95 protein-coding genes, 2 tRNA genes and 4 pseudogenes (1 of these 101 only partly in view) are annotated in these 115,343 nt (G+C 55.6%); 42 read left to right on the forward strand and 59 right to left on the reverse strand.

The genetic code is table 11. The features are described from left to right. Positions 1 to 138: 138 nt before the first annotated feature. Complete coding sequence (locus EH206_RS17250) at positions 139 to 543, reverse strand: hypothetical protein (protein WP_009114104.1); 405 nt, start codon at positions 541 to 543, stop codon at positions 139 to 141. A 120-nt stretch (positions 544 to 663) separates the two neighbouring features. Between EH206_RS17250 and EH206_RS17255 the strand changes: the two genes are divergently transcribed. From EH206_RS17255 to EH206_RS17280, 6 genes are all read left to right on the forward strand, one after another. Then, positions 664 to 936 carry a helix-turn-helix domain-containing protein gene (locus EH206_RS17255; RefSeq protein WP_009114105.1) on the forward strand — a complete coding sequence of 91 codons (273 nt, stop codon included), beginning with the start codon at positions 664 to 666 and terminating at the stop codon, positions 934 to 936. Beyond that, positions 933 to 1,457, forward strand: a complete 525-nt coding sequence (locus tag EH206_RS17260; protein WP_009114106.1) for a hypothetical protein — start codon at positions 933 to 935, stop codon at positions 1,455 to 1,457. The genes EH206_RS17255 and EH206_RS17260 overlap by 4 nt, the downstream gene beginning before the upstream one ends. A 93-nt stretch (positions 1,458 to 1,550) precedes the next feature. Beyond that, positions 1,551 to 1,931: a hypothetical protein gene (locus EH206_RS17265; RefSeq protein ID WP_009114107.1), complete on the forward strand. Its 381-nt coding sequence runs from the start codon at positions 1,551 to 1,553 to the stop codon at positions 1,929 to 1,931. Positions 1,932 to 2,027: 96 nt separating this feature from the next. Beyond that, entirely contained in the window at positions 2,028 to 2,372 is a 345-nt protein-coding gene (locus EH206_RS17270) for a hypothetical protein (protein WP_136163841.1), read from the forward strand. An 82-nt stretch (positions 2,373 to 2,454) separates the two neighbouring features. After that, on the forward strand, positions 2,455 to 2,925 hold the full coding sequence (locus EH206_RS17275) for a hypothetical protein (RefSeq protein ID WP_232216521.1): 471 nt from the start codon (positions 2,455 to 2,457) through the stop codon (positions 2,923 to 2,925). A gap of 180 nt (positions 2,926 to 3,105) precedes the next feature. Then, entirely contained in the window at positions 3,106 to 3,744 is a 639-nt protein-coding gene (locus EH206_RS17280; protein WP_009114110.1) for a hypothetical protein, read from the forward strand. Between the two features lie 168 nt (positions 3,745 to 3,912). Here the strand turns inward: EH206_RS17280 and EH206_RS17285 are convergent, their stop codons facing one another. Genes EH206_RS17285 through EH206_RS17300 form a run of 4 tightly spaced genes read right to left on the reverse strand, consistent with a single transcriptional unit; the run spans position 3,913 to position 11,245 of the window. After that, a complete protein-coding gene (locus EH206_RS17285) occupies positions 3,913 to 7,047 on the reverse strand; it encodes a type I restriction endonuclease subunit R (RefSeq protein ID WP_009114111.1) in 3,135 nt (1,044 codons plus the stop codon). Next, on the reverse strand, positions 7,047 to 8,234 hold the full coding sequence (locus tag EH206_RS17290) for a DUF4268 domain-containing protein (RefSeq protein WP_009114112.1): 1,188 nt from the start codon (positions 8,232 to 8,234) through the stop codon (positions 7,047 to 7,049). The genes EH206_RS17285 and EH206_RS17290 overlap by 1 nt, the downstream gene beginning before the upstream one ends. After that, the gene (locus EH206_RS17295; protein WP_009114113.1) at positions 8,227 to 9,546 is read right to left on the reverse strand and encodes a restriction endonuclease subunit S; all 1,320 of its coding nucleotides are present in this window, start codon (positions 9,544 to 9,546) and stop codon (positions 8,227 to 8,229) included. The genes EH206_RS17290 and EH206_RS17295 overlap by 8 nt, the downstream gene beginning before the upstream one ends. Next, on the reverse strand, positions 9,536 to 11,245 hold the full coding sequence (locus EH206_RS17300) for a class I SAM-dependent DNA methyltransferase (protein ID WP_009114114.1): 1,710 nt from the start codon (positions 11,243 to 11,245) through the stop codon (positions 9,536 to 9,538). Before EH206_RS17300 ends, EH206_RS17295 begins: the two co-directional genes overlap by 11 nt. A gap of 333 nt (positions 11,246 to 11,578) precedes the next feature. Here EH206_RS17300 and zorA1 point away from each other — a divergent pair, with 333 nt between their 5' ends. The 7 genes and pseudogenes from zorA1 to EH206_RS17335 all read left to right on the forward strand — a co-directional run. Continuing rightward, positions 11,579 to 13,768 (forward strand): type I Zorya anti-phage system protein ZorA1, encoded by a 2,190-nt coding sequence (zorA1, locus tag EH206_RS17305; RefSeq protein ID WP_009114115.1) that lies wholly within the window; start codon positions 11,579 to 11,581, stop codon positions 13,766 to 13,768. A 13-nt stretch (positions 13,769 to 13,781) separates the two neighbouring features. Next, the gene (zorB1, locus tag EH206_RS17310; RefSeq protein WP_009114116.1) at positions 13,782 to 14,522 is read left to right on the forward strand and encodes a type I Zorya anti-phage system protein ZorB1; all 741 of its coding nucleotides are present in this window, start codon (positions 13,782 to 13,784) and stop codon (positions 14,520 to 14,522) included. After that, positions 14,519 to 16,201, forward strand: a complete 1,683-nt coding sequence (gene zorC / locus EH206_RS17315) for a type I Zorya anti-phage system protein ZorC (protein ID WP_009114117.1) — start codon at positions 14,519 to 14,521, stop codon at positions 16,199 to 16,201. Before zorB1 ends, zorC begins: the two co-directional genes overlap by 4 nt. Beyond that, positions 16,201 to 19,452 carry a type I Zorya anti-phage system protein ZorD gene (gene zorD / locus EH206_RS17320; protein ID WP_009114118.1) on the forward strand — a complete coding sequence of 1,084 codons (3,252 nt, stop codon included), beginning with the start codon at positions 16,201 to 16,203 and terminating at the stop codon, positions 19,450 to 19,452. Before zorC ends, zorD begins: the two co-directional genes overlap by 1 nt. Positions 19,453 to 19,612: 160 nt before the next feature. Next, complete coding sequence (gene tnpA, locus EH206_RS17325) at positions 19,613 to 20,032, forward strand: IS66-like element accessory protein TnpA (RefSeq protein ID WP_009114119.1); 420 nt, start codon at positions 19,613 to 19,615, stop codon at positions 20,030 to 20,032. Next, a complete protein-coding gene (gene tnpB / locus EH206_RS17330; RefSeq protein ID WP_009114120.1) occupies positions 20,029 to 20,379 on the forward strand; it encodes an IS66 family insertion sequence element accessory protein TnpB in 351 nt (116 codons plus the stop codon). The genes tnpA and tnpB overlap by 4 nt, the downstream gene beginning before the upstream one ends. 31 nt (positions 20,380 to 20,410) lie before the next feature. Further along, positions 20,411 to 21,074, forward strand: a pseudogene (locus EH206_RS17335) (transposase domain-containing protein); the annotation flags it as partial. A gap of 14 nt (positions 21,075 to 21,088) precedes the next feature. Here the strand turns inward: EH206_RS17335 and EH206_RS17340 are convergent. The 4 genes and pseudogenes from EH206_RS17340 to EH206_RS17355 all read right to left on the reverse strand — a co-directional run. Beyond that, positions 21,089 to 21,355 (reverse strand): annotated as a pseudogene (locus EH206_RS17340) (transposase); the annotation flags it as partial. Between the two features lie 27 nt (positions 21,356 to 21,382). Next, positions 21,383 to 24,583 carry a hypothetical protein gene (locus tag EH206_RS17345; protein ID WP_009114121.1) on the reverse strand — a complete coding sequence of 1,067 codons (3,201 nt, stop codon included), beginning with the start codon at positions 24,581 to 24,583 and terminating at the stop codon, positions 21,383 to 21,385. 9 nt (positions 24,584 to 24,592) lie between these two features. Beyond that, entirely contained in the window at positions 24,593 to 26,008 is a 1,416-nt protein-coding gene (locus tag EH206_RS17350; RefSeq protein WP_009114122.1) for a hypothetical protein, read from the reverse strand. Between the two features lie 51 nt (positions 26,009 to 26,059). Continuing rightward, a complete protein-coding gene (locus EH206_RS17355) occupies positions 26,060 to 26,959 on the reverse strand; it encodes a helix-turn-helix transcriptional regulator (protein ID WP_009114123.1) in 900 nt (299 codons plus the stop codon). Positions 26,960 to 27,164: 205 nt separating this feature from the next. Between EH206_RS17355 and EH206_RS17360 the strand changes: the two are divergent. Continuing rightward, positions 27,165 to 27,284: pseudogene (locus tag EH206_RS17360) on the forward strand (GTPase); the annotation flags it as partial. 255 nt (positions 27,285 to 27,539) lie between these two features. Here EH206_RS17360 and EH206_RS17365 read toward each other — a convergent pair. Further along, positions 27,540 to 28,823 carry a tyrosine-type recombinase/integrase gene (locus tag EH206_RS17365; RefSeq protein WP_009114124.1) on the reverse strand — a complete coding sequence of 428 codons (1,284 nt, stop codon included), beginning with the start codon at positions 28,821 to 28,823 and terminating at the stop codon, positions 27,540 to 27,542. A gap of 239 nt (positions 28,824 to 29,062) precedes the next feature. On the opposite strand from EH206_RS17365, the gene mutS reads away from it, so the two are divergent. Beyond that, the gene (gene mutS / locus EH206_RS17370; RefSeq protein ID WP_009114125.1) at positions 29,063 to 31,621 is read left to right on the forward strand and encodes a DNA mismatch repair protein MutS; all 2,559 of its coding nucleotides are present in this window, start codon (positions 29,063 to 29,065) and stop codon (positions 31,619 to 31,621) included. A gap of 57 nt (positions 31,622 to 31,678) precedes the next feature. Here mutS and EH206_RS17375 read toward each other — a convergent pair. Both EH206_RS17375 and EH206_RS17380 read right to left on the reverse strand, forming a co-directional pair. Further along, positions 31,679 to 32,083 (reverse strand): annotated as a pseudogene (locus EH206_RS17375) (copper resistance protein NlpE N-terminal domain-containing protein); the annotation flags it as partial. 94 nt (positions 32,084 to 32,177) lie between these two features. Further along, entirely contained in the window at positions 32,178 to 32,732 is a 555-nt protein-coding gene (locus EH206_RS17380) for a YaeQ family protein (protein ID WP_009114127.1), read from the reverse strand. Positions 32,733 to 32,972: 240 nt separating this feature from the next. Here EH206_RS17380 and EH206_RS17385 point away from each other — a divergent pair, with 240 nt between their 5' ends. Both EH206_RS17385 and rof read left to right on the forward strand, forming a co-directional pair. Continuing rightward, entirely contained in the window at positions 32,973 to 33,173 is a 201-nt protein-coding gene (locus EH206_RS17385) for a YaeP family protein (RefSeq protein WP_009114128.1), read from the forward strand. Continuing rightward, positions 33,160 to 33,420, forward strand: coding sequence for a Rho-binding antiterminator (gene rof / locus EH206_RS17390; protein ID WP_009114129.1), 261 nt, complete (start codon positions 33,160 to 33,162; stop codon positions 33,418 to 33,420). Before EH206_RS17385 ends, rof begins: the two co-directional genes overlap by 14 nt. A 56-nt stretch (positions 33,421 to 33,476) precedes the next feature. Here rof and tilS read toward each other — a convergent pair whose 3' ends face one another. From tilS to rpsB, 19 genes are all read right to left on the reverse strand, one after another. Continuing rightward, a complete protein-coding gene (tilS, locus tag EH206_RS17395) occupies positions 33,477 to 34,817 on the reverse strand; it encodes a tRNA lysidine(34) synthetase TilS (RefSeq protein ID WP_009114130.1) in 1,341 nt (446 codons plus the stop codon). Further along, on the reverse strand, positions 34,807 to 35,196 hold the full coding sequence (locus tag EH206_RS17400; protein ID WP_009114131.1) for a VOC family protein: 390 nt from the start codon (positions 35,194 to 35,196) through the stop codon (positions 34,807 to 34,809). The genes tilS and EH206_RS17400 overlap by 11 nt, the downstream gene beginning before the upstream one ends. Before the next feature lie 152 nt (positions 35,197 to 35,348). After that, positions 35,349 to 36,308 carry an acetyl-CoA carboxylase carboxyl transferase subunit alpha gene (accA, locus tag EH206_RS17405; RefSeq protein WP_009114132.1) on the reverse strand — a complete coding sequence of 320 codons (960 nt, stop codon included), beginning with the start codon at positions 36,306 to 36,308 and terminating at the stop codon, positions 35,349 to 35,351. Positions 36,309 to 36,320: 12 nt separating this feature from the next. Then, on the reverse strand, positions 36,321 to 39,803 hold the full coding sequence (gene dnaE / locus EH206_RS17410; protein ID WP_009114133.1) for a DNA polymerase III subunit alpha: 3,483 nt from the start codon (positions 39,801 to 39,803) through the stop codon (positions 36,321 to 36,323). A 65-nt stretch (positions 39,804 to 39,868) separates the two neighbouring features. Beyond that, positions 39,869 to 40,468, reverse strand: coding sequence for a ribonuclease HII (rnhB, locus tag EH206_RS17415; RefSeq protein WP_009114134.1), 600 nt, complete (start codon positions 40,466 to 40,468; stop codon positions 39,869 to 39,871). Further along, positions 40,465 to 41,613 carry a lipid-A-disaccharide synthase gene (gene lpxB, locus EH206_RS17420; RefSeq protein WP_009114135.1) on the reverse strand — a complete coding sequence of 383 codons (1,149 nt, stop codon included), beginning with the start codon at positions 41,611 to 41,613 and terminating at the stop codon, positions 40,465 to 40,467. The genes rnhB and lpxB overlap by 4 nt, the downstream gene beginning before the upstream one ends. 3 nt (positions 41,614 to 41,616) lie before the next feature. Then, complete coding sequence (lpxA, locus tag EH206_RS17425) at positions 41,617 to 42,405, reverse strand: acyl-ACP--UDP-N-acetylglucosamine O-acyltransferase (protein WP_009114136.1); 789 nt, start codon at positions 42,403 to 42,405, stop codon at positions 41,617 to 41,619. A 4-nt stretch (positions 42,406 to 42,409) separates the two neighbouring features. Then, positions 42,410 to 42,883, reverse strand: coding sequence for a 3-hydroxyacyl-ACP dehydratase FabZ (gene fabZ, locus EH206_RS17430; protein WP_198008301.1), 474 nt, complete (start codon positions 42,881 to 42,883; stop codon positions 42,410 to 42,412). 190 nt (positions 42,884 to 43,073) lie between these two features. Next, a complete protein-coding gene (lpxD, locus tag EH206_RS17435; RefSeq protein ID WP_009114138.1) occupies positions 43,074 to 44,096 on the reverse strand; it encodes a UDP-3-O-(3-hydroxymyristoyl)glucosamine N-acyltransferase in 1,023 nt (340 codons plus the stop codon). A 3-nt stretch (positions 44,097 to 44,099) separates the two neighbouring features. Next, positions 44,100 to 44,597, reverse strand: a complete 498-nt coding sequence (gene skp / locus EH206_RS17440) for a molecular chaperone Skp (RefSeq protein WP_009114139.1) — start codon at positions 44,595 to 44,597, stop codon at positions 44,100 to 44,102. Positions 44,598 to 44,717: 120 nt separating this feature from the next. After that, entirely contained in the window at positions 44,718 to 47,153 is a 2,436-nt protein-coding gene (bamA, locus tag EH206_RS17445; RefSeq protein WP_009114140.1) for an outer membrane protein assembly factor BamA, read from the reverse strand. Between the two features lie 35 nt (positions 47,154 to 47,188). Then, positions 47,189 to 48,553 carry a sigma E protease regulator RseP gene (rseP, locus tag EH206_RS17450; RefSeq protein ID WP_009114141.1) on the reverse strand — a complete coding sequence of 455 codons (1,365 nt, stop codon included), beginning with the start codon at positions 48,551 to 48,553 and terminating at the stop codon, positions 47,189 to 47,191. A 22-nt stretch (positions 48,554 to 48,575) separates the two neighbouring features. After that, entirely contained in the window at positions 48,576 to 49,433 is an 858-nt protein-coding gene (cdsA, locus tag EH206_RS17455) for a phosphatidate cytidylyltransferase (RefSeq protein WP_009114142.1), read from the reverse strand. 9 nt (positions 49,434 to 49,442) lie between these two features. Next, entirely contained in the window at positions 49,443 to 50,204 is a 762-nt protein-coding gene (gene ispU / locus EH206_RS17460) for a (2E,6E)-farnesyl-diphosphate-specific ditrans,polycis-undecaprenyl-diphosphate synthase (protein ID WP_009114143.1), read from the reverse strand. A 190-nt stretch (positions 50,205 to 50,394) separates the two neighbouring features. After that, a complete protein-coding gene (gene ispC, locus EH206_RS17465) occupies positions 50,395 to 51,594 on the reverse strand; it encodes a 1-deoxy-D-xylulose-5-phosphate reductoisomerase (RefSeq protein WP_009114144.1) in 1,200 nt (399 codons plus the stop codon). Positions 51,595 to 51,816: 222 nt separating this feature from the next. Beyond that, positions 51,817 to 52,374 carry a ribosome recycling factor gene (frr, locus tag EH206_RS17470; protein WP_040343388.1) on the reverse strand — a complete coding sequence of 186 codons (558 nt, stop codon included), beginning with the start codon at positions 52,372 to 52,374 and terminating at the stop codon, positions 51,817 to 51,819. 273 nt (positions 52,375 to 52,647) lie between these two features. Beyond that, positions 52,648 to 53,379, reverse strand: coding sequence for a UMP kinase (gene pyrH / locus EH206_RS17480; RefSeq protein WP_009114146.1), 732 nt, complete (start codon positions 53,377 to 53,379; stop codon positions 52,648 to 52,650). 152 nt (positions 53,380 to 53,531) lie between these two features. Further along, positions 53,532 to 54,389, reverse strand: coding sequence for a translation elongation factor Ts (tsf, locus tag EH206_RS17485; protein ID WP_136163839.1), 858 nt, complete (start codon positions 54,387 to 54,389; stop codon positions 53,532 to 53,534). Between the two features lie 113 nt (positions 54,390 to 54,502). Next, complete coding sequence (gene rpsB, locus EH206_RS17490; protein ID WP_009114148.1) at positions 54,503 to 55,228, reverse strand: 30S ribosomal protein S2; 726 nt, start codon at positions 55,226 to 55,228, stop codon at positions 54,503 to 54,505. A 347-nt stretch (positions 55,229 to 55,575) separates the two neighbouring features. On the opposite strand from rpsB, the gene map reads away from it, so the two are divergent. The 4 genes from map to EH206_RS17510 all read left to right on the forward strand — a co-directional run bounded on the left by map (position 55,576) and on the right by EH206_RS17510 (position 60,729). Continuing rightward, entirely contained in the window at positions 55,576 to 56,370 is a 795-nt protein-coding gene (gene map, locus EH206_RS17495) for a type I methionyl aminopeptidase (RefSeq protein WP_009114149.1), read from the forward strand. A 212-nt stretch (positions 56,371 to 56,582) separates the two neighbouring features. Beyond that, positions 56,583 to 59,267 carry a bifunctional uridylyltransferase/uridylyl-removing protein GlnD gene (gene glnD, locus EH206_RS17500; RefSeq protein WP_009114150.1) on the forward strand — a complete coding sequence of 895 codons (2,685 nt, stop codon included), beginning with the start codon at positions 56,583 to 56,585 and terminating at the stop codon, positions 59,265 to 59,267. Positions 59,268 to 59,295: 28 nt separating this feature from the next. After that, the gene (gene dapD / locus EH206_RS17505; RefSeq protein WP_009114151.1) at positions 59,296 to 60,123 is read left to right on the forward strand and encodes a 2,3,4,5-tetrahydropyridine-2,6-dicarboxylate N-succinyltransferase; all 828 of its coding nucleotides are present in this window, start codon (positions 59,296 to 59,298) and stop codon (positions 60,121 to 60,123) included. A 216-nt stretch (positions 60,124 to 60,339) separates the two neighbouring features. Further along, the gene (locus EH206_RS17510; RefSeq protein WP_009114152.1) at positions 60,340 to 60,729 is read left to right on the forward strand and encodes a DUF3461 family protein; all 390 of its coding nucleotides are present in this window, start codon (positions 60,340 to 60,342) and stop codon (positions 60,727 to 60,729) included. Between the two features lie 192 nt (positions 60,730 to 60,921). Here EH206_RS17510 and EH206_RS17515 read toward each other — a convergent pair whose 3' ends face one another. The 5 genes from EH206_RS17515 to syd all read right to left on the reverse strand — a co-directional run bounded on the left by EH206_RS17515 (position 60,922) and on the right by syd (position 64,286). Beyond that, positions 60,922 to 61,383, reverse strand: a complete 462-nt coding sequence (locus EH206_RS17515; RefSeq protein ID WP_009114153.1) for a flavodoxin — start codon at positions 61,381 to 61,383, stop codon at positions 60,922 to 60,924. A gap of 21 nt (positions 61,384 to 61,404) precedes the next feature. After that, on the reverse strand, positions 61,405 to 62,193 hold the full coding sequence (gene truC, locus EH206_RS17520; protein ID WP_040344058.1) for a tRNA pseudouridine(65) synthase TruC: 789 nt from the start codon (positions 62,191 to 62,193) through the stop codon (positions 61,405 to 61,407). Further along, positions 62,186 to 62,539 carry a YqcC family protein gene (locus tag EH206_RS17525; RefSeq protein ID WP_009114155.1) on the reverse strand — a complete coding sequence of 118 codons (354 nt, stop codon included), beginning with the start codon at positions 62,537 to 62,539 and terminating at the stop codon, positions 62,186 to 62,188. The genes truC and EH206_RS17525 overlap by 8 nt, the downstream gene beginning before the upstream one ends. Before the next feature lie 684 nt (positions 62,540 to 63,223). Further along, a complete protein-coding gene (locus EH206_RS23530; protein ID WP_255342498.1) occupies positions 63,224 to 63,346 on the reverse strand; it encodes a hypothetical protein in 123 nt (40 codons plus the stop codon). A gap of 391 nt (positions 63,347 to 63,737) precedes the next feature. Further along, entirely contained in the window at positions 63,738 to 64,286 is a 549-nt protein-coding gene (syd, locus tag EH206_RS17530) for a SecY-interacting protein (RefSeq protein WP_009114156.1), read from the reverse strand. Between the two features lie 73 nt (positions 64,287 to 64,359). On the opposite strand from syd, the gene queF reads away from it, so the two are divergent. The 3 genes from queF (at position 64,360) to xni (ending at position 67,545) form a co-directional block, all read left to right on the forward strand. Further along, complete coding sequence (gene queF / locus EH206_RS17535) at positions 64,360 to 65,208, forward strand: NADPH-dependent 7-cyano-7-deazaguanine reductase QueF (protein WP_009114157.1); 849 nt, start codon at positions 64,360 to 64,362, stop codon at positions 65,206 to 65,208. 136 nt (positions 65,209 to 65,344) lie between these two features. Further along, positions 65,345 to 66,709 carry a nucleotide 5'-monophosphate nucleosidase PpnN gene (gene ppnN, locus EH206_RS17540; RefSeq protein WP_009114158.1) on the forward strand — a complete coding sequence of 455 codons (1,365 nt, stop codon included), beginning with the start codon at positions 65,345 to 65,347 and terminating at the stop codon, positions 66,707 to 66,709. A gap of 71 nt (positions 66,710 to 66,780) precedes the next feature. Further along, on the forward strand, positions 66,781 to 67,545 hold the full coding sequence (gene xni, locus EH206_RS17545; protein WP_009114159.1) for a flap endonuclease Xni: 765 nt from the start codon (positions 66,781 to 66,783) through the stop codon (positions 67,543 to 67,545). Positions 67,546 to 67,603: 58 nt separating this feature from the next. On the opposite strand, the gene rlmM is transcribed toward xni, so the two are convergent. The 4 genes from rlmM to EH206_RS17565 form a co-directional block, all read right to left on the reverse strand. Continuing rightward, a complete protein-coding gene (gene rlmM, locus EH206_RS17550) occupies positions 67,604 to 68,704 on the reverse strand; it encodes a 23S rRNA (cytidine(2498)-2'-O)-methyltransferase RlmM (RefSeq protein WP_009114160.1) in 1,101 nt (366 codons plus the stop codon). Then, on the reverse strand, positions 68,697 to 69,092 hold the full coding sequence (locus EH206_RS17555) for a DUF423 domain-containing protein (protein ID WP_009114161.1): 396 nt from the start codon (positions 69,090 to 69,092) through the stop codon (positions 68,697 to 68,699). The genes rlmM and EH206_RS17555 overlap by 8 nt, the downstream gene beginning before the upstream one ends. 54 nt (positions 69,093 to 69,146) lie before the next feature. Next, entirely contained in the window at positions 69,147 to 70,070 is a 924-nt protein-coding gene (locus EH206_RS17560; protein ID WP_009114162.1) for a transcriptional regulator GcvA, read from the reverse strand. A gap of 482 nt (positions 70,071 to 70,552) precedes the next feature. Beyond that, the gene (locus tag EH206_RS17565; protein WP_009114163.1) at positions 70,553 to 70,774 is read right to left on the reverse strand and encodes a YgdI/YgdR family lipoprotein; all 222 of its coding nucleotides are present in this window, start codon (positions 70,772 to 70,774) and stop codon (positions 70,553 to 70,555) included. A gap of 183 nt (positions 70,775 to 70,957) precedes the next feature. On the opposite strand from EH206_RS17565, the gene csdA reads away from it, so the two are divergent. Continuing rightward, positions 70,958 to 72,163: a cysteine desulfurase CsdA gene (csdA, locus tag EH206_RS17570; protein ID WP_009114164.1), complete on the forward strand. Its 1,206-nt coding sequence runs from the start codon at positions 70,958 to 70,960 to the stop codon at positions 72,161 to 72,163. An 11-nt stretch (positions 72,164 to 72,174) separates the two neighbouring features. Next, a complete protein-coding gene (gene csdE, locus EH206_RS17575) occupies positions 72,175 to 72,615 on the forward strand; it encodes a cysteine desulfurase sulfur acceptor subunit CsdE (protein ID WP_009114165.1) in 441 nt (146 codons plus the stop codon). Between the two features lie 45 nt (positions 72,616 to 72,660). On the opposite strand, the gene tcdA is transcribed toward csdE, so the two are convergent. After that, on the reverse strand, positions 72,661 to 73,473 hold the full coding sequence (gene tcdA / locus EH206_RS17580; protein WP_009114166.1) for a tRNA cyclic N6-threonylcarbamoyladenosine(37) synthase TcdA: 813 nt from the start codon (positions 73,471 to 73,473) through the stop codon (positions 72,661 to 72,663). Between the two features lie 47 nt (positions 73,474 to 73,520). Further along, a complete protein-coding gene (locus EH206_RS17585) occupies positions 73,521 to 75,779 on the reverse strand; it encodes a molybdopterin guanine dinucleotide-containing S/N-oxide reductase (protein WP_009114167.1) in 2,259 nt (752 codons plus the stop codon). A 198-nt stretch (positions 75,780 to 75,977) separates the two neighbouring features. Between EH206_RS17585 and EH206_RS17590 the strand changes: the two genes are divergently transcribed. The 8 genes from EH206_RS17590 to EH206_RS17625 all read left to right on the forward strand — a co-directional run bounded on the left by EH206_RS17590 (position 75,978) and on the right by EH206_RS17625 (position 85,149). Beyond that, positions 75,978 to 77,564: an ABC transporter substrate-binding protein gene (locus EH206_RS17590; RefSeq protein ID WP_009114168.1), complete on the forward strand. Its 1,587-nt coding sequence runs from the start codon at positions 75,978 to 75,980 to the stop codon at positions 77,562 to 77,564. Positions 77,565 to 77,611: 47 nt separating this feature from the next. Further along, positions 77,612 to 78,598 (forward strand): ABC transporter permease, encoded by a 987-nt coding sequence (locus tag EH206_RS17595; RefSeq protein WP_009114169.1) that lies wholly within the window; start codon positions 77,612 to 77,614, stop codon positions 78,596 to 78,598. A 2-nt stretch (positions 78,599 to 78,600) separates the two neighbouring features. Beyond that, a complete protein-coding gene (locus EH206_RS17600; protein WP_009114170.1) occupies positions 78,601 to 79,521 on the forward strand; it encodes an ABC transporter permease in 921 nt (306 codons plus the stop codon). Then, positions 79,518 to 81,254, forward strand: a complete 1,737-nt coding sequence (locus tag EH206_RS17605; protein ID WP_009114171.1) for an ABC transporter ATP-binding protein — start codon at positions 79,518 to 79,520, stop codon at positions 81,252 to 81,254. The genes EH206_RS17600 and EH206_RS17605 overlap by 4 nt, the downstream gene beginning before the upstream one ends. A 4-nt stretch (positions 81,255 to 81,258) precedes the next feature. Continuing rightward, positions 81,259 to 82,038, forward strand: a complete 780-nt coding sequence (locus EH206_RS17610) for an SDR family oxidoreductase (protein WP_009114172.1) — start codon at positions 81,259 to 81,261, stop codon at positions 82,036 to 82,038. 26 nt (positions 82,039 to 82,064) lie between these two features. Beyond that, on the forward strand, positions 82,065 to 83,285 hold the full coding sequence (locus EH206_RS17615) for a M20 aminoacylase family protein (RefSeq protein ID WP_009114173.1): 1,221 nt from the start codon (positions 82,065 to 82,067) through the stop codon (positions 83,283 to 83,285). A 24-nt stretch (positions 83,286 to 83,309) separates the two neighbouring features. Next, positions 83,310 to 83,993, forward strand: coding sequence for a TetR/AcrR family transcriptional regulator (locus EH206_RS17620; protein WP_009114174.1), 684 nt, complete (start codon positions 83,310 to 83,312; stop codon positions 83,991 to 83,993). A gap of 238 nt (positions 83,994 to 84,231) precedes the next feature. After that, complete coding sequence (locus EH206_RS17625; RefSeq protein ID WP_009114175.1) at positions 84,232 to 85,149, forward strand: 4-hydroxy-tetrahydrodipicolinate synthase family protein; 918 nt, start codon at positions 84,232 to 84,234, stop codon at positions 85,147 to 85,149. 73 nt (positions 85,150 to 85,222) lie between these two features. Here the strand turns inward: EH206_RS17625 and mltA are convergent, their stop codons facing one another. Continuing rightward, a complete protein-coding gene (gene mltA / locus EH206_RS17630; protein ID WP_009114176.1) occupies positions 85,223 to 86,395 on the reverse strand; it encodes a murein transglycosylase A in 1,173 nt (390 codons plus the stop codon). Between the two features lie 310 nt (positions 86,396 to 86,705). Between mltA and EH206_RS17635 the strand changes: the two genes are divergently transcribed. Beyond that, positions 86,706 to 86,782, forward strand: a tRNA-Met gene (locus EH206_RS17635). Between the two features lie 45 nt (positions 86,783 to 86,827). Further along, positions 86,828 to 86,904 (forward strand) — tRNA-Met (locus tag EH206_RS17640). 91 nt (positions 86,905 to 86,995) lie between these two features. Here EH206_RS17640 and amiC read toward each other — a convergent pair. Beyond that, a complete protein-coding gene (amiC, locus tag EH206_RS17645; RefSeq protein ID WP_009114177.1) occupies positions 86,996 to 88,237 on the reverse strand; it encodes an N-acetylmuramoyl-L-alanine amidase AmiC in 1,242 nt (413 codons plus the stop codon). A 239-nt stretch (positions 88,238 to 88,476) separates the two neighbouring features. On the opposite strand from amiC, the gene argA reads away from it, so the two are divergent. Then, a complete protein-coding gene (gene argA / locus EH206_RS17650; RefSeq protein ID WP_071778488.1) occupies positions 88,477 to 89,823 on the forward strand; it encodes an amino-acid N-acetyltransferase in 1,347 nt (448 codons plus the stop codon). A gap of 24 nt (positions 89,824 to 89,847) precedes the next feature. Here argA and recD read toward each other — a convergent pair whose 3' ends face one another. From recD to rppH, 12 genes are all read right to left on the reverse strand, one after another. Beyond that, entirely contained in the window at positions 89,848 to 91,884 is a 2,037-nt protein-coding gene (gene recD, locus EH206_RS17655) for an exodeoxyribonuclease V subunit alpha (protein WP_009114179.1), read from the reverse strand. Then, entirely contained in the window at positions 91,881 to 95,579 is a 3,699-nt protein-coding gene (gene recB / locus EH206_RS17660; RefSeq protein ID WP_009114180.1) for an exodeoxyribonuclease V subunit beta, read from the reverse strand. Before recB ends, recD begins: the two co-directional genes overlap by 4 nt. Next, entirely contained in the window at positions 95,576 to 99,073 is a 3,498-nt protein-coding gene (recC, locus tag EH206_RS17665) for an exodeoxyribonuclease V subunit gamma (RefSeq protein ID WP_009114181.1), read from the reverse strand. Before recC ends, recB begins: the two co-directional genes overlap by 4 nt. Positions 99,074 to 99,079: 6 nt before the next feature. Further along, the gene (ptrA, locus tag EH206_RS17670) at positions 99,080 to 101,968 is read right to left on the reverse strand and encodes a pitrilysin (RefSeq protein WP_040343392.1); all 2,889 of its coding nucleotides are present in this window, start codon (positions 101,966 to 101,968) and stop codon (positions 99,080 to 99,082) included. A gap of 89 nt (positions 101,969 to 102,057) precedes the next feature. Next, a complete protein-coding gene (locus EH206_RS17675; RefSeq protein ID WP_009114183.1) occupies positions 102,058 to 102,423 on the reverse strand; it encodes a prepilin-type N-terminal cleavage/methylation domain-containing protein in 366 nt (121 codons plus the stop codon). Continuing rightward, positions 102,413 to 102,868 carry a YgdB family protein gene (locus EH206_RS17680; RefSeq protein WP_009114184.1) on the reverse strand — a complete coding sequence of 152 codons (456 nt, stop codon included), beginning with the start codon at positions 102,866 to 102,868 and terminating at the stop codon, positions 102,413 to 102,415. The genes EH206_RS17675 and EH206_RS17680 overlap by 11 nt, the downstream gene beginning before the upstream one ends. Next, complete coding sequence (locus tag EH206_RS17685; protein ID WP_009114185.1) at positions 102,865 to 103,446, reverse strand: prepilin peptidase-dependent protein; 582 nt, start codon at positions 103,444 to 103,446, stop codon at positions 102,865 to 102,867. Before EH206_RS17685 ends, EH206_RS17680 begins: the two co-directional genes overlap by 4 nt. Further along, positions 103,440 to 103,940 (reverse strand): prepilin peptidase-dependent protein, encoded by a 501-nt coding sequence (locus tag EH206_RS17690; RefSeq protein WP_009114186.1) that lies wholly within the window; start codon positions 103,938 to 103,940, stop codon positions 103,440 to 103,442. Before EH206_RS17690 ends, EH206_RS17685 begins: the two co-directional genes overlap by 7 nt. A gap of 762 nt (positions 103,941 to 104,702) precedes the next feature. Continuing rightward, positions 104,703 to 105,497, reverse strand: coding sequence for a thymidylate synthase (thyA, locus tag EH206_RS17695; protein ID WP_009114188.1), 795 nt, complete (start codon positions 105,495 to 105,497; stop codon positions 104,703 to 104,705). A 39-nt stretch (positions 105,498 to 105,536) separates the two neighbouring features. Beyond that, a complete protein-coding gene (gene lgt / locus EH206_RS17700; RefSeq protein WP_009114189.1) occupies positions 105,537 to 106,403 on the reverse strand; it encodes a prolipoprotein diacylglyceryl transferase in 867 nt (288 codons plus the stop codon). Positions 106,404 to 106,552: 149 nt separating this feature from the next. Then, positions 106,553 to 108,799 (reverse strand): phosphoenolpyruvate--protein phosphotransferase, encoded by a 2,247-nt coding sequence (gene ptsP / locus EH206_RS17705; protein ID WP_009114190.1) that lies wholly within the window; start codon positions 108,797 to 108,799, stop codon positions 106,553 to 106,555. Positions 108,800 to 108,811: 12 nt separating this feature from the next. Further along, positions 108,812 to 109,345, reverse strand: a complete 534-nt coding sequence (gene rppH / locus EH206_RS17710) for an RNA pyrophosphohydrolase (RefSeq protein WP_009114191.1) — start codon at positions 109,343 to 109,345, stop codon at positions 108,812 to 108,814. A 699-nt stretch (positions 109,346 to 110,044) separates the two neighbouring features. Here rppH and mutH point away from each other — a divergent pair. From mutH to EH206_RS17730, 4 genes are all read left to right on the forward strand, one after another. Beyond that, on the forward strand, positions 110,045 to 110,731 hold the full coding sequence (gene mutH, locus EH206_RS17715; protein WP_009114192.1) for a DNA mismatch repair endonuclease MutH: 687 nt from the start codon (positions 110,045 to 110,047) through the stop codon (positions 110,729 to 110,731). Positions 110,732 to 110,812: 81 nt separating this feature from the next. Continuing rightward, positions 110,813 to 111,529: a TerC family protein gene (locus tag EH206_RS17720; RefSeq protein WP_009114193.1), complete on the forward strand. Its 717-nt coding sequence runs from the start codon at positions 110,813 to 110,815 to the stop codon at positions 111,527 to 111,529. Positions 111,530 to 111,652: 123 nt separating this feature from the next. Beyond that, positions 111,653 to 111,871, forward strand: coding sequence for a YgdI/YgdR family lipoprotein (locus EH206_RS17725; RefSeq protein ID WP_009114194.1), 219 nt, complete (start codon positions 111,653 to 111,655; stop codon positions 111,869 to 111,871). A 151-nt stretch (positions 111,872 to 112,022) separates the two neighbouring features. Further along, complete coding sequence (locus EH206_RS17730) at positions 112,023 to 113,063, forward strand: NADP(H)-dependent aldo-keto reductase (RefSeq protein ID WP_009114195.1); 1,041 nt, start codon at positions 112,023 to 112,025, stop codon at positions 113,061 to 113,063. 195 nt (positions 113,064 to 113,258) lie between these two features. Here EH206_RS17730 and EH206_RS17735 read toward each other — a convergent pair whose 3' ends face one another. From EH206_RS17735 to trmB, 3 genes are all read right to left on the reverse strand, one after another. After that, complete coding sequence (locus tag EH206_RS17735; protein WP_009114196.1) at positions 113,259 to 113,972, reverse strand: YggN family protein; 714 nt, start codon at positions 113,970 to 113,972, stop codon at positions 113,259 to 113,261. Between the two features lie 109 nt (positions 113,973 to 114,081). Beyond that, a complete protein-coding gene (locus EH206_RS17740; protein ID WP_009114197.1) occupies positions 114,082 to 114,426 on the reverse strand; it encodes a YggL family protein in 345 nt (114 codons plus the stop codon). Further along, the gene (trmB, locus tag EH206_RS17745; protein WP_009114198.1) at positions 114,426 to 115,145 is read right to left on the reverse strand and encodes a tRNA (guanosine(46)-N7)-methyltransferase TrmB; all 720 of its coding nucleotides are present in this window, start codon (positions 115,143 to 115,145) and stop codon (positions 114,426 to 114,428) included. Before trmB ends, EH206_RS17740 begins: the two co-directional genes overlap by 1 nt. A 164-nt stretch (positions 115,146 to 115,309) precedes the next feature. On the opposite strand from trmB, the gene mutY reads away from it, so the two are divergent. Then, positions 115,310 to 115,343, forward strand: partial view of an A/G-specific adenine glycosylase gene (mutY, locus tag EH206_RS17750; protein WP_009114199.1) — the 5' portion only. 1,058 nt of this gene lie beyond the right edge of the window; only the first 34 of its 1,092 coding nucleotides appear in the window; the start codon lies at positions 115,310 to 115,312; its stop codon lies off the right edge, out of view.

Here is a 115,343-nt window from a genome sequence, read left to right on the forward strand (position 1 = left end):
TAATGGGTAATGGTGTATTTATATGATGGCACATACAAAAATATATATGTGCCAATGTTGGTATTATATCAAAATAATAGTAACATGTAAAATAATTTCAATAAGAAACCATTTATTTATCAGATGGTTGCAGTGATATTATTCATCATCCACTGCAATTTTCTGAACGGCTGACAAATCTTCCGCCACTTGATTTAATGCCTGTTGCAGCAGTTTGTCTCGTGACGACGGGCTCATGGTTTTGAAAAGCTGTATCCAGAGATTCAGCTTTTCATCCACCGTCAACTGAACAGCCTCGCGCTCGCTTTTCAGCGACATTCCCGCCGCGCTGATGTGGTACACAAACCCTTTTCCCCGCGTCCGCTTGCGTTTGATTTCGGGATGCAGTTCCGCCAGTTTCTCCAGACGCAGACGCGCGCCTTTAGCCGTTCCCGGCATCCCTTCCATTCCGACAAATTCTTCTGCGGTCAGCCACGTTTGTCCGTCGATAACCTGCCCCGCGGACATCGCAGATTCAGTGCTGCTGTTCGTATTTTTGGTCATAAAAATTTCACCAGATATCAATACGTTGCGAAAAAGAACAAAAACATCATTAAAAGGAACTTGATAAGTTCTTTTTATTCGCTTTTAATATCCATGTACTAATTCAACGGAGTTAATACAGTGAATAACTCATCAGCATCGCAAAAAAAGCGAAGCAAAGGAAGTCCACGGGACTGGCACCGTGCCGATATCGTCGCGGCGCTGCATAAACGCGGCCTATCGCTTTCGCAACTTTCCCGTGAACAGGGGCTTGCGGCGCGAACACTCAATAACGCCTTTGAGCGGCGCTATCCGCGTGCTGAGGAACTCATTGCCCAGGCATTGGATATGACGCCGGAAGAACTCTGGCCCAGCCGTTACCTTGATAAAAAGCCGAAAGGGAAGCAGGAATGAGTACTACGGTGCTTCAGGTGGTAGAGAGTTTTGAATATCTGTTCTCGTCGCTCTACCGGAAGGATTTTGTCAGGACATTGCATCTGAATGAATGCAGTGAAAGGGAATTGCTGCCGCTGGTGCGCTGCTACCTACTCGGCTGGTTTGCCGACCAGGTGACACCGGAAGTCAAAAGCAAACTGCCGGGTACGGTACGCGGTGATGGTTACATTGATTTCATCATTGATGACGTGGCCGTCGAGTTTGCTGTCAGACGCCCAACCGCCGCCCGGTCAGTTATCTCCGCGACCGTCAACAGCACGGAAATCAAAAAATTGATGAAGTATGACGGTAAATCCTTACTGGTACTGTTTGATTTCTCCAGCACGCCATGGACCGAAGAACAACTGGACTCATTTCGTAACTGGCCCTCATTGGGAAAAGGGAACCATAAAAAATCGGCGTTCAATGTGGCCTATTTCTATACCACCCGGCGACCGCTGGAGTTTCACAAAATCACTAAAAATATCCGGGTGCAGTAGCAGGTAAAACTGCGCCCTTTTTTCATCAGGGAAAGCGGTGACGCCCCCCATGATGCGTTGAAATTACCACAAGGAAAAAAGGAGCTTCTTTATATGAAACCTCTGTTATTGGCTACTGCATTGTTCTCTCCGCTGGCAATCTCCGCCCCGCTCCATCTGTCCAGTGAAAATGCAACGATGACCATTGAAATGAGCAGTCAGTCTACTGCGCCGATTAAATTCGAGGTCATCGGTAACGGGCCGGCTATTAACGATATACCCGGCGTCTGTGAAATCAGCGGCGAAGCGCCATTTTGGGCGGGTACAGACACTGGATTATCATGGATGTATCTGTCACCAGACAAAAAGACCATGGTGCTGATTAAAGGCCGCTCAGACGACCAATGGACGGTACTCAGTTTAATCCCATTTGGGTTCTGTGGCGTAGGCGCGGAAAACGCCATTGATGGCGTCTATACAGCCAGCAAGAAATAACATTGCATCACTCGCCGTGTGCTTTTATCGTAACGAAGACGGCAAAGCGGAATATAGACGCCCACACCGACATATTCTCATATTTAGGTAGTCAAAATGATAAATCGTACCAGAACATTTTGTGGTGATTGTTTTTTAGATGATGGCAGTGAGTTCAGATTTGAAACATTTACACTGACCGTCTGTGGTGACATCGTAGCAAAAATATCGGGCAATTGTCCTTACGGCCCATATTCAGGAGAAATAAGGATGGTCAGACTTGATGGTATTTATCACGGACAGGGGAATATCACTTATTCCGGACATTCCGACCACAGTTTTACGATGTCGATACTGGAACTTACCATAGACTCATCCTGCCATATCGCCAAAGGCATATGGCGTGAAAATGGGATGGTAGATCATTTTCAGGGCGATCTTGAGTTGGTGTTTTCTAACTGACTCAGTGGCATTCACATAATAAAACAGATCTACATGAGGATATTAACATGCGAAACGACCTGTTATTTTGTGGGGCGGTTATATGAAATTTTTAATTCCACTGATTCTGTTAGTTTCCACTGGTGCGTCAGCAAAATGCTTAAACCATGACCCAGCCTTTCCAGGATCATACCTTGGTGGTACTGAAGGGTATACTGTAGTAGCACCGACCGAAAGCGGATATATTAGTATGCCACTAACCGATTATGTCTGTAGCCAGTATTATATCCTCAACAATCCTGGCGTTCGCATAAGTATACGTGGCGGAAAGACGGCACTACGTAATCAGGTGTTAACCATTGATATCATAGGCAAGTACCTGAATTCGGGAGAACCTGCTTTTGTGCGGCTCATTCGTATAAATACCTCACAATTTCAGCCACTGCAAAGTAATAGCGAGAATTTTACCCCGGCCTCTGATATAGAAAAAGTTAAGGAATTGGTCTCTGACTTGCAAGCTGGCGGACATACCTATGTGGATTCAATTTTCTTTAACCCTAACAATAGCTGGTAATTACTGCGCATTCTTGCACGGAAGGAATTAACATGGCTAAAGGCCAAAAAGATACAAGGTAATTTTCAATACACAGAAAAAACGGAATTTTATCAGTTACAGTCATAACTATTTTATTTTGAATCAAGGATGATGGCCGAAAACTCCAGAACAAAATATTCTGAAAAAGAGAAATTTATTATGTCATTACATTCTGGAACATTCAAAAATTTCAACACCAGGGATATCATGTGTAATAAAAAACGCAGGTTAAAACGTCTGTCCCCATTCTGGCTCTATCTGAAAGCATCAGGCTGTCACTGGGAAAGAAGCGGTAAATTCACGGATATTTACGGAAACGTGAATTTCGACGCAGAATCTGGAAAATGGCTGAGGATCCCGGCTAATCTTCGCTTTCATGGAAAAGTTAAGGTTACGCAGACAAACAAACTGTCCCCGAATATCGTATTTCAGGATAATTTTTATATCTTACCCATAGCTGTTGGTTCGATTGACGTTGGCAAATCTCCCCGTATACGTATTCCGAGAAGCACTCAGTTCATGTCCAGTGTCTTTCTTAATACATATCATGGGAAATGGCCGAATAACATCCGTTTTATCCGGAAGCATTTTTTCTGGACATATTCGTATATCAGACAACTACCGGACATATTTTCCGTCACCGGGGAAATGAATCTTAGTGGTTCGAAAATCAAACATTTTCCGGCAGAATTGAAGGTAAACAGCGATGCTATTATGTTGGGAATAACTGCCAAAAAACTGCCTGACATAATGACATTGAATAATTCTCTACGCCTCTCATTTTCGACATTAAAATAATTATCCGCGGAGCTGAAAATTCCGGTAAATTTCAGTGTCAAAAGCACCCGAATTAAATACCAATAAGTCATGAGTCAGGACTTTATATTTATCAGTGTGCTGCTTATTTAACGTTTACTAAATATCTTCTCATACCCTTTTTATTTTGGGAAACTGGAATGATTGACCTCAAACCGTCCAGCTATTTGAAACAACCTCAGCCTGTTTCAGGATCAACTCTATCGCATGAGGTGTTTTATCTGGCGGATACTTATATTTACGCAGCGTCTGACGCACAAGGATACGCAACCGCGCCCGGACGCTTTCACGTACCTGCCAGTCAACGGTTGTGGATTGACGCAATTTTTGCGTGACTTCGATCGCCAGTTTCTTAAGAACGTCATCACCCAACTCTCGTACCGCGCTTTCGTTTTCCGCCAGCGCATCGTAGAACGCGATCTCGTCTGGGTTTAGTCCCAGCGCTTCATCACGCGCCATCGCTTGCTGAAACTCTTTCGCCATCTGGATCAATTCTTCAATCACCTGCGCAGTTTCAATGGCGCGATTATTGTATTTGAGCAGTACGGCTTTCAGGCGCTCTGAATATTTCTTCTCTTGTACCACATTGTTTTTGGTGCGGGCATGAATGCCATCGTTCAACAGTTTCTCCAGCAACTCTACGGCCAGATTGCGCTGCGGCATTTCACGCACTTCTTCCAGAAACTCGTCTGATAATAATCCAATATTCGGCTTATCCAACCCAGCCAGCGCAAACACATCATCCACGCCCGTCGCAATAATGGCGTTATCGAGGATCTTACCAAGAAGCGTGTTTTTCTCTGACTGACTGAATTTTTTATCGGTGGTTGTTAGTTTAATGATCGCCACTTTCACCGCCGACAGAAACGCTATCTCTTTTTGCAATGGTTTGGCTTCATCCAGTGTACTGCAAAGCGACCAGGCTTTGTTCATCGCCAGCACGACATCGAAAAAGCGCTTCTTACCATCATCAAGACCCAGCACGTAATCTGCTGCTTTAAGTAAAAACCGTTGAGGCATCTCTTCAAAACCGGTGTAATCAAACCCGGCGGCTGTCGGCGTTTTGGCAAACATGCCGTGGATCACATCCAGTTTTTCAAGCAGGATGGCGAACGCTTCATGAGCATCGACGGTAGTCTGCCCTTTACCTTTTGAATCGGTATAGGTTTTTAACGCCTGTTTCAGTTCATTGGCGATACCGATGTAATCCACCACTAAACCGCCCGGTTTATCTTTGAAGACGCGGTTGACGCGGGCAATGGCTTGCATCAGGTTATGCCCACGCATCGGTTTGTCTATATACATAGTGTGGCAGCATGGGGCATCAAATCCGGTAAGCCACATATCGCGCACAATCACCAGTTTCAGCGGATCGTTGAGATCTTTGAAACGTGCTTCGAGGCGTTTTTGGGTTTGCTTATTGTAGATGTGTGCCTGGAGATGTTCTTTGTCGGCAGCGGAGCCGGTCATGATGATTTTTATTTCACCTTTTTCGACGTCTTTGCTGTGCCATTTCGGGCGTAATGCTACTAAGGCATCATATAGTTTTACGCATATTTCACGGCTCATGGCCACAATCATCGCTTTACCGTTCATTGTGGCATTACGCGCCTCGAAATGTTGAACCAAATCAGCGGCTACCTGATTGATGCGCGGCTCAGAACCGACCAGTTTTTCCAGGCGGCTCCAGTCCCCTTTGGTTTTCTCTTTTTGCGCAACCTCTTCATCTTCAACTAACTCATCCACTTGATTAGACAGCGTTTCTAGCTCTTCGTGGTTGAGATCGAGTTTTGCCAGACGAGATTCATAATAGATAGGCACGGTTGCGCCATCTTCCACGGCATCCTGAATATCGTAGATTGAGACGTAATCACCAAACACCGCTCGGGTATCTTTATCTTCGGAAGAAACTGGGGTTCCGGTAAAACCCATAAACGACGCATTGGGTAACGCGTCGCGCATATGTTTGGCGTAACCGTACTTATAAGCGCCTGTTTCTCGGTTCAACGTGGCGCTAAGGCCATACTGACTGCGGTGCGCTTCATCGGAAATGACGACGATATTACTGCGCAGGTTGAGCACTGGGTGTGTCTGTTCTCCGTCCAGCGGGGCAAATTTTTGCACAGTGGTAAAAATAATCCCGCCTGATTCACGGGCATTAAGCATTTCGCGGAGCTGATCGCGGTCGTTCGCCTGCAATGGCTCCTGCTTCAGCAGATCCTGCGCCTGGCAGAACGTGGCATACAGTTGCCCGTCTAGATCGTTACGATCGGTCACCACCACGATGGTTGGGTTGTTCATTTCTGCTTGTTGCAGCAATTTCCCTGCATAGCAGCACATTGAAATGCTCTTACCTGAGCCCTGGGTGTGCCATACCACGCCCGCTTTTTTACTCCCTGGCGTGATGTTGCTACGCAGTTGCAAGTGTTTACCGGTAGAGGCCACAATCGTTGCCGCCACCGCTTCCCGAACGGCATGGAACTGATGATAAGCGGCAATTTTTTTAATCAGTCGATTACCGTCGGTTTCAAACAAAATGAAATAACGAATGTAGTCGAGCAGCAGTTCGCGATTAAAGAACCCTTTCACTATCGTTTCAAGCTGCCACTCAAACAGCGGCTTGTCATCTTCATTAGTTAAGGTTTTCCACGGCAGGAAACGTTCTTCGTTTGCTGTGAGAGAACCGATACGAGCATTGTAGCCATCGCTGATCACCAGCGCTTCATTGCAGATAAACAGATCGCTGAGTTCGTTTTTGTAGGTTTGCAACTGATTAAATGCTGCCCAGATATCGGCATTAGCATCAATCGGGCTTTTCAGTTCAATGACAGCGACGGGCAGACCGTTGATATAACCGATGACATCCGGGCGACGTACCTGCTTAGTTCCCTGGATGGCGACCTGATTCACCACTGTAAAGCGGTTATGCTTCGCGTAGTTGAAATCCATCAGTAGGGCTTTATCGTGGATAATCTTATCGCCCTGTTTATACTGCACCGGCACGCCGTCTAGCAGCAGGTGATGGAAGGTTTTGTTACTGACGACCAGATCCGGGCTTTGCGCATGAGCGATACGCAGTATTACCTCATCCAACACGGCAACCGGGAGATGTGGGTTAATCTTTTGCAACTGTTCCAGTAACACCGGACGCAAAAAAACATCATGGAACGAAGCACGCAGCGGATTGCCGCCATCTGGCGCAATATCCGGTCCGTGCAATACTTCCCAGCCCATTTCAGCAAACCATTGAAGGCTTTGCTGTTCTAAATCGTCTTCGCTCAGCATCAGGCTTCCCCTGTCTCAAATTCTTCCGTATCTTCCGGCGTGTTTGAAATAGCTTTGAGCGCAATATTCAGCGGGGCAATAAAGGGATCGAGTGCTTTTTCAAACGCAGTCAGGTTTACCAACAGCCAGTCGATCATCGCTGACCAATTGCTCTCATCAAGGCTAGTCGCAAACGTGGCGAAAGAGATACGGCAGGATTTTTTACCTGGTAAAGGTTCCCACTTAAGCGCATGGCCGAAGGTGCTATCAATCATCTCTTTACGCTCATACAGCCAATTAAACGCAAAGGTATTGCTCTCCGCAGAGGCTTTGGCAATCCATAGCTCGACGCGAATCTCTTTTTTACTGAAAATCAAGTTATACGACACCGCACTAATACCAGACCCAGCACTGAGCCAGTGGTCGGTAGAGGGGCTGATATTGTTATACAACGTACACGTGCTGGCTTTCAGGCGTTCGAGCATTTTGGTCCAAAAGGCTTTACGCAACTGATGCCGGGTTTTCAGTTCGCCGCTGGCTGACTGCTCTTCAGCCTCTTTCTGTGCCATGCCGATCATGTAAGATTCCGCTTCCGGTGTTGGGATCACCTGGCGGATATCGACAAACACCTCGTCATTAAATTTATATGGTTTGACCTTAAAGCACTGTACTCGCAGACCAAACTGCATCAACCACAGGGCGGTATTGGTCACTTCCTTACGGAAGTTGGCTGCCACCATCATCACCCGCTGTGTACGGCTCTGATTGATTTGCACTTCGTCCAGGCTTTCACACTCCAAAAATTCCGCCATCACCTCGGCAGCTGGGCGAGTTTCTTCCGGATCATATTTATCGAGATAGAGTTGGAAAATTTCCAGGATTTGATCTTTACGCAGATTAGCGCAATAGCCCGCGTATTTTAGCGCCTGCCAGATAACGTCGCGCCCGGAGTCATCGAGTTTATTTTCGATAATTACCAGATTGCGCTGTTTATCGATCGCCAGCAGGTCAAGACGCTCTTTGGTGTCGTCAAAACCAGCGAACTCTTTCTGAATAATCAGCAGTTCATCGTCGTTGTCGCGGGTCAGCGCCTGCGGGTTTTTCGCCAGCCATTCTTGTAAATGATAGCGCTCAGTAAAACCAAGACTGCTGAAAGAGACTTCTTGTAGGGAGTGCAGGCTGTTGGTCGGTGTATCGACTTTATACATGTTCCACCTCTTTGACTGCCTGCTCGGCTTCCGGCAGGGTGATTTCGCCCGAGAGGAGTTTGGGGAGGAGAGTGTCACGGAATTGGGTTAACGTTTTATTCTGTGTATTGTTTATTTCAATGAATGAATAATACTTACCAACTGCCTTTGAAAAAGCATCAGAAATCTTCTTATCAGGGCAAATACATTGCCACGCCATAATCGCCGTTTTATCACCACGAGGCATTTTCACTCCTTTAGATGTCAGCATCATGAAATCAAAGAATGACTCTTGATAAAGGAGGTTGTAAATATACTCTACAGTTACAGCATCTCGTGCTTCAAAGGCTAATACATCCGCCGAACGGCCACCGCTATAACGAGCTAACCAAATTTTTTTAAAATAAGGACGAATATTGGAAATCAGAACATGTCCAGTTCTAAAACTTGGAACACTATTTACTGATGGGAATGAAGTGGCTGTAGAAATCCCCGCTCGGTTTTCCAGCATATTTTCAGTAGATATATATGTTTCAGGTGTCAGAGAGGAGACATCTACTTTCCCGTTAGCAAAAATGGCAATGTTACTCAATGGACCAAGACTCCATCCATCCGGAATCCCCAACTCACTCTTCTGCATCGCAGACGGAAACAGTTCTGCCGTGGCTTTTAACTCGACATATTGCTCAGGATGTTCACGCTCAAAAACCATCAGCGCATCAGTCTCTTTACCAGAAATCGCCGTCATGGCGGCAAGTGTCGCATCTTCCTGCGAACCGCCCGCATCCAGCACTGCCATTTTGGCTTTTACCGGTTCAAAATCGACAAACCAGCTTTTGAACAGGGCTTGCGCCATTTTTTCGAGAGTTTGGTTTACTCGATCATTGTTTTTAATTTTCTTATCAAGAGATGATAAAATTTTAGAGATATGGTCTTGAACCTCATTACGAGGCCAAGTAATTTCCAGAGGATGAACGTGGTTTCGATTTAGTGCAGGGTTCGCAGCCCCAACATCCATGCTTTTCAATTGTTTACTTATATTTTTGAAAAAATAATAAACAAAGGATGGATTGTTCCCTTTAAAATCTTTAACCCAAAGAGTTGTATCATGGGGCCAGTAGTCTTCTTCTATAAAAAAGACCGTACCAAGAGTTCCTTTTCGTCCTAATATAACGCCTGGGCCACTGACTTTAGCTACATTGTGATAGCTTGATACCCCTCCGGATGAAACCACCGGAATTCGCCCTTCTTTTTGCTCTTTTTTGGTGATATCAAATCCTCTTTGTAAAGTAATTTGTTCACCAATAGTGGTGTTATAAAAGTCAGAAGTCATAGCCCAGCCCCCCCAGATTCGCCTTAATCTGCGTTTCCAGCGTCGCGCTCTCTTCCAACTGATCTTTAAGCTGCGCCGTCAGTCGCGCCATCTTCTCAGCAAACGGCTCATCGTCTTCTTCTTGCTCAGCAGCACCGACATAGCGCCCAGGAGTAAGCACAAAGTCATTTTTCTGAATATCGTCAATTGTTGCAGAGAAGCAGAACCCAGCTTCGTCTTCATAGCCTTTATCGGCCTGCCAGGCGTGGAAGGTATCGGCAATTTTTGCGATATCCTCGCGAGTGAAATCACGCAGTACACGATCTTTCATATAGCCAATCTGGCGCGCATCAATAAATAGCACTTCACCTTTGCGGTGTGCTTTACCGTTGCCGCCAGATTTATCTTTGGTCAGCAACCAGATACAGGCGGGGATTTGGGTGTTGGTAAACAGCTGACCCGGTAGCGCAACCATGCACTCCACCAGATCGGATTCGATCAACTTCCGACGGATCTCGCCTTCGTTATTAGTGTTGGAACTCATTGAACCGTTGGCCAGCAGCAGCGCCATCGAACCTTTCGGTGCCAGATGATGGATCATATGCTGCATCCAGGCAAAGTTGGCGTTGCCTTGGGGCGGAGTGCCGTATTTCCAGCGCACGTCTTTTTCCAGCTTCGTGCTCCACCACTCCTTCATATTGAACGGCGGGTTGGCCATGACGAAGTCGGCGCGCAAGTCCGGGTGCTGGTCATCCAACAGTGTATCGGCGTTTTTGCTGCCGAAGTTAAAGTCGATGCCACGGATCGCCATGTTCATTGCCGCCAGCTTCCAGGTGGTTGGATTTGACTCCTGGCCGTAGACGGAAATATTGCGTTTCTGTTCGGCAGCGTTGTAATTCTTTTCGCCTGCGTGTTCTTCAATAAAGCGATCGCTGGAAACAAAGAACCCGCCGGAACCCATCGCCGGGTCGTACACCCGCCCGTTGTAGGGTTGCAGCATTTCGACAATCAGGGTCACGATGCTTTTGGGCGTGTAGTACTGACCACCTTGCTTGCCTTCCGCCAGCGCAAACTGGCCGAGGAAATATTCGTACACGTGCCCGAGGATATCTTTGCTTTTTAAGCTGAGCTTTTCACCGTTATATTCCGGGTTACTAAAGTTGGCGTCAGAGAAGGTGTTAATCAGCCCTGTCAGCACCTCGTTACCCAGTTGGTACTGGCTGATGCGGTTCAGAATACCTTTCAGCTTCGGGTTGGTTTTTTCAATTTCATCTAACGCGTTATCCACCAGCCAGGAAACGGAGCGCAGTTTGACGTCAAGCCCAGTGTTTTCATCCACCCACAGCACTGTACCGATCGGCAACATGGCTTTATTTTTCAGCGTTTCCCAGCGTGCAGCTTTAGGCACCCAGAAGACGTTTTTCTCGGTATAGTAATCTTCGACTTCCAGCTCATCCTGAATAGCCTGTGCGTAGTCTTCGTCGGAGTCGTAATCGTCATGCGACATAGCGTAGATGTTGTCCGGGTTACCTACATTGCGGAATAAAGTGGTCAGCTCTTGCTGGCGTGCTTCAAAGGCATCGGAAACATACTTCAGGAAGATCAGCCCCAGAACCACATGCTTGTAGTTGGCGGCGTCCATGTTGGAACGCAGTTTGTCGGCAGCTTTCCAGAATTTGTTATCCAGCTCGTTAAGAAACTGTTGTTCAGCGTTATTCATGAAAATCCTCGGGGTAGATCGCAGCGAAAGAGCAACCATGCCATATCGCAAATTCAGTTTTGGAATGCATTGCGCAAAATGATAACCGGAACGGATACGATTACAAACGACACCGAGTGAAGAAGTTTGCTTTTGAAGGGTAAAAAAGAGGAAACTAGATCACCGTTTCGCTTGTTTATCCTACTTTTATCATTCATTCCTTGAACGGCAGGAGCCATTGAGGGCTCGCGATGCGGTAACGACCATTGCAGCGTATAAATTTTGATTAAAGGTAATCAGAATGTTGTCGATGGTAACTCTGATCACAGATTAATATATTAAACGGATAAAACAATGTCCTGGCTTAATTCCCTCTTAGTGACACTTACGTCTGTGGAACCCCATTGGGTGCCTGTCACTGTTATCGGTCTCGTTAGCTTTGCAGTCGTCTGCTTTATTTACTTTTATTTGATCAGAGCCATTAGAATTGTGAATGGCCTTAAAAAATACACACAATCAATTATCAGCATTGAAAACAATGCTCCAGAGGCCCAGCTTGAACATCTTAAGAACCTGTTTCAGCGGCCTGGACTCAGGCACGCGTGGAATGAGTTCGAAGAATCGTTGCACCCGCAGCGTGAACTGAGTAACGGGGAAGAAAAAATCCTTCGTATTCGCGCCACTGCACCGAGTGCCAGTTTCTTCTCTGAGCAACAATTGATCGATATTCCTTTAAACACCGAATTCTTCAAACACCTGCCCGGAATTCTGACCGGTGTGGGGATTATCGGCACCTTCTATGGTCTGATGATTGGTCTCAACCACTTCGATCCCAGCACACCAGAACAAGTCACCAGTAGTGTCAATAATCTGCTGCACGATGTGTTGTATGCTTTCTTGGGATCTGCGTTCGCTATTTTTGCCTCCATTCTTGTCACCTGGTTGGAAAAGCTATGCATCGCCAAGTGCTACAAATATCTGGAAAAATTCACTGCTGCTCTGGACTCCCTTTATGACAGCGGCGTTGGCGAGGAGTACCTCGCCTCATTGGTAAAATCCAGTAACGAAAGTGCGACCCAGGCACGTCATCTGAAAGAGAGCCTGGTTACCGATCTCCGCGATATGTTGCTGCAACTAACCGAAAACCAGAAAGCCGAAAATGAACGTCTGGCTAATACGTTAAGCACCACTTACCGCGAATCAGGCGCACAATTTGCCGAGCAAGTCAGTGGTGCGATTGAAAACAGTCTGAAGTCGCCTCTGGATAAAATTGCCGGTGCCGTGCAGACGGCCAGTGGCGATCAAAGCGGTATGGTGCAGAACATGCTTCAGGATGTGCTGACGGCATTTATGGCGAAACTCGACACCACCTTTGGCCAGCAGTTCACTAATCTTAATGAAATGATGGGGCAAACTGTTGGCGCGATTCAGACAATGCAAAACGGTTTCGCCACGTTATTACAGGACATGCGTCAGGTGAGCGACGATTCCCGCCAAGGGAGTGCACAACTTATCGAGCAACTGTTATCAGAGATGAAATCTGGTCAGCAAGCTATGCAGGCTGGCATGAATGACATGCTCACCAGCCTTCAGGCTTCAGTGGCTAAGATTGGCGCAGAAGGTGAAGGGGCCGGTGAGCGTATGGCTCGCCAACTGGAGAAAATGTTCGCCGATAGCGAAGCGCGAGAAAAAGCACAGGCAGAGCATATGGCCGCCTTTATTGAAGCCATCCAAAACTCGGTGCAGCAGGGACAGAGTGCCACAATGGAAAAAATGGCGGCCTCTGTCGAGGCGCTTGGTGAACAGTTGGGTAGCTTGTTTGGACAGATCGATAAGGGTCAGCAACAGATTTCAGCGAATCAGCAAGCGAATCAACAGTCCTTGCACGAACAGACGCAGCGAGTGATGAGTGAGGTAGACGATCAGATTAAACAACTGATCGAAACTGTTGCCAGCCAACATCAGGGAACGACTGAAACACTTCGCCTATTTGCGGAACAAACCAACCGACAGATTCAGGATATGCAAAATGGCGCGGACAAAATGCGTGTTGCAGCTGAACGCTTTGAACACGCAGGCGATCGGGTATCGGAAGCAAATCACCTCACTGCTGATGTACTGAATAAAGCGCAATCGGCGGGTTCATCGCTCTCTCTTGCCACCAGCGAACTTACATCTGTAGTGGCCGATTATCGTAACAATCGGGAAGTCGTTAGCAAATCCATTGCTATGCTGGAATTACTCGCCGCTAATACACAGTCTGAACAAACCACGCGTAACCAATTTATTGCCGATCTTAAACAGCACGGTGAACGTCTGCAGAGCTATAACCGGGAAGCACAGGCTTTTATGGAAAATGTCAGTGACGTGCTAGGGAAAGGGTTTGAAGACTTCTCTGAAGGTGTTTCACGTAGTCTGGATAAAACACTGGGTAAACTTGATGTAGAAATGGCGAAAGCTTCCAATCTGCTCGCCGGTTCTGTTGAACAGATTGGAGAAAGCGTCAGCGAGCTTGACGATGTTCTGTCACGCGTGCGTGCGTGAGGGGTGACAGCTGATGTTTGGAAACGCATTTGGCGTTAAAAAACGCCGCAGCGATGAGGCGGAGAAACCATTCTGGATTTCCTATGCCGACCTGATGACGGCTATGATGGTGTTATTTCTGGTCGTTATGGTGGCGTCGCTGAGTTCTGTTACACAGCGCATTCAACGTGTGGAGCAGGGGGAAAAAACAAGGGGGCAGGATATATCCAAATTGTGTGAGCGCTTGGAATTACATGCCCGCAACGTGAATAAAACTATCGTTGTAGATTGCCACGATAACCGCATCAGTTTTGGCGAAGCCGGGCGTTTCGATCACAACCGTTTTTTCCTGAATGCTGAAGGGCAAAAAGCACTCCAGGATGTTGTTCCGCTGGTGCTGGAAGCTGCCGACAGTGAAGAGGGCAAAAAGTGGTTTAAGCAAATCGTCATTGAAGGGTTTACCGACACTGATGGCTCATATCTGTATAACTTACATCTCTCCCTACAGCGCTCTGAATGGGTGATGTGTAGTCTGCTTGATAGCCGCAGCCCACTGCAAAAAGGTCTTTCTGCAGAACAACAGATCCAAATTCGTAAACTTTTCCTTGCAGGTGGCGTCTCCTTCAATAATGCCAAGGAAAGCAAAGAAGCTAGTCGTCGCGTCGAGTTACGTATGCAGTTCTTCGGGCTTAAAGATAAACGAGATAAGGCCGATGAGGTGGATTTTCCCCTTGTAGTTAATAAAGAAGTTTGTCAGTTGGTAATGCCCCAATGACGCCTGCACTCAATTCTCTTTCTCAACGTATTGCCGCTAGGCTTTCTTCCAGTCAACGGGATGACCATTATCTACGTAATGATTTCCATAAGTTGGCCTCCGCTGCTCTAGATATGGAAAAACGGTTTGATAAAGCAGAAAGAATCCCCTTACCGCCTCAAGAAATGCGGCTAGCGGCCCTGCGTCGTCTTCGTCTGGCGGAAGAACTCACGGAACGAGAGTGGCGGATGGTATTTTACGGTCTTGCCGATAACGATCCGTCATATCCTGACCAGCCAATCCTGCTGGAGGATGATGTATTTTTTCCTGAGGTCGACAACGCTATCAAGACGCGGTTGGAATCTAACGCGTTAAAACGCAAGGATTGGGCGGCACTTTGTTCAAGCTATTTTGCTTACCAGCATGAATCACCCGAGACAAACCCGCACTGGTGCGTATTGCGTGGGCATATCGCCCAAGGGTACTTCGTGGTGAAAGCCGCGATACGACGAGAAAAATCATGGATGAAAACCATTGAGTTTTATCATGACATTTTTACCCCACAAGCTGGAGGCGTGATATCCACGCAGTTACTGTCAGGCGAAAGAAACTCACTTTCAGCATTAGAGAAAATTGCGCAAATCCCCGATAGTAGTTGGTTGTGGAAACGCATTTTCACTGTTCTTTTAGCACAATTGGATACTCTTGATGATCCTCTGTTTCTGGACAAACTTAGCTGGTTGTTAGGTCTGGCTGCGCAATGGGTACGTTTTCGTGACGATATAATGACTGCGACCCTGACTCGCTATTACCATTCTATCTATCGCGATCAGGCACATTCAGCGCTGAAGCAGGCTGCGCTGGAATACTGGGATAATCCCCAACTGAAAAGCCAGCAAAATAAGTGGCACCAGTATGTCGCCGAGCCGGTCGCTGCGATGGTACGGGGATGGCTGGCAAAACAAGACCTGACACATTTCTTTGAACTCTTGCGCGGTAATGGCGATGTCGATCAGGCACGATTGCACTACTGGCTTCGTTTCGCCAATCAGATGGGATTTACTCGTATCGTCATGGGGACTGATGCCTGGCAAGATCGTGGTAGCGACTTTGTGAAATTCCGCGACGAGAATAAGGGACGACTGAGCTACTTACGAGGTGGACGTAGCTTTGATAATGCCATGATTATGCAGATCAACGATTATCTGTTCGTTGAGTTTTCCGGGACAGGAAATGCGATGTACGCCTATAGAATAGGTCACGCGCCATTTAATCCTGAATCACGCACGCTTGATATTAACATTCATCTAAAAGACCAGGGACGCTGCGTACTCAGAATGCCTCATGCACCTCGTGCTAAGGGGTATAACAAAGTACGGATAACTGGCTGGATGTTGAAATATGACGATGAGCTGCGCAAGTTGGGTATTCGGTGGATGGCGGAAGAACCCGTTAAGTTTGTCGATAAGAAAACAGCCCCTCCAGCCTCTCTGTCTGCCATTAAAATTATCAATCCGTTGCGTGATACGGCTATACAGCGCTTGGTTGAAGGGACTTCATGTGTCGTCAGCGATAATCGACAAAAAGGTGGCGTGCTGGCCGTACAGCTCAATACACCAGACGACACCATAGAAAGAGAGTTGTTACGACTAGGCTTTGCGCCTGTGGCTAAAGAACCGCATCGTTACTGGATCAAATAATGCTGAAACGCCTGTTAAGTAAACTGACGGGAAACCGTCAGCAAATAGAACGCCACCTAAAGAATAAATACCAGGTTGAGGAAAACGGACTCAGCTTTCCGCTATCGCTGGTTGATGATTCGCAACTTTGGGCATTGGCATCCTGGCTTGAACAACTGGCTGAAGAAGACTATCTGATATCACTTACAGACCGGTGGTTGTTGAGTTGGGATGCATTGTATCGCCTGCTGGAGGATGAGGAACATGCCAGCAGCCTGCCTCTTATCGGTGTACCTGAGATACTGCCTTTACGCGCAAGCCTGAGTTCACGTGGTGCATTAAGTGACCGTGATTTTCGCGTCTGGATTGCTGAATGGGTCACGCTTCCAGCCCGCAAGCCGATCCGTTTCAGTCGTACCGGTGCCATTTTAACCCATGAAAACCAGCAACATTTGGTATCGCGGGAAAATTGGGCACTCTTACAGGCAACAGAACAACTCAGCGCACAGCAAAATCAGATCCCAGGAGAAACCACTAACCAACTGGGATGGGCCGCTATCCGCAAATGTGCAAAACAAGCCGCAGCAAAATTTGATGATTATTTAGAAAAAACACATGTCGTCAAACCAACTTCATTGTCATTACGTCTGCGTAAATCAACGGTTGCTGATACTGCTGTTATCGAAATTGAGCCCCATTTCGAGGACCAGCCAGCTAACTGGCTAGACAGTTTTGACAAGAATTCGCAGGTTCATGATAGCTATCGTATCCCTGGTGAGAATGGCGAACTTAGCCACGTCATCATCCCTCCCGAAGTGAAAGAAGTCCTAAACTCAATACATTCGATCCCTGGTCGTCGAGTGGCCGGAAGCGAAGCGCTTTCTTTTGTTCGCAATCCCTATACATTTTTGGGCGAAGATGCCGCCAATGTTATTGCCCCCGAAGAACATGAGCAGGCGTTGTTTGATGCTAGGATTTTCTTCCATCATTTCAGGTTGATACCCCAACAGAATGCTGAGAATAAAATCGAGGAAGTGACGCTGGTACTTGAACCAGTTTCACCAGTTCCCCAGCCAGAGGTCACTTTTGTGTTCTCAGCCCCCTGGGAGCTTGAAAAATTTATACAGCAACTCGGTATTAGCGTTGCAGCACAGATGCCTGCAGGCTCCTGGCAAGGTTACGAACTTGAGTTAAGCCAGTTCACCGAACAACAGTGGCTCGATTGTCAGGCTCTACTTACACGCTGGCAGCAAGAAATTGAAGGAAAAGAATTTAGCGATGTGCTGGATATTGAGAAGTATGGCGATCGGGTGATTGGCATTGGTGAATTTGAAAAAATTTCCTCTCCTTGGCTAACCAAAGCGCAGAGTGAGAACTGGCTTCCTGATGACATCGATTTCTCCGCATTTTCAGTCGAAACACTGGCTGGCTGGCAACCTGAAAATCTTCACCATTTCGGTGAACTTCAGGAGAGTATTGCTCAGGCAGAAGCCGCAGGTGAAACACATATCACCACACCATGGAATGACAGCGAATTACCGCTGGATGCAGCCAAAACCTTCAGTAAGAACTGGGAAAAACAGCAGAGCGCTGAAAATGAATCTCAAGATAAAGTTGTAGATAAAGCGGCCCGAGCTGTACTCAAAATTGAGCAGAATATTGAAGAAGCGGCCTACATCAAACAGCGCCGCGATTCACTCCTCAATGCGCGTCATGCAGAACCTGAAATTCCTCTGAGTCTGAAAGAACATATCCGACTCAAAGATCATCAACGTGAAGGCGTTGCCTGGCTCCAGCAACTTTTCCTTAGTTCACCTGAGGAAACTGCGGGTTGCCTGTTGGCGGATGATATGGGGCTGGGGAAAACGCTGCAAATTTTGAGTTTCTTGGTCTGGTTTATTGAAAAATTTCCGCAGGAACCGCCAAGTCTTATTGTTGCCCCTGTCTCTCTTTTAGATAACTGGGAACGTGAGCTGGACAACTTCTTCTACACTGCGGGTATTCCCGTGTTGAAATTGTATGGTGAGACGATCAAAGCGGTGAAATACCCTAAACAGGCTATTCCTGCTCATCTGCAGTTTCAGGGAATCAAAAATCTGCTTAAACCTGGCTGGCAAGGTGAGGCGAAAATCATTCTGACGACTTACGAAACGCTTCGCGATCAAGAGTTTTCTCTGGCACGCCAGCCATGGTCCATTATGGTGTGCGATGAGGCACAAAAAATAAAAAATCCAGCAGCGTTAATCACACATGCTGCCAACGCGGTACAAGCAAGGTTTAAAGTGGCGTGTACCGGTACGCCCGTCGAAAACACACTTGTTGACCTGTGGAGCTTATTTGATTTTGCCCAGCCTGGATTATTAGGGTCACTAAATGAATTTGGTAAGCATTATGTTCGTCCTATTGAGAACGACGCTGGCCGCGATACGGAACGACTGGAGCGTTTGCGGGCGCTGATAGAACCCCAGACTTTACGCCGAACCAAAGAAGAAGTTGCGCGTGATTTGCCTCAGAAAATTGAAGTGGAAAGCTGCAAACAATTGACGTTGTCCGGCGTGCAAAAACAGCTCTACCTTTCGTCTGTTGCAAATTGGCAACAGCAGCAAGCATTGAGCGAAGGAATGCAGCAGGCCGGAGCAGGTATGTTAGGTTTGTTACACCGATTGAAACTCATTTGCGCACACCCTGCAGTAGTTAATCCAGAGCCACGTTTTCGTGATAACTCACCTAAGCTTAACTGGCTGTTAAAAATACTCGAAGAAATAAAGCACACCACGCAAGATAAGGTCATTATTTTTACTGAACTTCGAGATTTACAGCGTGAACTTCAACATGCGATCTATCAGAAGTTTGGTTTCCGTCCAGTCATTATTAACGGCGATACCAGCACTAAAAGTAGTAGTCAGAATAGTCGTCAGCGGCTGATCGATGATTTTCAGTCTCAGTCAGGTTTTGGAGTGATTATTCTTTCTACGGTTGCAGTTGGATTCGGTGTTAACGTCCAGAAAGCCAATCATGTTATCCATTTCACTCGTTGCTGGAACCCAGCCAAAGAAGATCAGGCAACAGACCGGGCGTACCGAATTGGACAAACTAAAGATGTGTATGTCTATTATCCGACGGTGAGGGACACTGAAATAACCACATTTGAAGAAACTCTGGATGACCTTCTGCAGCGTCGACGTGCATTGGCCAGAGATATGCTCTGCGCTACTCCTGACTTGAGTGGTGCAGACTTTGAGGTCCTTTTGAAAGGGGGCGTAGATGTTTAAATTGCGTTATGACGACTTCGCTCCCCTGTCGGCTTTGTGCAATCGTATACTTACCGATCGCCCAACGGAGGAACGGTAAGCGTACAGCCAGGGCCGCCTGTTATCTGAACGCCGGGACAGGTAGGTTAGAGCTCAGTCTAATTTAGAGTGAGTTCTGTTGATGGAAAAATCCGCTAACTGGCGTACCCAATCCCGCCCGGTCTATTCCAATGACTTCAAACTTCACATCGTGGAACTGGCCTCGCGGCCCGGTGCTAACATCGCTCAAATTGCCCGTGAGAACGGCGTTGCCTATAACCTCATCTTTAGATGGTTACGACTCTGGCAGAAGGAAGGTCCTGTCTCCCGACGCCTGCCCGCGACAATCACTCCCTCATCTTCCCCGGCACTGCTGCCCGTTGAAGTGATACCGGAACCGGCGTTATCAGAAGAGACTCACGCCTTGCCCCCGGCATCTGCCGGGCTCGCCAGCGCCACATCCTGCCGTGTCGAGTTCCGCCACGGCAACATGACGCTGGATAACCCGTCGCCGGAGCTGCTGGCTGTCCTTATCCGTGAGCTGACCGGGAGAGCGTCATGATATCGCTCCCGTCAGGCACCAGAATCTGGCTGGTCGCCGGTGCCACCGACATGCGCAAATCATTCAACGGGCTGGGCGAGCAGATACAGCACGCGCTGGAGGACGACCCATTCTCCGGCCACCTGTTCATCTTCCGCGGCCGCCGGGGCGATACAGTGAAAATCCTCTGGGCCGATGCGGACGGCCTGTGCCTGTTTACCAAACGGCTGGAGGAAGGCCAGTTCATCTGGCCCGCCGTTCGCGACGGCAAAGTCGGCATCACCCGTTCCCAACTGGCGATGCGGCTCGATAAGCTGGACTGGCATCAGCCAAAAACATCCCGCCTTAACTCACTGACAATGTTGTAAAAACCGCATGGCCACATGATAAAATGGGGCCATGAATCTTGACGCACTCATCACCCGCCTGTCCACGCTGGAAGCCCGCATCAGTGACCTTGAAGAGACTGAGGCGCACCTGCGCGCGGCGCTGGCTCGTGCCGAAGAGAAAGCCCGGCAGGACGCGCAGAAAATTGAGCGGCTGCGGGTGCAGGTCGAGAAGCTGAATCGGATACTGTACGGCACCCGTTCCGAAAAGCTGCGCCGACAGGCGGAGCAGGCCGAAACGCCCCCGGAACGGCGCAAGCAGGGAAACGCCCGCCCCGGCGGCCGGGAGGAGAGCCCGGCGGTTGCGAGGGCGTCCCGGAGTCACCGCCCGCTGCCTGAAAACCTGCCGCGTGAGATACACCGGCTGGAGCCCGGAGTGCGGCGGCAACATGAACGCTCTAGGCGAGGTCAGCGCCGAGCAGTTGGAGCTGATCGCCAGCTCGCTGAAAGTCATCCGCACCATCCGGGTGAAAAAGGCGAGCGTGAAGTGCGACTGCATCGTGGAGGCGCCCGCGCCGTCACGCCCGATTGACCGGGGCATCGCCGGGCCGGGGCTGCTGGCCCGCATGCTGACGTCCAGATACGGCGAGCATACGCCGCTGTATCGCCAGAGCGAAATCTTCGCCCGTCAGGGCGTGGAGCTGAGCCGGGCGTTGCTGTCCAACTGGGTGGATGCCGGCTGATGGCGCTAATTGACGAGCTCACGCTTTATCGCTGATTTTAAAGCTTTTTTTCGATAACATCTTTGATGTGCTCGGCACTCCAGACTCAGATCGGCAAACACCTGTTTCAGTCGCCGATTTTCGTCTTCAAGATCTTTCATCTTTTTGATATCAGAGGCTTCCATACCGCCAAACTTCGCTTTCCAGTTGTAGTACGAGGCCTCGGATATGCCCGCTTCGCGGCAGACATCTTTTACGGTACGCCCGGCTTCAACGGACTTCAAAACGGCGATGATCTGGTGTTCGGTGAATCGTACTTCTTCCTAAGACTGCCAAATATAGGTCCCGAGTCGCAGGAATGTTTCGTGAGAATTCGGCGAATAGACACTCAACAATCCTTGTTCGTTCGCCACAAGACATTGCCAGCTTCCCTCATCGAGCATCAGCTCTTTGAAATCAACACCGTCCTGGCTCAGATAAATCACCTGCCGATTATAGCTGGACGGGAACAAGCTGATCTCCGACAGGTGAAAACAGTCGGCTACGCGCAGTTCGCTGGTATGCCGTTTCCACTCATATCCTTTATCGGAAGTCAGCAGATAGCGGGAGTAAAAACACATTAGCATATCATTCATCCGAGATATCAGAATATCACTATAGAACTCCTTCTCACTGTTCCAGGTGCAAGATCGCCAACTTTTACCTGGCACGTGATACTCAATAATAGGATCTGATTTAGGACGTTTCTTCACTGATGTGTATAAATTGTCGTATTTACAGAATGCCAACAAGCAATCGATACCCGGCAGCGCACAAAGACGCTCCATTTCAATCCCTTCGCTGTAATTCGGCGCGTCTTCGTATCGGTGCCATTTCGCATCAAGGCTGTCGGTACAGAAAATAACCGGCTTGTCGTAAGTCAATGTTTTCGTCGAGTCGAAGAAAAAACCTTCCTCTTTATACTGATAATCCTTACGTTCCTTAAATCGCCACAACCAAAGATGGTTAAAATAAACAAGATCCTCGGTAAAACTGAACTTCCAGTTATTAGATACATCCGGGAACTGGCTTTTCTGCCAATTCACAGCATCGTTGGAATAATAGAATCCGGAATCGGAGCCGGAGAACATCACCCAGATACCCTCCACAATTATAATCTTACTTACATAACGTATTTTTTCTGACGGATCAGGGTTAACGACATGCCAGTTCAGTCGATCCTCACTACGATAGAAACATTCATCAGTATCAACGAGTAACCAGACATGCCCATCCGTTTTGACGTGACGAATTTTTTCCGGATCGCAGGGTGGATTTTCAATATCCTGCCATTCGATCCGAAAACGCAGCTCTCTGCCACCTTTCACTATCGTAACAGATTGTTTATCGAGTTTTTCCAACTCCTTCTGCTGCAACCACTCGATATGTTTCTGCTCTTTAATACGAATGACAGACCGGTCAAACTCACTACGTGCAAACAGTTCAAGCTGTTCGGCAGCATCAGAACATGCGTTTGAGAAAGCAGTTAATGCATCATCAATTTGCTCCTGATAATCACTGAGTTGGTTATACCAGTCTTCATTTTCTGCAGAGTTATCCAATTCATAATCGGAATAACTGATTTGATCGTCGTATTTAAAGGTCGGTAACTCCCAGCGGGAGATTATACCGTTGGCCTTGCTCAAGACTGAGGAGTTTGTCGAGAGGAAATCGCGGGCCTTTTTACGAAAATCATTCAGGAGTGAAACGCAGGATTTTCTCCCCAGAGCACAGGCTGATCCACCAACAGCGGAACCCACTTTACTCAGGAAGCTTTCATCATCAAACGACCCCATGTAAAAGCTGTAATCGCCAGCTTTATCCGTCACTTTCAGCAGATCAAAACCAAGCATAGTAGACGCATTGCTAGCGGCATAAAGCTGCTTGATCACTTCCGAGAATTGATTTTTAAATTGCACCTCGCGATAGCGAAAGATATTATTCCATCCCTGCGTCAACGGAACCAGTTTCGCTGCGCTGGTGAGCAACTTCGCTTCGTCATTTTCTTGAAGCAGCGCCAGCATGTAGGGGAAACTCTCCTTAAACTGCACAGGCTTAAGGCTACTAAGCAAACGCATAACCTGTGGGTTTTCAATGTTCTTACCACATAGCATTAGCAGAAAGAACGCATCGAGAAGCCAGGTGTAACGCGCGCTATCATTACTAAGCAGTTCCAACATTACCTGCTGATATTCCTGGTATTTATAAGGGCTGTCTGCAAGGTTGGTAATTTCGTCAACCACCGCAGGACTGCCGGCATATTCCCCCAAAAGCGCTAGAAACTCATACCCTTGCTTACTCAGTGATGCGGAATTTTCAATACTCAGCGCGAGTAAAAGCAGATAGAGAGATTTTTTATCTTCGCTGTCTGTGGCGTCCAGAAAACAGTGCTGACGAATATCCGGCAATGCTGAAACCAGAGTCAACTTCTCAGCAGAATCATCCTGCATATCCTCAATTGCAATAGCATTTAATCCATTAATATCCCGATAAATATCGATAGTCACCAAACTGCCACCGATCACTTCGCTTATCAGATCACGGATGCTGTAGATGGTTGATAAGCTGGAGAAGGCTTCACCAAAAAGTCTGGAAATCAGCTTTTCACGAGCTTCATCGCTGTTGCACAGCGCGTCGTCGTCAATCAGAGAGACGATCGTTTCATATTGTTCCGAGAGAAAATAGAGCGCGTTAAAACCAATGCCTGAGATATTGTTCTGAATAAAGTGGGAGTCAATTTCATAATCATCCACCGAAAGTTCGATGAGCGAACGGTAGCGATCGATACCGATAATATCTATCTGATCTATAAGCTCAATAATGAAATCTAGCAGGCGCACTTCTTCATCACAGTTGACACCTAACTTTTCAAGCGTCACGATCAGATAATTGATATCTGCCGCCACCAGCTCAGCATCCTGATGCCTGCGCATAAAATCATAGGCCAAGCTTAACACCAGAATGGTACCCGGGTAGGATTTATAGCGACGCTTATTCGCTTCAATATCTAACGACCAGTTATTAAATCGGGTGTTATTTTCCACATGTACCAGGCGGCAGTTGATTTTATCAATTGCCTGTTCGAGAAAATCCCGCGTTTCAATGATATATTCGTTCATGGTCCCCAAATTATTGCGAATAATGGCAATACTCTGGGAATTGATTAAGTTTTGCTGCTGGAGTTGCATCAAATAGTGCCATGCAAACCGCTGCATCTGCAAAGCATCTGACTGATTCAATAACTGATTCTCAGTATTTTTACCGCTGACAGCCCCCCAAAATCGTTTAAAAAAACCACTACCTATCTGATTTTGTAATCGAGCTTGGCTGCTGGAAATCAGCTTTGAGGCGTCCAACGCCAGTTGCTGCGTAAGTGCTGAGTTCGCTTTGTGCTGCCTGACCAAATCAGTAACAGCTTTTAGCTCCATCCCCTCCAGTGGTTGATGAAAAATCTCTTGTTGCTGCGCAACAGTCATATCAGTCATTTTAGTTCCTTACAGATTATTAATTTTATTTCTTAAGCGAATACTTTGCGCTTCCATAGTTTTTATCTGGCTGGAAAAATGTTTTTCAGATAAATAAAGTCCTTTATGGAAGTCGGCGTAATATATTTGGGATTGATGCAGATAACCCAATGCATCGTGCATCACTTGGCTATTACTCACCACCTGCTCGGTATTAGCGAGGGTAAGCTCGAAATTTTTCTCGATGTGATTATCCAGCGCAATATTCATCGCCAGCGTAGTGACTAAGCCGCCGATGAGGCTTCCCACCAACATGCCAACAGGTCCACCGGGAGCTCCCACAGCCGCACCTATGGATGCTCCTGCAACACCGGCCCCCGTTTGGAACAGGCCTTTTCCCGTGCGAGACTCGAGTTCCTGTGCCGTGATTTTCCCTGCTGCAAACAGCACTACGTTTTGCACCACTTCCACCGCACACACGGCAGTCCCCGCGATACCGCCATTGGCAAGGCTGCGTTTAAAAACGGTACCCGCGAACAAACCGGGCAAGGAACGCGCGGCAATGCTGACGCTCGCGGTGGCAACCCCAGCTTTCAGCGCGCTATCCCCGGCGGCAATTACCGTATTTTGCAGGATCTGGATGGTGGCTTGTTCGGCCGTAATTTCTCCATTTCTCACCTGTCGAACATACTGGAATGTATTGATGCTGCCCGCAATTACGGTGGTGATCACAGCCGCAGAACCCGCAGCGCGCACGCTTTGTTGGATGGTCGCTTTATTGAGATATCCGGTCTGCATTTTATCGTGCAGATCTTTACCCGATTGTGTACCTGCCCCCACAGCCTCCGCCTCGCGTTTGCTGAGCGGCGTTGATTTAACACCCTCTGCCTCAATGGATCCGGCAGTTTTATCACGCACTTTTTCTGCCACCTCAGACACAGCCGGACGCGTTTGTTGGTTTTTAAGTACGGTACGCTGGGCTGAATCCTTGATCCCATCAATTTGATCTACCGGACCGATAAATACATCGCTGTGCTGATACTGATGAACGCCGTCTTTGGTGGAACGGAAGGCTTTTTGCGTCTCGTCGGCATTGCGGAAATATTTAAGCTGTGCGCCCACTAACTGCTCATCACCCTTCATCACTACGATGTCATGAACCTGATGATTTTTCCCCAGCGGGGTATTCTTAAACTGGTCCGTAAAAGCGCGTACATCTTTATCTTTTAGAATGGCATCAAGATTGAAGGATTCTGCATGCCAGGTTTCCGCAGCAAAACCGCCTTTTATGGCGTTGTTTTGCGCCGTGGAGGAGATGGTTGACATAATATTGTTAGCCTGGTTTATTTCACCAACCATTCGTCCAATTTTTTCGGCAGCCTGTATTGGCCAGATTGGACAGAGGCTAATCGACTGCGTTACAGCTTTTTTGCGATCATGCATCATGGTGCATCCTTAGGCGTTATTCTGGAAAACATTATCGGTTACAAGGTCATTTTATTGAGTAAGTTGGGAAATATACTGAGAAAGTTGCACCACAAACGCATTAGCTTCAGTCTCGGGCGATACGATTCGCACATTAGGCAACCAGAATCGCAGCGTAGAAAAGAGTTGTTCCCGATGTGCAATTCGCGTTGTGACAATTAACTTGCCATCCGGTGATTTGCTGATGATTTTTTGCTGCGGCAATATGTTTCGCCGCTCAAAATAGTGGGCAATATCGGGAAGCACTTCAACCGTGACTTCCATTTTGTTCATACTGAACCAGGCGTCGTCTTCGCTATCAAGATAGTCATGGATATCACTGTCTGGGGTAAACGTTGTTTTTTTGATATCCAGCCACTCAATCGCACTCACCCGAAAGGCTTTAATCATCAATTCAGTATCTGTTGCCGCCAGATACCATACTCCTTTTAAATTCATTAAACGGTATGGATGGAGAGTCCTGGATTTTCCTTTATAGTGAATAACGCAAACCAAACTCTCTTTAATGGCTTTGTCCAGACTGGAAAATGTGTTCTTCTGTAGCTCAGAGTTCAATGTTTCTGGAGGGAGGGGCAATATTTTTATTCGCTTATATTCAATCGCCGTGAGTATATTTCGTAACGAACCATCCCCTGATAACGGCAGTAATTCCCTCAGGCCCGTTTTTTCACCCAGACTATCTAACGAAGGCAGTTTGTCTTCTGCCTCATTTTGCATGCTGATACGATAGATCCCATCTTTAGAGCACGTGACAAACTCTCCCAGGCGATTTAGATCACGATAAATGGTTCTCTCCGTAACCTTAAAGCGGCTTGCTAACTCACGACGCGAAACCGCACCATCCTTAAACAGCTTCAATAAAATCAGCGCGATACGATTTGCCAAACGCTCATGCCGTGAAGAATTATCCATAATCAAATCTCGGTCAGAATTTGGGCTTCATGTTACACCTACAAACTGACAGGAGGTGTCAGTTATCTCATAATTAGTGGTTAAAAATCACAATTATGCGCTAAAAAAGAATAGAGGAGTTCTGCGAACAGGCACATCCTGATGATGTGCCTCATTAAGTACTGCCGACGGAAACACTGACATGTGGCGTCAGACTTGAAACCAACATATTCACAAACTGTCGCACCACGAACCGGTGATTGGCATTATGGGTAAAACTAATGTGGGCAAATCGAACCTGTGTAATGAACTGTTCCTGGGCGAGGTCTCTCCTATCAGTGATGTGAATACCTGAACGATCACACATGAATCATCAGCTAAACCAGCATTGAGCAAATAGCCACTGACCGCAATGAAAGCCAACCTTCGCATTAGTAATACAAGTAAAGTCAAAGATGAGTACAGCGAGGAGTACAATAAAAAGATAAAAAGATAAAAAGATAAAAAGATAAAAAGATAAAAAGATAAAAAGACAAAATTACAAATAACATTTAAACCAATAAATTATTAAAAAAGAAATAACAACTCAACGTCTAACCAGTTAATTAACCAAACCATCCATATAATCCGCCCAAATCTGCAACCACTTCTTGCATTCAGCATCATACGTATACAGATTATAGACCCCCTCGATCCCACCGCGGGTGTGGCCCAGAATCGCCTCTGCCACCTCATTCGGACACTGCAAACGCGATAGTCCTGTACGGACAGTGCGCCGCAAATCATGAGGCGTCCAGTGGGGGATATCCAGCATTTGTCCGTCCTGCCGCAAACGCCATGTTTGTTCGGTAAGGTATTTTTGCTGGATGGGCAAACGGGTAAGTTGTGAGGGGAACAGATACTTATCTGAAGTCAGACGCAACATTTTAAGGAACGCTATGGCCTGAGAAGGAAGCTGAACATCACGTTCCACACCAGTTTTAGTTTCTCGCAGATGAATAGTGCCTTTATCAAGATCGACGTCTTCCCAAGCGATAGGACACACTTCCCCGGTTCGGCACCCGGTCCATAGCGTGAGGCGCAATACATTCTTGGTTGACGATGTAAATGCGGAGCCGGGGAGCCAACGCAAAAACTTAGCCAGTTCTTTCTCGCTCAGAACACGTGTTCCACGATTACAAGTCAGCTTGATTTTAGTCTGCCGCAGACTGGATTTCGCCAACAGCGCCGGATTGGCAAAGCTATCATCGAAACGGCCTAAGCCAATAGCGAATTCATAGGCAGAAGATAGCTCTCGCAATAAATGTCCGGCCTGAACATTGGCGCCGCGTGCAAGCACGATATTGACCAGATCGATAATATCCTTACGCGTCACTTCGGCAGCGATCTTATCCCCTATTATAGCAACCGCATCATTCTGCAAAATGCGGCGCACTTCCATTTGCCCTTTCTTCTTACGCGCTCCGGGGATGATTTTACCCTCCGTGCTTTTACGATCTTCAATTCGCTCCGTCAAATAAAGCTCGACCAATCCCTGTACAGTGAGAACAGGGGTTGGCTGTTTCTGGCTTTCTTCGATCTGTTTTTGCTTTTTCTCTCTTAATTCTGTTGCAGGGCAGCGCCCTTCATTCCTGATTTGCTTCAATTCCTGCAATTTCATACGAGCCATTGCAAGCGTAGTTTGCGGGAAGCTTCCAATTTTTACCTGTGTCAGTTTGTGGGTCACTGGGCTAGTATAGCGATAGAAAAAGGTCTTAATACCCGTCGCCCCACAGGAGACTCTCAGACCCCGGTTTTCGCCGATATCAGCTTTATCTTTGTCCGCTGGCTTCATCATTTCGATAGCTTTGGACGATAACGGTTTTCCGGCCTGTTTTCCTGTCATACGCGCTCCGTTATTATGACCAGCTTGATTGATATACTGATGCTGTTTTCGAACTTCAGCAAAAGTGTAGGTTGTCTATTTAAACAAGCTCATTATACCATAGTTTGCATACCAACCTACATTTTTACCTACACTTAAAAGTGAGTTTTTACGATATTTTGTGAGATGACGTGATACTTAATGAGAATAACAAAAATCATAATTAACTTTAAATTCAATGGACTATAAAACAAAACCGCATGAAAACCACTGACAATCTCGATAACCACACGCCCATGATGCAGCAGTATTTCAAGCTCAAGGCGCAACATCCGGAAATTCTGCTGTTCTATCGCATGGGCGACTTTTACGAGCTGTTTTATGACGATGCCAAACGGGCGTCGCAGCTGCTTGATATCTCGCTGACCAAACGCGGCGCCTCCGCCGGAGAGCCTATTCCCATGGCCGGCGTGCCGCACCATGCCGTCGAGAACTATCTGGCCAAGCTGGTGCAGTTGGGCGAGTCGGTCGCCATTTGCGAACAGATCGGCGATCCGGCCGCCAGCAAAGGGCCGGTGGAGCGTAAGGTGGTGCGTATCGTCACCCCCGGCACCATCAGCGATGAAGCGCTGCTGCAGGAAAAACAGGACAATCTTCTCGCGGCGATCTGGCAAGACGGCCGCGGCTTCGGCTACGCCACGCTGGATATCAGCTCCGGACGTTTCCGGGTCACCGAACCGGCCGATAGCGAAACCATGGCCGCCGAATTACAGCGCACCAATCCGGCCGAACTGCTCTACCCCGAGTCGTTTGAATCGATGTCGTTGATTGAGCAGCGCCACGGTTTACGCCGCCGTCCGCTGTGGGAGTTCGAGCTAGATACCGCCCGCCAGCAACTCAATCTGCAGTTCGGCACCCGGGATCTCAACGGCTTCGGCGTCGAGCAGGCCAAATTCGCGCTGCGCGCCGCGGGCTGTCTGCTGCAATACGCCAAGGATACCCAGCGCACCTCCCTGCCGCATATTCGCGGCATTACCATGGAACGGCAGCAGGACGGCATCATTATGGATGCCGCCACGCGGCGCAATCTGGAACTGACGCAAAATCTGTCCGGCGGTACGGAAAATACGCTGGCGGCCGTCCTTGACTGCACCGTGACCGCGATGGGCAGCCGGATGCTGAAACGCTGGATCCATATGCCCAGCCGGGACATCGCCGCCCTGACGCAACGCCAGCAGGCGATAGCGGCGCTGCGGGATATTACGCCGGAATTGCAGCCCTACCTGCGGCAGGTGGGCGATCTGGAGCGTATTCTGGCGCGTCTGGCGCTGCGTTCCGCCCGCCCGCGCGATTTAGCGCGCATGCGGCACGCCTTTCAGCAATTTCCGGATATCCGGGCGCAACTGGCCCCGCTGGAAAGCGACGCTATCCGCCGCCTGGTCGAGCAAATTGGGCAGTTCGACGAGCTGCGGGATCTGCTTGAACGGGCCGTCGTCGAGGCGCCGCCGGTGCTGGTGCGCGACGGCGGCGTGATTGCCCCGGGCTACAATGCCGAACTGGACGAATGGCGCGCGCTGGCCGACGGCGCCAGCGATTATCTGGAGCGGCTGGAAATCCGCGAGCGAGAAAAGCTGGGGCTGGATACGCTGAAGGTCGGGTTTAACGGCGTTCACGGCTATTACATTCAGGTCAGCCGCGGCCAGAGCCATCTGGTGCCGATCCACTACGTTCGTCGCCAAACGCTGAAAAACGCCGAGCGCTATATCATCCCCGAGCTGAAAGAGTACGAAGATAAGGTGCTGACCTCCAAAGGCAAGGCGCTGGCGCTGGAAAAAGCGCTCTATGACGAACTCTTCGATTTGCTGCTGCCTCATCTGGCGGATCTGCAGCAGAGCGCCGCCGCCCTGGCCGAACTGGACGTGCTGGCGAACCTGGCGGAGCGTGCCGACACGCTGAACTACGTGTGCCCGACGCTCAGCGACAGACCCGGCATCAAAATCAGCGGCGGCCGCCACCCGGTGGTGGAACGAGTGCTTAGCGAACCCTTTATTTCCAACCCGCTGTCGCTGTCGCCGCAGCGCCGCATGCTGATTATCACCGGCCCCAATATGGGCGGGAAAAGCACCTATATGCGTCAGGCGGCGCTGATCGTACTGATGGCGCACATCGGCTGCTTCGTACCGGCCGACCGGGCGACCATCGGTCCGGTGGACAGGATTTTCACCCGCGTCGGCGCGGCGGACGATCTGGCTTCCGGACGCTCGACCTTTATGGTGGAGATGACCGAAACGGCCAACATCCTGCACAACGCCACGGAAAACAGTCTGGTGCTGATGGATGAAATCGGGCGCGGCACCTCAACCTACGACGGTTTGTCCCTGGCCTGGGCCTGCGCCGAGAATCTGGCGAATCGCATCAAGGCCATGACGCTGTTCGCCACCCATTATTTCGAGCTGACCAATCTGCCGGAAAAAATGGAAGGCGTGGTGAACGTTCATCTGGATGCGCTGGAGCACGGCGACACCATCGCCTTTATGCACAGCGTACAGGACGGCGCGGCCAGTAAGAGCTACGGCCTGGCGGTGGCCGCATTGGCGGGGGTGCCGAAAGACGTCATCAAGCGCGCGCGTCAGAAGCTTAAAGAGCTGGAAACGCTCTCCAATAACGCCTCATCCAGCCATATCGACGGCGCGCAGCTGGCGCTGCTGGCCAATGACGAGCCCTCCCCGGCGCTTGAGGCGCTGGAATCCATCGACCCCGACGCGCTCACGCCGCGTCAGGCGCTGGACTGGCTGTATCAGTTGAAGAAGATGCTGTAAGCGCCAGGGCGCTGCTTTCTCCGCGCCCGCCGCGCCTATTGCGATCCGGCCCGATCATAACGCCCCGTCGGCGGCGGTCAGCCGATAGGAATTGCCGGACTGGATCGGCACGCCCTGTCGATCGAGCATCTCCAGCCCGTTATCCGTCGGGCGGAAATAGCGTTTTTCACCCTGGCTGTCGGTCAGCACCAGTTTATCCGCCGTGCGCTGCCATTGCCCCTGTTCCGCAAAGGTCGTCTGCCCGGCGCGCGTTGTCTGGTAATGCTCTTTCAGGATAAAGGTGCCGTCCTGGTCCAGAAACAGCGAGGTATCAATCCCTGCGCAATCCGCGCAAGGCAAAACGCCGCGATAGCTTTGCGCCATCGGCTGCAGCTGCGCTTCCTGAATCCGCGAACGCGTATGACACCCAATCAGCGCGGAGATCACCGAGATCAGCAGCACACCGATAGCCAGTTTTTTCACCCTTACCCTCCTGCCAAATTGATTTGCTTATTATATCCATCGCCGGCGCCATCAGGTCGCAGCCAGCGTCCGGGAAAAAGAACGTTACCGGCGATCATCCCTCCGCTGCGGCGATTTGCCACTCGGCAAAGGAAATTTCAAGACTATTCTTATCATCCGATAACCAGATGGTCCCTTCCTGCAGCGTCGCCTGTAGCGCCATATTGCGCTGCGCGAGCGCCGTCAGCAGGGCCAGTTGCCTATCGTCCAGAAAACGGATGGTCAGATTCGGATACCCGGCCAGCTTGCCCGCGACGTTCTGCCGCCACACCTGCGCGGCGCGTTCGCTGTAGGCGTACAGCACCACCGAGCGGGACTGGCCGCAGGCTTTTTTCAGCCGCTTTTCATCCGGCAGCCCCAGTTCGATCCACAACCGCAGCTGCAGCGTGTCGTCTCGTAGCCAGATCTCCGGCTCATCGTCGGCGCTCAACCCCTTGGTAAAACGCAGATTTTCATCCGCGTGGCAGATCCACGCCAACAAACGCAGCATCATGCGCTGATCCGTTTCCGAGGGGTGCCGGGCGAGGGTCAGATTGACGTCATGGAAAAAATGGCGATCCATATCCGCAATATTCACCGCCGCCTTATAAACCGTTGCTTTTAATGCCATCTGTGACCTCAAGTCTATTTCGTACTAGTGTACTTGAGTTGCCCCTATCATCACAGTAAAGGTGATATGCGCCACGTAACCGACAGATTAGGCCCCAGAGTAATACTGATATCCTGCCGGAGCCTATGCTATAGTCGGTTTGATAAATAGAGTTTATCTTCGTAGGCTTTACAGCATCAGGTGTCGTAAATGATAAAGCATGAATGTCTACCGGGTTAAGCTTTCAAGGGAGGATATATAGTGCAAGAATACAGTGAATTGGTACGCCGCTTATACTCAGAGATCGCCAGCGGCGATCTGGGCTATATACCCGACGCGCTGGGTTGTGTATTGAAAACCCTGGACGGTATCGCCGCCAATGGCGATTTGCCCTCCTCTGTCAGGGAACAGGCGGCTTATGCCGCCGCTAACTTATTGGTGAGCGATTATGTCAATGAGTAACGAATATCAACCCATCAATTGTGATGATTACGAAAATCTGGAAGCCACCTGCCAGCAGAATCTCACGCTGACGCTGGAGCTGCGTAGCGGTGAAATCGTTACCGGTAAAGCCAGTGACCTGATCTTACGCAAACACGTCGAATATCTGGTGGTCGAGGAGTCCGGCGCCACGCGCGAACTTCGCCTCGACCACATCGTCAGCTTCAGCCACCCGGAAATAGGAAAAGTGGTGGTCAGCGAATCCTAGCCTGCCTCTGTCGGCTTGGCGCTTAAACGGACAACCCTGCGTTGTCCGTTTGCGTTTTAGCCGCCTTCGCGCCAGGCGATATGCCACACCGGCTCCCCCTCTTTCGGCTGCCCCTCCCAGGTAACAAACCGCCCGACCGCCGCAATCAGTTGCTCGTCGTAAAACAGCAGCGGCGTGCGATCGCGCCACCACGGCGGCACCGCCAGCTCCTGCCACAGCTTCTTGATTGGCCGGCCGTGTCGCCGCCCCGCCGCATACACCACGCCGGCGGCGCCAAACCTGACGCTGACCCGTTCGCCGTCCGTCGGCGCCCGCACCGCCGTACCCTTATCCGCCACAGAGAGTCGCCCCAACCCCTCCGGCAGCGTCAGCGGAGTAGTGAACGATGACCACGGCACGACGCGGCCTTTCACCGTCGGCAGCAAAGGCAAGAGGTAAAGATGCTGACGAAAACGGCGGATTTGCCGCCGACCAAGCTGCAATACCGGCTCGGCATCCTGACGGCTGACGGCCACCTCGTCCCACAGCCGCTGCAGCTGTTCGCGGGACGGCATCGGCGCGTTCTCCCCGGCCAGCCAGCGGCGCAGCAGCGCAAAGCGGCGTAGCGGACTCAGCGGCAGCAACCCCTCGATGCTCAGCGCGCCGTCCGGCCGGCGCAGTTCCCGCAGTGATTCCGCCAGCAGTTCGTCCAGCAGCTGTTCCTGCTCGGCGCAAAGCCGCGCGCTGCGCGCCGCCGCCGCGGGGAAATGCGGCCAGCGCCGCGTTAACAGCGGCAATACCCGATGACGCAGAAAATTGCGATCGAAGCGCTCATCCTGATTGCTGTCGTCCTCAACCCACTCCAGCTGATGATGGCGCGCATACTGCTCCAACCGTTGCCGGGTAAACTCCAGCAGCGGGCGCAGCAGCCTGTGTTCGCCCAACGCCGCGCTGGCAGCCATCGCCGACAGCCCCGCCGGGCCGCTGCCGCGTTTAAGCGCCAGTAAAAACGTTTCGCTTTGATCGTCAAGATGCTGCGCGGTAAGCAACATCTCATCGTCCCGCAGGTGCGTTTGCAACGCCCGGTAGCGCGCCTCGCGCGCCGCCGCCTCAATCCCGCCGTTTTGCGCCGCCACCGTCACCGCCAGCCGGACAAAGGGCACCCGCCATTGCCGGCACTGGCGGCGGCAGTGTTCGGCCCAGTTCTCCGCCAGCGGGTTTAAACCGTGATGTACGTAAGCCGCGCGGATATCCAGCTGGCGCTCTTGACGCAGCCTCACCAGCAGATGCAGCAGCACGCTGGAATCCAGCCCGCCGCTGTACGCCACCAGGAATCGCCGATGCCCCGCGGTTTGCGACGCCAGCGCGGCAAGCAGCGCGTCGTCGGAGGCGGCAGGGTTCAACGCTTCATCGTTCATACAGTTCCAGGGGCAATCCATCGGGATCGCGCAAAAAAGTAAACCGCCGCTGCGTTTCGGCATCGATGCGAATCGGTTCACATTCCACGCCGGCCTGCGTCAGCGCGGCAATGGCCTGTCCCACATCCTCAACCGCAAAGGCCAGATGCCGCAGACCGCACGCCTCCGGCCGGCTGACCCGCGGCGGCGGCGCGGGGAAAGAAAACAGCTCAATCAGGTAACGTTCATTTAACGCCAAATCGCCTTTCCAGGAGTCCCGCTCCGCCCGATAGACCTCATTGATCAGGGAAAAACCCAACACATCGCAATAGAACGCCTTACTGCGTTCGTAGTCGGAAGCAATGATAGCAATATGATGAATATCAATGAGTTTTAGCATGGTTCCCACTTTTATTATTGCTTAACGGGTCAGGCTGCCGTCTGACTTATCCGGGATTTAACGCCGACGGCGCGGCGTCAGCCGTCCGATAATAGCAAAAAGTCCGCTCTCATTGCTGACAGCGGACTTTTACAGACGCCACGATAACTAAATCAGCAATAGCCGTAGTTCATCAGGCGCTGGTAGCGGCGGTTGAGCAGCTCTTCTTCGCTCAGCGCATCCAGTTCCTCAAGATCGGACAGCAATTGCGCTTTCAGCGAGGCGGACATCGCATCGATATTGCGGTACGCCGAGCCCAGCGGTTCCGGGATCACGCTATCAATCATTTTCAGCTCTTTCAGACGCGGCGCGGTGATGCCCATCGCTTCCGCGGCCAGCGGCGCCTTGTCCGCGCTTTTCCACAGAATGGAGGCGCACCCTTCCGGCGAAATCACCGAATAGGTGCTGTACTGCAGCATATTGACCTTGTCGCCCACGCCGATGGCCAGCGCGCCGCCGGAGCCGCCTTCGCCGATCACGGTGCAGACGATGGGCACGCGCAGGGCGGACATTTCACGCAGGTTGCGCGCAATGGCTTCCGACTGCCCGCGCTCTTCGGCGCCGACGCCCGGATAAGCGCCCGGCGTATCGATAAAGGTGATGATCGGCATTTTGAAACGTTCGGCCATCTCCATCAGACGCAGCGCTTTACGATACCCTTCCGGCGCCGGCATGCCGAAGTTGCGGCGGATCTTTTCCTTGGTTTCCCGTCCCTTCTGATGGCCGATGATCATCACCGGACGCCCGTTGAGACGCGCAATCCCACCCACTATCGCTTTATCGTCGGCATAGGCGCGATCGCCCGCCAATTCGTCAAAGTCGCTAAAAATGTGCCTGATGTAATCCAGCGTATACGGACGCTGCGGATGACGCGCCAACTGGGCGACTTGCCAGGCGCCCAGATCGGAGAAAATCTTGCGCGTCAGCTCAACGCTCTTCTCGCGCAGGCGCTGGACTTCTTCGTCCAGGTTAATATCCAATTTTTCGTCTTGACGGCTGACTGCGGTCAGCGAGTCAATTTTCGCTTCCAACTCTGCAATCGGCTGCTCAAAATCAAGAAAATTCAGACTCATAGTATTCCTATATTAGTCAAATTCCAGTTCCACCTGTTCATTACCTACTAACGTGCGCAGATCGTTCAGCAACGCATCCGTCGGCGTTATGCGCCATGCCGCGCCGAAACGCAACCGGGCGCGCGCATCTTCACGCTGGTAATAGAGATTCACCGGGATCGTCCCCGATCGATGAGGTTCCAGCGATTGGCGGAGACGGTTTAATAGTTGGTCATCAATTTGCCTGTCAGTCAGCGAGATAGCAAGTCCGCGCGCATATTTTTCCCGCGCTTCGCTAATATCCATCAACTCCCGGACGGTCATTTTAAGCCCGCCGCTGAAGTCGTCAAAGCTGACCTGCCCGCTGGCGATCAGGATACGGTCTTTTTCCAGTAAATGCTGATATTTCTCCAGCGCATCGGTGAACAGCATGATTTCCAGACGACCGGAACGATCGTCCAGAGTACAAACGCCAATGCGGTTTCCCCGCTTGGTGACCATTACCCTGGCGGCCAGTACCAGGCCCACGGCAGTGGTCATTTTGCCCCGTTCCGTCGGGTGCATATCTTTCAAACGCACGCCGCCGGCGTAACGTTCGATCTCCTTAAGGTACTGGGTGATCGGATGGCCGGTCAGGTAGAGCCCCAGCGTTTCCCGCTCACCGTCCAGCACCACCTGTTCCGGCCAGGGCGCAACCGTACTGTAGGACTGTTCGACCTGTTCGGGCGCATCGGCCAGCACGCCAAACATATCCACCTGGCCGATGGCTTCCGCCTTGGCGTGCTGATCGGCGGCCTTCAGCGCATCGCCCAGCGAGTTCATCAGCGCGGCGCGATGCGGCCCCAGGCGGTCGAACGCCCCGGACATAATCAGCTTTTCCAGCACCCGGCGGTTCAGTTTCTTGATATCGGTACGGGCGCACAGATCAAACAGCTCTTTGAAATAGCCGTCTTGATTACGCGCTTCGATAATCGCTTCAATCGGCCCTTCGCCGACGCCCTTGATCGCCCCGATGCCGTAAACGATCTCGCCGTCGTCGTTGACGTGGAAATGATAAAGACCGCTGTTGATGTCCGGCGGCAGGATTTTCAGCCCCATGCGCCAGCATTCGTCCACCAGCCCGACCACTTTATCGGTGTTGTCCATATCGGCGGTCATCACCGCCGCCATAAACTCGGCCGGATAGTGCGCCTTCAGCCACAGAGTCTGGTAGGAGACCAGCGCATAGGCGGCGGAGTGCGATTTGTTAAATCCGTAGCCGGCGAATTTCTCCACCAGGTCGAAGATTTTGATCGCCAGTTCGCCGTCCACCCCGCGCGACTTCGCGCCGTCTTCAAAACCGCCGCGCTGCTTGGCCATTTCGACCGGGTTCTTTTTACCCATGGCGCGACGCAGCATATCCGCGCCGCCCAGGGTATAGCCCGCCAGCACCTGGGCGATCTGCATTACCTGTTCCTGATACAGGATAATGCCGTAGGTCGGCTCCAGCACCGGTTTCAGCGATTCGTGCTGCCACTCGATATCCGGATAGGAGATGGCCTCGCGCCCGTGTTTGCGGTCGATAAAGTTATCCACCATGCCGGACTGCAGCGGACCGGGGCGGAACAGCGCCACCAGCGCGATCATATCTTCAAAGCAGTCGGGCTTCAGGCGTTTGATCAGGTCCTTCATGCCGCGCGATTCAAGCTGGAACACCGCCGTGGTTTCCGAGCGTTGCAGCATGTCGAAACTCTTCTTGTCATCCAGCGGAATGGAGGCGATATCTATCGGCTCCTGACCCTGCTTCGCCCGGCGCGCGTTAATCATCTCCAGCGCCCAGTCGATGATGGTCAGCGTACGCAGGCCGAGGAAGTCGAACTTCACCAGCCCGGCATATTCGACGTCGCTTTTATCAAACTGGGTGACCGGATGGTTGCCTTCCGCATCGCAGTACAGCGGGGCGAAGTCGGTGATTTTGGTGGGGGAGATAACCACCCCGCCGGCGTGTTTGCCGGCGTTGCGCGTTACGCCTTCCAGCTTGCGCGCCATATCAATTAGCGCCTTGACCTCTTCATCCGCCTCGTAGATTTCAGGCAGCTGCGGTTCCGCCGCAAAGGCTTTTTCCAGCGTCATCCCCGGGTCGGGCGGCACCAGTTTGGAAATGCGATCGACAAAACCGTAAGGATGGCCCAGCACCCGGCCCACGTCGCGGATCACCGCTTTGGCGGCCATGGTGCCGAAGGTAATAATCTGCGATACCGCGTCGCGGCCGTACATATCGGCGACGTGATCGATAACCAGGTCGCGCTTTTCCATGCAGAAGTCGACGTCGAAGTCCGGCATGGAGACGCGCTCGGGGTTGAGGAAGCGTTCGAACAGCAGGTCAAACTGCAGAGGGTCCAGATCGGTGATCTTCAGCGAGTAGGCCACCAGCGAACCGGCGCCCGACCCGCGCCCAGGACCGACGGGCACATTGTTATCCTTGGACCACTGGATAAACTCCATCACGATCAGGAAGTAGCCGGGGAAGCCCATCTGGTTGATGACTTGCAGCTCGATATCCAGGCGTTCATCATATTCCAGGCGTTTCTGCGCCCGCTCTTGCGGATCGGGAAACAGGAATTCCAGACGCTCTTCCAGCCCTTCTTTCGCCCGTTTGACCAGATAATCTTCCGTGGTCATATCCCCGGTCGGGAATTGCGGCAGGAAGTATTCGCCCAGGCGGATGGTCACGTTGCAACGTTTGGCGATTTCGACGCTGTTGGCCAATCCCTCGGGGATATCGGCAAACAGCTGGCACATCTCCTCTTCGGTGCGCATATATTGCTGCGGACTGTAGTTGCGCGGCCGTTTGGGATCGTCAAGCGTATAACCGTCGTGGATGGCGACGCGGATTTCGTGGGCGTCGAAATCCTCTTCGCTGATAAAGCGGACGTCGTTGGTCGCCACCACCGGCAGGCCGTATCTGGTCGCCAGTTCCACGGCGGCGTGCAGATAGCTTTCTTCATCCGGGCGCCCGGTGCGGATCAGCTCCAGGTAATAACGATCGGGGAAATATTGCTGATAGAACGCCAGGCACTGTTCGGCCTGCGTCTGATTGCCGCGCAGCATAAACTTGCCGACGTCGCCGTTGCGGCCGCCGGAGAGCAGCAGCAATCCGCTATTTTTCTCAATCAGCCAGTGGCGATCTATCGTCGGACCCTCGGCCCCGTAGCCGCGTTGATAAGCATGGGAAATCAGCAGCGTCAGATTCTGGTAGCCTTCATTATCCATCGCCAACAGCGTGAGATGAGCGAGTTCATCGCCCAATTCTTCGCTGGCGACGTAGACATCCGCGCCGATAATCGGCTTGATGCCGGCGCCATGCGCGCCGCCATAAAACTTCACCAGCCCGCACAGGTTGGTGAAATCGGTAATCGCCAGCGCCGGCATGCCCAGCGACGCCGCTTTCTTTACCAGCGGCCCGACCTTCGCCAGCCCGTCGATCATGGAATAGTCACTGTGAACACGCAGGTGAACAAAACGTGGTTCGGCCATCGCCAGATCCCAGAATTTATCGATTAGTCAACGCCGCACGCGGCCGCGCTGAGGGTTAATGATGATTACGCCAGTCCCAGCGCCCGTTTCACCGGAGCAAAACTCCGGCGGTGAAACGCGGTGGCGCCCAAAGCCGCCAGCTTCTCGAGATGAAAAGCGGTGGGATAGCCTTTGTGCTGCGCGAAACCGTAGGCGGGGAAAAGTTTATCCAGCGCCACCATCTCGCTGTCGCGCGTCACCTTCGCCATAATGGAGGCCGCGCTGATCTCCGCCACGCGGCTATCCCCTTTCACCACCGCCTGCGCCGGTATCGGCAAGGCAGGACAGCGATTCCCGTCGATCAACACCAAATCGGGCGTCAGCGCCAGCCCGGCCACGGCCCGCTGCATCGCCAGCATGGTGGCGTGCAGGATGTTCAAGCGGTCTATTTCCTCAGGCTCCGCCCGGCCAAGACTCCAGGAAAGCGCTTTTTCCTTTATTTCATCATACAGCGCCAGCCGGCGTTTCTCACTCAGCTGTTTTGAATCCGCCAGACCGATAATCGGCCGGGCGGGATCGAGGATCACCGCGGCGGTGACGACGGCGCCCACCAACGGGCCGCGCCCCACTTCATCAACCCCGGCGATACGGCAGTACGCCGGCGGGTAAGTAAAGGTCTCGCTCATGATTTCACTAATTCCAATACGGCCTGCGCCGCCTGTTCGTCGGCATTGCAGCGAATCTGCTGGTGCAACTCCATAAAAGTGGCCTGCAGCGCGGCGGTTTTGCTTTCATCGGCCAGCCAGGGCAGCAGCGCCGCCGCCAGTTTATCCGGCGTGCAGTCGGTCTGCAGCAGTTCGCTGACCAGTTCGCGCCCGGCCAGCAGATTGGGCAGGGAGACCCAGGGCGTTTTCACCAATCGCTGCGCCAGCCAGAAGGTGAACGGTTTCATACGATAACCCACCACCATCGGGCATTTGGCCAGCATGCACTCCAGCGCGGCGGTGCCGGAGGCCAGCAGCGCGGCGTCGCTGGCGATCATCGCTTCGCGCGCGCGCCCGTCCAGTATATGCAGCGGTAAATCAGGCGCCACGCTGTTTTTTATCCGTTCAAACTGCTCGCGACGCTTGCCGTTGACCAGCGGAACGACGATTTCCAGCGCGGGGAAACGCTGGCGCAGCAGCCGGGCGGTGTGCAGAAAATCGGCGCTGAGCATCTCCACCTCGGCGCCGCGGCTGCCGGGGAGCAGCGCCAGACAGAGACTGCCGTCGGGGATGCCGAGCGCCGCTCTGGCCGCCTGCTTATCCGGATGCAGGGGCATGGCGTCCGCCATCGTATGGCCGATAAAACGGCAAGGCACGTTGAAACGATCGTAAAACGCTTTTTCAAAAGGAAGAAAGGCCAGCACCAGATCGGTCGCTTTGCCTATTTTGAAAACGCGTTTTTGCCGCCAGGCCCAAACGGACGGGCTGACATAGTGAATGGTGCTGATGCCGCGCCGTTTCAGCCGACCTTCCAGCGTGATGTTGAAATCCGGCGCATCAATGCCGACAAAAACGTCAGGCCGCAGTTCGCTAAAGCGCTGCGTCAAGTCCCGACGAATTTTAAGCAAACGCGGCAGGCGTTCAAGCACCTCCACGATGCCCATCACCGCCAGCTCTTCCATTTCGTACCAGGCTTCGCAGCCTTCGGCCTGCATACGCGGCCCGGCGACGCCGACGAAACGGGCATCCGGCGCCTGCGCTTTCAGCGCCCGAATCAGGCCGGCGCCGAGAATGTCGCCGGAGGTTTCCCCGGCGACCAGTCCGATAACCAAAGGACGCGGCGGCATGAATTAACGAATGATGCCGCGGGTAGAACGGGCAAAGAAATCGAGGAATGCCTGCACCGCCGGGTGAGCGGCCGCCAGCGCTTCGATTTCCGGTTTTACCTCGTCCAGCGTTTTACCGCTGCGGTAAATCAGCTTGTAGGCGTTACGGATGGCGTGCTGGGTCTCTTTCTCGAAACCGCGGCGCTTCAACCCTTCGATGTTCAGACCGAACGGCGTGGCGTGATTCCCCTGCGCAATCACGTAGGGAGGCACATCCTGCGCCACGCCGGAACATCCGCCGACCATGACGTGCGCGCCGATGATGCAGAATTGATGCACCGCCGTCATACCGCCGATGATGGCGAAATCATCAACGGAGACGTGCCCGCCCAGCGTGGCGTTATTGGCCAGGATACAACGATCGCCAATCACGCAGTCATGGGCGATATGGGTGTTGATCATCAGCAGATTATCGCTGCCGACTTTGGTCAACCCACCGCCTTGCTCGGTGCCACGATGAATAGTGACGCTCTCGCGTATACGGTTACGATCGCCGACCTCAACGCGAGTCGGCTCTCCTGCGTACTTCAGATCCTGATTCACTTCGCCAATCGAGGCGAACTGATAGATTTCGTTGTCGCGGCCAATCTTGGTGATGCCGTTAACCACAACGTGCGACTTCAGAACAGTACCCGCACCGATCTCGACCTGAGAACCGATGTAGCAGAATGGGCCAATATGCACATTGGCGCCAATGATAGCGCCATCTTCAACGATGGAGCTGGGATGAACAAAGGCGGTTTGATCAATCACGTTATCAGGCCTCCCGACGACGAGCACACATCATTGACGCTTCACAGGCTATTTCACCATCGACTTTGGCGACACCCTTAAAGCGTGCAACGCCGCGACGCTCTTTGATAAATTCGACCTCAAGGATCATTTGATCCCCCGGCTGTACGGGGCGTTTAAAGCGCGCCTCGTCAATGGCCGCAAAGTAATACAGTTCCCCCGGCTCCAGCCTGCCGACGCTTTTAAACGCCAGAATGCCCGTGGCCTGCGCCATGGCTTCCAGAATCAGCACTCCGGGGAAGATAGGTTTGCCCGGGAAATGTCCCTGAAAGAAGGGCTCATTGAAAGAGACATTTTTCACCGCCCGTAAAAACTTTCCTTTTTCGAAATCCAGCACGCGGTCAACCAGTAAAAACGGAAACCGGTGAGGTAATAATTCTAAGATCTCTTCAATATGCAGAGTATGAGTGTCAGTAGTCAAAATACTCTTCCTGTCCATAAAACTGATGCCATCAACAACACGGCCTGCTCAGACCCCAAAAGGGGGATCTTCAGGCAGGCCGCAAATAAGGATTAGTGCACAGGTGCGCGAAACGCTATTCAATAACCAAGCACTATTTTCTCACACCCGAACTTTTCGTTTACGTCCGGACTATGCGTTTTCACCTAATCAGACAAAACGCCGGTGGCTAGCTTTTATCAATTTTTCGCTCAACGGCTTTTAACCGCTTGCTTATATCGTCAATATTCATCACCAACGCGGCGGTCTTGCGCCAAACTTTATTGGGCTGCAAAGGAATGCCAGAAGAGTATACCCCAGGTTCGGTAATTGGTCTCATAACCATGCCCATTCCCGTCACCGTGACTTTATCGCAGATCTCCATGTGGCCATTGATCACACTGGCGCCGCCAATCATACAATAACGCCCGATTTTCAGGCTGCCGGCCATAATGACGCCGCCGGCAACGGCCGTATTGTCGCCAATCACCACGTTGTGAGCAATCTGACATTGATTATCGATAATCACCCCATTGCCGACTATCGTATCATCCAGCGCGCCGCGATCGATGGTGGTGCTGGCGCCGATTTCCACCCGATCGCCGATTCTCACCGTGCCCAATTGCGGGATCTTGATCCAGTTGCCGCGATCGTTGGCATAGCCAAAACCGTCGGAGCCGATAACCGCGCCCGATTGAATCAGGCACTGTTGGCCGATTTCAACGTTGTGGTACACCGTTACGTTCGCCCACAGACGGGTGCCGGCGCCGATACGCGCATTTTTACCGATAAAACAGCCCGCCCCGATGCTTACGCCATCACCCAGCCGCGCGCCGGCTTCGATGACGGCGTTGGCGCCGACGGCGACCTGCCGCCCCAGAACGGCATCCGCGGCGATAACCGCGCTGGGCGCGATATCGCTGGCCGGGGCCGGAGTAGTATCCATAAGTTGCGCCATACGCGCATAGGTAAGATAAGGATTTTTAACTACCAGCGCCGCTGCCTGGCAATAAGGCAGATCCGCCTCCGTCAGCACCACCGCGGAAGCCTGGGTTTCCGCCAGTTGCTGACGATAGCGGCTGTCGGACAGAAACGTAATCTGTCCGGACTTTGCTGAATGCATAGAAGCAACGCCGGTGATGACAACGCTGCCATCACCGTGTAATTGCGCATCCAACTGCTGTGCCAAAGCATCCAGTCGAATCGAATACATGTATTATTTAACCTGTTTCAGCACGTCGGCGGTAATGTCTTTGGCATTGGCGGCATAGGCTACCGCGTTAGCATCGATCACCACATCATAGCCTTCTTTGCTGGCAACGGATTTTACCGCATCCTGAATACGACTCAGGATTTTGTTGCGCTCTTCCATCTGGCGACGGCGATTGTCCTGATCAAATGCCTGCGCTTTAGTGGAGAACTGCTCGCGCTGCGTCATGATGTCTTTTTCCATTTTATTGCGATCGCTCGCTTTCATGGTAGAGCTATCACGTTGCAGACGCTGCATTTTGGTTTGCAAATCTTTTTCCAATGATTGCAATTCAGAAGCGCGGCCTTTGAACTCGTTTTCCAGTTGACGAGCTACCGTTTCACGCTGCGGCAACTGTTGGAAAATGCTGGATACGTTAACGACGGCAATCTTGTCAGCGGCCTGAACGCTGGCTGAAGCAGCCAATGCTAATCCGAGGCCTGCGGCACACAACCACTTTTTCACTATAAACTCCTCAACCTAACCGTTTGTGTCTTAACACGTTGATGTGCATAGCGTCATGGCATTGATGCACAGACCATGCCCGCCATGCGACTTGTCTTACATACGTTTACCGACGCCGCCTTACCAGGTTTTGCCGATATTAAACTGGAACTGCTCCGACTTATCCCCATCGTACTTTTTAACCGGCTGGGCATAGGAGAAGACCAGCGGCCCAAGCGGCGACATCCATTGCAGGGCGATGCCGCTGGAAACGCGGAAATTGTCGGCCTTGCCATAATCAGGGACACCCGCATCAATGGTTGCCTGGGTGTTTTCCCAGTTGGTATCCCATACCGTACCGCCGTCGATAAAGAACGAGGTACGCACCGAGTTGGCATACTTCTCGCTGATAAACGGCGTCGGCACAATCAGTTCCGCGCTCAATACCGCCATGGCGTTACCGCCCACCGCGTCGTCCAGATTGTCCGCATCGATCGGGCAATTCGCATAAGAGCCCGGTAATGACGCCGTCGGGCATTTATAGTACGCCGCCTTAGGCCCAATGGTATTGGACTGGAAGCCACGCACGGTGCTCGAACCGCCGGCATAGAAGTTATCGTAGAACGGCACTTCCTTGCCCCCCAGACCGTCGGCGTAACCGGCGCGGGCACGCCCCATCAGCACCCAGTTACGGTTTTCGCTCAGCGGGAAGTAGCTGGCCGAATCAAACGTCAGTTTGTAGTATTCGTTGTCTGAACCAGGAATGGTGACTTTGGCGTTGGCCGACGCACGGGTGCCCGAGGTCGGGAAGTAGCCGCGGTCCAGATTATTGTAGCTCCAGCCGGTATTGAGGAAGAAATCGTTGGCGCTGAAGTCCGCACTGGATTTATCGCTTTCGCCAACTACTTCCGGTTTGACGCCGACCGAATCCAGATAGCGCCACATCGCCACCTGCGGCCTCATATCCGACAGGTCGTTATGGACGTAATCCACTCCCAGACGCAGCGAGTTGTTCTCGTTTATCGGGAAGCCCAGGGTACTGCCGATACCGTAGCTGGTATTGGTATAGTCGGACAGATCCGCGTCGTACGCTTCAAACTTGTTGTAGAAGATACGACCGCCTAGGCTGACGCCGTCCACCGTGAAGTACGGGTCGGTCAGAGAGAGCTCGACGTAGGTCTGGTAGTCGTTTCGCGTCCCGCTGATGCCAACGGAATTCCCGGTACCCAACCAGTTATCCTGCTGCACGCCGGCCTGGAAGCTGACGCCGCTTTCCGTCCCGAAGCCCACGCCGAAGTTGAATGTCCCGGTGTTGCGCTCTTTGACCTTATAGGTCACGTCGACCTGGTCGGCGGTGCCGGGAACGCGCTGCGTTTCCACATCGACGCTTTCAAAGTACCCTAACCGATTCAGACGCTCTTTACCCTGTTCAACCAGATCGTTGCCCAGCCAGCCGCCTTCCATCTGGCGCATTTCACGGCGCAGCACGGAATCTTTGGAGGTATCGTTACCGTCGAAACGGATGCGTCGAACATAGAACCTATTACCGGCATCAACGTTGATATCAAGCCTGACGCTTTTGTCGGCGTCATTGATTTCTGGCTGGGTCACCACGCGCGGATAAGCGTAGCCGTAACGGCCCAGCAGCTTCTTGATATCCTCTTCCATGCGGGTAACCTTGGCGCCGTTATACAGTTCGCCCGGCTCGATTTTCGTCAGCCCTTCGATTTCCGCGGAATGGCCGGCCAGGTTCCCCCTGACGGCAACGCCGGAAAGTTTGTATTGATCGCCTTCCGTCAGGTTGATGGTAATGTAGATGCCCTTTTTATCGGGCGTCAGGCTGACCTGGGTGGAATCGATGTTAAAGCGGGCATAGCCGCGATCCAGATAAAAACTGCGCAGCGTTTCGAGGTCGCCGGACAGCTTCTGCTTCTGATATTTGCGATCGCCGACCACGTTCCACCACGGTACTTCATCCCGCAGTTGGAAACGCGAAATCAACTCGTCGGAGCTGAATGCCTTGTTGCCGACGATATTGATTTGCTGAATCTTGGCGGAGACCCCTTCGGTAAACACCAGCTTCAGATCGACGCGGTTACGCGGCAGCGGCGTGACGACGGCCTTTACCGAGGCGCTGTATTTACCGACGCTATAGTAGAAATCCTCCAACCCTTTCTCGATGGTGGAAAGCGCGGTACGGTCCAGCGCCTCGCCCACCCGCACGCCGGAAGCTTCCAGATTCTCTTTCAGCATGTCGTCTTTCACCGACTTGTTGCCGGAAAACGTCATGCTGGCGATCGTCGGGCGCTCCTTGACCTGCACAATCAGCGTTTCGCCGTCGCGCAGGACGCGGACATCCTCAAAATTTCCGGTAGCGAACAAAGCACGGATGGTATTACCGATATCATCATCACTGACGGTATCACCAACACGGACTGGCATACTGAGTAATGCCGCTCCGACGGCAACCCGTTGCAGGCCCTCGAAATGAATGTCCTTCACTACGAACCCGTCTGCACCGTATACGGTGGCGCTGCTGAACAGCAGCGACGCTATGAGCAACTTTTTCATCGCCATCGTTGTTATGCGTTTTTCCTAACCTAATCCCACGCCTACAGGCGGGAGAAATCATTGAAAAGTGCGAGTCCCATTAACAACATCAGCAATACTGTACCAATGCGGTAGCTAACGTCCTGCACACGCTCAGAAACCGGCCTGCCCTGCAGTTTTTCGACCGCCAGAAAGAGCAGGTGTCCACCATCCAGCACCGGCAATGGGAACAGATTGATAATCCCCAGATTGACGCTGATTAACGCCAGAAACATCAGATAATAGATCAATCCGTAATCCGCCGACATTCCCGCCCCCTGAGCAATCGAAATCGGACCGCTCAGGTTATTCAGCTTAACATCACCCGTAACCAGTTTTACCAACATACTGACGGTCAACTTCATCAGTTGCCAGGTTTTGTCCGTCGCCTGATAGATGGCGCTAAACGGCCCATACTGACGTACCGTTCGGTATTCCTCAGGAAGCGGCGCCACGCTGGGCATCACTCCCGCCAGTCCTTCAACTCTGCCATTGCCGACGGATTTGCCCACGGGCGTCAACGTCAAAGGCAAGGTTATCCCGCCCCGCTCCACCTCCAGCGCGATGTCCCGGCCGGGATTATCGCGCACGGCGGTAACAAAAACGTTCCAGTGGGTTAAAACCTCTCCGCCGACTTTAACGATCCTGTCCCCGGCTTGTAAACCCGCTTTTTCCGCCGCCGACCCCGGTTGTACCTGGGTGAGTACCGCCTCAACCTGCGGCCCCCGGGGAACCATCCCCAGCGAGGTAACGGGATCCTGTTTATCCGGCTCAAACTGCCAGTTGCGCAGATCCAGCGTTTTGTGCGCTATCCGGGCGGACTGGCCGGCGCCGAAGGGCGCCGTGCCCAGCACCACTTCATCGTCGCCGATTTTGCCAATCAGCGCCAGACGCGCCGTATCCCAATCAGGCGTTTCGATACCGTCAACCGACTTTAGTTCAATCCCGGCTGATATTTCAGCCTGCGCGGCGATGGAATCGGGCAATATTTCCCCCACCACCGGACGAACGCCGGGTACCCCGATAATAAACACCAGCCAATAGACGACGATGGCCAACAGGAAATTGGCGACGGGTCCCGCGCTGACGATAGCGGCACGCTGCCAGACCGTCTTGCTATTAAATGATTGATGACGAAATTCCGGCGCCACGGTATCGACGCGCTCGTCGAGCATTTTGACATAACCGCCCAGCGGAATTAAGGCGATAACGTATTCAGTGCCGAGTTTATCACGACGGCGCCATAGCGCCCGGCCGAAGCCGACGGAAAAACGTTCAACCTTTACGCCGCAGCGACGAGCCACCCAGAAGTGGCCGAACTCATGCACGGTGATCAACACACCCAGTGCGATGATAAATGCGGCCAGGCTCCAGAGGAAATTCATCATAAATAATCCCTAACGCCTCATCCTAAACGGCCTTAAACATCAACAGCATCAGACAGGAAAACACCGGTACGGCGGCTGTCAGGCTATCAATACGGTCGAGCACGCCGCCGTGCCCGGGGATCAAATGGCTGCTGTCTTTAATGCCCGCCTCGCGTTTAAACATACTTTCGGTCAGATCACCCAGTACAGAAGCCAGCGCGGCGACAACGGAACAGACCAGCAGCGTTGCCGGCGCAATCGCCAGCGGCGCATAGCGGCTGAATAGCAAAGAGAGCGCCGCCGAGGTTATCAACCCGCCGATAAGCCCTTCCCAGGTTTTCCCCGGAGATACTTTTGGCGCAAGTTTACGCTTGCCGAACAGTTTGCCGAACAGATAAGCGCCGCTGTCAGCTCCCCACACCAGAAGCATGACGTACAGCAGCCACCACGCGCCGATAAAGGGATTGATATCATAGTTATACTGGCGAAGCGCGACCATTCCCCAGAAAAATGGCACGATGGTCACTACCCCGAACAGCAGCCGCAGAACGCGGGAACAGCGCCATAAGGCCGCGGAAGCGGGATAGAACAGAACCAGAAACAGCGCGATAACCCACCAGGCGAGAGAAACCCAGAGCGCGGCGCTAATTTGCGGTACATGGATCGTATAACGGTATGCCGGCAGCGTCAGCAACATCAGCACCAACAAAAAGCCGCACAGAATAGCCAACCACAGCCGTTGGCCGTATGAGGCGAACCCGGCAAGCTGCCCCCATTCCCAGGCAGCCAGCATGCAAACGGCAAGCGTGACCAGAATAAAGCCCACCGGGGACAACAAAAACAGCGCTGCGATAACGATCGGAATTAAAATTAAAGCAGTAATCAGGCGATACTTCAGCAAAAGTTCCCCCTAGGATGCATCCGCATCGATAGGTGTTGTTCCCCCGAAGCGACGCTCGCGTTGTGCAAATGCATTCAGCGCACCTTCAAAGACTTGTTCATCGAAATCAGGCCAAAGGACATCGGTAAAGTAGAGCTCGGCATAAGCGATTTGCCACAGCAGGAAGTTACTTATCCGATGTTCGCCGCCGGTGCGGATCACCAAATCAACCGGCGCCAGTTCATTCAGGCAAATATATTGGCACAATGACGCTTCATCAATACTATCAGGGCGCAATGTTCCTTCCTGTACCTGCTCGGCAAGCCGCCGTACTCCCTGAATAATATCCCAACGGCCGCCATAATTCGCGGCAATATTCAGCGTCAGACCCTGATTATTTTTCGTCAGCTCTTCCGAACGGCGGATGCGCTCTTGTAAACGCAGACTGAAACGGCTGATATCGCCGATAACGCATAAGCGAACGTTGTGTTTATGCAGGCTTTTGACTTCGCTGTCCAGCGCCCGGACAAACAGCTCCATCAGGGCGGTGACCTCTTGCGCGGGACGGTTCCAGTTTTCACTGCTGAACGCATAAAGGGTTAACGCGTCAAGTTCATGGCTGACGGCAAAACTTACCGCCCGGCGTACCGATTTAACACCGGCCTGATGTCCGAAAATCCGCAGTCTACCCCGATTTTTCGCCCAGCGGCCGTTCCCATCCATAATGATGGCGACATGCCGAGGCACGGCGAATGGCAGATTATCAGCACTTTTTTGATTATCGGACGGCATAACGCGTACTTATATCCTCAAGCAAGAAATACAACAGACCTTCCGTAACACCAGACTCTGTCAGCGCAAAAAAGCCGTGAACGATCACGGCTTAACTTCACCACCGGCCAGGAAGCATCACCCGGCCGGGCGTCGAGTGGCGCAGACTATACCATCTCAACCACACATGAACAAATCGTGCCATGTGAATTTACCTATGGCGCACCATGCCCAGCGTCCGTGTTGCAGCCTGCCTGGCCCAAAGGTCGATAAAGAGAACTTCATCCACGCTTACCGGCTCCGGCAATGTCAGTTGCTCGATCACCTGCTGATTAACCGCAGCAATATCGGTGAAACGAATCTGTAATTGTAAAAAGGCGGCGACCGCGATTTCATTGGCGGCATTTAGCGCCGTGGTCGCCGCCTGACCGTGATTACAAGCATCAATAGCCAGTTGTAAACAGGGATAGCGCGCATAGTCGGGGGCGGAAAACGTCAGCGCGCCCAACCGGCAGAAATCCAATGCCTTTACTCCCGACGCCACGCGCTCGGGATACGCCATGGCGTGGGCAATCGGCGTACGCATATCCGGCGATCCCAGCTGCGCCAGCACGCTGCCGTCGACATAGCGCACCATGGAATGAATCACCGACTGGGGATGGATAATCACTTCCATCTGCTCGGCGGATGCATTAAACAGCCAGCGCGCCTCAATGTACTCCAGCCCTTTGTTCATCATGGTGGCGGAATCCACTGAAATCTTGCGGCCCATCGACCAGTTGGGGTGCGCACAGGCCTGATCGGGCGTCATGCCGGCTAACGTCGCCACCGGCGTTTCGCGAAACGGCCCGCCGGATCCGGTGAGTATAATACGCTCAACGCCATACCGTTCTAAAGAAGAGTAGCCTAACTGACGCTGAATTTGCTCAGGTAAACTCTGAAAAATCGCATTATGTTCGCTATCGATGGGCAACAGCTGCGCGCCGCTTTGCGTCACCGCATCCATAAACAGGCGTCCGCAGGTCACCAGCGACTCTTTGTTCGCCAGTAAAACCTGTTTGCCCGCGCGGATGGCGGCCAGCGTCGGCGGCAGGCCCGCCGCGCCGACGATGGCCGCCATCACCTGATCCACATCATCCAGCGCGGCCAGTTCGCACGCCGCCCGTTCCCCGGACAGGACTTCCGTCCGGCACCCGTGTTGCGCCAGCCGCTGACGCAACAATCTGGCGCTGGCTTCATCCGCCATTGAGGCGTAGGCCGGACGAAAAGTTAAGCACTGCTCCAGCATGCGCTCGACGTTGCGCCCCGCCGCTAATGCCTTTACCGCAAATTTGTCTGGATTCGCCTTAATCACCGCCAGCGAACTGACGCCAATAGAACCGGTCGAGCCAAGAATAGTCAGTTGCTTCATTAAAATGCTCTGGATAATGGGATGTGATGACAGGAAAGCAGACTAGTCTGAGACGATTGCCCTAACGTGTCTATATTGTTTATCGCAAATAATCGCCAACAAGGATGACCTGCTGCAATAGATTTATAGAACATCAAAAAACCATTCACCAAAAACAAAGCGCCGCGGCAAGGCTGATGCCGGCGGCACCCTCACTTTCCCGCGACGCCTCAAGCGAGCCGATTAGAAATCCATCAGTTCCGTTTCTTTCTCCGCCAGGGCGGCATCCACTTTTTTGATGTAGATATCGGTCAGTTTCTGAACCTCGTCCTGGGCACGGCGCTCTTCATCTTCGCTGATCGCTTTGTCTTTCAGCTGTGCTTTCAGCTTATCGTTGGCGTCACGGCGCACGTTACGTACCGATACCCGTCCCTGCTCCGCTTCGCCGCGCACCACCTTGATCAGATCTTTACGGCGCTCTTCCGTCAACGCCGGCAGAGGCACGCGAATGACCGCCCCCGCGGACGAAGGATTCAGACCGAGATCGGAAGACATGATCGCTTTCTCAACCGCCGGGCCGAGCGAACGATCGAATACGGTAATCGCCAGGGTGCGGGAATCTTCCACCACCACGTTGGCCAACTGGCGCAGCGGCGTGGCGCTGCCGTAATATTCGACCTGAATACCGTCAAGAATGCTGGGCGATGCGCGGCCGGTACGAATTTTGCTGATCTGGTTTTTGAAAGACTCTACGCATTTTTCCATGCGCGTTTCAGCATCTTTTCTGATTTCATTAATCACGTTGTGAACCCTTGAAAGCTGGTTGCCTGACGGGGCATGGCAGCGCATGACCCGGTGAATAATTAATACCAGCGCGAGCTGGCTGAGGTTGCTGACAAAGTCGCCTGTATGCCTGAGATACCCGGGCCTACCGTACCGAGGGGCGCTCCGGCGGCTTACGCCGCTACGGCCCCTCGCCACGCTCTCCCTAATAACGGGCTTTGTCGATGGCCTGTACCAGCGCGAGCTGGCTATCTTTTGTTATCAGGGGAGAATATTACCCTATTTTTAGGGTTATCCGTTATTACTGATCAACGTCCCTTCTTTCTCACCCATGACCACGCGGCGCAGCGCGCCGGGCTTGTTCATATTGAAAACCCGGATAGGCAGGTTGTGGTCGCGCGCCAGCGTAAAGGCGGCTAAATCCATCACTTTCAGCTCGCGCTCCAACACTTCCTGATAGTTCAGCGTTTCATACAATACCGCGGAGGGATCCTGCACCGGATCGGCGGAATAAACGCCGTCCACCTTCGTCGCTTTCAGCACCACGTCGGCTTCAATTTCGATACCGCGCAGGCAGGCTGCCGAATCGGTGGTAAAGAAAGGATTACCGGTGCCCGCGGAGAAAATCACCACCCGGTTATTGCGCAACAGGCTGATCGCTTCCGCCCAGCTGTAATTATCACACACGCCGTTCAGCGGGATCGCCGACATCAGACGGGCGTTTACATAGGCGCGGTGCAGCGCATCACGCATCGCCAGGCCATTCATGACGGTCGCCAGCATCCCCATATGGTCGCCCACAACGCGGTTCATCCCTGCTTTGGCCAGACCAGCGCCGCGAAACAGGTTGCCACCGCCGATGACCACACCGACCTGGATACCCAACTCAACCAGTTCTTTCACTTCCTGAGCCATGCGATCCAGAATGCTCGCATCGATACCAAAACCATCGGTTCCCTGCAGAGCTTCGCCGCTCAGCTTAAGCAGGATTCGTTGATATACGGGTTTTGCATTGGTTGCCATGGTGTTCTTATCCTACAGGCTGTCATCGTAGTATTGGGAGTTGCTACTGTCGCACTTATCGCTGTTCACCAGAATGTGAACACCCACAAATGCACTGAAATTATTTTGGCTGGATAAAAAGGAACCGCCAACCGGCGGCTCCTTTTTTTATATTAAGATTGCTTGCTCATTGCCGCAACTTCAGCGGCAAAGTCGACTTCGGCTTTCTCAATACCTTCACCCACTTCAAAGCGGATGAAGCTGGTTACGTCGGCTTTGTGCTCTTTCAGCAGATCGCCGACGGTTTTGCTCGGGTCCATCACGAAATGCTGACCGGTCAGGGAGATTTCACCGGTGAATTTACGCATACGGCCTTCGACCATTTTTTCCGCGATTTCACGCGGCTTGCCGGATTGCATGGCGATATCCAGCTGGATCTGGTGCTCGCGAGCCACCACGTCGGCCGGAACATCGTCGGCTTTAACGTATTCGGGTTTGCTGGCGGCGATATGCATGGCGATGTGCTTGATCAGCTCTTCATCCGCGCCGGTAGCGGCAACAACGACGCCGATGCGCGCGCCGTGCAGGTAAGAACCCAGCACGTCGCCTTCCAGAACCGCGATACGACGAATATTGATGTTTTCACCAATTTTCGCCACCAGCGCGGTGCGCTGTTCTTCAAATTTCGCTTTCAGCGCGTCAACGTCGGCGATGCGATCGTTCAGCGCCGCGCTAACCACTTCTTCACCGAAAGCCTTGAAGCCGGCGTCTTTGGCGACGAAGTCGGTTTCACAGTTCAGTTCAACGATGACGCCGTATTTGCCGTCTGCGGAAATTTTGGTCAGGATGATGCCTTCAGCAGCCACGCGGCCGGCTTTCTTGGCGGCTTTCGCCTGGCCGGACTTACGCATGTTGTCGATAGCCAGCTCGATGTCGCCATTCGCTTCAACCAGCGCTTTCTTACATTCCATCATGCCTGCGCCAGTACGCTCACGCAGTTCTTTTACCAGGGCAGCGGTAATTTCAGCCATTATCTTTTCCTCGGTTATCTCGCGGGGGAGATAAGTAAAAAGGGGGCCTTAACAGGCCCCCTAACCAACATATGTCAATACCTGGTTAATAAGGGCTCACAGAGCCAGCCTTATTATTCAGCTTCTACCAAGCCTTCTTCCGCTTGTTCAGCCAGATCCTGAGAACGGCCTTCGCGAACGGCGGTCGCAACGGCGCTCAGGTACAGATTCACTGCACGGATGGCGTCATCGTTACCGGGGATGATAAAGTCAACGCCATCCGGATCGGAGTTGGTATCAACGATAGCGAACACCGGGATACCCAGGTTGTTGGCTTCTTTGATGGCGATATGTTCATGATCGGCGTCAACAACGAACAGCGCGTCCGGCAAACCGCCCATATCCTTGATACCGCCCAGGCTGTTTTCCAGCTTGTCCAGTTCGCGGGTGCGCATCAGCGCTTCTTTCTTGGTCAGTTTGTCGAAAGTACCGTCCTGGGATTGCGTTTCCAGATCTTTCAAACGTTTGATGGACTGACGAACGGTTTTCCAGTTAGTCAGCATACCGCCCAGCCAGCGATGGTTCACGAAGAACTGATCGCAGCTGTCAGCAGCTTCTTTTACCGCTTCGCTTGCTGCGCGTTTGGTACCGACGAACAGAATTTTGCCCTTGCGAGAAGCAATTTTGCTCAGCTCAGCCAGCGCATCGTTGAACAACGGTACGGTTTTCTCAAGGTTGATGATATGCACCTTGTTACGCGCACCGAAGATGAACGGCTTCATTTTCGGGTTCCAGTAACGGGTCTGGTGACCAAAGTGGGCGCCAGCCTTGAGCATGTCGCGCATGGAAACAGTTGCCATGATTACCTCTGTAAATTAAGTATGGGGTTAAGCCTCCACGTGTCCCATTGCGCCGACCCCGCGGGTTGAAAACCTTTGGAGCACCCCGGCGAATGTGCCGACACGTGTGTGTTATATACACAAAGTGAGTTTAGTTGATTCAGCCGAACGGTACGCAGAAACACCCGGTCGGATCATCGGCGCGCTTTATACCATAATTCCCGCCTGGACACCAACTTTTGTTATTCCCGCCGCGGCGTTTCATAATCATCATTTGGCAAGCCGATAGCAGGGCTGATAACATACGTTATTACTTACCGAGCAACCTTAATTTCGTCGTTCAATGCGACACCTGCGGACATTATTCAATGGCAATATCAATAAAAACCCCTGAAGATATCGAAAAAATGCGCGTGGCCGGACGCCTGGCCGCCGAAGTATTGGAAATCATCGAACCTTATGTTGTACCGGGCGTCAGTACCGCCGAACTGGACAGAATCTGCCACGATCACATCATCAATAAACAGCAGGCCGTTTCCGCCTCTCTGGGATACCACGGCTTCCCCAAATCCGTGTGCATCTCAATCAACGAAGTGGTATGCCACGGCATTCCCAGCGAAGAGAAAATTCTCAAAGACGGCGATATCGTCAATATCGACGTTACGGTGATCAAAAATGGTTTTCATGGCGACACCTCGAAAATGTTTATCGCCGGCAAACCTACCATCCTGGGCGAACGCCTGTGCCGCATCACCCAGGAAAGCCTTTATCTGGCGTTGAAGATGGTGAAACCCGGAATCCGCCTGCGCGCGCTGGGCAAAGCGATCCAGCAATACGTTGAATCGCACGACTTCTCGGTGGTACGTGAATACTGCGGCCACGGTATTGGCGAAGGGTTCCATGAAGAACCGCAGGTGCTGCACTATGACGCGGACGACGGCGGCGTGGTTTTACAGCCCGGTATGGCTTTCACCATTGAACCGATGGTCAACGCCGGCGATTTCCGCATCCGCACCATGAAAGACGGCTGGACGGTAAAAACCAAAGATCGCAGCTTGTCGGCGCAGTACGAACACACTATTGTGGTAACCGACAACGGCTGCGAAATAATGACATTGCGGAAAGATGACACCATCCCTAACATCATCACTCATCAGGCATAATATCGAGCCGGTGAAGGTTACCGACAAAGACTGGCTATCCCGTCGTCCCTGCGGCGGTAGGCAGGGATCCGTTTTCACTGACGACCCTGCGTTGTCTGAGATCCCTCCCCGCGAAGGCGGGGATCTGCGGAGATGACGCAGGGCGCGGGGACGACCCTTTTGTCGGTTCCGTCGTTGTCACCACTCACGGCAATTTGTTATGGGCTGCGCATATGATGCAAAAAAACCTTCCGCCAGATATTCTCGCACCATCCCCCGCGGTTGCTCCGCCTCCTGATTCGCCACTTACTTACCGCGACGAGATGCTGAATTGCCGGGTGCTGAAACAGCAATTGGAACAATTTCAAGGCTGGCTGGCGACCGAGTTTACCTCGGGCGTCAGTGCGGAAACGCTTATCGACGCCAGAACGCAGTTCATCGACCATTTGCTGCAACGGCTGTGGCTTTTTTACGGTTTTGAAAACGTGCCGCAAACGGCGCTGGTCGCCGTTGGCGGCTACGGGCGCGGCGAACTGCATCCGCTGTCGGATATCGACGTTCTGGTGCTGAGCCAGGAGAAGCTCAGCGAGCAGCACTCACAGCGCGTGGGCGCATTCATTACCCAGCTGTGGGATCTCAAGCTTGAAGTCGGCCACAGCGTCAGAACGCTGGAAGAGTGTTTGCAGGAAGGACGCGCGGACATCTCGGTCGCCACCAACCTGATTGAATCCCGCATGATCTGCGGCGACGTGGCGCTGTTCCTCAATCTGCAAAAACAGGTATTCAGCGAAGACTTCTGGCCCTCGGCGACCTTTTTCCCGGCAAAAATCGCCGAACAGCAAGAGCGTCACAAGCGTTACCACGGCACCAGCTACAACCTCGAACCCGATATCAAAAGCAGCCCCGGCGGATTGCGCGACATTCATACGCTGTTGTGGGTGGCCCGCCGCCACTTCGGCGCCACCTCCCTTGACGAAATGGTCGGTTTCGGTTTCCTGACGGAAACGGAGCGCAAGGAGCTAAATGAATGCCAGAGCTTTCTGTGGCGTATCCGCTTTGCCTTGCATTTGCTGCTGCCGCGCTACGACAACCGCCTGCTGTTCGACCGTCAGCTCAACGTGGCGCAGCTTCTGCAATATCAGGGCGCAGGCAATGCGCCGGTAGAGCGGATGATGAAAGACTTCTACCGGGTGACCCATCGCGTCAGCGAACTGAACCAGATGCTGCTGCAACTGTTCGACGAAGCGATTCTGGCGCTGGAGCCGAACGAAAAACCCCGGACGATCGATGATGAATTTCAGCTGCGCGGCAACCTGATCGATCTACGCGACAGCACGTTGTTCATCCATAAGCCGGAAGCCATCATGCGCATGTTTTACCAGATGGTGCGCAGCCGCGACATCGCGGGGATTTATTCCACCACCCTGCGCCAGTTGCGTCACGCGCGGCGCCATCTCGCCGGCCCGCTATGCGCCATCCCGGAGGCGCGGCAGCTGTTTATGAACATCCTGCGCCACCCGCATGCGGTAAGCCGCGCGCTGCTCCCCATGCATCGCCACAGCGTGCTGTCGGCCTATATACCGCAATGGGGCAACATCGTCGGGCAAATGCAGTTCGATTTGTTCCACGCCTACACCGTCGATGAGCACACCATCCGGGTATTGCTGAAGCTGGAAAGCTTCGCCGATGAGGAAACCCGAACGCGCCACCCGCTGTGCGTGGAGCTCTACCCGCGTCTGCCGCAGCCGGAACTGCTGCTGCTCGCCGCCCTGTTTCACGATATCGCCAAAGGGCGCGGGGGCGATCATTCCGAACTCGGCGCCCAGGATGCGCTGGAGTTCGCCACGCTGCACGGACTGAACCTGCGTGAAGCGCAGCTGGTTTCCTGGCTGGTGCGCCACCATCTGCTGATGTCCGTTACCGCCCAGCGCCGCGATATTCAGGACCCGACCGTGATTCAGCAGTTCGCCACGGAAATGCAGAGCGAAACCCGCTTGCGCTATCTGGTCAGTCTGACCGTCGCGGACATCTGCGCCACTAACGAAACCCTGTGGAACAGTTGGAAACAGAGTCTGTTGCGCGAGCTCTATTTCGCCACGGAAAAACAGCTGCGCCGGGGGATGCAGAATACCCCGGACGTGCGCGAACGCGTGCGCCACCACCGCTTACAGGCGCTGGCTCTGCTGCGTATGGACAATATCGATGAAGAGGCGCTGCATAATATCTGGGGCCGCTGCCGGGCCGACTATTTCCTGCGCCATTCCCCCAATCAGTTGGCCTGGCACGCCCGCCACCTGCTGGAGCACGACAGCAGTAAACCGCTGGTACTGATCAGCCATCAGGCCAGCCGGGGCGGCACGGAAATTTTTATCCGCTGCCAGGACCGGCCCTATCTGTTCGCCACGGTGGCCGGCGAACTGGATCGCCGCAACCTCAGCGTGCACGATGCGCAAATCTTCACCAGCCGCGACGGCATGGCGATGGATACCTTTATCGTCCTGGAGCCGGACGGCAGCCCGCTGGCGCAGGATCGTCACGAAACCACGCGTTACGCCCTTGAGCAGGCGCTGACGCAGCGTGACTATCAGCATCCGCGCGCCCGCCGCTCGTCGCCGAAGCTACGTCACTTCAGCGTACCGACCGAGGTGAGCTTTTTGCCGACCCATACGGACAGACGCAGCTATATGGAGCTTAGCGCCCTCGATCAACCGGGGCTGCTGGCCCGTATCGGCGAAATTTTCGCCGACCTTAATCTGTCGCTGCACGGCGCGCGTATTTCCACCATCGGCGAACGGGTGGAGGACTTGTTTATTCTCGCCGACAGCGAGAGACGGGCGCTAAAACCGGAATTGCGCGTTAAATTGCAACAACGGTTGACAGAAGCCCTTAACCCAAACGATAAAGTACCATTGAGTTAATTTTCACAATCAGGAAAGAGAAAACAGGATGCATCAACAACTACAGAACGTTATCGAAAATGCTTTCGAGCGCCGCGCCGAGATTACCCCCGCCAATGCAGACGCCATTACCCGCGGGGCGGTCAATGAGGCCATCGCCCTGCTGGACAATGGCGCGCTGCGTGTTGCAGAAAAAATCGACGGCCAGTGGGTCACCCATCAATGGCTGAAAAAAGCCGTGCTGCTCTCTTTCCGCATTAACGATAACCAGCTTATCGAAGGGGCGGAAACGCGCTTTTTCGACAAGGTTCCGATGAAATTCGCCGATTACGATGAAGCGCGCTTCCAACGCGACGGTATCCGCGTGGCGCCGCCGGCCAGCGTGCGCCGGGGGGCCTTTATCGCCCGCAACACCGTGCTGATGCCTTCTTACGTCAACATCGGCGCCTATGTCGATGAAGGCACCATGGTCGATACCTGGGTAACGGTGGGTTCCTGCGCGCAGATTGGTAAAAACGTGCACCTGTCCGGCGGCGTCGGCATCGGCGGCGTTCTGGAACCCTTACAGGCCAACCCGACCATCATCGAAGACAACTGCTTTATCGGCGCGCGTTCGGAAGTGGTCGAAGGGGTGATCGTTGAAGAAGGTTCGGTGATTTCCATGGGCGTATTTATCAGCCAGAGCACGAGGATTTATGACCGTGAAACCGGCGAGATCCACTACGGCCGCGTACCGGCGGGTTCCGTGGTTGTCTCCGGCAACCTGCCCTCGAAAGATGGCAGCCACAGTCTGTATTGCGCGGTTATCGTTAAAAAAGTGGACGCGAAAACCCGCGCCAAAGTGGGAATCAACGAGTTATTGCGCACCATCGACTAACAGGCGAAGCCGGCGGGTTTATCCAACCCGCTTTTTTTTGTGGCGTGCCATCCATGGCCGCCACCCTTCGGGTCGTCGCCAAGGCGACGTCAAAAACCTCTCCCGGAAGTTTTTTGTGGCGTGCCAGCGCACAAAAAATTGTGAACAATCACAGATAAACCCGGTCGCTTCTCCCTATAATCATTGACGTATTTTAAAACCAAAAAAGGCCGCGCCATGTATGACAATCTGAAAAGCCTGGGTATCAGCAACCCGGATGATATCGATCGCTATAGTCTGCGTCAGGAAGCCAGCAACGACATTCTGAAAATATACTTTCGCAAGGATAAGGGGGAGTTTTTCGCCAAAAGCGTAAAATTCAAATATCCGCGTCAGCGTAAAACCATCATGGCGGACAATTCCGGTCAGGCTTACAAAGAGATCAACGAAATCAGCCCCAATCTGCGCTATGTGATTGAGGAGCTCGATCAAATCTGTCAGCACGAGCAGGTGGAAGTCGATTTGAAACGCAAGATCCTTGACGATCTGCGCCATCTGGAAGGCGTGGTATCGAACAAAATCGCCGAGATCGAAGCCGATTTGGAGAAGCTGACTAAAAATCGCTGACGGCCAGGCCGCGGGACAATGTAAAACGGAGGTTGCTGACAAAGTCGTCTGTAAGCCTGAGATACCCGGGCCTACCGTACCGAGGGGCGCTCCGGCGGCTTACGCCGCTACGGCCCCTCGCCACGCTCTCCCTAATAACGGGCTTGTCAATGGTCTGAACGGGGAGCCTCGCGCTCCCGTTTTGTATGCAGCTTACTGCCCTTGCGCCTCGACCGACTCCGCCCACTGCTCTACCCACGGGCAGGAAACCACTTCCGGTTCAGGATGCTCAATCGCATCGATTTCCAGTACGTCGCCGATGCGCTTGGCGCCGATTTCCCGCAACAGCGCGTCAAACTGATGCCCACCGCCGCAGAAATTCTCATAGCTGCTGTCGCCCAGCGCGATCAATCCATAGCGCAGCTGCGGCTGATAGCCCCCCTGCTCGCGTAAAGCGGTATACAGGGGCGCGATCGAGTCAGGAAGCTGTCCCTGGCCCGTGGTTGAGGTCACCACCAGAATATAGTGCTCAAGGTAGCTCAGCCATGACTCCAGCGACGCATCCTCAAAAACGTTAACCTCATGTCCGCGTTCTCTGAGGATATTTTCCGCTTCTTCGGCTACCAGCACCGCGTTGCCGTAGACCGAGCCAACAAAAATACCAATCTGCGCCATGATTTGTAACTCCAATTTTATTTAAGACCTGATGAAATGCCCGCTATCCTGACCCGACGCCGCAGGAAACTCAACCTTTTCAAACTCAGGGAGAATCCCCTGCCAGCCAAATTGCGCCATTACCCCCTGCCACGGCGCATCCCAACGCGCCTGCAACGTTAATGCCTCGCCGCTCGCCGGGTGAGTCAAATTCAGTCGGCTTGCATGCAACATCATCCTGCCGCAGGCGAAATGCGTCCCCATGCCTCTGTTCTGCCGCAGATCGCCGTGGGCGCTGTCGCCGATAATCGGATGGTGAAGGTGCGACATATGACGGCGCAGCTGATGTTTGCGCCCCGTTTGCGGCGTCAGTTCAAGCAGGCTGTAGCGCGACGTCGGGTAGCGGCCGATGGCCACCGGCATTTCAACCCGCGCCAGCGCGCGATAATGGCTCACCGCGGGCTGCGGCGCCTTATCAGGATTGGCTAGTTTATCCGCTATTTTGTCCAGTTCCTCCGTCAGAGCGTAATCGACCACCCCATCATCCAGCACATAGCCGCGCACCACGGCGTGATAGGTTTTCCGCACCCGATGCTGCTCAAACTGTTGCGACAACAGCCTGGCCACGTCGCTGGACAGCGCCAGTAAAAGCACGCCGGATGTCGGCCGGTCCAAACGATGGACGGTATAGACATGCCGACCAATCTGATCGCGCACCGTCTGCATCACCACCACTTTCTCTTTACGATCCAGCCAGCTGCGATGGACCAGCCAACCAGCCGGCTTATTGACCGCCACCAGATGCTCATCCTGGTAAACGATCTCAAGCATCGTGGCGTTCATCAGGGGAATTCCGGCGATGGGCAAACAGAGCGTCGAGCTGTCCAATCTGCGTCAAAATCGGTTCAAGATCGGATGGAACGCCTTCCAGCGCCTCTTCAAAATAGGGCAGTAGGGAAAATTCGGTCGGCAAGGGGGCGCCGCCGTCAAGCAAGGCGTGCATACGCGGCAACAGTACCCACTGCAGCCACTGCTCCGCCCGCATGGTATCGATACAGAACGGCTCGACGCTGGCGAAGGCGGAGGCTTCCGGGGGGGAGGTCTGCCAGAAAGGGCTGTTTTTTAATACGCGTTCGATGTCGATCAGCGACTGACGAACCCGGCTCTCTAAACTCATGCGGTCTCTCACGGCTGAAGCCTGTTGTGGTTGGCGGCAAAGCATAGCATTGATATCAGTCTCGCCCAATATGCGCATTTTGCTAAACGTATTCGGTAAAAAAACGCCGGGAGCGTTTTTAAACGTCGCCCTGCGACGGCCCGCAGGGCTGAGGAATCCCCAGAAAATAATTAAGTATTATTTGATAGATCCTCTTAAATAGCAGCGTGTTGTTTTTTAAAGTTTTTCCTTCGCGTAAAAAATCGCGCTGAGGTGGGCGTGACCGCCGGGTGAGCGGCACGGACGCCGCGAAAGCCAGTGCCGCGCCGGGAGCGCGTCAATGGCGGCCCGACCAGCGGTCACGAACGCCGAAGGCATCGCGTAGCGACGCGATTTTCGCGAAAAGCCTGGGGTCACGGGGGGCTGGCGCCTGAGCCCCCCGTGTCGGGCGCGTGCTGCGATGGTCGCAGAAATCGACTGAGGTTAGTGCGCACGAAATCCCCACTGCGCTTACAGACATTCCTTCCCCAAATTTGTGGGGATTCCTCAGCCCGCAGGGTAGCAAGCAGGGATGGCCCGCCATAAAAAAACGCCGGGAGCGTTTTTAAACGTCGCCCCGCGACGGCCCGCAGGGTGGCGGGCAGGATTGCCCGCCATAAAAAAATGGGGGTACTGATTGCTCAGTACCCCCGGTTCGTTTTATAGCTATCCCGCTACACCGTTGCGTCCCTGCTCATCCCTGAAAACTTTTCCCTGGCGGTCTTCCTGACCGACAATCCCTGCTGGCGTCCGACTTTCTTCCTGACTTATCCATCCTGTATCGTCCATGACTCAATCCCATCAGGCTCCAGCCCCACCGCCACTTCCCGTGCGGCTCTCAGTCTCCTTCCTGGAGGTGTCCCGGTTTCTTCCTGAAACTTATTTCTCCCTTAAAACAGAACCTGATAAATCATTCATCATGACCGATGACTATCATCAAACCCAGTGTAACCGGTTACCAATTTAAGTAATAAGATGTATTAATTGTTTCCTTTCAGCAAGGGGAAAATAACAATGTTTATCAATCGCCGCGGCGAAAAAAGAAAACAAATAAACTTAACCAACTAATTAATAATGACAAAATAAACAGGCCTGCTAACTTACATATAAAAGATGAGAGATCTCTCACAGAAAATGTAAGAGATATCTCACACGACAAAAAGTGAAACACGATTAATGATTAGCTTATCAACGGGCGCAGACCAGAGAGAAAATCCGCCAGCGTCGGGGCCAGCACCTGATGTTTTCGGGTGCCAAACTCCTCCAGAATCACTTCACCGGAAATATTGGCGAGCGAAATCATCGTCATTGCAGAGTCGGTTGTCGCCAGAAACAGGGTCGGGGGCAGTTTTAAGCGCTTTTGCGTCAGCAGATGGCCGATCAGATTCTCCTGCATGCGGGAAAAATCCTCCTCGCTCCAGACCTGCAGCAAAACGCACGCGACCGCGCCGAAGCGCGCCGCCATATCGCCGGCGTACTGCGCGGTATAAAACGCATGGATATCCGGATGCAGGCTGATATCCAGCGCCCGTTCGACGCCGTCCAGCGCCGCCGCGGGTAAAAACGGCTGCGGCAACCAGTAAACCGCATCTTCCCGGCTGGCGGTAATACAAGGGGAAGGAACCCCGTATAACGCCTCGCTGGAGGGCGGCTGGCCGGTTTCCTGCCGCCATAAGTCGACATAGCGCCGGGTAAAGGCCGCCAATGCCTGAGTTACCTCATAATCCATAATTTTTCTCATCATTCTGTTAGTCGGGTTACACTACTCGCCAATATCCTATCTTTTACATCAAGGCAACAGCATGTCCGCTTACGACAAGCATCAGGCCCTGAGCGGGCTGACGCTGGGAAAACCAACACCTTATCACGATCGCTACGATGCCGGTTTATTACAACCCGTTCCCCGCAGTCTGAACCGTGAACCGCTCGGCATCCTGCCGCAGAAACTGCCGTTTCACGGCGCGGATATCTGGACGCTGTATGAGCTTTCCTGGCTTAACCAAAACGGCGTTCCTCAGGTCGCCGTGGGTGAAATGCATCTGGATGCCGCCAGCCTGAATCTGATTGAATCGAAAAGTTTTAAACTTTACCTCAACAGCTTCAACCAAACCGTATTCGACAGTTGGGAGCGCGTGCGCGCCACGCTAATCGACGATCTTGCCCAATGCGCGCAAGGCCAGGTCAAGGTAACGCTGTTCAGACTCGGTGAACTGGAAGGCCGGCCTATCGCCGCCTTTCATGGCGAATGTATCGACGATCAGAATATTCGCATCGACAACTATGCATTCAACGCCGACTATCTGGCGGCAAACGCGCAGGATGAAACCTGGGTGGAGGAAACGCTGGTCAGTCATCTGCTGAAATCCAACTGTCTGATTACCCATCAGCCGGATTGGGGCTCGGTCCAGATTCGCTACCGGGGGAAACGCATTAATCGGGAGTCGCTGCTGCGTTATATCGTGTCATTCCGCCATCACAATGAGTTTCACGAACAATGCGTCGAGCGGATTTTTAACGATCTGATGCATTACTGTCGGCCGCAACAGCTTAGCGTTTACGCCCGCTACACGCGCCGTGGCGGACTGGACATCAATCCGTGGCGCAGCAATGCCCCTTTCACCCCGGCGACCGGACGACTGCCTCGGCAATAAATGCGTAGCGTTACGCAACTTTCGTCTCCGGCTGCGGTGATGATTGGAAAAAATGATAGCGGCACGCTAAGGTGGGATATCAAGAAAAAATCGATCGCCGTCCTCAGCGGATTTTACTGCATTTTAAGGAGCAACATTGATTACACATATTAGCCCGTTAGGGTCTATGGATCTGTTATCGCAGTTGGAAGTGGATATGCTGAAAAGCTCCGCCAGCAGCGATCTCTACCGCTTGTTTCGCAACTGTTCCCTGGCGGTATTGAATTCCGGCAGCCAGACGGATAACAGCAAAGAGCTGCTTTCCCGTTATGAGAACTTTGATATTAACGTGCTGCGCCGTGAACGCGGCGTCAAACTGGAGCTGGTTAACCCGCCGGAGGAAGCCTTTGTCGACGGCTATATTATCCGTTCGCTGCAGGCCAACCTGTTCGCCGTGCTGCGCGACATACTATTTGTTAACGGGCAAATCGCCGACGCCGGCCGCTACTACAACCTGAATCTGGAAAACTCCTCCCATATCACCAATCTGGTTTTCTCTATTTTGCGTAATGCCAGAGCGCTTCACGTTGGCGAAGAACCGAATATGGTGGTGTGCTGGGGCGGACACTCCATCAATGAAACCGAATATCTCTACGCCCGTAAAGTAGGCAGCCAGCTCGGCCTGCGCGAGCTGAACATCTGTACCGGCTGCGGCCCCGGAGCCATGGAAGCGCCGATGAAAGGCGCCGCCGTCGGGCATGCTCAGCAACGTTATAAAGACGGGCGTTTTATCGGTATGACGGAACCCTCCATCATCGCCGCGGAGCCGCCTAACCCGCTGGTGAATGAGCTGATTATCATGCCGGATATTGAAAAACGGCTGGAAGCCTTTGTGCGAATCGGCCACGGCATCATTATTTTCCCCGGCGGCGTCGGTACGGCGGAAGAGTTCCTCTATCTGCTGGGGATTATGATGAATCCGGAGAACAGCGAACAGGTGTTGCCGATCATCCTCACCGGGCCGGAAGAGAGCGCCGATTATTTCCGCGTACTGGATGAGTTTATTATCGGCACCCTGGGGCGCCAGGCGCGCCGTTACTACTCCATCGTGATTGATAACGCGGCGGAAGTCGCTCGTCAGATGAAAAAAGCGATGCCGTTGGTCAAGGAAAGCCGCCGCCATACCGGCGACGCATACAGCTTTAACTGGTCGTTGCGCATTGCGCCGGACTTGCAATTGCCGTTCAATCCCAGCCATGAAAATATGGCCAACCTTAACCTGCATCCCGACCAACCGGCGGAAGAATTGGCTGCGGCGCTGCGGCGCGCCTTCTCCGGCATCGTCGCCGGAAACGTTAAGGAGGTCGGCATTCAGGCCATTGAACAGCAAGGCCCCTATAAACTCCATGGCGACCCGCTGATGATGAAAAGCATGGATAGGTTGCTACAGGGCTTCGTGGCGCAGCAGCGCATGAAACTGCCCGGCAGCGCCTATATTCCCTGCTACGAGATCTGCGCTTAGCCGTCTGCTTGACGCCAACGCGGGGAAACGCACCTTCCCCGCAGACAAGGGACATCACCAGGAAGCCGCCCATGCCCGTACATTTGCTGATTGTCGATGCGCTTAACCTGATACGGCGGATCCATGCGGTACAAGGCTCGCCCTGCATCACGGCCTGTCAGCATGCGCTGGGCCAGTTGCTGCAACACAGCCAGCCGAGCCACGCCGTCGCGGTATTTGACGATGAAGATCGCAGCGCCAGCTGGCGCCATCGGATTTTACCCGACTACAAAGCCGGGCGCTCGCCGATGCCGGAGAACCTCAAACAGGAACTGCCGCAAATCAAAGCCGCATTTGCCGCGATGGGCGTCGCCAGTTGGCATTCGCCCGGCAACGAAGCCGACGATCTGGCGGCGACGCTGGCCAGCAAAGTGGCGGCGTCCGGACATCAGGCAACCATTGTCTCCACCGACAAAGGTTACTGTCAGCTACTGGCGCCGACCATCCAAATCAGAGATTACTTCCAGAAGCGCTGGCTGGATCTGCCTTTTGTACAACAGGAGTTTGGCGTACTGCCGCAGCAGCTTACGGATTATTGGGGACTGGCCGGCATCAGCAGCAGTAAAATTCCCGGCGTCAGCGGGATTGGCCCCAAAAGCGCGGTGCTGTTGCTGCAACAGGCGGGAAGTCTGGACGCGCTTTATCAGCAACTGGAAAACGTAGCGGAAAAATGGCGCGCCAAACTGGAACAGCAGCGGGAAATGGCCTTTATCAGCCGCCGGGTGGCGACGCTCAGCCGGGATCTGACGCTGGACGGCAATCTTCAGCAGTTACGGTTGCCGCCGCAAAATCCTTAATCCCGACTCTCCCGTCGTTCCCGCAAAAATGCCCCATTTCCGCCGCCCCTGGCGAATGCTACCGCTCATCGCGCCGGCCCGGCACCGCGGCCCAGAAACGGCGGGCGTGCACCGTCACTTCTTCGCGGTCGTGGTAGAGCTGTTTGGCATGAACTTCCGCATTAATGCCGTTTTCCTCCAGCCGCTCGCGGAGTAACGCCAGGTTCTGCGAAACTTCCTCATAGCGTTTTTTCATCGGCAGTTTCAGGTTGAATATCGCTTCCCGGCACCAGCCTTTAACCAGCCAGTCGGCGATCAGACTGGTAACCTTGGCCGGCTTTTCCACCATATCGCACACCAGCCAGTAAACGTTGTTGCGCGGCGGCTCAAAACGAAAACCATCGGTCTGATGATGAATAACCTGCCCGGTATCCATCAGGCTCGGCGCCATCGGGCCGTTATCCACGGCGTGCACCATCATGCTGCGCCGCACCAACTGATATGTCCAGCCGCCGGGACAGGCTCCCAGATCGACCGCATACATGCCGCTGCCAAGACGCTCATCCCATTCATCGGCGGGAATAAAGACGTGAAACGCCTCTTCGAGCTTCAGGGTTGAACGGCTGGGGGCCTCGGACGGAAATTTCAGGCGCGGGATCCCCATATAGAAGGGGGAATGGTTATTACTGTAGGAATAGCCGACGTAACAGCAGCCGGGGGCAATAAACAGCACATGCAGCACCGGCCGTTCAGCCTTTTCACGCTCAAGCAGAATGCCGCTTTTGCGCAGCGCGGCGCGTAAAGGTACGGTAAACTTGCGGCAGAACTTCATCAGCTCTTTGCTTTCATTGGTATCCGGCACTTCCACCCGCAGTTCGCCGGCGCGTTCAACGGCGCCGGTCAGCATACCGACAATGGGCGTGATGCGATCTTCCGGCGGCAGGTCGCGCAACAGATCGCCGCCGATAAACATCTGGCGGACAAAAATCAGTTCATGAAACGGTAGCTCTTTTATCAGCCGCTCGGCGTCCTCATGCTGGTAACACTCGAATATCACATACCCGCTGTTATCCTTTACCCGGGCAAAACCATAGGCGTTATGATGCGCCGCTTTTTCGGTTATTTCCGCCGCGCACTCTTTTTCAAAACCGGGACGGCAGTACAAAATAACTTTATTCATGGCGTTCAGCCTTTCTCTTCAGACGCAACGCGCCAACCAACATCAACAACCACCCAACCAGAAAACAGAACCCGCCAAGCGGCGTAACATAAACCCACAGCTCCAGATGCGAAAGCGCCAGGCAATACAAACTGCCGCTGAACAACACCGTACCCAATGCCAGAAACAGGCTGCTCCAGTAAAACCACAGATTGGGGCGCTGATACATAGAAACAGACAACGCCAGAATCGCCAGCGTATGAAACGCCTGATACTCCAGCCCGGTCCGTAACCAGTCCAGCTCCGCCGGCCCCAGCGTTTTACTTAACACATGAGAACCAAATGCCCCCAGGGCGACGAAAATAAAACCGCTGATGGCGGAAAACACCAGCATAAAACGACTATTCATTGTTGAAATCCAATTCAATCGGTCTGTGAAGCCAAGACCCGTCCACCAGCGGCCTCAGCGCGTACCGTTATCGTAACGGAAACGGAATTTTTCCTGCTCGCCGGCCGCCCGAGCCAGAATCCAATGCCGAAAGGCGGCTATTTTACCCAGTTCCGCCTGACTGTCATGACATACCAGATAAAAAGCATTTTTACTTACCAGCACATCATTAAAAGGACAAACCAGTCTCCCGGCTTCAATCTCCGTCTGCGCCATCACGTTGTTCGCCAGCGCCACACCCTGCCCGTGGATCGCCGCCTGTAATACCATCGCGCTGTGGCTGAAGATCGGGCCTTGCTGCACGTTAATCTGTACGCCGAGCTGGCGGGTATAAGCCAGCCAGTCACGGCGCGAGGCATCGTGCAGCAGCGTATGCGCAACCAGATCCGCCGGGGTTTTCAACGGATGATTTCCGGTCAGCAGCGCCGGCGAGCAGACTGGCAGCAGATACTCGGCATACAGTTTATCCACCCTCAGCCCCGGCCAATTGCCGCGACCGTAAAAGATGGCGACGTCCACATCGTCCGACAGGCGATCCTCGTCACGATCCACCGCCTGAATGCGCACGTCAATGCCCGGATAGTCCGCATTAAAACTCGAAAGGCGCGGAACCAGCCAGTGAATGGCAAAGCTCGGAAGCAGACTGACGGTCAGCGCGCCTTTGGCGCTGCGGGATTGTAATTTACGGGTCGCTTCTTTGAGTGAGGAAAAGATTTCTTTAATATCAAGATAGTAACTTTGCCCCTCTTCCGTAAGCAGCAATGAGCGGTTACGCCGGCGAAACAGTTTCAGCCCCAGAAAATCCTCCAGAGACTTAATCTGATGACTGACCGCCGCTTGCGTAACGAACAGCTCCTCCGCCGCTTTAGTAAAGCTCAGGTGCCGGGCCGCCGCATCAAATACCCGCAGAGAATTAAGCGGAGGTAAACGTTTTGACATGAATGAAATTCTTTTATTGACCGATAAATATGGCGCTTATCCCATATATTTATCTATTAGATTTTGTAATCCGAGGCATTATAAATTGTCCGTTGAGGATGTACCAGCAAATACCTATATTAGCGCAACTTCCTGAGCCGGAAAGAAAAGTGCGGAGGGGTGACCTGAGGTGCTTTTGGCTGGTGGTTGTGATGTTGTGTTTGCGATTCATTTGTCTGCCTTTGCGGACAGGGTAGCCGGGCTACCTTTTCACTTCCTGTACATTTATCCTGTCTGTCCATAGTGATTTTATGTAGCACCGCGGATGCGGTGCTTTTTTTATGGCGGGCTATCCTGCCCGCCACCCTTCGGGCCGTCGCAGGGCGACGTTTAAAATCGCTCCCGGCGATTTTTTATGGCGGGCTATCCTGCCCGCCACCTCTTTCAGGCCGTCGCAGGGCGTCGTTTAAAATCGCTCCCGGCGATTTTTATAACCATAATAACTACTTCGCTTCAACGATTTCTTTAACATTGGCGCGGTTAAGCTGCTGATTCTGACCGTAGGCGTCAGTATAGCTAATCAGGCCGGTATCATCATCAACTTTAGGTTTGCCGTCGGCAACGATGGTGCGCCCGTCGTCGGTATGAATAACATAATTACTGGAACAGGCGGCCAGAGAAAACGCCATTACGATAGCGGCAAAAATAGAGATTTTATTCTTCATAATTAACTCCCAATGGATAAAAATATTTTCCAATCAACCCTATACATCATGAAACTCTGAACATTAACATTTTAAAGCATAGCAAGGTTTATCAATTTTTCCACAAAGTGGCGCTAAGCATCGTCCTAAACTTGTTTCCCCCATCAAAATGAGACAGGATCTGACTCCCACAAGAGGACGCTCATGACACGGTTTAACGCCACAATTTTCCGCCAGCATTTCCCCGCGCTTATCCAGCCGGGCGTGTACCTTGACAGTGCTGCCACCACATTAAAGCCGCAGCCGGTTATTGACGCCGTACAACAGTTTTATCGCCAGGGAAGCGGCACGGTTCATCGCAGCCAGCACCGCGCCGCGCTGCGGCTAACAGAGCGTTTTGAGCATACGCGGCAGCAGGTCGCCGCGCTTATTCATGCGGCGGACCCGCGCGCCGTCATCTGGACCAAAGGCACCACCGAGGCAATCAATCTGGTGGCGCAAAGCTACGCGCGTCCGCGGCTGCGGGCGGGGGATGAGATTCTGGTCAGCGAAGCGGAACACCACGCCAACCTGATCCCCTGGCTGATGGTGGCGCAGCAAACCGGCGCGCGCGTGGTGAAACTGCCCATCGGCGCCGATCTATTGCCGGATATCGACCGGCTCGCCGATTTGCTCAACCCCAGAACCCGCCTGCTGGCGTTGGGGCAGATGTCCAACGTCACCGGCGGCATGCCCGATCTGGCAAAAGCCATTCAGCTGGCACACGGCTACGGCGCGGCGGTGATGGTGGACGGCGCGCAGGGCATAGCGCACAGCCCGCCCGATGTTCAGGCGCTGGATATTGATTTTTACGCTTTTTCCGCCCACAAGCTGTATGCGCCCACCGGCCTCGGCGTGCTGTATGGCAAAACGGCCCTGCTGGAAAGCATGACCCCATGGCAGGGCGGCGGCAAAATGATGACCCAGGTTTCCTTTGACGGATTTACGCCCCAGGCGATCCCCCAGCGGTTTGAGGCGGGTACGCCCCATATCGCCGGCGTTCTCGGTTTGTCCGCCGCGTTGCAGTGGCTGTCGCAACAGGATTGGCCGGCGGCGGAACGGTACAGCCGGAACCTGACCCGACAGGCGGAAAATCAGCTGGCGCAATTCCCCGGCTTTCGCAGTTTCCGCTGCGCTGATTCGAGCGTGCTCTCTTTCGATTTCGCCGGCGTTCACCATAGCGATCTGGTGACGCTGCTGGCCGAGAGCGGTGTGGCGCTGCGGGCCGGCCATCATTGCGCCCAGCCGTTGATGGCCGCGCTCGGCGTCAACGGTACGCTGCGCGCGTCGTTTGCGCCCTATAATAATCAGCAGGATATCGATGCGCTGATTGCCGCCGTCGGCACGGCGCTTGAATTACTCACGGATTAAACGCTATCACCATGACGATAACACTCGCCCCTCATCCGTTCGGCCGCCAGATTAGCGCCGCCGACCTGAAAACGCGTTTCGACGCCTGTCGTTCATGGGAGGAACGCTACCGGCAGCTTATTTTACTGGCCAAACAGCTTCCCGTCCTGCCGGAAAGGTTAAAAAGCGAAGATATCGCGCTGACCGGCTGCGAAAATCAGGTGTGGCTGGGTTATCAACGTCAGGAAGACGGCACGCTGCACTTTTACGGCGACAGCGACGGGCGCATTGTGCGCGGGCTGCTGGCAGTGTTGCTCACCGCAGTGGAAGGAAAAACCGCCGATCAGCTGCTTAAGGAAGATCCGCTGGCGCTGTTCGACGCCCTGGGACTGCGCGCGCAGCTCAGCGCCTCCCGCTCCAGCGGCCTGGCGGCGCTGGCCGCCAGGGTGCGGGCGATTGCGGAACAGGGCTGATTTTTACGCCGGCCGACGCCAAAAACACGGATGGAACGGCAAGGATTAGGCCCCTGACCGGCGCGCCTCTTTCGCCATCATCTTCTTCAGCGCATGGGAAACGGCAACAAAACCGAACGTCGCCGTCACCATGGTCGCGGCGCCGAAACCGGAGGCGCAGTCCATGCGTTTTACCCCCTCGGCGCTGCCGCGCGAGGCGCACACCGAGCCGTCGGGCTGCGGATAAACCAGCTGCTCGCTGGAAAACACGCAGTCTATCCCCAGCTTGCCCTTGCTGTTTTTCACCACGTTAAAGTCGTGCTTCAGCCGCTCGCGCAGTTTGGCCGCCAGCGGATCCTGAATGGTTTTTGCCAGATCGGCCACCGCGATACGCGTCGGATCAATCTGTCCGCCGGCGCCCCCCGTGGTCACCACCGGGATCTTGTAACGCCGGCAGTAGGAGAGCAGCGCGGCTTTGGGGCGCACGCTGTCAATCGCGTCGATCACGTAGCTGAAATCGCCGTCGAGCAGCGCCGCGACATTCTCGGCGCTGATAAAATCATCCACGCAGGTCACCCTGCATTCAGGATTGATGGCCAGAATGCGTTCGGCCATCACCTCGGTTTTCGCCTGCCCGGTATGCTGGCGCAGCGCATGGATCTGCCGGTTGGTGTTACTGACGCACACGTCATCCATATCAATCAGGGTGATGGCGCCGATGCCGGTGCGGGCCAGCGCTTCCGCCGCCCATGACCCCACCCCGCCGATGCCTATCACGCAGACATGCGCCTGAGAAAACAGCGCCAGCGCCTGCCGACCGTATAAACGCGCGGTGCCGCCGAAACGCTGTAGATAGGCTTCGGATAATTGCGTACTCATTGCTGCCAACCTTTAAATCGGGAAAATAAAAACGCCACAGGATACCCCTAAACCGGCGCCACCTCCACCAGGCAGCTCATGGCGTTCGGCCCCTGCGTCAAGGAGGAGGTGCCTATATCCAGCGTCAGCACGTTCGCGTTCCCCGACTGCTCGACCGGGTGCCACTCTTTTTGTCCGAAACCAGGATCGAACCAGGCGCCGGTAGCCATAATCACCACCCCCGGCGTCACGCCGTCGGTGATCCGCACGCCGGCGTAAATACGCCCGCGATCGTTGCTGACTTCCACCTGGAAACCCTCGTTTATGCCGCGCGCCGCCGCATCCTGCGGATGCATATAGAGCGTCTCCCGGCCCGCGGTTTTATTCGCTTCGACCTGCGGCGTCGTCGCCAGCTGGCTGTGCAGCCGATCGCCAGGCTGAATGGAAATAAAGTGCAGCGGCCAGGTTTGCGTGGCCGACGCCCCCAGCCATTCAACCGGCGGCCGCCATTCGGGATGCGGCGCAAAGTCGGGGTAGTCGTACCCGGCGATGGTGGAACTGAACAGTTCGATTTTACCGCTGGGCGTTTGCAGCGCATGCTGCTGCGGATCGCGGCGGAAATCCTCAAAGAAGACGAACGGCTTGTCGTCCATCGGGATCTCGACGTGCCCTTGCCGCCAGAACTCGTCAAACGACGGCCAGGATTGCGCGGCCTCTTGCTGTCTGGCGCGGCACTCGTCATAGAGCGTGGTCAGCCACTCCCGCTCGCTGCGGTTTTGGGTGAAAACATCCCCATAGCCCAGCCGCTCCGCCAGTTCGCTGAAGATGTCGAAATCATGGCGCGCCTGATGCCGCGGGGCGATGGCCTGATGCATGGCGAAAATAAAGCGATCGCGGGAAGAGCCGCCGATATCGTTGCGCTCCAGAGTGGTGGTCACCGGCAGCACGATATCCGCCATCCGCGCCGCCGGCGTCCAGACGATATCCTGCACCACCACCGTGTCGGGCTTGCTCCACCCCTCCACCAGCCGGTTCAACTGCTGGTGATGATGGAAAGGATTGCCCCCGGCCCAGTGAATCAAATGGATATCGGGGTAGTGATGCGTTTCCCCCTGAAACGTATAGGGCTGACCGGGATGCAACAGCATATCGGCGATGCGCGCCACCGGGATCGACCGCCCGGCATTCGGATGGGAAGGCGACGCCGGCGCCGGGGTGGCGATACGTTCGTTGCCGACGCTGTTCATTGAGCCGTGGCCGAACGAGAAACCGCCGCCCGGCAGCCCGACCTGCCCCAGCATCGACGACAGAGCGATCATCATCCAATAAGGCTGTTCGCCCCGATGCGCCCGCTGAACGGAGTAGGAGCAGGTGATAAAGCTGCGCACGCCGATCAATTGCCGCGCCAGCCGCTCGATGCGCGCCGCCGGAATGCCGGTAATGGCGCTGGCCCAGGCCGGCGTTTTCGCCGTGCCGTCGCTACGGCCGCCAAGGTAATCCGTCAGTTGCTCGTAGCCAACGCAGTAACGTTGCAGGAAATCCTTGTCGTCAGCCCCCAGGCGCTGAATCTCATACCCCAGCGCCAGCATCAGCGCGACATCGGTATTCGGGCGGATAGGGATCCACTCCGCATTGACGAACGCCGGGCAGTCATCGCGCATCGGGCTGATATTGATCACCGGAATACCCTTCGCCACCAGCTTTTCCAGCGCCGGCTGCAGCGTATGGTGCCCCGCGCCGCCGGAGGCCACCTGGGCGTTTTTCAGCGCCAGGCCGCCAAAGGCGAGAAAAATATCGCAGTGTTCGGCGACGCTGCGCCACTCGGTCACCTTGCCGGTCAGCGGATGGAAGGTGCCGATCACATACGGCAGGAAAAACTGCGCCGATCCCCAGCTGTAGTTGCCCAACTGATCCACCGCGCCGCCGCCGGAAAAGTAAAACCGGCGCACCTGGGAGCGGGCATGGTGAAAGCGTCCGGCGGAAGACCAGCCGTAGGAACCGGCAAACAGCCCGTCGGCGCCGTAGCGATCGCGGATGCGGCGGTTTTCCTCCGCCACCAGGTCGAGCGCCACGTCCCAGTCGACCTCGACGAAGTCTTCTTTGCCGCGCAGCGAACCATCGCTCTTTTCACGCTGCTGCAACCAGGAACGGCGCACCGCTGGCCGCCGGATGCGGCGCTCCGAATAGACCAGCGGGACAATGGAGTCGAGCATCGGGGAAGGTGAAGGGTCGCCCGCGAATGGCTCGCAGCCAATCAATTTTCCGTCTTCAACAACGGCGGTAAACGCGCCCCAGTGAGCCAGGTGTGGATAACGTTTAATCGACATGACGACCTCAGGGTAGTAAATAGCAGGCTATATAATAGCGTGAATCCGCGCCTTCCCCAATCCTCCAAATCCTCAACGATTTATGCGTAATTCAACATTGCTTATACGAATTTAAACGTTTGTTTAAAACAGGCGTCAGGATAGGGTTCCGCTAGAAAATAAAAACGCAGAATCCACGCTCCGATACGGATGGGAAAGATGAAAAAACATGCTCTTTTATCAATATTAGTAATAGCTTCTTCGCTATTCAGTCTACACGGCCAGGCAGCAGACCCCACGCCCAAACGCGGCGGAACCCTTAATTTTCTGGTCGAGCCGGAACCGCCGGTACTGACCACGCTGGTCAATACCGCCGGCCCCATTCTCAAGGTAAATTCCAAGGTCATCGAAGGGTTGCTTAATTATGATTTCGACCTGAAACCGCTTCCCGCACTGGCCACCAGTTGGTCGATCAGCCCGGACGGCAAACAGTATACCTTTCATCTGCGCCAGGGCGTGAAATGGCACGACGGCAAGGATTTCACCTCCGCGGACGTCGCTTTCTCCATACTGGCGGTCAGACAATATAATTCACGCGGCCAGGGAACATTCGCCAGCGTCGCCGACGTGAAAACCCCCGATCCCCATACCGCGGTGGTTGAACTGTCGCAGCCGGCGCCCTATTTATTGAGCGCTTTCTCGGCGAATGAAGCGCCCATCGTGCCGAAGCATCTTTATGAAGGAACCGATATTCGCAGCAATCCGCACAATACCGCGCCGGTCGGCACCGGCCCCTACGTCTTTAAGGAGTGGGTGCGCGGCAGCCATATCATTTACGAACGCAACCCGGAATATTGGGATCAGCCCAAACCCTATATCGATAAGCTGGTGGTGAAATTTATTCCCGACGCCGCCACGCGCACCATTGCGTTTGAAACCGGCGCGCTCGACCTCGGCAGCGAATCGCCGGTGCCGTTAAGCGAAATAGGACGCATCGAGAAAAGCAGCAAGCTGGGTATTGAAACCGGCGGCTATGGCTACGGGCCGACGCAAACCCGTATCGAATTCAATCTGGATAATAGCTACCTGAAACACCTGAAAGTTCGCCAGGCGATCGCCCACAGCATTAACCGCGACGTACTGAAAAACGTGGTGTGGTATGGCTACGCGGTAAACTCGCCGACGCCGATTACCCCGGAGCTGGCGCAATTCCATGACAGCACGCCGTCCCCCTATGGTTTCGATATCGCCAAGGCCAATGCCCTGCTGGACGAGGCGGGCTTCCCCAAACAGGCGAACGGCATCCGCTTTAAGCTGACCCACGACTACCTGCCTTACGGCGACGGCTTTAAGCGCGTGGCCGAATACGTTAAATCCGCTCTGGCGAAAGTCGGTATCGACGTCACCATTCGCTCACAGGATTTCGCCACTTATATCAAGCGCGTTTACACCGATCGAGACTTTGATTTTACCAACCACTCCATTTCCAACCTGTTCGATCCGGCGGTAGGCGTGCAACGTCTTTACTGGTCGCAGGCCTTTAAGCCCGGCGTACCCTTCGGCAACGGATCTCACTACCACAACCCGGAAGTGGACCGTTTACTGGAACAGGCCGCAGTGGAGATCGATCCGGCCAAACGCGCCGAATTGTATAAACAGTTCCAGCGCATCGTCGAAGTCGAGCTGCCGGACCTTAACCTGCTGCAGATTAAACGCCTGACCATTTACAACAAGCGGGTACACAACCACCTGACCGATATTCAGGGGGTAAACGGCAGCCTGGCCGAAGTGTGGCTGGATCAGTAAGACGATGCTCCCCGCTGCCGCAGGGGGGAGTCTTATAAAGGTGTGTGATGAATAGATTAGAACGAATCGGGCGCGTATTGCGACGCACGCTGCTCCACGCGCTGCCGACGGCGATCGGCATCGTCATTCTGGTGTTTTTCCTGCTGCAACTGGTGCCGGGGGATGCGGTCGACGTACTGGCCGGCGAGTCGGGAAGCGCGACCGAAGCCACCATGGCCCATATGCGCACCCAGTTCGGCCTCGATCTGCCCATTCTGCAACAGCTGTACGCCTACCTGAGCAACCTGGCGCAGTTCAGCCTCGGCTTTTCGCCGCGTTACAACGCGCCGGTGATGGAGCTGATTATGTCCCGCCTGCCCGGCACGCTGTTCCTGATGTTGCTCTCGCAACTGGTGGCTATCGTGGTCGGCATTCTGCTCGGCGCCGTTATGGCGGTATGGGCGGGGAAATGGCCCGACCGGGTGCTCTCGCTAGTGGCGCTGCTGCTCTATTCCACCCCCGGATTCTGGATTGGCCTGATGGCCCTGATCCTGTTTTCCGTCCACCTCGACTGGCTGCCGAGCGGGGGGAACCTGACCATCGGCGCCAATCTGACCGGCTGGGCGCACCTCCAGGACATGCTGCGGCATGCCGTCCTGCCGATAGTGGCGCTCAGCAGCTTTTTTATCGCCATCTATGCGCGCCTGACCCGCGCGGCGATGCTGGAAATCGCCCGGCAGGATTTTGTGCGCACCGCCCATGCCAAAGGACTGGCGCCGTTGCTGGTCACCGTTCGCCACGTTTTACGCTGCGCCCTGCTGCCCATCACCACCGTGGCCGGCATGCATTTCGGCAACCTGCTGGGCGGCGCCGCCGTGGTGGAAACCGTATTCAGTTGGCCGGGGCTGGGACGCCTGGCGCTGGAAGCCGTGATGGCGCGCGATTTCAACGTGCTGCTTGGCGTGCTGCTGCTGTCGGCGTTTCTGGTCATTCTGGCGAATGTGCTGGTGGACTTACTGCAATCCTGGCTCGACCCGCGTATTAAGGTTCGCTGATTATGAATAACATTGTCCCTGACAAAATCGCCCCCGAGGGGAACGGGGCCGCGGCGGCCAAGCCATTGAAAACGCCCTGGCGCCCCTCGCCGGAAATCCGCGCCTTTATCCGCAATCCGGCGGGGATGTGCGGTTTACTGTTACTGCTTACCGTTTTCCTGATGGCCGCCTGCGCGTCGCTTATCTATCCCGGCGATCCGCTGGATATGGCGGCCCAGCCCTTTTTGTGGCCGGGAGAGGACGCCCAGTTTCCGCTGGGAACCGACTCGCTGGGGCGGAACGTCGCCGCCGGCATCGTCCATGGCTCGCAGGTCTCGCTGCAGATCGGTTTCTCCGCGGTGATCGTCAGCCTGCTGATCGGCACCCTGGTGGGCGCCCTCGCCGGCTATTTCGGCGGGCGGATAGACGATGTGCTGGTGCACATTACCGAACTGTTCCAGACCTTCCCGACCTTTCTGCTGGTGGTGGTGCTGGTCGCCATCGGCAGCCCTTCCGTCGGGCTGATTTCCGTGGCTATCGGGATTGCGTCATGGCCGACCATCGCCCGTCTGGTGCGTTCCGAATTCCGCTCGCTGCGGGAAAGCGATTTTGTTATGGCCGCGCGCAGCCAGGGATTTTCCAGCCTGCGCATTATTTTTCAGGAGATGCTGCCCAACGCCCTGCCCTCGATTATCGTCACCACATCGGTAATGGTGGCGTCGGCCATTCTGATCGAATCGGCGCTGTCGTTTCTCGGCTTTGGCGATCCGAACCGGGTGAGCTGGGGCAGCATGATCGGCGCCGGCCGCGAGTCACTGCGCACCGAGTGGTTTCTCACCGTGCTGCCCGGCACCGTATTGGTGCTGACCGTGCTGTCGCTGAATCTGGTGGGCGACGCCCTGAACGACGCCTTGAATCCGCGCCTGCGGGGGAGAGACGTATGAAGCCGCTGCTGGAGATCCAGGATTTACGCGTCGCCTTTCCGGGGCATCAGGCCGTGCGCGGGCTGAATCTGACCATCAACGCCGGCGAGACGCTGGCGCTGGTGGGCGAGTCGGGCTGCGGCAAATCCGCCACCGCGCTGGCGCTGATGCGGCTGGTGTCCGAACCCGGCCGCATCAGCGGGCGCATTCTGTTCGAAGACCGGGAGCTGCTCACGCTGCCCGACCGCCAGATGCGCCAACTGCGCGGCAACGCCATCTCGATGATCTTTCAGGAGCCGATGACCTCGCTCAACCCGGTGTTATCCATCGGCCGGCAGATCAGCGAAACCCTGCAGGTGCACGAAAACCTGTCCGCCGCCGCCGCGCGGGCCAGAGCCGTCGAACTGCTGGATCTGGTAAAAATTCCCGCCCCCTCTCGCCGCGTGGACGATTTCCCGCACAACCTGTCCGGCGGGCAGCGTCAGCGGGTGATGATCGCTATGGCGGTCGCCTGCCAGCCGCGACTGTTGATCGCCGATGAGCCGACCACCGCGCTGGACGTCACCATTCAGGCGCAAATTCTGGAACTGCTGGATAATCTGCGCCATGAGCTTTCCATGAGTCTGCTGCTGATCACCCACGATCTCGGTCTGGTGGCGCAGTGGGCCGACCGCGTTGCCGTGATGTACGCCGGGCAAAAAGTGGAGGAAGCGCCGACGGCGCAGCTGTTCGACGCCCCCGCGCACCGCTACACCCAGGGGCTGCTGGCCACTTCGCTGCATATGGAGGGGGAAGCGCATTACCACACCGCGCGGCTGGCGGAGATCCGCCACCACACGCAGGGCGATGAAACCGCGTTCTCCCTGTTCACCCCGCCGCCGCTGCCCGAACGCATTCCGGATCGCAGCGGCCGGCCGTTGCTGTCGCTGCGCCATATCCGCACCGAATATCCGACGCCGCAGGGCGCCGTCGCCGCCGTGGACGATGTCTCGCTGGATATCTATCCCGGTGAAACCCTCGGTCTGGTGGGCGAGTCCGGCTGCGGCAAGTCCACCCTGTCGAAAACCATCCTGCGCCTGCTGCCGCCGGCGCAAGGCCAGATCATTCTTGACGGCCAGGAGATCACCCGTCTGAAAGAATCACGCCTGAAAGCGCTGCGCCGTCAGGTGCAAATGGTGTTTCAGGATCCCTACGCCTCGCTTAATCCGCGCCACGATATCGGCCATATTCTTGAAACTCCGCTGATCGTGCACGGTCTCGGCAACCGCGCCGAGCGCCGGCGGGCGATCCGCGACATTATTGAACGCGTCGGGCTGCCGCAAAGCAGCCTGGAGCGCTATCCGCATGAATTTTCCGGCGGCCAGCGCCAGCGCATCGGCATCGCCAGGGCGCTGGTGGTGCGCCCGTCACTGGTGATTTGCGATGAGCCCGTTTCCGCCCTCGATGTCTCGATTCAGGCGCAAATCCTCAACCTGCTGGTTGAACTGAAGAACGAAATGGGGCTGTCGCTGCTGTTTATTTCTCACGATCTCGCCGTGGTGCGCTATATCGCCGACCGGGTGATGGTGATGCAAGACGGGCGCTGCGTGGAAAGCGGCGACCATTACAGTATCTGGCACCAGCCGCAGCACCCTTACACCCGCAAATTGATCGACGCGGTGCCGAGCGGACAACGGGAAACCACGCGGAGCCAACGGCGAATTGCCCCCAACGCCGCGCCGACGGTGGGCGAACGACTAACTCAAGAGGTTTAATCATATGGATCTTGGCATTCAGGGGAAAAAAGCGCTGGTATGGGGCGCGAGCCGGGGGCTGGGCAAAGCCGCCGCATTGCAGCTGGCGCGGGAGGGGGTCGAGGTGACGCTGCTGGCGCGCAGCGGGAGCGCCCTGCAGGACGCCCGGCAGGACATTTATCAGCAGACCGGCAACCGCCCGGCCGCCGTCGTCGCCGACATTACCACCGAAGCCGGGCGCCAGGCCGCGCTGGAAGCCTGCCCCCGGCCCGATATTTTGATTAATAACGCCAGCGGGCCGACGCCGGGGGATTTCCGCCACTGGCAGCGCGAACACTGGCTGGCGGCGCTCGACAGCATGATGCTGGGGCCGATCGAGATGATCCGGCTGACCGTCGACGGCATGAACGAACGCGGTTTCGGCCGCATCGTCAATATTACCTCCCGCAGCGTGAAAACTCCCCAGCTTGAACTGGGATTATCCAACAGCGCCCGTTCAGGGCTGACCGGGTTTGTCGCCGGCCTGTCCCGTACGGTCGTTGAGCGCAACGTGACCATTAATAATATTCTGCCGGGGATTTTCGACACCGAGGGGCAGTGGCAACACATCCGCTCGCTGTCGGAACAAACCGGCCGGGACTTCGCCGAGATCCAGCGCGAGCGGGCCGCCGCCAATACCGCGAAACGCTATGGCCGCCCGGAGGAGTTCGGCGCCGCCTGCGCTTTTCTGTGCGCGGCGCAGGCGGGCTATATCACCGGACAAAATCTGCTTATCGACGGCGGCAGCTATCCGGGCACGTTTTAAACGCCGGCAAACATAGGAAACGCGTAATGACAGACTCAACCCTTCCCCTTGTTGATCAAGAGGAGATGGAATCGGCCGTTCGGCGCTTTTTACCGGAGCTGATCGCCATTCGTCACCATATTCACCAGCACCCGGAAATTGGCTTTGAAGAGTTCGCCACCGCTCAACTGGTGGCGGAAAAACTGACGGCCTGGGGACTTTCCGTCGCCACCGGCATCGGCGGAACCGGCGTGGTCGCCACGCTGCGCGGCCGCTACCCCGGTTCAGGGAGCATCGGCCTGCGGGCGGATATGGATGCGCTGTACATCAGCGAAAAAACCGGCCTGCCTTATGCGTCGGTCCATGCGGGAAAAATGCACGCCTGCGGCCACGACGGCCACACCGCCATGTTGCTCGGCGCCGCGCGCTATCTGGCGCAGCACCCGGATTTCGCCGGCACGGTGCATTTTATTTTTCAACCGGCGGAGGAAGGGTTGGGCGGCGCGCCCGCCATGCTGAACGACGGCCTGCTGACGCGCTTTCCCTGCGACCGACTGTTTGGCCTGCACAATAAGCCCGGCGTCGCCGCCGGCCGCTTTTCCATTCGCAGCGGCCCGATGCTGGCGGCCAGCGACGTCTGGCAGGTAACCTTTCACGGCACCGGCGGGCACGGCGGCTCAGGGGCGCATTTATCCATCGACCCCACGCTGCCCGCCGCGCAGTTTATGCTCGGCCTGCAAACCATTATCAGCCGCAACGTTCCGGCGATGGAAGCCGCCGTACTGAGCATCGGCCATATTCAGGGCGGCGATATCAATGCCCCCAACGTGATCCCCGATCGGGTGAGGCTGAAAGGAACCGGACGCAGCTACTCCCCGGCAATCCGCCAGTTGCTGGAAACGCGCCTGCGCGAACTGGCGCACCACGCCGCCCAGGGCTTTGGCGCCACGGCGGAGGTGAGCTACCAGCATCAGTATCCCCCGCTGATTAACGATGCCCGGGTCACCGAGCTGGCGATCGCCGCCGCCGCACAGGTTGTAGGCGCCGAGCAGGTCGACACGGCGATGACCCCGCTGTTGGGGGCGGAGGATTTTTCCTACATGCTGGAACAGCGTCCCGGCGCTTTTATGATGCTGGGAAACAGCGGCGAAGACGACGCAGAGGTGCGCCATCTGCACACCCCGCACTACGACTTTAACGATGCGTTGATTCCATTGGGTATCCGCTACTGGGCGACGCTGGTCTATCAGGAACTGCGGCCGGCTTAAACCACAATACGAAAAGGATGAATCATGGTGGCTTTAGTGAAAACCAACCAACAGAGCCAAGAGCAAGAGGCGGACATCAAGCAACGCATCCTGCGTGAAGCGATCACCATCTTTGCCTGCAAAGGCAGCGAACTGACGACCATTCGTGAAATTACCGAAGCCACCAACGTCAATCTGGCGGCGGTGAATTATTACTTCGGCTCCAAGGATGGGTTGCTGCGCGCCGTGCTGGATGCGGTTCTCGGTCCGTTGAATGAGGTAAGAACGCGCCTGCTGGATGAGGTGGAGCAGACTTACGGCGCTATCCCGCCCGTCGCCGCGCTGCTGGATGCGCTGTTGCGCCCGCTGGTCAAGACGGCCCGCACCCCCGACGGCGGACGCATCGTGGTTCGTCTGCTGCAACATCTGCGCGCCACGCCGGGGCTGGGGGTGACCGCCCTGCTTTCCGCCCAGTTCGATCACACGGCTCATCGTTTTATCGATGCGTTTTCCCGCGCGCTGCCCGAATTATCCCGCGAGGAGATTATCTGGCGCTATGAATTCGCCCGCGGCGCGGCGATGCACGTCCTGACCGATGCGGATCCGCGCTCCGGCCGTCTGGCGCTGCTATCCAAAGGGCTGTGCGACAACAGCGACGACGATCGCGTTCTGGCGCATCTATTACGTTTTGTCGAGGCGGGCTTTATCGCCGAGCCGCTGCAATCCTGATGCATATTTATCCGTATATACCCTAAATAATTCGAGTTGCAGGAAGGCGGCAAGGGAAGGACAAATTCGTCGGGAACGAATTTGACCAGCCAACGGCTGGCCTCCGGTTAGAGACAGGATGTCTCTCATTCAATCCCGATGAGCTTACTAAAGTAAGTGATTCGGGTGACTGAGCGCAGCCAACGCATCTGCAGCTTGAAGTATGACGGGTATATGACTAAACAGGCAGGAAAGAGAAATGAGTAGAGAAAAAATCACCGGGTCGTTCGTCGCCCTGATAACCCCATTCAACGAAGACGGCAGCGTCGACTTCGGGGCGTTTGAAACCTTATTGAAATTTCAGGAAGACCACGGCACCGCCGCCGTGTTGATCATGGGGTCGACCGGGGAAGTCTCCATGCTTTCCGCTGAAGAGCGAAAAGAGATTATCCGCCGCACCGCGCAATACGGCACTGATAGAATGAAGCTTTTCTACGGCTGCACCGGCAATAATACCGATACCACCATTGATTACGTGCGCTACGCCAGGGATAACGGCGCGGACGGCGCCATTATCGCCGCGCCGGCTTACATATGCGCCAGCGAAAGCGACATCGAAAACTACTTTCTGGAGATTGCCGACGCCACCGACCTGCCGTTAGGGATCTATAATAATCCGCCGCGGGTGAAAACCGATTTGCACTGGAGCTCGCTGCTGCGCATCTTTAAGCACCCGAACTACGTGATTCATAAAGAGTCCACCACGCGCGTCGGTCAGGTCGCCCAGGTTCTGGCGGGCAATCCGGACGTTTCCGTCATGTGCTGCGACTCGCCGAACCTCGGTCTGGTGGTGCCGACCATGTCGCTGGGCGGGCACGGCACCGCCAATATGACCGGCAACATCGCCCCGGCGGAGTTGGCGGAGATCTCTCGGCCGTGGAAAGACGGCGCCGATGCGGAACGCTTTCGCGCGGCCTATCAGCATCTACTGCCGCTGCTGCACTATACCTATTCGGCGATCAACCCGGTGGCGGTAAAATCGCTGATGAAGGCGGTCGGCTTGCCGGCAGGCAGCCTGCGCCGGCCGCTGCGGGATTTGCGGGGCGAGGCGCTGCAAAGCGGCGTGCGCATTGTCAACGAGCTGGGATTAAGCGCCAAATACGGCTTTCGGGGGTGATTAGGCTTCCGTTTTAATCGCTTTTAACGGCTGCCGCCGTTGTGGCCGCCGTTAAAAACTCAGCGCGGGATAATCAATTCGGTGGATTGCTGACCAACAATGCGCCTGAAGCAGCGGCATTCCTTGCCGGGTTACCTTGCGAAGCACTGAACAAAGTCCCGCCGCTTTGGGTATTTTTCAATACCCATACCCGGCCATAGTGGTTATAGAATCCCGCCGCGTGACCGGCTTCATGTCCGATGCCCTGATAAATATCGAAGTGCTGGCCTTTGATCGCCCCGCCGACATCCAGCGCCACCATCAGACGCATCTCGTATTTGCCGGTGAACTTCCCTTCATTATCCAGTAAAGGCACCTCCGCCAGCAGCGCCGTGCCGGCGGGGATCAGCGAGCGATCGGAGGCCACCGAGGCCTTGGCCACCAGCGGTACGGCGCTCGCCCCCTTCACCGGCGACGTCATCATCGGTTTAAAGAACACAAAGGAGGGATTCTGTTCCAGCAGTTCGCGGACTTCGTACTCGGAGTGCCGTTCGGCCCATTGACGGATCGCCTGCATCGACATCTCTTCCCGCGCCACTTCCCCGCGGTCGATCAACACCTTGCCGATACTGCGGTAGGCATGGCCGTTCTTGCCGGCATAGCCGAAGAACGTCAGCGGGCGGCCGTCGCCGAAATCAATATAGGCGCTGCCCTGCACTTCCATCATAAAGTTATCCACCAGCGAGTTGGACCATGCCAGAATCAGTCTCTCGTCCAACGCGCCGGAATAAATTGACGCCCGATCCGGCAGGCGGCGGTTTTTCTTGCCGCGGGAAGGCATAGCATACAGCGGATAGCGGAACTCTCCCTGACGGGTATGGCGGGCTTGCAGCACCGGGGTGTAATAGCCGGTGAACTGCACGTTGCCGAAGTTGTCCACCCCCTCCATCTGCCAGGCGCTGAGACCGAATTGGCTCAGTTCCCGGGTATCGGCGCCCGACATCATCCAGCGTTCGATGGCCGCAAAGGTATTGTTGTTGCGGGTATACAGACTCGGCGATGCGGATCTGATTTCGGAGACCTGGGTGACGAAATCCCTGGCGTTGACCGGTTTGCCCGCGGCATTCGGCTCATTCACCAGTTCCAAAGGCTGGTTGAGGTGTCCATCCTTATATTGCTGCCCGCGATCGGTAGGTTTGGATTGGCACCCGGCCAGAATGGCGATGACGATACCGGTCAGCAAGTATTTTCCCCAACATCCTCTCATCTTCTTTGCGCTCTCTTTATGACATCGACGGATCCACCGCCGAACGATAACAAACACCTATAGAGAAAGAAACGGCGCCCGCCATAAAAAATTGCAGGAGCAATTTTTAACGCCGGATACGGCGGCCCGCAGGGTGGCGGGTAGGGATAGCCCGCCATAAAAAAACGCCGCACCGCACAGTATAGCCCCCCATAACGTTTAAAAAATAATCCATCAGGCGGTAAATTCAACACCTGCGCGGGTTATGGCATATTTTTCACAGAAATAGGTTGCATAGAAACGGATGGGGAGTATAGTGCGCATCCACGGACGCGGGGTGGAGCAGCCTGGTAGCTCGTCGGGCTCATAACCCGAAGGTCGTCGGTTCAAATCCGGCCCCCGCAACCAATTGATGTGAATAGACCATCAAAAGCAGTACGATATCAAGACGGACGCGGGGTGGAGCAGCCCGGTAGCTCGTCGGGCTCATAACCCGAAGGTCGTCGGTTCAAATCCGGCCCCCGCAACCAATTGATTATCGGCATAACAAGAACACCCTGACGGGTGTTTTTTTGTGCCTTGCGATCCCTGGCGGTCACCCTGCGGGCTGTCGCTTGCGCGCTACCTCCGCGCCTGGCTGTCGAAATAGGCTTTAATGCCGGCGAAAATGGATTCGGCCACCTGCTGCTGAAAGCGGCTAGTGCGCAATTTGCGCTCTTCTTCAATATTGCTGATAAAAGCCGTTTCCACCAGCACCGAAGGGATGTCCGGCGCTTTCAGCACCGCAAATCCGGCCTGATCGACGCGGTTCTTATGCAACCGGTTCACCTTGCCTAGCCGGGTCAATATTTCCCCGCCGAACTTCAGGCTGTCGTTAATGGTCACGGTCTGGACCAGATCAAACATGGTGTGGTCGAGATAGCGATCGCCGCTCATGCTGACCCCGCCGATCAAATCCGATTCGTTCTGCGTCTGCGCCAGAAAGCTTGCGGCGCTGCTGGTCGCCCCTTTCTTCGACAGCGCGAATACCGACGAACCTCTGGCCGCGCGGTTGGTGAACGCATCCGCATGAATAGAAATAAACAGGTCGGCCCGCTGCTTGCGCGCTTTGGCCACCCGCACGCGCAGCGGAATAAACACGTCTTCATTGCGCGTCATATACACTTTCATCTTGGGTTCGCGTTCGATCAACGCGCGCAGCCGACGGGCGATTTGCAGTACGATATCCTTTTCGCGGGTTTTATTCTTGCCGATAGCGCCGGGGTCTTCGCCGCCGTGACCGGGATCGAGCATAACCACCAGAGGACGGTCGCGCCCGGCTTTGCCCTGCTGCGGCGCCTCCGCCGGCAGCGTCCGCTCCAGATCGCCCTTGTTGTAATCCTCCAGCAGCGCCAGCAACGGATCTTCCGCATTATCATAACGGCCGGCCAGAGGGTAGAGATCCATCACCAGACGATGCCGGAACTCGGCGACCGGGCTCAGGGTAAACAGTTTGGCGTCTGTCCCCTGTTTTAGCTCCAGCACCAGACGCACGGTATTTTTATCAAACTGGCCGATGCGGGCAGTTTTAATCAAGGGATCGTTCTGCTGAAACTGGCTGGAGATACTCTTCAACACGCTATTCAGGTGGATATTTTCGATATCCACCACGATGCGATCCGGGTTGCCGAGGGTGAACTGCTTATACTTGAGCGCAAGATTTGATTCCAGCGTGACGCGGGTATAGGAAGAGGAAGGCCAGACGCGCACGGCGATCACCTGCGCGGCGGCGGCCATGCCGATACCGCTTACACTTAACAGCCAGGTTGCCGCGGCGCTTTGCAACAGGCGCCGCCGAGTCAGATTGTGATTCGAATAAGACATGCAACTCCGATCTGATTACTGTGTCGTTGGCGAATGCGCAAAACAGAGCGCTAAAAATTTCGAAAACTTTAACCAATCTCCATCCCTATGTCATTCAAAAATCATTTTTATGCATTACGCACCCTATATTTCAGGCCCGTTAGGGGAAATTCTTAATTTATCCCTCCCCTATTTCGCCGGTTACTTACCCCTTGCGTTTTGCCTGATAAAGAATAAAAATACAGAAATTACGAATAAAAATGCAAACAGGAGTCACAGTGAAGGAGCGTAGTACAGAACTGGTGGAAGGCTTCCGCCACTCGGTTCCCTATATCAATGCCCACCGTGGCAAAACTTTTGTCATTATGCTGGGCGGCGAGGCCATTGAGAATGAAAACTTCGCCAGTATCATTAACGATATCGGGCTGCTGCATAGTCTGGGGATTAAGCTGGTGGTGGTGTACGGCGCGCGCCCCCAGATTGACAGTAACCTGACCACGCATCACTACGAACCACGCTATCACAAGAATATCCGCATCACCGACCGGACCACGCTGGAGCTGGTCAAGCAGGCCGCCGGGATGCTGCAACTGGATATCACCGCCCGGCTCTCCATGAGTCTGAACAATACCCCGCTACAGGGCGCGCACATTAATGTCGTCAGCGGAAACTTTATCATCGCCCAGCCCCTCGGCGTGGACGACGGCGTCGACTACTGCCACAGCGGGCGTATCCGCCGTATTGACGAAGATGCCCTGCACCGCCAGTTGGACAGCGGAGCGATTGTTCTGCTCGGCCCGGTGGCGGTTTCCGTCACCGGGGAGAGCTTTAATCTGACCTCGGAGGAAGTCGCTACCCAGTTGGCGATCAAGCTGAAGGCGGAGAAAATGATCGGCTTCTGCTCTTCGCAGGGGGTGATTAATGAAGACGGCAAGATCATTTCCGAGCTATTCCCGGATGACGCCCAGCAGCGCATTGAAGCCATGGAGCAGGCAGGGGATTACCAGTCCGGCACCGTCAGATTTTTGCGCGGCGCGGTCAAAGCCTGCCGCTGCGGCGTACGCCGCAGTCATCTGATCAGCTATCGGGAAGACGGCGCATTGCTCCAGGAACTGTTTTCCCGCGATGGCATCGGCACGCAGATCGTGATGGAAAGCGCCGAACAGGTACGCCGCGCCACTATCAACGATATCGGCGGCATTCTGGAGCTGATCCGCCCGCTGGAACAGCAGGGCATTCTGGTCAGGCGCTCCCGCGAGCAGTTGGAAATGGAGATCGACAAGTTTACCGTCGTGGTGCGCGACAACCTGACCATCGCCTGCGCCGCGCTCTACCCTTTCCCGGAAGAGAGCATCGGCGAGATGGCCTGTGTCGCGGTGCATCCGGACTATCGCAGTTCCTCGCGCGGCGATATGCTGCTGCAGAAAATCGCCGCCCAGGCGCGTCAGCAAGGGCTGAAAAAACTTTTCGTCCTGACCACCCACAGTATTCACTGGTTCCAGGAGCGCGGTTTTTTACTCGCGGAAGTGGAAGTGCTGCCGAAGAAAAAACAGGAGCTATACAACTATCGTCGCCGCTCAAAAATACTGGTGTTGGATCTGGTCTGAAGCCGGCAGCCGTTGCGCGGCCGGCTAATCGAGCAGCAATCCGCCGGAGCGCAATACCCGCCGGCTCACCGCGTCGGTCAATACCCTATCGTGCCGCTCTCCGCCGCCCAGGCTAAACCAGTGGCGGGCGCGGGTGATGCCGGTATAGATAAGCTCCCGAGTCAGAATCGGGCTTAGATTGTCCGGCAACAACAGCGCGGTATGGGCGAACTCCGAACCTTGCGACTTATGCACCGTCATGGCGAACACCGTCTCCACCGACGGCAGACGTCCCGGCAATATCCAGCGGATCGCCCCCGAACCGTCGCCGGCGGGAAACGCCACGCGGATGCCCGCCTTTTGCCCGCCGTCGGGCAGCCGCTGAGGCACCTCCAGCGCGATGCCGATATCGCCGTTCATCAGTTTCTGTCCGTAATCATTGCGGGTCACCAGCACCGGCCGTCCCGGATACCAGTTGCGCCACGCGCCCAGCAGCCCGGCGTCAAACAGCAGTTCGGCGATACGCGCGTTCAATCCTTCCACGCCCCAGGTCCCGCGACGCAGGGCGCAGAGCAGTTGGAACCGGCCGAAGGCCTCCAGCACCGCGGCGGCCCAGGCGTCGAACGCCGCCTGCGGCGCCCGCGAATCCGGCCGTTCGGCCGCCATCACCCGCAGATAGTGGCCGTAGCCCACCGGCGGCGCGATGCCCGCCCGCGGCGCGAAAGCATCGGCGGCGCCATCGATCACCCAGCGTCGCCAGGCGCCCGCGTCGCCGGGATCCAGGGTCAGGCGCGCCAGATCGGGGTAATCCCGTTGCCAGAGGCGCGCCAGCGCCTGACCGTCGCCCTGATTGACCGCCGTCGCCAACTGCCCGATACCGCTGTCGGCGCCAAAACGGTGGCTGTAACGCAGCATGGCGATCGCCTGATCGAGCTCGCTCCCCCGCGGGTCGATCATCGCCTCGTCCGGCGCCGCTGCGGCCACCTCCAGCAGCCAGTCCCGCGTCTGCGGCAGATAGTGCCCCTCGGCGGCGCGCCGGCACAGCTCTCCCAGCAGCGCCCCGGCTTCCACCGACGCCAGTTGATCCTTGTCGCCCAGCAGGATCAGGCGGGCGTGCTCGGGCATGGCCGCCAGCAGCGCGGCCATCATCTCCAGATCCACCATTGATGCTTCATCCACCACCAGCACATCCAGCATCAACGGATGCCCGGCATGATGACGGAAATGGCGGGTATCCGGGCGGCTGCCCAGCAGGCGGTGCAGGGTCACCACTTTGCCGTCGATATCCTGCAGCTCGACCCCCAGCTCCGCCAGCGGCAGATGCGCCATCGCCCCGGCGATGGATTCGTTAAGGCGCGCCGCCGCCTTGCCGGTGGGCGCCGCCAGGCGGATACGCAGCGGCTGCCCGCGGGTTTCCAGCGCCAGCGCCTGCAACAACGCCAGCAGCTTCACCACCGTGGTGGTTTTACCGGTCCCCGGACCGCCGGTGATAATACTGAACCCGCTGCCCGCCGCCAGCGCGCAGGCCAACTTTTGCCAGTCGGTGCGCCCGCCGTTATTTCCCTTAAACAACAGGCTTAGCAAACGACGCAGCGTGGCGCGCGGCAGCTCGGCGCGCCAGCTGGCGCCCTGCGCCAGGCGCTGCTCTATCGCCGTGCGCACGTCCTGCTCATACTGCCAGTAGCGGCGCAGATATAGGCGGTGGCCGCGCAAGACCAGCGGCGTATTTCCCGCCGCCTCCGCCACCAGCAGGGGATGTCGCCGCAGCGCCGCCAGCCAGTTTTCCAGCGACACGCCCGCCAGCGCCTGCGCCGGCGGCGGAATATGGTCGTTGCCGCGATCGCCCTCCGGCGGCAGCGCCAGCGCGAAAGCGCTGTCGTTCAACGCCGCCGATAAATCGAGGCAGACGTGCCCGCGCCCCAACTGGTAGCTGACCAGCGCCGCGCCCAGCAGCAGCAACGGGTCAGCGTCCGCGGATTCCTGTTGCAGAAACAGCGCCAGTGAGCGATCCAGCTCGCGCAGCCAGCCGCACTCAACCCACCGATCCAGTAACGCGAATACGCTCTCGTTGGTCATTTTCATACCTTGGCCGCCTTATCGGCGCTAAACAGCCGTTCCAGCGACTCAATCAGGGATTTATCCGGGCGCTGGGGGCAAACGCCGCGGCTCACGGCCTGGCCGCCGCGCAGAAACAGATACAACGCGCCGCCGACGTGACGATCGTAGTCGTAATCCGCCAGGCGGGACTTCAGCAGGCGATGGAGCGCGAACAGGTACAGCGTCAGTTGCAGATCGTAGCGGTGATCGAGCATCGCGCGCGCCATGTTCGCCTCGTCGTAATCGGCGGCTTCCGCCCCCAGCCAGTTGGACTTGTAATCCAATACGTAATAGCGCCCCTGATGCTCAAACACCAGATCGATAAACCCTTTCAACATGCCGTTCAGTTCATCCGGCAATAGCGTCGCGCGCGGCGCGCCGTCCAGCGTCGCGGCCCTGACGTAACCGTCCAGCCGCTGGGTATGCACCTGGCTGAGCGAGAACCAGAACTCCATTTCAACCTGATACTGTGATTGGTTCAATCCGGCCAGCGTCATCGCGCCGGCGGCATGGTCATCTTTATGCGCCGGCATCGGCAGCGGCTGGTTGATCAAGGCCAGCAACCAATCCGTCAGCGTCGGGATCCAGTGCTGCCAGCCGCGGCGGTTACAGCGGCGCGCCACCTGATCCTCGACCCGCGGGCGATCCTGCGCCAGAGCGGCAAACCCCTCCTGCCCGGCCCACTCCAGCAGCGCATGGAGAAAATTGCCCGGCGCCGCGCCGCGCGGAAAGCCGTACAGATCGTTGCCCGCCGCCGGCAGCGTTAAACTCGCGCCGACCTCCCGCGCTTCGCTGAACGTCTCCTGCGCCGCGCTCTGTACTTCCGGCGACGGCGCGGCGACGGCGTCCGCGTCGACGTAGCTGCCCTGCGGGGCGATTTTCAGCCCGGAATAGCTGGTAATGCGCCAGCGATGGCTGCGGATATCCGGCAGCGCCGGCTCGGCGGCGAGCGCCAGTGCATGCTCTTCACCGCGGTAAACCTGCGTTTCCGATGGCGCCAGTTGCCGCACCTCGGCGGTCGCGCCGTAGCGCTCCAGCAATAGATCCGCCAGCTGCGCCGGCTCCACCGTCTCCCCGGCGTTGAGCAGATAGCCGGCGGCGCTGTTCTCCGCCCCTTTCAGCCACGCCATTCCCAGCCATATGGCATAGCGGGCCCGGGTCAGCGCCACGTAGAACTTACGCAGGTCTTCGCCCAGACGCTCACGCTCGGCCAGCTGCAGCTGCGCTTCGCTGCCGTTCAGGGACAGCCGCAGATTCCCCTGATCGTCGTGCCATTTCAGCGGCGAGTCCTTAGCGCTCACCGCGCGGAACGAGCAGGCGAAAGGCAGGAAAACCAGCGGATACTCCAGCCCCTTGGATTTATGCACCGTCACCACTTTTACCAGCGCCGCGTCGCTTTCCAGCCGCAGCTTGCGCGCATCGCCGCCCTGATTCTCATCCCGCCGCTGTTCGGCCAGATAGCGAATCAGCGCATGATCGCCGTCCAACTGCCCGCCGGCCTGCTGCAACAGTTCCGACAGGTGCAGCAGATCGGTCAGCGCGCGCGAGTCATTGGCGGACAACAGGCGGCGCGGAACGTCGAACTCCCACATCAGCCGGCGCAGCATCGGTAACACGCCCTGTTTGCGCCAGCATTTCTGATAGCGCTGAAACTGTTCTACCCGGCTCTCCCACTCCTGTTCGTCGTGGTTAAGCCTGTCGAGCTGCGGCCAGCTCAGCCCCAGCGTGGCGGTGCCCAGCGCCGCGCGCAGCAGGCGGTCGTTTTCCGGTTCGGCGCAGGCCGCCAGCCAGTATTGCAGTTCGCCGGCCTGCGGGCTGGCGAAGACGGACTCCTTATCCGAGAGATAGACGCTGCGTACGCCGCGCGCTTTCAGTTCGTCCCGCACCGCCTGCGCCTCGCGGCCGGTGTTGACCAGCACCGCCATATCGCCGGGACGTACCGGCAGAAGATCGTTTCCCGGCGCCGCAAAACCGGCCTGGCGTTGTTGCCCCAAACGCAGCAGCCGCACGATTTCATCGGCGCAGGCCGCCGCCATTCGCCGCCGGTAATCCGTTTTCGACAGCGGCTCCGGCTCGTCAACGCACTGGAACGTCATGGCGCCGGCTTCGGCATCCTCCACCAGCCAGCGTTCATCCCGTCCTTTGGCCCGCACCGCCGTAAACGGCACCTGATTTTCCCCGTCGCCGCGGCGGAACAGAAAAGCCCCGGCGCCCTGCGAACGCGACTCCGCCAGGGAAAACACCTGATTGACGGCGTCGATCATCGCCCGCGTGGAGCGGAAGTTGGTGGTCAGCGTGTAGTGCCGGCCGGCGGTATCGCGCCGCGCCCGCAGGTAGGTAAAAATATCTGCGCCGCGGAAGGCGTAAATCGCCTGCTTGGGATCGCCGATCAGGATCAGGCCGTACTGCGCGTCGTTTTCCTTCACCCGGTAAACGGCGTCGAAAATGCGATATTGCAGCGGGTCGGTATCCTGAAACTCATCGATCATCGCCAGCGGGAACTGCTGGCGGATCATCTGCGCCAGCCGCGGGCCGTTCTCGCTGCTCAGCGCCGCATCCAGCCGGACCAGCAGGTCGTTGAATCCCATCTGCGCCCGCCGTTGCTGCTCCTGCTGAAAACGCGCGGCGACCCAGCGGCAGGCGTGCCGCAAGACGCCGCCGCGGGCGTCCGGCAGGTTTTTCAATTTTTCCGGCAGGGTTTCCATCGCCGTCAGCGCCGGGTGATCGGGCGGCTGGCCCTGTTTCCAGCATTCGCGCAGCCCGGCCGGCGTCAGGCGCGTCCAGCCGGCGCCGATATCCAGCGTGTCGTCCGCGCCGTTCGCCCAGGCCTGCAATTTTTCCAGCCAGGGCAGGAAATAGCTCGCCCGAAGTTTGCGCCCGTCGACCACTTTGGCGGCCACGGCGTCTTCCAGCAGGGTGCGCAGTTCCCCGCACCAGACGTCCCAGCCGCTTTTCAGCGCCGCCAGCTCCCGCGCTTTTTCCTCGCGCGCCTGCGCAAACACCTGCTGCGGCGGCGTGACGGCGCCCAGCAAATCCACGTGTTCCAGCAGCGGCTTCAGGCTGCGGTAAAGCGCGTCCGGCTCGCTCCACCAGTTGCGCAACGCGGCGATATCCTTGACGTCGAGGGGGAAAAAGAAGGTGCGCCAATAGTCGCGCACCACCTCCAGCAGCAGTTCGCTCTGGTCGGTTTCCAGCGTTTGACTAAACAGGCTGTCGCTGTCGAACGCGTGCTCGCCCAGCATGCGGTTACACCAGCCGTGAATGGTGGATACCGCGGCTTCGTCCATCCACTCGGCCGCCAGCTGCAGCTTGCGCGCGCAGCCCGACCACTGTTCCGGCGGGTATTCCGCCCGTAGGTCATGCAGTAAATCCTCGTTCGCCGGTCGCGGCGCCACCTCCTGCGGCGAGCGCTGGAAATAACCGGCGGCTTCCGTCAACCGGGCGCGGATGCGGTCGCGCAGCTCTTTGGTGGCCGCATCGGTAAAGGTGACCACCAGAATTTCCGGCGGGGTCAGGGGGCGCGCAAAGGCCCGCTCGCCGCCGTGCCCCAGCACCAGGCGCACATACAGCATGGCGATGGTGAAGGTTTTGCCGGTGCCGGCGCTGGCCTCGATCAGACGGCTGCCGCTCAGCGGGAAATTCAGCACATCCAGCGGGGAAGGCATGGTTTGGGCGTTCATTCGCGGGCTCCTTGACGGCTACGGGCCGAGTTCGCCTTTACGCTGTGGTACAGCGGAGCGAGCAGCCGTTGCGTCCATTGGGCGAATTCGCCCTCCGCCCACAACGCGGCAAAGCTCGGCCAGGCGCGCGACAGGTAGGGGTTGTCGCCCAGTTCGGCGAATTTGTTATTCTGCGGGTCGTGATCTTCATAGCAGGCGCGCGCCGCGCCGCCCGCCTCGCTGTCCGGCGGCGTTGTCGGCTCGCCGCCGCGATCCAGCCAGCAGAAGCCGGTTTTCGCCGCCAGCGGCAGCGGACGCCGCATCCCCTCGCGCCAGGCGGCGATCAACGCCTGCCAGTATTGCCGCGCCTGCTCAATCTCAAGCGGCGCCAGATGGACGGTGCCGTTTTTACCGACAATCACGCTGGACATCGCTTCTCCGCCAAGATGCCCGGCCAGATGCGTCACCCAGAAGGGCGGCAGCCTCTCCCAGCGGTAGCTGCGCTTTTTCTCATCCATCAGGCCGCTGCTTTCCAACACCAGCCGGCAACGTCTGCCGTCATCATCGCGGCGTAACTCACCCAGCCAGTCTTCAAGCGGCGCATCGTTCAACACCAGCTGTTCCGCCGGCAGCGAATGGGGCCAGCGCGCCAGTTCCTGCGCATAGCGGGCGAAGATATCTTCCATCGGCTCGGCCAGCGTCTGTTCCAGTACGCGGGAAAACCCGCCCGGCGCCAGCTCGCCGCGGCGGGCGATGCGCTCCAGCTGTTGTTGCAACGCCGGTTCACGCGGCATGCCGCGCTGCACCGCCTCTTTCTGCACCTGAATCAGCTCGTCCTGCAGGCGCCAGTTTTCCAGCGCATCGATGGCGAAGGGTTCCTGATCGTTGCTCGCCGAGTCCTCCAGCTCGAAGTAAATATTCAGCCGCTGGCGGAAGAAGCTGCGCACCGGATTACGTAAAAAGTCAGCCAGTTGACGCAGCGTCAGCGCCCCCTCCTGCTGATAGTCCGCCAAGTCCTGCGTTTCGCTTTCCCGCGGCGCTTCCGGCAGCAAGCCGGCGCGCCATTCGCGCGCGTAGCTGAACAGCGGGCTATCGGCGGTAAAGTAATCCTGGTTGAACGGCTGCAGACGGTGCTCCACCGTCAGCGCGGCGAGCAGATCGCCGCCGCCCTGTTGCCGCCAGCCGGCGGCGAGATGATCGCGCAGCTGCGCCACCAGCACCGACGGCGGACGCTCGGCGTTGTCGTGAATGCTGCGCCCCACCCAACTGATATACAGCCGCTCGCGCGCCGACAGCAGCGCTTCGAGGAACAGATAGCGATCGTCCTCGCGGCGCGAGCGATCGCCGGGGCGATAGTCCCGCCCCATCAGATCGAAATCGAGCGGGATGCGGTTGCGCGGATAGTCGCCGTCATTCATCCCCAGCAGGCAAACGTGGCGGAAAGGGATGGCGCGCATCGGCATCAGGGTGGCGAAGGTCACCGCGCCGCCGAAAAACGGCTGGGTCATCCCCGGTTGCGCAAACAGCCCCAGCCAGTGCTCCCGCACCACCGACAGCGGCAGGCTTTGCTCCAGCGCCACGCTTTCGCAGGCGTCCAGCCAGTTTTGCAGGCCGTCCTCCAGTTGCCACAGAATAAAGCCCTCGTCGCCGTCATCGGCGACGAAAAACATCGCCAGCAGATCGCGCAGGCGCTCGCCCCACTCTATCGGGGTCGCCGTCCGGCACAGCATTCTCCAGGCCTGTTCCAGGCTGTTAAGAAAGCGCGCCAGCTGCCCGGCCAGCGCCGCGTCAAGCCCGCCGACTTCGTCCAGCGGCTCAATGTCCCGCCACGCCTCGCCGCCGCCCACCGCATACCCCAGCAGCATGCGGCGCAGGCCGAAGAACCAGCTGTTTTGCGCCGGCGCCTGCGGTAAATCCAGGCTTTGCCGCTGCTCCGCATGCAATCCCCAGCGCACGTTGGCCGAGCGGATCCAGCGTTGCAGCAGCGGCAGCCGCTCTTCGCTAATGGCAAAACGCTGCCGTAGGGCGGGCACGTCGAGCAGATCGAGCAGATCGCTTACCGCGAAGCGCGACTGCGGCAAATTCAACAAACGCTCCAGGGCTCCCAGCAGCAGGCTGTTCTGACGCGCCCCGCGATCGGCTACGCTGAAGGGGATATAACGCACATCCTGATAGTCCGTCAGGCCGAATACCGCCTGAATATGCGGGGCGTAGCCATTGATATCGGGCACCATCACGATGATGTCGCGCGGACGCAGAGTGGCGTCCGCGGCAAACGCCGCCAGCAGTTGATCGTGCAACGCTTCCACCTCGCGCTGCGGACTATGGGTAATATGAAAGCGGATCGACCGATCGCGCGGGAGGTCGGCCGCCGGCCACAGCGCCCGGCTTTCCGCCAGCGGGCGCAGCTCGCGGATATCATCCTGCAACTGGTGCAGCAGCGTATCCCCGCCGTTTTCCTCAAACAGGTCGATACGGGCTATCTCCGGCAGCAGCAGCGATTCATACCGTTCGCGCTGGTCGTATTCATCCAGCAGGCCGATATAATCCCGCCCCTGTTTTCCCCACGCCGCCAGCAGCGGATGCGCATGCTGGTGCAGCTCCTCTTCGGCGATGACTTCAGGCATGCCCGGTTTGCGCTGCTGGCGAATGCGCTCGGCGCGCAGCAAATCCTTGTCGGCAATGATATTGCCCCAATAGTGTTCGCACGGGTTGTGCACGCACATAAACACCTGGGTCCAGCGCCCGATGGCCGCCAGCACCTCCAGCGCCTGCTGCGGCAGAGAGGAGATACCGAACACAACGACGCGCGCCGGCAGGCCCGCAGGCCGTTCATCATCGCCCCGCTGTTCCGCCTGCGCCAGAAAACGCTGGTGCAGCGCCGCCCGGCTGGTTTCCGACAGCGCTTCCCCGGCGTCGTCCAGCAATGCGCGCCACAGCAATGGCTGCCAGCTCTGCTCTTCCGGCAAAGGCTCCCGGCCGCGACGGCTGGTATTCAGCACGTCATTGCCGCTTGCCCAGTCGGCCAGCCAGTCGGAGCGGTACACCTGATACTGGTCGAACAAATCGGCCAGCCGTTCGGAGAGCTGATAAAGCTTGCGCCGGTCGTCATCCTGTTGCAGAAAACGCGCCAGCGGGGCAAACGCCGGCTGCGCCAGCAACGACGGCAGCAGGCGCATCAGCCGCCAGATCAGCAGGGGCTTGTCGAACGGCGAGGAGTCGGGCACCCGCTCGCGCCCCAGCACGGCCCGATAGACCTGCCAGAAAAAGCGCGCCGGCAGTTGGATATCCAGCGCCGCAGCCACGCCGCAGCCGCCGTCGTCCGCGTCGCGCGCCAATGCCAGCTTCAGCCATTGTCCGATGCCGTTGCTCTGTACCAGAATGACCTCATTATCGAGCGCCGGCAGAGGGTGGGCGGACATCCATGAGACCAGCACGTCGCGCAGCACTTCGGAATGATTGCCGTGAATCACCATCATTCCGGGCTGCAGGGCATTGTCGTTCGTCAAAGCCATAGTGATTTATCTCGCCGGCGCTTTTTGCAACGGCAGCGTTTTCTGCAACGAGGAGGTGTCAGGATAGGTATGCCACCCCTGCGGCGCGGCATACTCCGCCTTGCCGTGATGATTGCCGGAAATTTGCGACAACACCGCCAGCCCCTGCGGCTTCAGCGCCTGACTGAAGTAATCGGCCAGCTGTTGCACCGTCAGCGGCTTGATGGTGGCGATCAGCTTTTCGCGGGTGTCAAAGCTGAAATTTTCCCGCTGCAGATCGTTAAGAAAACGCCTCGCCTCTTCATCCAGCGTTTGCGGGCGCTGGCTCAGTTCATTAATCACCCCCTGTTTGTACTGGGCGAACTCGTCGGCGCTCATCGCCCGCAGCCGCGCCTGCGCTTTCTGATAGAAATCCTGATAGCGCTGATACAGATAGGCCGGTTGTTTACTGTTGCTTTGCAGCAGGAAACCGATCCCCCATTGCCGCCCGACGGAGATCGGGAAAGCGAATACCGCGTAGCCGAGCTGCTCTTCCGTTCTTAGCTGGCTGTAGAACCAGGGCTGAATAATCTGCCCCAGCACCGAGCTATAGGCCATGCCCTGAATTTCGCCGTAGCCCGTCGGCACATATACCGAGGCCAGCGCGGAATCGCTGCTGCCGCCGGGCCGCTGCAGGTTGGCCCGCTGCGTTTTATCAATTCGCACGTCATCGCTGCGCCACAGGATTTCTCCGCCGCAGTTCAGGCGGGCTTTTAGCGTCTGCGCCAGTTCCGTTACCCGTTGCGGCGGCAAATTCCCCACCACCAGCATTTCCGGCGCCGCCTGTTGCAGCAGCGTTTTGCGGTACTGCACAATGTCCCGCAGCGTAATCTCCGGCAGCAAATCGCGCCGCTCGGCGCGTTCGGTATAGGGCACCTGCGACAGCGCCTGGATCGGCTGAATGGCCAGTTCAAACGCTTTCCCTTTTTCCGCCGCCTCCAGTTGCTGCGCATACCAGGACTTCGCCTGCTGCAGCTGCTCTTCCGTCGAGGAGAAAGAGGTATAGCCCTCCACCAGCGCCAGCAGAAGCTGAGGCAGGCGCTGCGTGTAGCCGTTGGCCTTGATGGTCAGTCCGTCATTGCTGCTGGTGGAGAAGCTGATGCCGCCCACCGACGCCTGATAGCTCAACTCATCCAGCGCCAGACCGGCCAGATAGTCGTTCAGGGCGAACAGAACCTGATTGCGGGCGCTGTTGCGGGCTTCTTGATTGCGTAAAAACAAGGTGATATCGGCCCTGGGCTCATCGGCGAAGTAGCGGCTGGGCATATACAGCACCCGCAATCCCGGCTGTTGCAGCAACACTTGCGGATGGGTAACGCCAGTATCCGGTTTAATCAGGGAAAAATCATCCGGAATATAGGGGTTGACCGCGGGGAGCGTCAGTGAAATTTTCCGTCCCAGTGTTTCCCACCGGGCAAAGGTGGCGGCGGGCACGCTGTCCACCTGATAAGGCGCATCGACAAAATAGGCCACCTTGTTGTGCGGTTCATTCGGACCGATCAGCCAGATACGGGCGTTCTGCGGACGCATCTCATCCAGCCGCGCGGCAATGGCTTGCGGATCGTAGCGATCGGCCAGATATACCGCATCCAGCGTATGTTCCACCGGCACCCGCAGCATGGTATCCACCAGCCATTCGATATAGTCCATATCGCGGCTGATGGAGGGGTAGCGGAAATCCAGATCCAGCACGTTGGCGATTTCATCGAAATAGCGCTGCTGGATGCCTTCCCGGCGCAACAGCTGCAGGTAATTGAAGATTGCCGCGATAACCTCATCGCGCCGCGCCAGACCTTTATCCGTTAACGAGGCCGAAATGGCGAAAATGCCGCCGTTGCGATCGATAACCGGGTCGGAACCGGCGCCGATGGACTCCACCAGCCCCTCTTTCTGCAACCAGTCAGATAGCGTGTTCTGGCTGCGGTTGCCGATCAGATAGCCGATATAGGTATCCGTTTTGCTGCGAAATGCCTGGCTGTTGTTATCCACCCGGAATTCAATGCGCAGCTGTTTGCGCGGCTGTGCCGGAACGTAGTGGATGATGATACCGCGCTGCGCTTCGGTGGCTACCGGGACGGTAATCGGCGGCACGTCGGCGTCATGATTGGCGATGCGCCCGAAGGTGCTCGCCGCCAGCGCGGCCAGCTCCGGTAAAGGCCGGTTGCTGTAAATCACCCCTTTCATCAGATTGGCGGAGTAATAGCGCTGATAAAACTTCACCAGTTCGTCGTGCAGCTTGCTGCCGGGCTTGTCGCTCAGGGTGTCGAGATTGCCGCCGGAGAATCGCGAGCTGGGATGCGCCGGATTCAAGGTTTCCGCTCCCACCTGCGCCATGCGATGGCCGTCGCGGGAACGGGCCATGGTCATCTCCGCATTCACCGCGTGCCGTTCGCGGTCGGCGTTGATCGGATCGAGCAAAGGCGCGGCGATGGCGTCCGCCAGACGGTCAACCGCCGGTTGCAGCGCATCATTTTCCACTTCCAGATAATACGCCGTGCGGTAAGACGCGGTGCTGGCATTGTGGCTGCCGCCGTGCTTTTTCAGAAATTCGGACAGAGCCTCCGGCTGCGGATAGCGTTTGGAGCCCATCAACACCATATGCTCAAGATAATGCGCCAGCCCCAGCTGGCTGGCGGGATCGTCCAGCGACCCTACCGGCAACGCCAGCGAGGCCAGGGATTTCGTCGCCTGCGCATCGGAAACCAGCAGCACCGTCATGCCGTTATCCAGTTTTATCGCCTGATACTGGCGCGGATCCTTGTCGCTTTTATGAATGGTTTGCGCCAGCGGCTGCCAACCGGTTTCCGCCCAGCTCAACGGAAGCCAGAAAATAAATAACAACAACCACCCGCTAATCCAGACAAACTGCCTACGCATGCATTTCTCCATAGCCTTTACGTCGAATAGATAAATCAAATCAGAGTAGAACGGATTGGCGACAGTCACCAGTATAGATCCGTCATACTTCACGCTGCCGGACAAAACCAGCGGATGAGCCGCGCCTGGTAGTGTCGCGGCGTGGTCGAGGTGGCCGTCACCCTGCGGCATCCCGCCCCCTGCGCCTGTTCCGACAGAGTGAATCGCCATCCGCTTTCCGGCGGCGGAACCATTGCATGGTACTTCATTCCGGCTTCATAGGCTTCCAGTTGCTGAGCAGCCAGCCGCCATGCCTGACGCTGCTGCCATTGATGCTGGAACGATTGCAGCAAAACCTGATGGTATTGCAACAGCCCGAGCAGCGATATCGCAAACAGGAGCGCCGCCGCCAGCGTTTCCGGCAGGCTGAAGCCGCGCTGCTGAAACGGCCGGCTGCGGAGCGCCCTATTGCGCATCGGCACAGCGGGAGCTTTCCTTATCCGGACAAAAATCCAGCCAGCCTTGGGACAAGGACTGCAGGGTAACATCCTCCGACACCGGCGTTAAGAATATCACTCTGCGGTACAGCGCCAGCGGACGCGGCTGCGCCGGGAGCCGTCCCTCGCCGCGCAATAGCCATTCCTCCCCGCCGGACGCCTTTTTCAGACAGGCGCGCAACGATTCCGGCGCCAGCGCCTGACACTGCCAACCCTGCTCCGCGTCGCGCCAGCGCAGGCTCATTCCCCAGTTCAGCGAGGATAACGCCTGATTAAACGCGTGTAGATAGTGGCGCTCATCGCTCCCCGTCCGTATCGCCGCATCAAGCTGACGCTGCAGGCCGGACAGCAACAGCAGCCCGACGATGGAGAGCAGCATCACCATCGTCAACGTACCGCCGCCGGACTGCCATGCCTTGTTCATTGATTACGCCCCACGATCAAGCGGGTGATTTGCCGGCCGATAGACGGCCGTTTCGTCCAGTAGCCCGCCAGTTGCAGCTGATACAGCACCGCGCCCGGGCGATCGCTCAGCGCTTGTATACGAAACTGCGCGATCGTCACTTCCTGCGGATCAAAGCGTTTTTCCCAGCGATCGCCCTGACAGCCATGCGTTCCCCGCTGCACTTCCAGGGCGCCGGCGCGCAAACGATAGCCGAAAGATTCGCCGTCCTGCCGCTCGCCGCCGTCCCAAACGCCGTTGCGGTTCAGATCGTATGACACATTAAGGCAGCTTTGCGCCGCCTCGCCCGGATAGTTGCCGATGCTGACGGCGCGCCCCCGGCATTCACCGGCGCAGAACCCCGCCCGGCGGAGATCCTTTTCAATCCCGGATACCGCCTGCCCGAGCACCTGATCCAGGCGGAAATAGTGGGCGCTGTTCTGGCTTTGCGCGCGCAGCAGCGGATAGAGCTGCGCCGCCGACAGCATAATCAGGCTGCCCAGACTGAGCGCCAGCAACGTCTCCGCCAGCGTGAATCCCCGTTGCCCTCGGTTCAACATAGCGGGATCGCCAGCACCTGCCGGTCCTCGCTGCACAGACGCAGGCGCCCGCGCGCCGAGATCACCAGGCGCAGTTTTCCGGCGGCGTTCGCCAGCGTAATATGCCCGGCCTGCGCCGTATTGCGTAAGCCGTAAAAAGTCAGGGTATCGCTGGTAAACGCCGAGACGGAGAGATCTTTATTGGCGCGCGTAAACTGGCGGGGGTTCTGTTCCGCGCAGCTTTTTATTGCGCGATCGTCCGCCGCGTCGTTCAGGCACCAGTATTCACCCTGCCGTATAAGCCGCGCCGTGCGGGTTTCATTACGCCAATCGGCGTTGGTCTGCACCCGGCTTAAAAAATCCAGCAACTGCCGCGCGCCCTGCTCCAGCCGCAGCGCCTGTTGATACCCCGTCCAGGCGTGCAGACCGCCGCCGGCCAGCAGCGCCGCTATCGTCAGAACCGCCAATAATTCAAGCAAGGTTACCCCCCGCGATTGTCGAATAGCCGTTTTCATACCGCCAGTGTGGGGATTTTATTGAATAACGATAGGGGATTAACGGCGTTATACGAGAAGATACGCAATGTTTGCGCGCAACCATGCAACGGAGGGGGAAAGATGCGGGGAGCAACCCTGATTCTGCTGAGGAACCAGGTAGTTACCCCACCCCAGCCCTCCCCTTCGCAGGGGCTGTCTCTTATACACAAATCCAAGGAACCTCTAGAGGCCATGTGTATTCTGGTCTTGGGGTCATTCTTGGTTCTTTGTTTTTTGCTTTTCGTCGGCGTAAGAAATCACGCTGAGGTGGACGACCCCGCGAATGCGCCGCAGGGAAGCGGCGCAAGCCAGTGCCGCGTCGGACAAAAACGCCGGGAGCGTTTTTGAACAGCGCTTGCGCTGGCCCGGTAGGGCGAGTCTCAGGGATGAGACGAGTATTCCGTCACTGGCGGTTCGGGACAGGGGGCGACCGCCGAAGGCATCGCGTCAGCGACGTGATTTCAGCCACTAGCCCGGGTCCGGAGGGTGGTGGCGCTTGAACCACCCTGCGTCGGGCGCGTGCTGCGACATAGCAGAGAAATGACGCCCTTCTAGCGCACGAAATAGCGCTGAACTCACATATACCGTTAACAGTAAATATGTGACTAGGAGACAGTCGCAGGGGAGGGAGTCAGCTCCTCCCCCTGACAAGAGGGAGGCCGGGAGGGGGTCATTAATGGCGAATAGCCGAATTTTGTCAACGAGCCAAGGCGGCGCAGGCGCCCAGTCACTCAATCAACTTCAGATCGCCACCGGCGCTTTAATCGGCGGATGCGGATCGTAGCCTTCGATTTCAAAGTCTTCAAAACGGTAGTCAAACAGCGTATCGGGACGGCGTTTAATCACCAGCTTCGGCAAGGGGCGCGGTTCGCGGCTCAGTTGCAGATGCGTCTGTTCCATATGGTTGTTGTAGAGGTGGGTATCCCCGCCCGTCCAGACGAAGTCCCCGACTTCCAGGTCGCACTGCTGCGCCACCATATGCACCAGTAAGGCATAGCTGGCGATATTGAAAGGCAAACCGAGGAACACGTCGCACGAGCGCTGATAAAGCTGGCAGGATAATTTGCCGTCGGCAACGTAGAACTGGAAAAAGGCATGGCACGGCGCCAGCGCCATCTTGTCCAGCTCCCCCACATTCCAGGCGGAAACGATGATGCGCCGGGAGTCGGGATCCTGATTCAACTGGGTCAGCACATTTTTCAGTTGATCGATCTGACGCCCGTCGGCCGCGCCCCAGGCGCGCCATTGTTTGCCGTAGACCGGACCGAGATCGCCGTTTTCATCCGCCCATTCGTCCCAAATACTCACTTTGTTGTCATGCAGATAAGCCACGTTGGTATCACCGTTGAGGAACCACAGCAGCTCATGAATGATCGAACGCAGATGGCAGCGCTTGGTGGTTACCAGCGGAAAACCCTGCTGTAAATTGAAACGCATCTGATGACCGAAAATCGACAGGGTGCCGGTGCCGGTGCGATCGGCTTTCGGCGTCCCTTCCTCGAGCACTTTTTTCATCAGATCCAGATACTGTTTCATACTACCTCACCACGAATATTAAAGAATGACGGCCGGCGATTATCGCTGCGCGGGCTGACGGCGATAGGCCCAGACCATCATCAGCACCCCGGCGACGACCATCGGTATCGACAGAATTTGCCCCATGCTGAAGATATTGCTGAATAACCCCAGTTGCGCATCAGGCTGGCGGAAAAATTCCGCGATGATACGGAAAACGCCGTAGCCGATCAGGAACAGCCCGGAAACGCTGCCCATCGGGCGCGGTTTGCGGATAAACAAATTCAATATGATAAACAGCGCGATGCCCTCAAGCGCCATCTGATACAGCTGTGAGGGATGGCGCGGCAGCATGCCGTACTGGTTGAAAATGGCCTGCCATTGCGGATTGCCGGCCGCCAGCGCCAGATCTTCGCCGCGTGAGCCGGGGAATAACATCGCCCATGGCGTATCGGTGGTGACGCGGCCCCAAAGCTCGCCGTTGATAAAGTTGCCCAGACGACCGGCCCCCAGGCCAAAAGGGATTAACGGCGCGATAAAATCAGCCACCTGGAAGAAATGCCGTTTGGTGCGCCGGGCGAACCACAACATGACGCAGATCACGCCGATCAGACCACCGTGGAATGACATGCCTCCATCCCAGACTTTAAATAAATAGAGCGGATTTTCCACAAAGGACGGCAACGCATAGAACAGCACATAGCCCAGGCGGCCGCCGATAAATACCCCGAGAAAGCCCATATACAACAGGTTTTCGACTTCGTCTTTCGTCCAGCCGCTACCCGGTTTGTTGGCGCGACGCACCGCCAGCCACATGGCAAACACAAACCCAACCAAATACATCAGCCCATACCAGTGCAAAGCCACTGGGCCAATTGAAAAGATCACCGGATCAAACTGAGGAAACGCCAGATAGCTCGTCGTCATCGTTCACCACATATTTTGTTGTATTGTCCCCGGCCAGGGGCTATCGATCGGTCAAGACAGGGCGTTTTCCCGCCGACCGCGGGGGCGGATCATAACATAACGCACCGAATCCGTTGGTTATCCGGACGGGAAAAGTTCTGTAAACAATATTAACGTCCGCCGCGGATCAGCCCTCCCAGTCCGCGCTCTTCGGCAAAGATGGCGGCGCGCCGGCGCACTTCACCGGCGTTCGGGGCTTTCAACAGTTGTCCGACCAGCGTCTGCGCCTCGGGTAAAGCAATCTGGCGCAGCAGGTATTTAATGCGCGCCACGCTGCGGCCGTTCATACTGAGCGTGCGATACCCCAGCCCGGTCAGCACCAGCGCACCCAGCGGTTCCCCCGCCATCTCGCCGCACACGGAAACCGCGATATCGTGGCGCCGGCACTCGGCGGCGATAGTATTCAGCACCTGTAGCATCGCCGGATGCAGGCTGTCATATAGGGAAGCGACGTGGGTGTTGTTACGGTCCACCGCCAGCAAATACTGGGTCAGATCGTTGGTGCCGACGGAAACAAAATCAACGCGTCCGACCAGATGCGGCAGCATAAAAATCATCGACGGCACTTCGATCATAATGCCGATGCGCGGCCGGGGCTGCGGGGACCCCAGCTGTTCCGCGACTTCGCCCGCGGCCTGGTCGATCAGGCGGCGTGACTCATCGATCTCATCCAGACTGCTCACCATCGGCAGCAGAATATGCAGATTGCCGCTATGGGCGTTCGCCCGCAGCATGGCGCGTATCTGAATAAGAAATATTTCCGGCTGATCGAGAGTAATACGGATACCGCGCCAGCCAAGGCTGGGGTTCTCTTCATTGATGGGCAGATACGGCAATGGCTTGTCGGCGCCGATATCCAAGGTACGCAATATGACCTGCCCCGCGGGATAGAGCTGCAACATGCTTTGATATTGCGCCGTTTGCTCATCTTCGGACGGGAAGCCGCTCTGCAGCATAAAGGGGAATTCGGTTCGATACAGACCGATGCCGTCCACCTGATTTATAATATTTTTATCATGCTCCGCGCTTAACCCGGCGTTCAGCATCACCTGCATGCGTTCGCCGCTTTTCAGCACCGCCGGGCGGGCCATGTCATCTTCCGCCAGGCGGGTGAGCGCATTTTCTTCAATCAGCAGACGCTGATATTCCTGCACCAATAGCGGTTCGGGATCCACCAATAGCTCGCCGCGATAGCCGTCGATAATCAGCGTGCGCTGATGAAGCAGCTCAGGCTGAATATCCGCGCCGACCAGGGTCGGGATCCCCATCGCGCGCACCAGAATGGCGGCATGAGAATTTGCCGCGCCGTCGTAGACCACCACCCCCGCCAGCCGCTCCGCAGGCAATTCCGCCAGCAGCGTCGCCGTCAGTTCATCGGCAACCAGAATAAAGCGTTCGGGCCACCGTCCGAGGCTGGGCGCGTTATCGTCGAGATGGAATAACAGCCGCTGCCCGAGGGCGCGGAAATCGCCGGCCCGCTCGCGCAGATAGGTATCCTGCAGGCTGGAGAACCGCGCCGCAAAACGCTCAATCACCAGCTTGACCGCCCATTGCGCGGCGTTGCCGGCGTCTACTTCCTGAAACAGTTCGCGCTTCAAGCGGGCATCATTAAGCAGGTGGGAATAGAGATCAAAAATGGCCGCGCTCTCTTTTTGCGCGCCGGCGCCGAAGCGTTTGCTGAAACGGCGGAACTCCGCGGTGGCTTCCTCCAACGCCTGGGTTAGCCGGACGCGCTCCCGTTCGCTGTCCAGACTTGAAGCGGGAAAGACCTGATCCAGAGAAGGCTGGCTGCAATCCCGCCAGCCGGGGGCGATCGCCACGCCGGGCGATGCCGCCAGCGCTTTAACGCGTGCCTGACGGAATTGCCCGAACAGCGTTTTAATCTGCGACAAGGAAAGTATGGCCGCCAGCTGCGTCGCCAGCGTCACCATGAACGACTCTTCGTTTTTATCAAACTGCCGGTGTTCGCGCTGCTGCACCACCAACACCCCCAGCAGCTGGCGGCGATGGATAACGGGCACCCCGAGAAAAGAGCGGAAATGCTGTTCCTTTACGGCGGGAATATATTTGAAACTGGGGTGGGTGCGGGCATCCGCCAGATTAATCGGTTCCGCCCGCTGGCCCACCAGACCGACCACGCCCTGGCCGAACGCCAGCGTGACGGTACGTCCGCGCGGTTTTGTCAATCCGCGCGTGGCCATCAGGTAGTAGCATTGGTGCTGGTGGTCAGCCAGATAGATGGAACAGACTTCCGTATCCATCGCCTGGCAGATTTCATTCACCAGAATATCCAGCGCATCATCAAGGCGGGCCGCCGCCGCTACTTTTTCGACAATTTCTCGCAGGCGCGTAAGCATGATGTGCCTGATTTACCCTCTCTTTCGCCGGACGCCGGGCGGCAGCGCCGTCCGAGCCGCGCTATGCTCCTGAAGTTGTATCACCGGGCTGATAAACTCTTTCATCACCCGACGATAAACGTCACGCTTGAAAGATACCACCTGACGTACCGGATACCAGTAACTGACCCAGCGCCAGCCGTCGAATTCAGGCGTACCGCTGCTTTGCATATTGATCTCTGACTCATTGCACATTAACTGTAGCAGAAACCATTTTTGCTTTTGGCCGATACATACCGGTTTTGTATCCCAACGCACCAAACGTTTTGGTAATTTATAGCGCAACCAGTTGCGGGTAGATGCCAGGATACGCACATCTTTTTTCCTTAACCCCACTTCCTCGAACAGTTCACGGTACATCGCCTGTTCCGCATTTTCGCCGGGATTAATTCCCCCCTGAGGAAACTGCCAGGAGTGCTGGCCGTAGCGACGAGCCCACAAGACCTGTCCCTGCCGATTACAAATTACGATACCAACATTCGGGCGGTAGCCATCATCATCGATCACCGGACTACCTCAATAGACTTTAAATGCAAAGATGAGCTGATTGTTTCACACTCCCGGCAGACGGTAAACTACTGCTTGGAGCCATATCCCTTCTAATAAAGTCTCGATAACCCACAGATAACATCAAAGTTATAAACATGTAAAAGCCGATCCCGGCGGCTTATTCACTATTTCTGTGGACATCTTTGTGCAGAACCCATGAAAAAGTAAGTGGAACCTGTTACCGGCCGTGAAGCCCCCTCCTTTAAGATCTAAATAAATAAATTTTATTTTCATGATGTTAATTAGTTTTTCAACCACAAAATCACCGTAAAGAATCCTGACGGAATTATTCCCGCCTTAACGCTGGCGAAAGATCGTTCTATGCCGATTTTATCCACAGAGACTGACAGCACATCAGACAAAAAACCGGCAGAAACAGCAAAACCGCCCCGCGTCAAGGCTGTAAATCAAACCAGTAATGCATCTTTATGCCGGTTATCCAAGAAATCTGTGGATAACCTGGTGTAAGATCCTGTTCATTGTTGGCGTCTACAGGTGCACAGTTTACGAAATAAGATTCCGCCGACAGGATCTCATTCGGAAAAACCGCTATGAATCATGCTATTATTGATTCCTTAAACAAGTTCTCCGACCGTGCGGTAATGTTTTTCGCCCGTTGTCTTTTTTTTGAACGGAAAAAATCAGGCTATATAACCTATGAATTCACCATCCGTTTTCACTACGCCGCCGCATAGTGAACAGGAACTGTTGCTGCGGGCCCGGTCGCTTGCCGGTTACGATCTGGCTGAACTGGCGGCGATCGCGCAACTGCCGCTGCCGGCGAATTTGAAACGGGATAAAGGCTGGATTGGCACACTGCTGGAGCGTTTTCTGGGCGCCAGCGCAGGCAGTAAGCCCGAGCAGGATTTCGCCGATATCGGTATCGAGTTGAAAACCATTCCCATCGACGAGCAGGGCAAACCGCTGGAAACCACTTTCGTCTGCGTCGCCCCGCTCACCGGCAACAGCGGCGTCACCTGGGAAAGCAGCCACGTACGGCACAAACTGGCGCGGGTATTGTGGGTCCCGGTGGAAGGCTCGCGGCATATCCCTTTGGGCGCACGGCGGATTGGCGCCCCGCTTATCTGGAGCCCCAGCCGGGAAGAGGAAGAGCAGTTGCGCCGCGACTGGGAAGAACTGATGGATCTGATCGTCCTCGGCCGGGTTGAAAGTATCACCGCTCGCCATGGCGAAGTGCTACAATTACGCCCCAAAGCAGCCAATAGCCGCGCCCTGACGGAAGCGATTGGTGAGTTTGGGCAGCCGATTCTCACCTTACCCCGTGGATTCTACTTAAAGAAAACCTTTACCGCCCCCCTGTTGGCGCGCCATTTTCTGCTATAACCAGCCACACTTTCGCTTGCCTGCACGCTAATATGGCGGCGTATAATATCGTTTACATTTCGTTTAAGGTGCATTGATACAATGTTTGATTGGATTGTTGATCCGAATGCCTGGTTGGCACTGGGAACGTTGACTATTCTGGAAGTCGTTCTTGGTATCGACAACATTATTTTCCTGTCGCTGGTCGTCGCCAAACTCCCCAAAGCCCAGCAAAATAAAGCACGGCGGATTGGCCTTATGGGCGCCATGCTGATGCGTCTGGGGTTACTGGCCTCTATCGCCTGGGTTATCCGTCTGACAAACCCTTTGTTTAGCGTATTAGGCAATGACATTTCCCTGCGCGACCTGATTCTGTTTTTCGGCGGACTGTTCCTGATCTGGAAGTCGAGCAGGGAAATTCACGAAACGGTGGAGGGCGGCTCGGAAGATCACGTCTCGCAGGTGCATTCGTTTTTTGGGGCGATCGTACAGATCATGCTGCTGGATATTATCTTCAGCCTGGATTCGGTGATTACCGCGGTCGGCCTTTCCGATCATCTGTTTATCATGATGGCGGCGGTGATTATCGCCGTGGGCGTGATGATGTTCTCCGCCAGGGCGATCGGCGAATTTGTTGAACGGCATCCGTCAGTCAAAATGCTGGCGCTGTCATTCCTGATATTGGTCGGTTTCACCTTGATCCTGGAAAGCGTCGAAATTCATGTGCCGAAAGGCTACATCTACTTCGCGATGTTCTTCTCCATGGCGGTGGAAACGCTGAATCTGCTGCGCGGAAAAAAAGCCAAAACCACCGAGTGACCCCCTCGCGGGCTACGCTGATTTATGAGCAATTTTCTCCATTATTCTTACATCATCCTTGCCGGCTATTTGCTAGAGTGATTAATGAGCCTTAATTTTGCGGTCTAAAACAGGTTAGAGACGATGAAAGTACAGATAAAAATGGCGGTTATGCTGGCGTTATTATTCACCCTCGGCGGCTGTTCCAGCCACTATGTCATGGCCACCAAGGACGGGCAGATGCTGCTGACGCAGGGTAAGCCGGAGTTGGATGAAGAAACCGGATTGCTCAGCTACGTGGACGAACAGGGCAATAAAAAACAGATTAACACCAATGAGATATCGCAAATCATCGAGCGCTGATTCTTCACTTCGGACATCCGGCGGGCACGTCCCCGCCACCGCTATGCAATAAAGACGCTTCCCCACATGACCCGGCTTGGTTATAGTCAAATTCAGATAAGCGGGCGTTTGCCTGCTTATCCGCAATTCTCAGACATAAAGGAAGCTGGCAATGCTATATCACCGTATTCCACATAGTTCTTTAGAAGTGAGTGTTCTGGGCCTCGGCACCATGACCTTTGGCGAACAAAACAGCGAAGCTGACGCTCATGCCCAATTGGATCACGCCATTGCCGCAGGTGTTAACCTGATTGACACAGCAGAACTGTACCCGGTGCCGCCGCGCCCGGAAACCCAGGGATTAACCGAAAGCTATATCGGCTCCTGGCTGAAATCCCGCGGCGGACGGGAAAAACTGATACTGGCAAGCAAAGTCGCCGGGCCGACGCGCGGCAATGACAGCGGGATCCGGTCGCAGCAGGCGCTGGATCGCAAAAATATCCGTGACGCGCTGGACGCCAGCCTGACTCGGCTGAACACCGACTACATCGATCTGTATCAACTGCACTGGCCGCAGCGGCAAACCAACTGTTTCGGTAAACTGGGCTATCAATATACCGACGAAAAACCCGCCGTAACCTTGCTGGAAACGCTGGAGGCGCTGAATGAGCAGGTGCGCGCCGGGAAAATCCGCTATATCGGCGTGTCCAACGAAACCCCGTGGGGAGTGATGCGCTATCTGCATCTGGCGGAAAAACACGATCTGCCGCGCATCGTTTCCATTCAGAATCCTTACAGTCTGCTGAACCGGGGCTTTGAAGTCGGTCTGGCGGAAATCAGCCAGCATGAAGGGGTTGAGCTGCTGGCCTATTCGGCGCTGGCATTCGGTACGCTGACCGGCAAATACCTGAACGGCGCCAGGCCCGCCGGCGCGCGGAATACGCTGTTCAGCCGGTTTGTGCGCTACAGCGCGCCGCATACCGAACAGGCTATCGCCGAGTACGTGGCGCTGGCGCAGAAACACGGCCTGGATGCGGCGCAGATGGCCCTGGCCTTCGTCCGCCAGCAGCCGTTCGTCGCCACCACCCTGCTGGGCGCCACCTCGGTAGCGCAGTTGCAAACCAACCTCGCCAGTCTGGAACTCACCCTGGATCAGGAAATACTGGACGAACTGGAAGCGATTCACCGCCGTTTTACCATTCCGGCGCCTTAATCGACAACCCGTTGGATTTCGCTATATCTTTCCGAATGCCACCATCGTTATCCCCGGCAGTAGGCGGGGATTTCTGCTCGGCGTTGCGGAGATGCCCGCCTGCGCGGGCATGACGAGAGAGAGCCAGGGCTTGATGGAGGAGAGCGACTTAACCACGGATGCTCAACACAGTATCCGCGGGCATAACGGGGGTAATTACTTCAGCGTTTGCAGCAAGCTTTTACGCTGATTCTCCAGCGAAGTAACCCGGCCGCACACCTCGTCGCCGAAGTTCTGAAACGCCATTTCCTGATTGTTCCATTCGGTCTGAATGGCTTTCTGCAGACCGCCGAGGTTGCCCATCATCGCCTGGAGCGGATTGCCGCCGCTGGTCATCTGCTTTACGCCCATTTCATTCAGGCTGTCCTGCAGCACGCCGCCCATGCTCTGCTCGACGATCTGCTTGCCGTCCTGCTCTACCTGCTTGATCGCCTGATGGTGAAACGTCAGGCCGTCGCTGCGATGCTCGATAACGCGGTTCATCTGCTGTTTCAGCTGGCCGTTCAGCGTGGTCAGCCGATTGCGGACGTTGCTGTCGCTGCCCAGCTCCCGCACGATAACGCCATCCAACGCCACGCGCGCCTTTTCAAGATGCTGCTGCGCGCCCTGATCGATCCACGGCAGCTGTTGACGCAGGTCTGCCTGATAGGCTTTGGCTTGCTGGCGCTGCCCGGCGTTGAGGGTTAACGGCGCGCCGTTGCGCACGATGTCGCCCTCGGGCGAAATCTGCAAATCGCCGCTGGCGCCCACCACCTGCACATGCTGCGGGCTGATGATAATATCGTCCTGCGGATTAACGTTACACTGATACGCGGCCTGAACCTGCCAGGACAGCAACATCAATAAACCCAAAGTCATTTTACGCAACATATTTTCTCCTGAGGGAAACCACCACGGCCGCGGGGATGAGGGAGCATTCCGCCCGCTGAACGGGCGAAAACGGCTGAGTCACGACAAGGCGACCCAGCCGCAGCGGGATTTAGATCAGATCCTCGGGCAAATCCCACCAGATGTCGAACAAATCACTGACGTTAACCTCCGTCAGTTGCTGCTCTTCCAGCCAGCGGCCGACCAGTTGGCGGTGTTCGTCGGTGCAGTGGCCAATCTTCTGCAGACAGATCAACCCCTGCCAGTGCAGATAACCGCTGCCTTCGAACGCCAGACCGTTAGGTTCAATCACGTCATCGACGAACTTGTCCATCATACGGTCGATATCCGCAACGTCGGTTCCCTCCGGGAAACGCCAGCTGACGGAAAATCCCAGTTCCTGAAATTCATCAATGTGTAGTTTTTTACGTAAACGACGGCTACGAGCCTGCGCCATTATTTCACCCTCTCAAACATCAGATCCCAAACACCATGCCCTAAACGCTGGCCGCGAACTTCAAATTTTGTCAGCGGACGTGATTCCGGCCGCGCAACGTAGTCATTATTATCGGAAAGATTGCGATATGCCGCGACGGCGCTCATCACTTCGAGCATATGCTGCGCATAAGGTTCCCAATCCGTCGCCATATGAAACACCCCGCCTACCTTCAGCTTGCCCAGCACCAGTTCGACAAACGGCGTCTGCACGATACGGCGCTTGTTGTGGCGCGCCTTGTGCCACGGATCGGGGAAAAACAGCTGCACCATCGACAATGCGCCATCGGGGATCATGGTTTCCAGCACTTCCACCGCGTCGTGACACATCACGCGCAGGTTGTCGATCCCCGCTTCCTGCGCGGAAGAGAGGCAGGCGCCGACGCCGGGCAGATGCACTTCAATCCCCAGGAAGTTCTGCTCGGGATGCTGCTGCGCCATGGTCACCAGCGACGCCCCCATCCCGAAGCCGATCTCCAGCACCAGCGGTGCATCACGGCCAAACAGCACCGCCATATCCAGCGGTTCAGACTGGTACTCCACGCCCATCACCGGCCAGTAGTTATCCAGCGCCTGCTGTTGTCCGTTGGTCAACCGCCCCTGACGGCGAACAAAACTGCGGATACGGCGCAGCGGGCGTCCGTTTTCATCAAATTCCGGAGAGATGACGTTATTAATCATAAAGAGTGTTTACCGTCTGTCCGATTTCGTTAAGGAAACGCGCATTATGCAAGGATACTGCGGTTTAGCAAGTGCGCCGCCTCGGAAAGTTCCGGTTTACAGCTCATTCACTCTGTGCTGGAATCGCAGTCAGACTTTCTACCTGCCGGATAGTGATCCCTTTTATGATGCAAGCGCAACGGTTCGCGCACCAGGTGC

The sequence above is a fragment of the Brenneria nigrifluens DSM 30175 = ATCC 13028 genome, assembly GCF_005484965.1.
In the GTDB taxonomy this organism is placed as follows: Bacteria; Pseudomonadota; Gammaproteobacteria; order Enterobacterales; family Enterobacteriaceae; genus Brenneria; species Brenneria nigrifluens.

Coding starts and splice junctions, on each gene's coding strand:
- EH206_RS17250 (WP_009114104.1), bottom strand. CDS start 543: ATGACCAAAAATACGAACAGCAGCACTGAATCTGCGATGTCCGCGGGG.
- EH206_RS17260 (WP_009114106.1), top strand. CDS start 933: ATGAGTACTACGGTGCTTCAGGTGGTAGAGAGTTTTGAATATCTGTTC.
- EH206_RS17265 (WP_009114107.1), top strand. CDS start 1,551: ATGAAACCTCTGTTATTGGCTACTGCATTGTTCTCTCCGCTGGCAATC.
- EH206_RS17270 (WP_136163841.1), top strand. CDS start 2,028: ATGATAAATCGTACCAGAACATTTTGTGGTGATTGTTTTTTAGATGAT.
- EH206_RS17275 (WP_232216521.1), top strand. CDS start 2,455: ATGAAATTTTTAATTCCACTGATTCTGTTAGTTTCCACTGGTGCGTCA.
- EH206_RS17280 (WP_009114110.1), top strand. CDS start 3,106: ATGTCATTACATTCTGGAACATTCAAAAATTTCAACACCAGGGATATC.
- EH206_RS17285 (WP_009114111.1), bottom strand. CDS start 7,047: ATGCTGAGCGAAGACGATTTAGAACAGCAAAGCCTTCAATGGTTTGCT.
- EH206_RS17290 (WP_009114112.1), bottom strand. CDS start 8,234: ATGTATAAAGTCGATACACCGACCAACAGCCTGCACTCCCTACAAGAA.
- EH206_RS17295 (WP_009114113.1), bottom strand. CDS start 9,546: ATGACTTCTGACTTTTATAACACCACTATTGGTGAACAAATTACTTTA.
- EH206_RS17300 (WP_009114114.1), bottom strand. CDS start 11,245: ATGAATAACGCTGAACAACAGTTTCTTAACGAGCTGGATAACAAATTC.
- zorA1 (WP_009114115.1), top strand. CDS start 11,579: ATGTCCTGGCTTAATTCCCTCTTAGTGACACTTACGTCTGTGGAACCC.
- zorB1 (WP_009114116.1), top strand. CDS start 13,782: ATGTTTGGAAACGCATTTGGCGTTAAAAAACGCCGCAGCGATGAGGCG.
- zorC (WP_009114117.1), top strand. CDS start 14,519: ATGACGCCTGCACTCAATTCTCTTTCTCAACGTATTGCCGCTAGGCTT.
- zorD (WP_009114118.1), top strand. CDS start 16,201: ATGCTGAAACGCCTGTTAAGTAAACTGACGGGAAACCGTCAGCAAATA.
- tnpA (WP_009114119.1), top strand. CDS start 19,613: ATGGAAAAATCCGCTAACTGGCGTACCCAATCCCGCCCGGTCTATTCC.
- tnpB (WP_009114120.1), top strand. CDS start 20,029: ATGATATCGCTCCCGTCAGGCACCAGAATCTGGCTGGTCGCCGGTGCC.
- EH206_RS17345 (WP_009114121.1), bottom strand. CDS start 24,583: ATGACTGATATGACTGTTGCGCAGCAACAAGAGATTTTTCATCAACCA.
- EH206_RS17350 (WP_009114122.1), bottom strand. CDS start 26,008: ATGATGCATGATCGCAAAAAAGCTGTAACGCAGTCGATTAGCCTCTGT.
- EH206_RS17355 (WP_009114123.1), bottom strand. CDS start 26,959: ATGGATAATTCTTCACGGCATGAGCGTTTGGCAAATCGTATCGCGCTG.
- EH206_RS17365 (WP_009114124.1), bottom strand. CDS start 28,823: ATGACAGGAAAACAGGCCGGAAAACCGTTATCGTCCAAAGCTATCGAA.
- mutS (WP_009114125.1), top strand. CDS start 29,063: ATGAAAACCACTGACAATCTCGATAACCACACGCCCATGATGCAGCAG.
- EH206_RS17380 (WP_009114127.1), bottom strand. CDS start 32,732: ATGGCATTAAAAGCAACGGTTTATAAGGCGGCGGTGAATATTGCGGAT.
- rof (WP_009114129.1), top strand. CDS start 33,160: ATGTCAATGAGTAACGAATATCAACCCATCAATTGTGATGATTACGAA.
- tilS (WP_009114130.1), bottom strand. CDS start 34,817: ATGAACGATGAAGCGTTGAACCCTGCCGCCTCCGACGACGCGCTGCTT.
- EH206_RS17400 (WP_009114131.1), bottom strand. CDS start 35,196: ATGCTAAAACTCATTGATATTCATCATATTGCTATCATTGCTTCCGAC.
- accA (WP_009114132.1), bottom strand. CDS start 36,308: ATGAGTCTGAATTTTCTTGATTTTGAGCAGCCGATTGCAGAGTTGGAA.
- dnaE (WP_009114133.1), bottom strand. CDS start 39,803: ATGGCCGAACCACGTTTTGTTCACCTGCGTGTTCACAGTGACTATTCC.
- rnhB (WP_009114134.1), bottom strand. CDS start 40,468: ATGAGCGAGACCTTTACTTACCCGCCGGCGTACTGCCGTATCGCCGGG.
- lpxB (WP_009114135.1), bottom strand. CDS start 41,613: ATGCCGCCGCGTCCTTTGGTTATCGGACTGGTCGCCGGGGAAACCTCC.
- fabZ (WP_198008301.1), bottom strand. CDS start 42,883: ATGGACAGGAAGAGTATTTTGACTACTGACACTCATACTCTGCATATT.
- lpxD (WP_009114138.1), bottom strand. CDS start 44,096: ATGTATTCGATTCGACTGGATGCTTTGGCACAGCAGTTGGATGCGCAA.
- bamA (WP_009114140.1), bottom strand. CDS start 47,153: ATGGCGATGAAAAAGTTGCTCATAGCGTCGCTGCTGTTCAGCAGCGCC.
- rseP (WP_009114141.1), bottom strand. CDS start 48,553: ATGATGAATTTCCTCTGGAGCCTGGCCGCATTTATCATCGCACTGGGT.
- ispU (WP_009114143.1), bottom strand. CDS start 50,204: ATGCCGTCCGATAATCAAAAAAGTGCTGATAATCTGCCATTCGCCGTG.
- ispC (WP_009114144.1), bottom strand. CDS start 51,594: ATGAAGCAACTGACTATTCTTGGCTCGACCGGTTCTATTGGCGTCAGT.
- pyrH (WP_009114146.1), bottom strand. CDS start 53,379: ATGGCAACCAATGCAAAACCCGTATATCAACGAATCCTGCTTAAGCTG.
- tsf (WP_136163839.1), bottom strand. CDS start 54,389: ATGGCTGAAATTACCGCTGCCCTGGTAAAAGAACTGCGTGAGCGTACT.
- rpsB (WP_009114148.1), bottom strand. CDS start 55,228: ATGGCAACTGTTTCCATGCGCGACATGCTCAAGGCTGGCGCCCACTTT.
- map (WP_009114149.1), top strand. CDS start 55,576: ATGGCAATATCAATAAAAACCCCTGAAGATATCGAAAAAATGCGCGTG.
- glnD (WP_009114150.1), top strand. CDS start 56,583: ATGATGCAAAAAAACCTTCCGCCAGATATTCTCGCACCATCCCCCGCG.
- dapD (WP_009114151.1), top strand. CDS start 59,296: ATGCATCAACAACTACAGAACGTTATCGAAAATGCTTTCGAGCGCCGC.
- EH206_RS17510 (WP_009114152.1), top strand. CDS start 60,340: ATGTATGACAATCTGAAAAGCCTGGGTATCAGCAACCCGGATGATATC.
- EH206_RS17515 (WP_009114153.1), bottom strand. CDS start 61,383: ATGGCGCAGATTGGTATTTTTGTTGGCTCGGTCTACGGCAACGCGGTG.
- truC (WP_040344058.1), bottom strand. CDS start 62,193: ATGCTTGAGATCGTTTACCAGGATGAGCATCTGGTGGCGGTCAATAAG.
- EH206_RS17525 (WP_009114155.1), bottom strand. CDS start 62,539: ATGAGTTTAGAGAGCCGGGTTCGTCAGTCGCTGATCGACATCGAACGC.
- EH206_RS23530 (WP_255342498.1), bottom strand. CDS start 63,346: ATGGACGATACAGGATGGATAAGTCAGGAAGAAAGTCGGACGCCAGCA.
- syd (WP_009114156.1), bottom strand. CDS start 64,286: ATGGATTATGAGGTAACTCAGGCATTGGCGGCCTTTACCCGGCGCTAT.
- queF (WP_009114157.1), top strand. CDS start 64,360: ATGTCCGCTTACGACAAGCATCAGGCCCTGAGCGGGCTGACGCTGGGA.
- xni (WP_009114159.1), top strand. CDS start 66,781: ATGCCCGTACATTTGCTGATTGTCGATGCGCTTAACCTGATACGGCGG.
- rlmM (WP_009114160.1), bottom strand. CDS start 68,704: ATGAATAAAGTTATTTTGTACTGCCGTCCCGGTTTTGAAAAAGAGTGC.
- EH206_RS17555 (WP_009114161.1), bottom strand. CDS start 69,092: ATGAATAGTCGTTTTATGCTGGTGTTTTCCGCCATCAGCGGTTTTATT.
- EH206_RS17560 (WP_009114162.1), bottom strand. CDS start 70,070: ATGTCAAAACGTTTACCTCCGCTTAATTCTCTGCGGGTATTTGATGCG.
- EH206_RS17565 (WP_009114163.1), bottom strand. CDS start 70,774: ATGAAGAATAAAATCTCTATTTTTGCCGCTATCGTAATGGCGTTTTCT.
- csdA (WP_009114164.1), top strand. CDS start 70,958: ATGACACGGTTTAACGCCACAATTTTCCGCCAGCATTTCCCCGCGCTT.
- csdE (WP_009114165.1), top strand. CDS start 72,175: ATGACGATAACACTCGCCCCTCATCCGTTCGGCCGCCAGATTAGCGCC.
- tcdA (WP_009114166.1), bottom strand. CDS start 73,473: ATGAGTACGCAATTATCCGAAGCCTATCTACAGCGTTTCGGCGGCACC.
- EH206_RS17585 (WP_009114167.1), bottom strand. CDS start 75,779: ATGTCGATTAAACGTTATCCACACCTGGCTCACTGGGGCGCGTTTACC.
- EH206_RS17590 (WP_009114168.1), top strand. CDS start 75,978: ATGAAAAAACATGCTCTTTTATCAATATTAGTAATAGCTTCTTCGCTA.
- EH206_RS17595 (WP_009114169.1), top strand. CDS start 77,612: ATGAATAGATTAGAACGAATCGGGCGCGTATTGCGACGCACGCTGCTC.
- EH206_RS17600 (WP_009114170.1), top strand. CDS start 78,601: ATGAATAACATTGTCCCTGACAAAATCGCCCCCGAGGGGAACGGGGCC.
- EH206_RS17605 (WP_009114171.1), top strand. CDS start 79,518: ATGAAGCCGCTGCTGGAGATCCAGGATTTACGCGTCGCCTTTCCGGGG.
- EH206_RS17610 (WP_009114172.1), top strand. CDS start 81,259: ATGGATCTTGGCATTCAGGGGAAAAAAGCGCTGGTATGGGGCGCGAGC.
- EH206_RS17615 (WP_009114173.1), top strand. CDS start 82,065: ATGACAGACTCAACCCTTCCCCTTGTTGATCAAGAGGAGATGGAATCG.
- EH206_RS17620 (WP_009114174.1), top strand. CDS start 83,310: ATGGTGGCTTTAGTGAAAACCAACCAACAGAGCCAAGAGCAAGAGGCG.
- EH206_RS17625 (WP_009114175.1), top strand. CDS start 84,232: ATGAGTAGAGAAAAAATCACCGGGTCGTTCGTCGCCCTGATAACCCCA.
- mltA (WP_009114176.1), bottom strand. CDS start 86,395: ATGAGAGGATGTTGGGGAAAATACTTGCTGACCGGTATCGTCATCGCC.
- amiC (WP_009114177.1), bottom strand. CDS start 88,237: ATGTCTTATTCGAATCACAATCTGACTCGGCGGCGCCTGTTGCAAAGC.
- argA (WP_071778488.1), top strand. CDS start 88,477: ATGCAAACAGGAGTCACAGTGAAGGAGCGTAGTACAGAACTGGTGGAA.
- recD (WP_009114179.1), bottom strand. CDS start 91,884: ATGAAAATGACCAACGAGAGCGTATTCGCGTTACTGGATCGGTGGGTT.
- recB (WP_009114180.1), bottom strand. CDS start 95,579: ATGAACGCCCAAACCATGCCTTCCCCGCTGGATGTGCTGAATTTCCCG.
- recC (WP_009114181.1), bottom strand. CDS start 99,073: ATGGCTTTGACGAACGACAATGCCCTGCAGCCCGGAATGATGGTGATT.
- ptrA (WP_040343392.1), bottom strand. CDS start 101,968: ATGCGTAGGCAGTTTGTCTGGATTAGCGGGTGGTTGTTGTTATTTATT.
- EH206_RS17675 (WP_009114183.1), bottom strand. CDS start 102,423: ATGCGCAATAGGGCGCTCCGCAGCCGGCCGTTTCAGCAGCGCGGCTTC.
- EH206_RS17680 (WP_009114184.1), bottom strand. CDS start 102,868: ATGAACAAGGCATGGCAGTCCGGCGGCGGTACGTTGACGATGGTGATG.
- EH206_RS17685 (WP_009114185.1), bottom strand. CDS start 103,446: ATGTTGAACCGAGGGCAACGGGGATTCACGCTGGCGGAGACGTTGCTG.
- EH206_RS17690 (WP_009114186.1), bottom strand. CDS start 103,940: ATGAAAACGGCTATTCGACAATCGCGGGGGGTAACCTTGCTTGAATTA.
- thyA (WP_009114188.1), bottom strand. CDS start 105,497: ATGAAACAGTATCTGGATCTGATGAAAAAAGTGCTCGAGGAAGGGACG.
- lgt (WP_009114189.1), bottom strand. CDS start 106,403: ATGACGACGAGCTATCTGGCGTTTCCTCAGTTTGATCCGGTGATCTTT.
- ptsP (WP_009114190.1), bottom strand. CDS start 108,799: ATGCTTACGCGCCTGCGAGAAATTGTCGAAAAAGTAGCGGCGGCGGCC.
- mutH (WP_009114192.1), top strand. CDS start 110,045: ATGAATTCACCATCCGTTTTCACTACGCCGCCGCATAGTGAACAGGAA.
- EH206_RS17720 (WP_009114193.1), top strand. CDS start 110,813: ATGTTTGATTGGATTGTTGATCCGAATGCCTGGTTGGCACTGGGAACG.
- EH206_RS17725 (WP_009114194.1), top strand. CDS start 111,653: ATGAAAGTACAGATAAAAATGGCGGTTATGCTGGCGTTATTATTCACC.
- EH206_RS17730 (WP_009114195.1), top strand. CDS start 112,023: ATGCTATATCACCGTATTCCACATAGTTCTTTAGAAGTGAGTGTTCTG.
- EH206_RS17735 (WP_009114196.1), bottom strand. CDS start 113,972: ATGTTGCGTAAAATGACTTTGGGTTTATTGATGTTGCTGTCCTGGCAG.
- EH206_RS17740 (WP_009114197.1), bottom strand. CDS start 114,426: ATGGCGCAGGCTCGTAGCCGTCGTTTACGTAAAAAACTACACATTGAT.
- trmB (WP_009114198.1), bottom strand. CDS start 115,145: ATGATTAATAACGTCATCTCTCCGGAATTTGATGAAAACGGACGCCCG.